Annotated in this window: 107 protein-coding genes, 7 tRNA genes, 5 rRNA genes and 1 other annotated feature (1 of these 120 running past the window's edge); of the genes, 112 read left to right on the plus strand and 7 right to left on the minus strand. The window is 58.7% G+C overall.

The features are described from left to right. Positions 1 to 1,395, plus strand: a 23S ribosomal RNA gene (locus KB449_RS00005); the annotation flags it as partial. Between the two features lie 134 nt (positions 1,396 to 1,529). Next, positions 1,530 to 1,646: ribosomal RNA gene (rrf, locus tag KB449_RS00010) — 5S ribosomal RNA — on the plus strand. Positions 1,647 to 1,801: 155 nt separating this feature from the next. Here the strand turns inward: rrf (KB449_RS00010) and KB449_RS00015 are convergent. After that, positions 1,802 to 2,230 carry a VOC family protein gene (locus KB449_RS00015; RefSeq protein ID WP_282906427.1) on the minus strand — a complete coding sequence of 143 codons (429 nt, stop codon included), beginning with the start codon at positions 2,228 to 2,230 and terminating at the stop codon, positions 1,802 to 1,804. 107 nt (positions 2,231 to 2,337) lie between these two features. Then, positions 2,338 to 2,655 carry an ArsR/SmtB family transcription factor gene (locus KB449_RS00020; RefSeq protein ID WP_282906428.1) on the minus strand — a complete coding sequence of 106 codons (318 nt, stop codon included), beginning with the start codon at positions 2,653 to 2,655 and terminating at the stop codon, positions 2,338 to 2,340. Between the two features lie 121 nt (positions 2,656 to 2,776). Here KB449_RS00020 and KB449_RS00025 point away from each other — a divergent pair, with 121 nt between their 5' ends. From KB449_RS00025 to pssA, 14 genes are all read left to right on the plus strand, one after another. Further along, positions 2,777 to 4,183 (plus strand): MFS transporter, encoded by a 1,407-nt coding sequence (locus KB449_RS00025; protein ID WP_282906429.1) that lies wholly within the window; start codon positions 2,777 to 2,779, stop codon positions 4,181 to 4,183. Between the two features lie 40 nt (positions 4,184 to 4,223). Further along, entirely contained in the window at positions 4,224 to 5,390 is a 1,167-nt protein-coding gene (locus KB449_RS00030) for a GNAT family N-acetyltransferase (RefSeq protein ID WP_282906430.1), read from the plus strand. Positions 5,391 to 5,775: 385 nt separating this feature from the next. Then, the gene (locus tag KB449_RS00035) at positions 5,776 to 6,234 is read left to right on the plus strand and encodes a CtsR family transcriptional regulator (RefSeq protein ID WP_282906431.1); all 459 of its coding nucleotides are present in this window, start codon (positions 5,776 to 5,778) and stop codon (positions 6,232 to 6,234) included. 50 nt (positions 6,235 to 6,284) lie between these two features. Beyond that, complete coding sequence (gene mcsA / locus KB449_RS00040) at positions 6,285 to 6,806, plus strand: protein-arginine kinase activator protein McsA (RefSeq protein WP_282906432.1); 522 nt, start codon at positions 6,285 to 6,287, stop codon at positions 6,804 to 6,806. A gap of 12 nt (positions 6,807 to 6,818) precedes the next feature. After that, positions 6,819 to 7,883 carry a protein arginine kinase gene (locus KB449_RS00045; RefSeq protein ID WP_282906433.1) on the plus strand — a complete coding sequence of 355 codons (1,065 nt, stop codon included), beginning with the start codon at positions 6,819 to 6,821 and terminating at the stop codon, positions 7,881 to 7,883. A gap of 39 nt (positions 7,884 to 7,922) precedes the next feature. Then, entirely contained in the window at positions 7,923 to 10,391 is a 2,469-nt protein-coding gene (gene clpC / locus KB449_RS00050; protein WP_282906434.1) for an ATP-dependent protease ATP-binding subunit ClpC, read from the plus strand. A 153-nt stretch (positions 10,392 to 10,544) separates the two neighbouring features. After that, on the plus strand, positions 10,545 to 11,237 hold the full coding sequence (locus KB449_RS00055; protein WP_282906435.1) for a response regulator transcription factor: 693 nt from the start codon (positions 10,545 to 10,547) through the stop codon (positions 11,235 to 11,237). Between the two features lie 9 nt (positions 11,238 to 11,246). Further along, the gene (locus KB449_RS00060) at positions 11,247 to 12,368 is read left to right on the plus strand and encodes a sensor histidine kinase (RefSeq protein ID WP_282906436.1); all 1,122 of its coding nucleotides are present in this window, start codon (positions 11,247 to 11,249) and stop codon (positions 12,366 to 12,368) included. A 120-nt stretch (positions 12,369 to 12,488) separates the two neighbouring features. Beyond that, entirely contained in the window at positions 12,489 to 13,424 is a 936-nt protein-coding gene (locus KB449_RS00065) for an ABC transporter ATP-binding protein (RefSeq protein WP_282906437.1), read from the plus strand. 12 nt (positions 13,425 to 13,436) lie between these two features. Next, the gene (locus KB449_RS00070; RefSeq protein ID WP_282906438.1) at positions 13,437 to 14,555 is read left to right on the plus strand and encodes an ABC transporter permease; all 1,119 of its coding nucleotides are present in this window, start codon (positions 13,437 to 13,439) and stop codon (positions 14,553 to 14,555) included. A gap of 2 nt (positions 14,556 to 14,557) precedes the next feature. Further along, positions 14,558 to 15,703, plus strand: a complete 1,146-nt coding sequence (locus tag KB449_RS00075; protein ID WP_282906439.1) for an ABC transporter permease — start codon at positions 14,558 to 14,560, stop codon at positions 15,701 to 15,703. Between the two features lie 156 nt (positions 15,704 to 15,859). Beyond that, the gene (radA, locus tag KB449_RS00080; protein ID WP_282906440.1) at positions 15,860 to 17,230 is read left to right on the plus strand and encodes a DNA repair protein RadA; all 1,371 of its coding nucleotides are present in this window, start codon (positions 15,860 to 15,862) and stop codon (positions 17,228 to 17,230) included. Between the two features lie 14 nt (positions 17,231 to 17,244). After that, positions 17,245 to 18,339, plus strand: a complete 1,095-nt coding sequence (disA, locus tag KB449_RS00085) for a DNA integrity scanning diadenylate cyclase DisA (RefSeq protein ID WP_282906441.1) — start codon at positions 17,245 to 17,247, stop codon at positions 18,337 to 18,339. A 145-nt stretch (positions 18,340 to 18,484) separates the two neighbouring features. Further along, complete coding sequence (gene pssA, locus KB449_RS00090) at positions 18,485 to 19,225, plus strand: CDP-diacylglycerol--serine O-phosphatidyltransferase (RefSeq protein WP_282906442.1); 741 nt, start codon at positions 18,485 to 18,487, stop codon at positions 19,223 to 19,225. 492 nt (positions 19,226 to 19,717) lie between these two features. On the opposite strand, the gene KB449_RS00095 is transcribed toward pssA, so the two are convergent. Then, entirely contained in the window at positions 19,718 to 20,113 is a 396-nt protein-coding gene (locus tag KB449_RS00095; protein WP_277568438.1) for a DUF1573 domain-containing protein, read from the minus strand. A gap of 278 nt (positions 20,114 to 20,391) precedes the next feature. Here KB449_RS00095 and KB449_RS00100 point away from each other — a divergent pair, with 278 nt between their 5' ends. From KB449_RS00100 to gltX, 4 genes are all read left to right on the plus strand, one after another. After that, a complete protein-coding gene (locus KB449_RS00100; protein WP_434082540.1) occupies positions 20,392 to 21,492 on the plus strand; it encodes a PIN/TRAM domain-containing protein in 1,101 nt (366 codons plus the stop codon). 167 nt (positions 21,493 to 21,659) lie between these two features. Beyond that, entirely contained in the window at positions 21,660 to 22,364 is a 705-nt protein-coding gene (gene ispD, locus KB449_RS00105; protein WP_282912701.1) for a 2-C-methyl-D-erythritol 4-phosphate cytidylyltransferase, read from the plus strand. Further along, positions 22,361 to 22,840, plus strand: coding sequence for a 2-C-methyl-D-erythritol 2,4-cyclodiphosphate synthase (gene ispF / locus KB449_RS00110; RefSeq protein WP_282906444.1), 480 nt, complete (start codon positions 22,361 to 22,363; stop codon positions 22,838 to 22,840). Before ispD ends, ispF begins: the two co-directional genes overlap by 4 nt. Positions 22,841 to 22,865: 25 nt before the next feature. Then, complete coding sequence (gene gltX, locus KB449_RS00115; RefSeq protein WP_282906445.1) at positions 22,866 to 24,359, plus strand: glutamate--tRNA ligase; 1,494 nt, start codon at positions 22,866 to 22,868, stop codon at positions 24,357 to 24,359. 230 nt (positions 24,360 to 24,589) lie between these two features. On the opposite strand, the gene KB449_RS00120 is transcribed toward gltX, so the two are convergent. Continuing rightward, positions 24,590 to 25,765, minus strand: a complete 1,176-nt coding sequence (locus tag KB449_RS00120) for an IS256 family transposase (protein WP_282906446.1) — start codon at positions 25,763 to 25,765, stop codon at positions 24,590 to 24,592. Positions 25,766 to 26,650: 885 nt separating this feature from the next. Between KB449_RS00120 and cysE the strand changes: the two genes are divergently transcribed. The 73 genes from cysE (at position 26,651) to KB449_RS00485 (ending at position 96,658) form a co-directional block, all read left to right on the plus strand. Next, a complete protein-coding gene (cysE, locus tag KB449_RS00125) occupies positions 26,651 to 27,466 on the plus strand; it encodes a serine O-acetyltransferase (RefSeq protein WP_282906447.1) in 816 nt (271 codons plus the stop codon). Between the two features lie 6 nt (positions 27,467 to 27,472). Continuing rightward, positions 27,473 to 28,876: a cysteine--tRNA ligase gene (gene cysS, locus KB449_RS00130; protein WP_282906448.1), complete on the plus strand. Its 1,404-nt coding sequence runs from the start codon at positions 27,473 to 27,475 to the stop codon at positions 28,874 to 28,876. Then, on the plus strand, positions 28,873 to 29,358 hold the full coding sequence (locus KB449_RS00135; RefSeq protein WP_282906449.1) for a Mini-ribonuclease 3: 486 nt from the start codon (positions 28,873 to 28,875) through the stop codon (positions 29,356 to 29,358). Before cysS ends, KB449_RS00135 begins: the two co-directional genes overlap by 4 nt. A gap of 338 nt (positions 29,359 to 29,696) precedes the next feature. Next, positions 29,697 to 30,500: a 23S rRNA (guanosine(2251)-2'-O)-methyltransferase RlmB gene (rlmB, locus tag KB449_RS00140; protein ID WP_282912702.1), complete on the plus strand. Its 804-nt coding sequence runs from the start codon at positions 29,697 to 29,699 to the stop codon at positions 30,498 to 30,500. Further along, the gene (locus KB449_RS00145) at positions 30,487 to 31,038 is read left to right on the plus strand and encodes an NYN domain-containing protein (RefSeq protein ID WP_090117939.1); all 552 of its coding nucleotides are present in this window, start codon (positions 30,487 to 30,489) and stop codon (positions 31,036 to 31,038) included. The genes rlmB and KB449_RS00145 overlap by 14 nt, the downstream gene beginning before the upstream one ends. Positions 31,039 to 31,270: 232 nt before the next feature. Beyond that, on the plus strand, positions 31,271 to 31,921 hold the full coding sequence (gene sigH, locus KB449_RS00150; RefSeq protein ID WP_282906450.1) for an RNA polymerase sporulation sigma factor SigH: 651 nt from the start codon (positions 31,271 to 31,273) through the stop codon (positions 31,919 to 31,921). Positions 31,922 to 32,308: 387 nt separating this feature from the next. Then, the gene (rpmG, locus tag KB449_RS00155) at positions 32,309 to 32,458 is read left to right on the plus strand and encodes a 50S ribosomal protein L33 (protein WP_090117937.1); all 150 of its coding nucleotides are present in this window, start codon (positions 32,309 to 32,311) and stop codon (positions 32,456 to 32,458) included. Between the two features lie 20 nt (positions 32,459 to 32,478). Further along, positions 32,479 to 32,688 carry a preprotein translocase subunit SecE gene (gene secE, locus KB449_RS00160; RefSeq protein WP_090117936.1) on the plus strand — a complete coding sequence of 70 codons (210 nt, stop codon included), beginning with the start codon at positions 32,479 to 32,481 and terminating at the stop codon, positions 32,686 to 32,688. A 26-nt stretch (positions 32,689 to 32,714) separates the two neighbouring features. Then, on the plus strand, positions 32,715 to 33,248 hold the full coding sequence (gene nusG / locus KB449_RS00165; RefSeq protein ID WP_282906451.1) for a transcription termination/antitermination protein NusG: 534 nt from the start codon (positions 32,715 to 32,717) through the stop codon (positions 33,246 to 33,248). A gap of 108 nt (positions 33,249 to 33,356) precedes the next feature. Continuing rightward, on the plus strand, positions 33,357 to 33,782 hold the full coding sequence (gene rplK / locus KB449_RS00170; RefSeq protein WP_090117934.1) for a 50S ribosomal protein L11: 426 nt from the start codon (positions 33,357 to 33,359) through the stop codon (positions 33,780 to 33,782). A 108-nt stretch (positions 33,783 to 33,890) separates the two neighbouring features. Next, the gene (rplA, locus tag KB449_RS00175) at positions 33,891 to 34,586 is read left to right on the plus strand and encodes a 50S ribosomal protein L1 (RefSeq protein WP_277533364.1); all 696 of its coding nucleotides are present in this window, start codon (positions 33,891 to 33,893) and stop codon (positions 34,584 to 34,586) included. A gap of 49 nt (positions 34,587 to 34,635) precedes the next feature. Further along, positions 34,636 to 34,797 (plus strand) — a sequence feature (ribosomal protein L10 leader region). 64 nt (positions 34,798 to 34,861) lie between these two features. Next, a complete protein-coding gene (rplJ, locus tag KB449_RS00180; RefSeq protein WP_282906452.1) occupies positions 34,862 to 35,365 on the plus strand; it encodes a 50S ribosomal protein L10 in 504 nt (167 codons plus the stop codon). Between the two features lie 76 nt (positions 35,366 to 35,441). Next, positions 35,442 to 35,801 carry a 50S ribosomal protein L7/L12 gene (gene rplL / locus KB449_RS00185; protein WP_282906453.1) on the plus strand — a complete coding sequence of 120 codons (360 nt, stop codon included), beginning with the start codon at positions 35,442 to 35,444 and terminating at the stop codon, positions 35,799 to 35,801. A gap of 81 nt (positions 35,802 to 35,882) precedes the next feature. Beyond that, entirely contained in the window at positions 35,883 to 36,488 is a 606-nt protein-coding gene (locus KB449_RS00190) for a class I SAM-dependent methyltransferase (protein WP_282906454.1), read from the plus strand. Between the two features lie 477 nt (positions 36,489 to 36,965). Further along, positions 36,966 to 40,508 carry a DNA-directed RNA polymerase subunit beta gene (rpoB, locus tag KB449_RS00195; protein ID WP_282906455.1) on the plus strand — a complete coding sequence of 1,181 codons (3,543 nt, stop codon included), beginning with the start codon at positions 36,966 to 36,968 and terminating at the stop codon, positions 40,506 to 40,508. Positions 40,509 to 40,674: 166 nt separating this feature from the next. After that, complete coding sequence (gene rpoC, locus KB449_RS00200; protein ID WP_434082541.1) at positions 40,675 to 44,265, plus strand: DNA-directed RNA polymerase subunit beta'; 3,591 nt, start codon at positions 40,675 to 40,677, stop codon at positions 44,263 to 44,265. A 252-nt stretch (positions 44,266 to 44,517) separates the two neighbouring features. Beyond that, positions 44,518 to 44,829: a hypothetical protein gene (locus KB449_RS00205; protein WP_282906457.1), complete on the plus strand. Its 312-nt coding sequence runs from the start codon at positions 44,518 to 44,520 to the stop codon at positions 44,827 to 44,829. A gap of 323 nt (positions 44,830 to 45,152) precedes the next feature. After that, positions 45,153 to 46,031, plus strand: a complete 879-nt coding sequence (locus tag KB449_RS00210; protein ID WP_282906458.1) for an ATP-binding cassette domain-containing protein — start codon at positions 45,153 to 45,155, stop codon at positions 46,029 to 46,031. 2 nt (positions 46,032 to 46,033) lie between these two features. Beyond that, complete coding sequence (locus tag KB449_RS00215; protein WP_282906459.1) at positions 46,034 to 46,738, plus strand: hypothetical protein; 705 nt, start codon at positions 46,034 to 46,036, stop codon at positions 46,736 to 46,738. Positions 46,739 to 46,851: 113 nt separating this feature from the next. Then, complete coding sequence (locus KB449_RS00220; protein ID WP_282906460.1) at positions 46,852 to 47,889, plus strand: iron-hydroxamate ABC transporter substrate-binding protein; 1,038 nt, start codon at positions 46,852 to 46,854, stop codon at positions 47,887 to 47,889. A gap of 79 nt (positions 47,890 to 47,968) precedes the next feature. Further along, a complete protein-coding gene (locus KB449_RS00225) occupies positions 47,969 to 48,973 on the plus strand; it encodes a FecCD family ABC transporter permease (protein ID WP_282906461.1) in 1,005 nt (334 codons plus the stop codon). Further along, positions 48,970 to 49,980: a FecCD family ABC transporter permease gene (locus KB449_RS00230; RefSeq protein WP_282906462.1), complete on the plus strand. Its 1,011-nt coding sequence runs from the start codon at positions 48,970 to 48,972 to the stop codon at positions 49,978 to 49,980. Before KB449_RS00225 ends, KB449_RS00230 begins: the two co-directional genes overlap by 4 nt. Before the next feature lie 143 nt (positions 49,981 to 50,123). Beyond that, on the plus strand, positions 50,124 to 51,242 hold the full coding sequence (locus KB449_RS00235; RefSeq protein WP_282906463.1) for a substrate-binding domain-containing protein: 1,119 nt from the start codon (positions 50,124 to 50,126) through the stop codon (positions 51,240 to 51,242). Positions 51,243 to 51,369: 127 nt separating this feature from the next. Next, positions 51,370 to 53,073, plus strand: coding sequence for an ABC transporter substrate-binding protein (locus KB449_RS00240; protein ID WP_282906464.1), 1,704 nt, complete (start codon positions 51,370 to 51,372; stop codon positions 53,071 to 53,073). A 75-nt stretch (positions 53,074 to 53,148) separates the two neighbouring features. Then, the gene (locus KB449_RS00245) at positions 53,149 to 55,068 is read left to right on the plus strand and encodes an ABC transporter permease subunit (RefSeq protein WP_282906465.1); all 1,920 of its coding nucleotides are present in this window, start codon (positions 53,149 to 53,151) and stop codon (positions 55,066 to 55,068) included. A 5-nt stretch (positions 55,069 to 55,073) separates the two neighbouring features. Further along, positions 55,074 to 55,961, plus strand: a complete 888-nt coding sequence (locus tag KB449_RS00250; protein WP_282906466.1) for a carbohydrate ABC transporter permease — start codon at positions 55,074 to 55,076, stop codon at positions 55,959 to 55,961. A 12-nt stretch (positions 55,962 to 55,973) separates the two neighbouring features. Continuing rightward, entirely contained in the window at positions 55,974 to 59,270 is a 3,297-nt protein-coding gene (locus KB449_RS00255) for a glycosyl hydrolase (protein WP_282906467.1), read from the plus strand. Between the two features lie 295 nt (positions 59,271 to 59,565). Then, positions 59,566 to 62,094 carry a DUF5722 domain-containing protein gene (locus tag KB449_RS00260; protein ID WP_282906468.1) on the plus strand — a complete coding sequence of 843 codons (2,529 nt, stop codon included), beginning with the start codon at positions 59,566 to 59,568 and terminating at the stop codon, positions 62,092 to 62,094. 114 nt (positions 62,095 to 62,208) lie between these two features. After that, complete coding sequence (locus KB449_RS00265) at positions 62,209 to 67,782, plus strand: DUF5722 domain-containing protein (RefSeq protein WP_282906469.1); 5,574 nt, start codon at positions 62,209 to 62,211, stop codon at positions 67,780 to 67,782. Positions 67,783 to 68,084: 302 nt separating this feature from the next. Further along, complete coding sequence (locus KB449_RS00270) at positions 68,085 to 68,339, plus strand: L7Ae/L30e/S12e/Gadd45 family ribosomal protein (protein ID WP_090117922.1); 255 nt, start codon at positions 68,085 to 68,087, stop codon at positions 68,337 to 68,339. Positions 68,340 to 68,492: 153 nt separating this feature from the next. Then, positions 68,493 to 68,912: a 30S ribosomal protein S12 gene (rpsL, locus tag KB449_RS00275; protein ID WP_090117921.1), complete on the plus strand. Its 420-nt coding sequence runs from the start codon at positions 68,493 to 68,495 to the stop codon at positions 68,910 to 68,912. Positions 68,913 to 68,970: 58 nt separating this feature from the next. After that, positions 68,971 to 69,441: a 30S ribosomal protein S7 gene (gene rpsG, locus KB449_RS00280; protein ID WP_090117920.1), complete on the plus strand. Its 471-nt coding sequence runs from the start codon at positions 68,971 to 68,973 to the stop codon at positions 69,439 to 69,441. A gap of 36 nt (positions 69,442 to 69,477) precedes the next feature. Further along, positions 69,478 to 71,553 carry an elongation factor G gene (gene fusA, locus KB449_RS00285; RefSeq protein ID WP_282906470.1) on the plus strand — a complete coding sequence of 692 codons (2,076 nt, stop codon included), beginning with the start codon at positions 69,478 to 69,480 and terminating at the stop codon, positions 71,551 to 71,553. Positions 71,554 to 71,647: 94 nt separating this feature from the next. Beyond that, positions 71,648 to 72,838: an elongation factor Tu gene (gene tuf / locus KB449_RS00290; RefSeq protein ID WP_090117918.1), complete on the plus strand. Its 1,191-nt coding sequence runs from the start codon at positions 71,648 to 71,650 to the stop codon at positions 72,836 to 72,838. Between the two features lie 264 nt (positions 72,839 to 73,102). After that, positions 73,103 to 74,767: a methyl-accepting chemotaxis protein gene (locus tag KB449_RS00295; protein ID WP_282906471.1), complete on the plus strand. Its 1,665-nt coding sequence runs from the start codon at positions 73,103 to 73,105 to the stop codon at positions 74,765 to 74,767. Between the two features lie 354 nt (positions 74,768 to 75,121). After that, positions 75,122 to 75,430: a 30S ribosomal protein S10 gene (rpsJ, locus tag KB449_RS00300; protein ID WP_027087350.1), complete on the plus strand. Its 309-nt coding sequence runs from the start codon at positions 75,122 to 75,124 to the stop codon at positions 75,428 to 75,430. A gap of 56 nt (positions 75,431 to 75,486) precedes the next feature. Next, positions 75,487 to 76,107, plus strand: coding sequence for a 50S ribosomal protein L3 (gene rplC / locus KB449_RS00305; protein ID WP_282906472.1), 621 nt, complete (start codon positions 75,487 to 75,489; stop codon positions 76,105 to 76,107). Positions 76,108 to 76,137: 30 nt separating this feature from the next. Continuing rightward, positions 76,138 to 76,761: a 50S ribosomal protein L4 gene (gene rplD, locus KB449_RS00310; protein WP_282906473.1), complete on the plus strand. Its 624-nt coding sequence runs from the start codon at positions 76,138 to 76,140 to the stop codon at positions 76,759 to 76,761. Then, complete coding sequence (gene rplW, locus KB449_RS00315) at positions 76,761 to 77,054, plus strand: 50S ribosomal protein L23 (protein WP_090117914.1); 294 nt, start codon at positions 76,761 to 76,763, stop codon at positions 77,052 to 77,054. Before rplD ends, rplW begins: the two co-directional genes overlap by 1 nt. 29 nt (positions 77,055 to 77,083) lie before the next feature. Next, on the plus strand, positions 77,084 to 77,911 hold the full coding sequence (gene rplB, locus KB449_RS00320) for a 50S ribosomal protein L2 (protein ID WP_282906474.1): 828 nt from the start codon (positions 77,084 to 77,086) through the stop codon (positions 77,909 to 77,911). Between the two features lie 37 nt (positions 77,912 to 77,948). Then, on the plus strand, positions 77,949 to 78,230 hold the full coding sequence (gene rpsS, locus KB449_RS00325; RefSeq protein ID WP_271754045.1) for a 30S ribosomal protein S19: 282 nt from the start codon (positions 77,949 to 77,951) through the stop codon (positions 78,228 to 78,230). 52 nt (positions 78,231 to 78,282) lie between these two features. Next, positions 78,283 to 78,621: a 50S ribosomal protein L22 gene (gene rplV / locus KB449_RS00330; protein ID WP_090117911.1), complete on the plus strand. Its 339-nt coding sequence runs from the start codon at positions 78,283 to 78,285 to the stop codon at positions 78,619 to 78,621. A 13-nt stretch (positions 78,622 to 78,634) separates the two neighbouring features. Further along, positions 78,635 to 79,303 (plus strand): 30S ribosomal protein S3, encoded by a 669-nt coding sequence (gene rpsC / locus KB449_RS00335; protein ID WP_090117910.1) that lies wholly within the window; start codon positions 78,635 to 78,637, stop codon positions 79,301 to 79,303. 2 nt (positions 79,304 to 79,305) lie between these two features. After that, positions 79,306 to 79,743 carry a 50S ribosomal protein L16 gene (gene rplP / locus KB449_RS00340; protein WP_282906475.1) on the plus strand — a complete coding sequence of 146 codons (438 nt, stop codon included), beginning with the start codon at positions 79,306 to 79,308 and terminating at the stop codon, positions 79,741 to 79,743. After that, positions 79,730 to 79,930: a 50S ribosomal protein L29 gene (rpmC, locus tag KB449_RS00345; protein WP_090117908.1), complete on the plus strand. Its 201-nt coding sequence runs from the start codon at positions 79,730 to 79,732 to the stop codon at positions 79,928 to 79,930. The genes rplP and rpmC overlap by 14 nt, the downstream gene beginning before the upstream one ends. A gap of 43 nt (positions 79,931 to 79,973) precedes the next feature. Continuing rightward, a complete protein-coding gene (gene rpsQ, locus KB449_RS00350; protein WP_282906476.1) occupies positions 79,974 to 80,237 on the plus strand; it encodes a 30S ribosomal protein S17 in 264 nt (87 codons plus the stop codon). Between the two features lie 36 nt (positions 80,238 to 80,273). Next, positions 80,274 to 80,642 carry a 50S ribosomal protein L14 gene (gene rplN / locus KB449_RS00355; RefSeq protein WP_090117906.1) on the plus strand — a complete coding sequence of 123 codons (369 nt, stop codon included), beginning with the start codon at positions 80,274 to 80,276 and terminating at the stop codon, positions 80,640 to 80,642. A gap of 42 nt (positions 80,643 to 80,684) precedes the next feature. Next, positions 80,685 to 81,038, plus strand: a complete 354-nt coding sequence (gene rplX / locus KB449_RS00360) for a 50S ribosomal protein L24 (protein WP_090117905.1) — start codon at positions 80,685 to 80,687, stop codon at positions 81,036 to 81,038. A gap of 35 nt (positions 81,039 to 81,073) precedes the next feature. Beyond that, positions 81,074 to 81,616 carry a 50S ribosomal protein L5 gene (gene rplE, locus KB449_RS00365; RefSeq protein WP_282906477.1) on the plus strand — a complete coding sequence of 181 codons (543 nt, stop codon included), beginning with the start codon at positions 81,074 to 81,076 and terminating at the stop codon, positions 81,614 to 81,616. 55 nt (positions 81,617 to 81,671) lie between these two features. Next, complete coding sequence (locus KB449_RS00370; RefSeq protein ID WP_090117903.1) at positions 81,672 to 81,857, plus strand: type Z 30S ribosomal protein S14; 186 nt, start codon at positions 81,672 to 81,674, stop codon at positions 81,855 to 81,857. Between the two features lie 30 nt (positions 81,858 to 81,887). Continuing rightward, positions 81,888 to 82,286, plus strand: coding sequence for a 30S ribosomal protein S8 (gene rpsH / locus KB449_RS00375; RefSeq protein WP_090117902.1), 399 nt, complete (start codon positions 81,888 to 81,890; stop codon positions 82,284 to 82,286). A 29-nt stretch (positions 82,287 to 82,315) separates the two neighbouring features. After that, on the plus strand, positions 82,316 to 82,858 hold the full coding sequence (gene rplF / locus KB449_RS00380; RefSeq protein WP_090117901.1) for a 50S ribosomal protein L6: 543 nt from the start codon (positions 82,316 to 82,318) through the stop codon (positions 82,856 to 82,858). A 107-nt stretch (positions 82,859 to 82,965) separates the two neighbouring features. Beyond that, on the plus strand, positions 82,966 to 83,331 hold the full coding sequence (gene rplR, locus KB449_RS00385) for a 50S ribosomal protein L18 (protein WP_217597976.1): 366 nt from the start codon (positions 82,966 to 82,968) through the stop codon (positions 83,329 to 83,331). Positions 83,332 to 83,358: 27 nt separating this feature from the next. After that, positions 83,359 to 83,856 (plus strand): 30S ribosomal protein S5, encoded by a 498-nt coding sequence (rpsE, locus tag KB449_RS00390; RefSeq protein ID WP_090117899.1) that lies wholly within the window; start codon positions 83,359 to 83,361, stop codon positions 83,854 to 83,856. Between the two features lie 12 nt (positions 83,857 to 83,868). After that, the gene (gene rpmD / locus KB449_RS00395) at positions 83,869 to 84,048 is read left to right on the plus strand and encodes a 50S ribosomal protein L30 (RefSeq protein WP_217597974.1); all 180 of its coding nucleotides are present in this window, start codon (positions 83,869 to 83,871) and stop codon (positions 84,046 to 84,048) included. A gap of 50 nt (positions 84,049 to 84,098) precedes the next feature. Continuing rightward, a complete protein-coding gene (gene rplO / locus KB449_RS00400; RefSeq protein WP_090117897.1) occupies positions 84,099 to 84,542 on the plus strand; it encodes a 50S ribosomal protein L15 in 444 nt (147 codons plus the stop codon). After that, positions 84,542 to 85,840 (plus strand): preprotein translocase subunit SecY, encoded by a 1,299-nt coding sequence (gene secY, locus KB449_RS00405; RefSeq protein WP_282906478.1) that lies wholly within the window; start codon positions 84,542 to 84,544, stop codon positions 85,838 to 85,840. Before rplO ends, secY begins: the two co-directional genes overlap by 1 nt. A 37-nt stretch (positions 85,841 to 85,877) precedes the next feature. Then, positions 85,878 to 86,522: an adenylate kinase gene (locus KB449_RS00410; protein WP_282906479.1), complete on the plus strand. Its 645-nt coding sequence runs from the start codon at positions 85,878 to 85,880 to the stop codon at positions 86,520 to 86,522. Positions 86,523 to 86,528: 6 nt separating this feature from the next. Then, a complete protein-coding gene (map, locus tag KB449_RS00415; RefSeq protein ID WP_282906480.1) occupies positions 86,529 to 87,281 on the plus strand; it encodes a type I methionyl aminopeptidase in 753 nt (250 codons plus the stop codon). 9 nt (positions 87,282 to 87,290) lie between these two features. After that, positions 87,291 to 87,599, plus strand: coding sequence for a KOW domain-containing RNA-binding protein (locus KB449_RS00420; RefSeq protein WP_282906481.1), 309 nt, complete (start codon positions 87,291 to 87,293; stop codon positions 87,597 to 87,599). 2 nt (positions 87,600 to 87,601) lie between these two features. Beyond that, a complete protein-coding gene (gene infA, locus KB449_RS00425; protein WP_090117962.1) occupies positions 87,602 to 87,817 on the plus strand; it encodes a translation initiation factor IF-1 in 216 nt (71 codons plus the stop codon). Between the two features lie 87 nt (positions 87,818 to 87,904). Further along, complete coding sequence (rpmJ, locus tag KB449_RS00430) at positions 87,905 to 88,018, plus strand: 50S ribosomal protein L36 (RefSeq protein WP_003333770.1); 114 nt, start codon at positions 87,905 to 87,907, stop codon at positions 88,016 to 88,018. Positions 88,019 to 88,037: 19 nt separating this feature from the next. Beyond that, complete coding sequence (rpsM, locus tag KB449_RS00435; protein WP_090117892.1) at positions 88,038 to 88,406, plus strand: 30S ribosomal protein S13; 369 nt, start codon at positions 88,038 to 88,040, stop codon at positions 88,404 to 88,406. 19 nt (positions 88,407 to 88,425) lie between these two features. Beyond that, positions 88,426 to 88,824, plus strand: coding sequence for a 30S ribosomal protein S11 (rpsK, locus tag KB449_RS00440; RefSeq protein ID WP_271754067.1), 399 nt, complete (start codon positions 88,426 to 88,428; stop codon positions 88,822 to 88,824). A 187-nt stretch (positions 88,825 to 89,011) separates the two neighbouring features. After that, positions 89,012 to 89,956 carry a DNA-directed RNA polymerase subunit alpha gene (locus tag KB449_RS00445; protein ID WP_271754068.1) on the plus strand — a complete coding sequence of 315 codons (945 nt, stop codon included), beginning with the start codon at positions 89,012 to 89,014 and terminating at the stop codon, positions 89,954 to 89,956. 44 nt (positions 89,957 to 90,000) lie between these two features. Then, complete coding sequence (gene rplQ, locus KB449_RS00450; RefSeq protein WP_090117889.1) at positions 90,001 to 90,366, plus strand: 50S ribosomal protein L17; 366 nt, start codon at positions 90,001 to 90,003, stop codon at positions 90,364 to 90,366. A gap of 222 nt (positions 90,367 to 90,588) precedes the next feature. Next, positions 90,589 to 91,392 carry a tRNA pseudouridine(38-40) synthase TruA gene (gene truA, locus KB449_RS00455; RefSeq protein WP_282906482.1) on the plus strand — a complete coding sequence of 268 codons (804 nt, stop codon included), beginning with the start codon at positions 90,589 to 90,591 and terminating at the stop codon, positions 91,390 to 91,392. Between the two features lie 254 nt (positions 91,393 to 91,646). Continuing rightward, positions 91,647 to 92,084 carry a 50S ribosomal protein L13 gene (gene rplM / locus KB449_RS00460; protein WP_277533305.1) on the plus strand — a complete coding sequence of 146 codons (438 nt, stop codon included), beginning with the start codon at positions 91,647 to 91,649 and terminating at the stop codon, positions 92,082 to 92,084. Positions 92,085 to 92,104: 20 nt separating this feature from the next. Continuing rightward, positions 92,105 to 92,497 carry a 30S ribosomal protein S9 gene (rpsI, locus tag KB449_RS00465; RefSeq protein WP_282906483.1) on the plus strand — a complete coding sequence of 131 codons (393 nt, stop codon included), beginning with the start codon at positions 92,105 to 92,107 and terminating at the stop codon, positions 92,495 to 92,497. 151 nt (positions 92,498 to 92,648) lie between these two features. Beyond that, positions 92,649 to 93,341, plus strand: coding sequence for a phosphoadenylyl-sulfate reductase (locus KB449_RS00470; protein WP_282906484.1), 693 nt, complete (start codon positions 92,649 to 92,651; stop codon positions 93,339 to 93,341). Between the two features lie 30 nt (positions 93,342 to 93,371). After that, positions 93,372 to 94,550: a sulfate adenylyltransferase gene (gene sat, locus KB449_RS00475; protein ID WP_282906485.1), complete on the plus strand. Its 1,179-nt coding sequence runs from the start codon at positions 93,372 to 93,374 to the stop codon at positions 94,548 to 94,550. A 70-nt stretch (positions 94,551 to 94,620) separates the two neighbouring features. Further along, positions 94,621 to 95,427 carry an N-acetylmuramoyl-L-alanine amidase CwlD gene (gene cwlD, locus KB449_RS00480; protein ID WP_282906486.1) on the plus strand — a complete coding sequence of 269 codons (807 nt, stop codon included), beginning with the start codon at positions 94,621 to 94,623 and terminating at the stop codon, positions 95,425 to 95,427. A gap of 106 nt (positions 95,428 to 95,533) precedes the next feature. Further along, the gene (locus KB449_RS00485; protein WP_282906487.1) at positions 95,534 to 96,658 is read left to right on the plus strand and encodes a P-loop NTPase; all 1,125 of its coding nucleotides are present in this window, start codon (positions 95,534 to 95,536) and stop codon (positions 96,656 to 96,658) included. Between the two features lie 52 nt (positions 96,659 to 96,710). On the opposite strand, the gene gerD is transcribed toward KB449_RS00485, so the two are convergent. Continuing rightward, a complete protein-coding gene (gerD, locus tag KB449_RS00490; protein ID WP_282906488.1) occupies positions 96,711 to 97,409 on the minus strand; it encodes a spore germination lipoprotein GerD in 699 nt (232 codons plus the stop codon). Between the two features lie 132 nt (positions 97,410 to 97,541). Here gerD and KB449_RS00495 point away from each other — a divergent pair, with 132 nt between their 5' ends. Next, a complete protein-coding gene (locus KB449_RS00495; protein ID WP_282906489.1) occupies positions 97,542 to 98,165 on the plus strand; it encodes a KinB-signaling pathway activation protein in 624 nt (207 codons plus the stop codon). A gap of 11 nt (positions 98,166 to 98,176) precedes the next feature. Here KB449_RS00495 and pdaB read toward each other — a convergent pair whose 3' ends face one another. Continuing rightward, the gene (gene pdaB / locus KB449_RS00500) at positions 98,177 to 98,962 is read right to left on the minus strand and encodes a polysaccharide deacetylase family sporulation protein PdaB (protein ID WP_282906490.1); all 786 of its coding nucleotides are present in this window, start codon (positions 98,960 to 98,962) and stop codon (positions 98,177 to 98,179) included. Between the two features lie 120 nt (positions 98,963 to 99,082). Here pdaB and KB449_RS00505 point away from each other — a divergent pair, with 120 nt between their 5' ends. The 13 genes from KB449_RS00505 to KB449_RS00565 all read left to right on the plus strand — a co-directional run bounded on the left by KB449_RS00505 (position 99,083) and on the right by KB449_RS00565 (position 107,697). After that, positions 99,083 to 99,691, plus strand: coding sequence for a stage II sporulation protein M (locus KB449_RS00505; protein WP_282906491.1), 609 nt, complete (start codon positions 99,083 to 99,085; stop codon positions 99,689 to 99,691). A gap of 114 nt (positions 99,692 to 99,805) precedes the next feature. Continuing rightward, entirely contained in the window at positions 99,806 to 100,030 is a 225-nt protein-coding gene (locus KB449_RS00510) for a hypothetical protein (RefSeq protein WP_217597906.1), read from the plus strand. Between the two features lie 340 nt (positions 100,031 to 100,370). Beyond that, positions 100,371 to 101,923: ribosomal RNA gene (locus tag KB449_RS00515) — 16S ribosomal RNA — on the plus strand. Positions 101,924 to 102,009: 86 nt separating this feature from the next. Then, positions 102,010 to 102,126 (plus strand): 5S ribosomal RNA (gene rrf / locus KB449_RS00520). A gap of 58 nt (positions 102,127 to 102,184) precedes the next feature. Further along, positions 102,185 to 102,261, plus strand: a tRNA-Ile gene (locus tag KB449_RS00525). Positions 102,262 to 102,287: 26 nt separating this feature from the next. Next, positions 102,288 to 102,363 (plus strand) — tRNA-Ala (locus tag KB449_RS00530). A gap of 233 nt (positions 102,364 to 102,596) precedes the next feature. Further along, positions 102,597 to 105,643 (plus strand): 23S ribosomal RNA (locus KB449_RS00535). A gap of 105 nt (positions 105,644 to 105,748) precedes the next feature. Next, positions 105,749 to 105,824: transfer RNA gene (locus KB449_RS00540), tRNA-Thr, on the plus strand. A gap of 7 nt (positions 105,825 to 105,831) precedes the next feature. Further along, positions 105,832 to 105,906 (plus strand) — tRNA-Glu (locus tag KB449_RS00545). A gap of 7 nt (positions 105,907 to 105,913) precedes the next feature. Continuing rightward, a tRNA-Val gene (locus KB449_RS00550) sits at positions 105,914 to 105,989 on the plus strand. A gap of 17 nt (positions 105,990 to 106,006) precedes the next feature. Beyond that, positions 106,007 to 106,081 (plus strand) — tRNA-Gln (locus KB449_RS00555). Between the two features lie 35 nt (positions 106,082 to 106,116). Beyond that, positions 106,117 to 106,199, plus strand: a tRNA-Leu gene (locus KB449_RS00560). A 91-nt stretch (positions 106,200 to 106,290) separates the two neighbouring features. Beyond that, positions 106,291 to 107,697, plus strand: a complete 1,407-nt coding sequence (locus KB449_RS00565; RefSeq protein ID WP_282906492.1) for an SEC-C metal-binding domain-containing protein — start codon at positions 106,291 to 106,293, stop codon at positions 107,695 to 107,697. 123 nt (positions 107,698 to 107,820) lie between these two features. Here the strand turns inward: KB449_RS00565 and KB449_RS00570 are convergent, their stop codons facing one another. Further along, positions 107,821 to 108,465 carry a carbohydrate-binding family 9-like protein gene (locus KB449_RS00570; protein WP_282906493.1) on the minus strand — a complete coding sequence of 215 codons (645 nt, stop codon included), beginning with the start codon at positions 108,463 to 108,465 and terminating at the stop codon, positions 107,821 to 107,823. Between the two features lie 247 nt (positions 108,466 to 108,712). Here KB449_RS00570 and KB449_RS00575 point away from each other — a divergent pair, with 247 nt between their 5' ends. From KB449_RS00575 to KB449_RS00595, 5 genes are all read left to right on the plus strand, one after another. Next, positions 108,713 to 109,558, plus strand: a complete 846-nt coding sequence (locus KB449_RS00575) for an HAD-IIA family hydrolase (protein ID WP_282906494.1) — start codon at positions 108,713 to 108,715, stop codon at positions 109,556 to 109,558. After that, positions 109,548 to 110,459: a metallophosphoesterase family protein gene (locus tag KB449_RS00580; RefSeq protein ID WP_282906495.1), complete on the plus strand. Its 912-nt coding sequence runs from the start codon at positions 109,548 to 109,550 to the stop codon at positions 110,457 to 110,459. The genes KB449_RS00575 and KB449_RS00580 overlap by 11 nt, the downstream gene beginning before the upstream one ends. Beyond that, positions 110,456 to 111,037, plus strand: a complete 582-nt coding sequence (locus KB449_RS00585; RefSeq protein ID WP_282906496.1) for a glycerol-3-phosphate responsive antiterminator — start codon at positions 110,456 to 110,458, stop codon at positions 111,035 to 111,037. Before KB449_RS00580 ends, KB449_RS00585 begins: the two co-directional genes overlap by 4 nt. 180 nt (positions 111,038 to 111,217) lie before the next feature. Continuing rightward, positions 111,218 to 113,347 (plus strand): hypothetical protein, encoded by a 2,130-nt coding sequence (locus KB449_RS00590; protein WP_282906497.1) that lies wholly within the window; start codon positions 111,218 to 111,220, stop codon positions 113,345 to 113,347. A gap of 91 nt (positions 113,348 to 113,438) precedes the next feature. Next, positions 113,439 to 115,343 carry the 5' portion of a glycosyl hydrolase gene (locus KB449_RS00595; RefSeq protein WP_282906498.1) on the plus strand. It continues 507 nt past the right edge of the window, so the window shows 1,905 of its 2,412 coding nt (coding positions 1–1,905); the start codon lies at positions 113,439 to 113,441; its stop codon lies beyond the right edge, outside the window.

Raw genomic sequence — 115,343 nt, forward strand, 5'->3', positions numbered from 1 at the left:
TGTGTAGGCAAATCCGCACACTAATACCTTGAGCTGTGATGGGGAGGGAAAATTACAGTACCGAAGGTTCCGTGCTCACGCTGCCGAGAAAAGCCTCTAGCCAGGAGAAGGTGCCCGTACCGCAAACCGACACAGGTAGGCGAGAAGAGAATTCTAAGGCGCGCGGAAGAACTCTCGTTAAGGAACTCGGCAAAATGACCCCGTAACTTCGGGAGAAGGGGTGCCTCGGTAGGGTGAATAGCCCGAGGGGGCCGCAGTGAATAGGCCCAAGCGACTGTTTAGCAAAAACACAGGTCTGTGCGAAGCCGTAAGGCGAAGTATACGGGCTGACGCCTGCCCGGTGCTGGAAGGTTAAGGGGAGCGGTTAGGGGCAACCCGAAGCTGTGAACCGAAGCCCCAGTAAACGGCGGCCGTAACTATAACGGTCCTAAGGTAGCGAAATTCCTTGTCAGGTAAATTCTGACCCGCACGAATGGCGTAACGACTTGGGCGCTGTCTCAACGAGAGATCCGGTGAAATTTTAGTACCTGTGAAGATGCAGGTTACCCGCGACGTGACGGAAAGACCCCATGGAGCTTTACTGTAGCTTGATATTGAACTTGGGTACGGTCTGTACAGGATAGGTGGGAGCCTAAGAAGTTGGAGCGCAAGCTTCAATGGAGGCGCCGTTGGGATACCACCCTGATCGTATCTAGGTTCTAACCTGTCACCGTGAATCCGGTGAAGGGACCGTGTCAGGCGGACAGTTTGACTGGGGCGGTCGCCTCCTAAAGCGTAACGGAGGCGCCCCAAGGTTCCCTCAGAATGGTTGGAAATCATTCGAAGAGTGCAAAGGCATAAGGGAGCTTGACTGCGAGACCTACAAGTCGAGCAGGGACGAAAGTCGGGCTTAGTGATCCGGTGGTACCGAATGGAAGGGCCATCGCTCAACGGATAAAAGCTACCCTGGGGATAACAGGCTTATCTCCCCCAAGAGTCCACATCGACGGGGAGGTTTGGCACCTCGATGTCGGCTCATCGCATCCTGGGGCTGAAGTAGGTCCCAAGGGTTGGGCTGTTCGCCCATTAAAGCGGTACGCGAGCTGGGTTCAGAACGTCGTGAGACAGTTCGGTCCCTATCTGTCGCGGGCGTAGGAAATTTGAGAGGGGCTGTCCTTAGTACGAGAGGACCGGGATGGACGCACCGCTGGTGTACCAGTTGTTCCGCCAGGAGCATCGCTGGGTAGCCAAGTGCGGGAGGGATAAGCGCTGAAAGCATCTAAGCGCGAAGCCCGCCTCAAGATGAGATTTCCCAATTAGTAAGACCCCTTGGAGAACACGAGGTTGATAGGCTCGGGGTGGAAGCGCAGCAATGCGTGCAGCTGACGAGTACTAATCGGTCGAGGGCTTATCCTACTGTTCCGATCTAGGAACAAACGGCAAGCCGCACAGGTAAGAGCATTTCTAAGCGCAGGTTCGTTTCGCATCCGGTTTTCAGGGCGCAAGCTCTGTAAAGCTGCAAAGCTGTATGGCAAACGCCGCACAGTAGGTCTGGTGGTAATGGCGGAGGGGTCCCACGCGTACCCATCTCGAACACGACCGTTAAGCCCTCCAGCGCCGATGGTACTTGGACCGCAGGGTCCTGGGAGAGTAGGACGTCGCCAGGCTAATGCGCAGCAGTGAGAACCACCTTCTTCGGAAGGTGGTTTTTTGTTGCTTGCGATTGGTTGGTGCTAGGTCAAGTTGCGGAAACAGGGAGTCGAGACTGAAGTTTAAAGCACCGAAAGAGGCTTCCTGTGTAGCCGATTTCGCTGAGGTCCCGCTAACTGCGCCGCCTTGAGGTAAAGCACTGGAACGTGACGCCGAACTTGTCCTTCACGACGCCATAGGCGGCACTGAAGTGGAAGGCGGCAAGCGGCGTGATCACTTCGCCGCCTTCGCGAAGCGCATTGTACATACGCGTTGCCTCTTCGGCATCGGGCGTCGTGATGCAGACCGTGAGCAGGTCTCCTTCTCGCGGTTTCTTTCCCGGCTCGGAATCGGCGACCATGAGCTGGGCTTCGCCGATTTTTAGCTCGCTGTGGGCGATCCGCTCCTTCGTTGCTTCCGGCACATGGCCCTCCGATGCTCCAGGGCCGGCGCCAAAGGTCTGGCTGAAGGTCACTTCGGCGCCAAGCGCTTCGACATAAAAATCGATGGCTTCCTTGGCACGGCCGTCTAGTTGGATAAAGGGAACAAAATGAATGCTCATTGCGATCAGCTCCTTGGCTATTATTGGGTCACCCATCCGGCGTCCTCAAAGCCAGCATACCCGCTAATAGTGACAATTCTTGTCATCGATGCAAAAAAACCGAGAGCTCAGAGCTCATCGGTTTCTTCGTAAGAAGCTAAAATGGAATTCAGCAGTCCAGGAAAGCGAGTCTCCAGATCCTCTTCGCGAAGGGACAACAGACGGTGAGTACCGTGCGTCCGCGTGCGCACGACGCCTGCTTCGCGCAGCGTGCGGCTGTGGTGGGACACGGTGGACTTGGCGATCGGCAACTCGATATCGCCGCAGGCGCGTTCACCGTTCTGTCGCAGCTTGTAGACCATCATCAGGCGAACCGGATCGCTCAGCGCATATAGAACGGAAGAGAGCTGGATATCCGCTGTATCCGGATGGAAGAGCGGCTTCATGGCGGAGCCCTCCTTTATTATTGAATCATAATTGCATTTTAGCACAAGGGATGTTATATTTCTATTGTTCGATAATCATAGAACATTAAAACATTGGAATAAGCGAATGGAGATGAATCGAATGAACGCAATAAAGGCTGGTAACGGTGCAGCTGCGAACACGGAAAATACGGCGTTTAAGTCGGAGAAGGTCGCGACGCTCATCCTTGGCCTGGCTATGGTACTCGTAATTATGAATACGATGATGTTCAACCTGGCGCTGCCGGACGTCACGCACGACTTCGCGCTGTCGCCGTCGAGCGCATCTTGGATCGTTACCGGTTATTCTATCGTATTCGCGATATCATCCATTACGTACAGCCGGCTGTCGGACTACGTGCCGATCAGGCGCCTTGTCGTAATCAGCCTGCTGCTCTTCGGTCTCGCAGCCATCATTGGGCTTTTCGCAAACAGCTTCCTGATGCTGCTGATCGTGCGGATCGTGCAAGCGACCGGCGCAGGCGCGATTCCTTCGCTGTCGCTGGTGCTTATCAGCCGGTACGTGCCGATTGAGCGCAGAGGCGCCGCGATGGCGATCATTATGTCCGCCGCATCGCTCGGCCTCGGACTGGGCCCGGTCGTCGGCGGCGCCGTCGTGCAGTATCTCGGCTGGCATCTTCTGTTTGCCGTCAGCGCTCTGACGCTTATTCTCGTGCCTGTACTAGCGATCGTACTGCCGAGCGAACGCAAGGGCGCCGGATCGCTGGACCTGCCTGGCGCTTTGCTGGCTGCCGTCAGCACGACTGGTCTGCTGTTATTTTTGACGAATCACCAATGGTACATGCTTGCTGGCGGCGCGCTGGCGCTGATCCTGTTCGCCGCTCGCATCCGCACGGCTCGTTTTCCGTTCGTACTGCCCGCGCTTTTCGCGAACCGCAGGTACCTGTTGCTCGGCGCGGTCGGCGTTGCGGCGTACTTGTCGAGCTTCGCCACCCTATTTCTGCTGCCGCAGATCCTGGTGCATCTTCACGGTCTCAGCGCGATCGAGTCGGGACTCGTGATCTTTCCGGGTTCGCTGCTTGCGCTCCTAATGTCCCGCAAAGTCGGCGGGCTCATCGACCGCAGCGGCAACGCGGCGATAATCCGTTACATCCCTGTGCTCATTCTGCTCTCCGTCGTCTTGTTCGCGCTGCTTTCCGGAACTTCCTATGTTTCGATCCTGCTGATTTACATGCTGCTCAGCCTCGGCTTCACCTTCATGACCAGCAGCATCTCCAACGAGATGTCGCGGCTGCTGCCGGCCTCGCAGATCGGCTCCGGCATGGGACTGTTCCAACTCCTCCAGTTCGTGAGCGGCGCATTCGGCGTGGCGCTGTCCGCGAGCGCGATCGATTGGCAGAAGCGCCTGCCGCTGCGCGAAGCGTATAGCAACATCTATTGGGGACTGGCCGTCGTCGTACTGTTGTCCATCGGCTGCGCCTACCTGTACCTTCGCGACAGAAGCGCAAAGCCCGTACTTGCCCCGGCCGTGCAAGCGGATCGTCCTTAAGCTATTATAGTTGTAGCATAAGGGAGGTTGGGCAAACCGCATGGACATTCGCCATCTGTCGCTCGAGGATTTTGACGAGCGGATCGCTTTATCCGAATTCGCTTTTCAATTCAAGCTGCCGCAGGACCGTAGGGAGACGGAGCTCCGCTACTTTCGGCCGGAGGAGCATCTTGGCGCCTTTGACGATCAAGGCAAGCTGCTGTCGGCGCTGATCCTGCTTCCGTTTCGCGTATGGGTGAACGGTACCAGCATGAAAATGGGCGGCATCGCGGGCGTGGCGACCTGGCCCGAAGCGCGCCGGCACGGCTGCGTGTCGCGTCTCTTGCATGCCTCGCTGACGGAAATGCGCGAGCAGGGACAAACGATCAGCATGCTGCATCCGTTCGCTTTTCCTTTTTATCGCAAATACGGCTGGGAGATGACCGTGGAGCGCAAAAAATACGAGCTGGAGCCGCGCCATTTTCCGGCGAAAAGGAATGGGCCCGGGAGCGTGGAGCGCATCGCGCCGAATACGGCTGCGGTCGCGGAATTGTACGCCAAGGCAGCGTCTCGTTATACCGGCACGCTGGACAGAACCGAGGAGTGGTGGACGCGCAAGCGCTGGATCACGCCGGGGCTGCTCGCCCTGTACCGCAACGAAGCTGGCGAACCGGAAGGTTATCTCCACTATCAGGTGGAAAATCGGGTCATGACGGTGCTCGAATGGGTATCCGTCACGGAAGGGGCACGCAGTGGGTTGTGGGATTTTGTTGGCAACCACGATTCCATGATCGACCGGCTCCTGTTGACGGTGCCCTCGAATGACCCGCTGCCGTTTTTAGTTTCCGATCCTCGATTCAAACAGGAGACGCATCCGTACTTTATGTCGCGTATCGTAGATGCTGAAGCGTTCGTGTCCGAATACCGCTTTGCGCCGGGCACGGATGAATCGCTGCTGCTTCGCTTGCAGGATGCGCATGCCGACTGGAACGACGGCATGTTCCGACTGTCCCTCGGGGCAAACGGCAAGGCGGAGCTGAAGCGTACGGTAGAAGATTCCGCCGCTTCGGTCACGCTGGACATTCAGACGCTGACCGCGCTGCTGCTGGGTGGGCGTCGTCCGACCCCGCTGGCCGAGGCAGGCAGACTGGGCGGCGATTCGAAGCTCGTCGGCCTGCTCGAACGCCGCTTGCCAAGATACGATACGTTCCTGATGGACTTTTTTTGAAGGAGCGAGAAGGCGCATCGCCCATTTGCCCGACAGGCTGGATGGCTTTGCGCTTTTTTCGTCTTCTTTCGCAAATGTTGCAGCTTATGTTACTGTGCCATCTCCAGCTCGACCGTTGTCGGCGACATAAGATCACCGCTTTCTCATGAGATTGATAATGTAAATGATAACCAGATCTTCGCATCAGGAAAAGTGCAGGCTTTCGATCTTTAAACGTGACCGAATCGGTGCATACTGAGGAGAAGAGGGACTTGGCGCCCGGCTTCGAACGGAACGACTAGCGGGGTTGCATTTTATTATAAAGTGCGTATAATATGGTTATAGTCAAAGAAAGTCAAAGTCAGAAGTCAAAGCCGTTCTCCGGAAAGGGGGTTAGGCTCTTGTTATGCGCAACATATCCGATCTGATCGAGCATTATCTGAAGCAGATTTTGCAGAGCGGCGCAGGCTCGATCGAGATCCAGCGGGGAGATCTCGCGGAGAAGTTCTCATGCGTGCCCTCCCAGATCAACTACGTCATCAGCACGCGGTTTACGCTCGAAAAGGGGTATAGTGTAGAGAGTAAACGAGGCGGCGGAGGATATATCCGCATTCAACGCGTGGACCTTCCTTCTTTGGAAGCCGTGCAGCGACTGCTCCATCAGAGCGCAGGCAGCCGGATCGACGAGAACAAGGCCAACGGTTTGATCTACCAGCTCGAGGAGGCAGGCATCGTTACCGCCCGGGAGGCGCATCTGATGCGCACCGCGCTTTCGCCGGAGGCGCTGCCGCTCAAGCAGCCGCTGCAGGACGAGCTGAGGTCCAACCTGATGCGGGTCATGCTGCTGGCGCTTCTTGCGCGTTAGACCGGGCCGTTTTGTTAGCCAACCATTATAGCCGTGGGGAGGAGATCAAGTTGGTATGCCAGGAGTGCGGCCAGCGGCCGGCAACGCTTCATTTTTCAAAGTACGTCAACGGAGAAAAGACGGAGCTTCACATTTGCGAAGCGTGCGCGAGGGAGAAGGGCGAGCTCATTCCCGGGACGCCGTCGGGCTTTTCCATCCACAATCTGCTCTCCGGCCTCATGGACTTCGACCCCTCCGGCTTGTCCGGCGCCAAAGCGCAGGTCCAACAGCAGCAGCGATGCGAGGGCTGCGGGATGACTTACGGGCAATTCAGCAAGCTCGGCCGGTTCGGCTGCGCCCACTGCTACAAGCAGTTCGCGGAACGACTCGACCCTTTGCTGAAGCGGGTGCACGGGAATACGGTCCATGTAGGCAAGGTACCGAAGCGGGCCGGCGGACTGGTCAGGCTGCGGCGCGAGATCGACGGCCTGAAGCGGGAGATGCAGAGCCGGATCGAGGGCGAGGATTTCGAATCCGCGGCCGATCTGCGCGACCGCATCCGCGAGCTCGAGCGCGAAGTCCAGAACGGTTAGGGGGCACGGCACATGGGTAATCGGAAATATACCGCGGAGGCGCTGAGCCCCTGGATGAAGGAGGACGCGCCGGATCGCGACGTCGTGCTGAGCAGTCGAGTCCGCATCGCCCGGAATTTGCGGCATCTGCCGTTTCCGATGATGGCCAGCGCTTCGCAGGCATCCGACGCGATGGACCGGCTGCTGATGGTAAATGAGAGCGGCAGGCTGAACGGTCTCGGCGAAGTCAGCAGCATCCGTCTGTCCGAGCTGAGCGAGCTGGAGAAACAGGTGCTGGTGGAAAAGCATCTGATCAGTCCGGCGCTGGCGAACCAGGCGCAGCATGCTGCGCTGATGCTCGGGCCGGGCGAAGACGTCAGCCTGATGGTGAACGAAGAGGACCATTTGCGCATTCAATGTCTGCATGCGGGATTTCAGTTGAAGGAAACCTGGGATACCGCAAGCAAGATCGACGATATCTTCGAGGAAGCCGTCGACTATGCCTTCGACGAGAAATACGGATTCCTGACCAGCTGTCCGACCAACGTAGGCACGGGCATTCGCGCATCGGTTATGATGCATCTGCCCGCGCTTGTCATAACGGGGCAGATCAACCGGATCCTGTCGGCGGTCACGCAGGTCGGCCTGGCGGTGAGGGGCATGTACGGCGAGGGCAGCGAGGCGACGGGCAACCTGTTCCAGGTATCGAACCAGATCACGCTTGGCCAGTCCGAGGCCGAAATCATCGACCATCTGCATGCGGTCGCCCGCCAGATCATCGAGCACGAGAAGGCGGCGCGGGCCAAGCTGATGGGCGAGTCGAGACTGAAGGTCGAGGACCGCATCAAGAGGTCGTTCGGCATTCTGAGCTATGCCGCCGTCATCGACGCGAAGGAAGCTTCGCAGCGTCTGTCGGATCTGCGGCTCGGCGTTCATCTGGGCCTGCTGCCCGGCGTGGACGAGGGTACGCTGAACGAATTGCTCGTCTCGATTCAGCCCGGATACCTGCAACAGGCTTACGGCGAGGCGCTTAGTCCGGAGCAGCGGGACATGACTCGCGCCCAAATGATCTCGTCCAGACTGGCAACTCATGCCTAAATCATCTATTCTTATATTATACGGAGGAGGTGCTGTCTCATGATGTTCGGACGATTCACCGAACGCGCACAAAAGGTTCTTGCATTGGCACAGGAAGAAGCGGTGCGCTTGGGACACAACAATATCGGTACGGAACACATTCTGCTCGGTCTAATCCGCGAAGGCGAGTCTATCGCCGCCAAGGCGCTGATCGCGCTGGGCCTCGGTCTCGAGAAGATCCAGGACGAAGTCGAATCCTTGATCGGACGCGGCCAGGAGCAGCCGACCAACATCGCCTACACCCCGCGTGCGAAAAAAGTCATCGAGCTGTCGATGGACGAAGCGCGCAAGCTCGGCCATACGTATGTCGGCACGGAGCATATCCTGCTCGGTCTGATCCGCGAAGGCGAGGGCGTGGCGGCACGCGTACTCAACAATCTCGGCATCAGCCTGAACAAGGCGCGCCAGCAGGTGCTGCAGCTCCTCGGCAGCAGCGAGAGCGTATCGCAGAATCACGGGCCTTCTAACAATGTAAGCACGCCTACGCTCGACGGTCTGGCACGCGACCTGACCGCGAGCGCACGCGACAACAATATCGACCCGGTCATCGGGCGCGCCAAGGAGATCGAACGCGTGATCCAGGTGCTCTCCCGCCGGACCAAGAACAACCCAGTCCTCATCGGCGAACCCGGCGTCGGCAAGACGGCGATCGCCGAGGGCCTGGCGCAGCGCATCGTAAACAACGAGATTCCCGAAACGCTTCGGGACAAGCGCGTCATGACGCTCGATATGGGCTCCGTCGTCGCCGGTACCAAGTACCGCGGCGAGTTCGAAGACCGCCTGAAGAAGATCATGGACGAGATTCGCCAAGCCGGCAATGTCATCCTGTTCATCGACGAGCTGCACACGCTGATCGGCGCGGGCGGCGCGGAAGGCGCGATCGACGCGTCCAATATCCTGAAGCCGGCTCTCGCGAGAGGCGAGCTCCAGTGCATCGGCGCGACGACGCTCGACGAGTACCGCAAGTATATCGAGAAGGATGCAGCGCTCGAGCGCCGCTTCCAGCCGATTACCGTCGACCAGCCGTCGCCTGAAGAAGCGATCCAGATCCTGAACGGCTTGCGCGACCGCTACGAGGCGCATCACCGGGTCAAGATTACGGACGACGCCATCGAAGCCGCAGTCAAGTTGTCCGACCGCTATATCACGGATCGCTTCCTGCCTGACAAGGCGATCGACCTGATCGACGAAGCCAGCTCCAAGGTCAGACTGCGCTCGTACACCGTACCGCCGAATCTCAAGCAGCTCGAAGCGCGCCTTGAAGATATCCGCAAGGAGAAGGACGCCGCCGTGCAAAGCCAGGAGTTCGAGAAGGCTGCCGCGCTGCGCGACACCGAGCAGAAGATCCGCGAAGAGCTGGATTCTACCAAGAATACCTGGAAAGAAAAGCAGGGCCGCACGGATTCCGAGGTGACGCCGGACGATATCGCCCAGGTCGTCGCGAGCTGGACCGGCATCCCGGTCGTCAAGCTGGCGGAGGAAGAGACCGAACGCCTGCTGAAGCTGGAGAGCATCCTGCACGACCGCGTCATCGGCCAGGAGGAGGCCGTGAAGGCCGTCGCCCGCGCCGTACGCCGCTCCCGTGCCGGACTCAAGGATCCGAAGCGTCCGATTGGCTCGTTCATTTTCCTCGGGCCTACGGGCGTCGGCAAGACCGAGCTCGCGCGTGCCCTGGCCGAAGCGATGTTCGGCGACGAGAACGCGGTCATCCGCATCGACATGTCGGAGTACATGGAGAAGCACTCGACCTCCCGTCTCGTCGGGGCGCCTCCAGGATATGTCGGTTACGATGAGGGCGGCCAGCTCACCGAGAAGGTCCGCCGTAAGCCTTACTCGGTCGTCCTGCTCGACGAGATCGAGAAGGCGCATCCCGAAGTGTTCAACGTGCTGCTGCAAGTACTTGAAGACGGCCGTCTGACCGACTCCAAGGGCCGCACGGTAGACTTCCGCAATACGCTGATCATCATGACGTCCAACGTCGGCGCCGACCAGATCAAGCGCAATTCCTCGCTCGGCTTCACCGCCGTGCAGGATGCTGGCAAGGACTACAACAACATGAAGGATAAGGTGCTCGGCGAGTTGAAGAAGTCGTTCCGCCCCGAGTTCCTGAACCGGATCGACGAGACGATCGTCTTCCACCCGCTCGCCGAAGAGCACATCGCGCAGATCGTCACGCTCATGGCCGACGATCTCAAGAAGCGCCTTGTCGAGCACGACGTCAAGTTCGAGCTGACCGAAGCGGCCAAGAACTTCCTTGCCAAGGAAGGCTTCGATCCGGCTTACGGCGCGCGTCCGCTGCGCCGGGCGATCCAGAAGCATATCGAGGATCGTCTGTCCGAGGAGCTGCTGCTCGGCAAGATCTCGAAGGGCGACTCGCTCGAGATCGACGAAAAGGAAGGCGCGCTTGTCGTGAACAACACCAAGCCGTCGTCTCCCGAAGAGAACGAAGCGGTCAAGAATAACAGCTAATCCGATTGCTCGCAACATCCGCGCCGGCGGGACACTCTTTAGAGTCGTCCCGCCGGTTTTTTTCTGCGTTGCGGCCATCTGCCAATCTAGCCGATTGCGCCTCGCTCCCGCAGCGCTTATGATCATCATAGACATAAAGCGAGGTGGAAGAGTTTGCCGATCAAAGTGCTGATCGCCGACGATAACTCATTTATCCGGGAAGGGATGAAGATCATCCTGACGAGCTTCGAGGAATTCGAGGTCGTGGGGACGGTGGAGGACGGCGCCCAGGCCGCTGCCTTCTGCGAGGCGCACGCGCCGGACGTGGCGCTGCTTGACGTTCGCATGCCGAACATGAACGGCGTGGAGGCGGCGCGGCTCATCGCGGCCAATACGAAGACCAAGCCGCTGATCCTGACGACCTTCGACGACGAGGAATACATTCTCGAAGCGATCAAGGCCGGGGCCAGAGGCTACCTGCTGAAAAATAACGACCCCGAGCGCATTCGCGACGCCATCAAAAGCGTGCATAACAACCACGACGTGCTCCAGGACGTCGTGCTTGACAAAATCAAGGCGCAGCTCGCGCAGGGCACTACGCCGCAACCGCAGGCACCGGCATCAGCGCCGTCCGCCAAGCCGGGCGAAGCGATCGACCGCAGCCTGTTCACCGAGCGCGAGCTCGACATCATGGAGCAGATCGCCCGCGGTTTGTCGAACAAGGAGATCTCGCGCAAGCTGTTCATCTCCGAGGGCACGACGGCCAACTATATTACGTCGATCCTGAACAAGACCGGCCTCGAGCATCGTACGCAGATCGCGATCTACTATCTCACGGGCGAAGCCCGCGTGCCGGAAGAGGAGTAGAAAGCGCCGATGGAGCTATGGCTGCTTTGGAGCAAATCCGCGCTGCTGCTGTTTATCGGATACGCGCTGTACGGCACGCCTCATGACGATTCGTTCCGGCCCGCCTATATGCTCGTCCTTTTGTTGTACACGTGCCTGAGCTTCGGCCTCCCGCCCCTCAGGCGCATCAAAATGGCATCGCTCGCGCTGTCGGCGCTGTCCGCCGCCCTCGCGGTTTACGGCGCGCTGGAGCTGCATCCGCTGTTCCTGCTGCTTGTGGTGCCGAACCTGTACGAAGCCGCTTCGGGCCTCGGCGCCGCGAACTGGCAGACCGCCGTCGTGCTGGCCGCGGGCGCTTGGCTGCTGCCGGCACAGGACAGGCCGACCTACGCGCTGGCGGCGGCGCTGTGCTTCATGCTTTACATCTCGACCTGCAAGCTGAACGCGCGGCTTGCCCTTCGCGAGGAGGAGCGGGACAAGCTCCAGGAGGACGCGCGCAGGCTGACCCGTGCGCTCACGGATAACGAGGAATATGCGCGCCAGGCCGAGTATACGATCAAGCTGGAGGAGCGGGGCCGGCTGTCGCAGCAAATTCACGACGAGATCGGCCACTCGATGGCCGGCGCGCTCATTCAAATGGAGGCGGCCAGGCGGCTGCTCGACACGAACCGGACAAAGGCCGAGGAGTTGCTCGGCAACGCGATCGTCATCTCCAAGGAAGGGCTGGAGCGCATCCGCCTGACGCTGAAGCAGTCGAAGCCGCCTGCCGAACAGCTCGGCATCGGGCGCCTGCAGCTGTTCGTGGACGAGCTGTCGGCGAAGCAGGACATTCGCGCGACGCTTAACTATGCCGGCGATCTCGATACGATCACTCAGCTGCAGTGGCGTATCATTCAGGCGAACGTCACCGAGGCCGTCACCAATTCGCTCAAGTACAGCGGCGCCGAGTCGATCGCGGTCGAGGTGCTCGTCCTGAATAAATTCGTCAAGGCGGTCGTGCGCGACGACGGCCGGGGAGCGGACAGGGTCGTCAAGGGACTTGGCATCGTCGGCATGGAGGAGCGCGCGGCGACGGAGGGCGGCACGATCATCGTCGACGGCTCGCGCGGCTTCAGCGTGACGACGCTGCTGCCCGTGCGCGTAGGCTCATGAGATTTTCATGAGCGGTTCATATGAGATTTCTCATGCCAAAGGATGAACTTATGCACTGACATAAGAGCGTCCTTTTTTTTATGATTAGATCAACAAATGAACGACGGGAGCGAAAACGCGATGAACATTATCGAGATCGGCGGACTGACCAAGAAGTTCGGGGACTTCGCGGCGGTGGACAATATGACTCTCACCTTGAAGGAAGGAGAGATCTTCGGCTTCCTTGGCGCGAACGGGGCCGGCAAGAGCACGACGATCAGCATGATCGCCTCGCTGCTCCGTCCGACAAAGGGCGAGATCAAGTTTCTCGGCAAAAACATCGCCAAGCACGCGCATTTCGCCAAGATGAACATCGGCATCGTGCCGCAGGATCTGGCCATTTACGAGGATATGACCGCCTTCGAAAACGTGAAGTTTTTCGCCGGGCTGTACGGCTTCCGCGGCAGCGAGCTGAAGGCAAGGGTGGAGGAGGCGCTCAGCTTCGTCGGACTCGGCGACAAGCAGAAGGAGCTGCCGAAAAACTTCTCGGGCGGCATGAAGCGACGGCTCAACATCGCATGCGCCATCGCGCACCGGCCTAAGCTGATCATCATGGACGAACCGACGGTCGGCATCGACCCGCACTCGCGAAACTACATTTTGCAATCGGTCAAAGAACTGAACCGCATGGGCTGCACGATCCTCTACACGAGCCACTACATGGAAGAAGTCGAAGAGATTTGCACGCGCATCGCGATCGTCGACCACGGCAAGATCATCGCCGACGGCACCAGGGAACAGCTCAAGGCGATCATCACGGACTCCAAGGAAATCTGGATCGACGTCAAGAGCATCGAAGGGCTGAATCAGGAGCGACTCAAAGAAATCCGCGGCGTACTGAACGTGCGAATCGAGGAACAGCGGATCAAGATCCAGTCGCGCGCCGAGATCGCCAACCTGAACGATATCGTCCAACAGCTCATCCGCGACGGCATGGAGATTCGCGCGGTCGAGGAGCAGGCGCCGAACCTCGAGACGGTATTCCTGACGCTGACCGGCCGGAATCTGAGAGACTAAGGGGGCGAGAGCTTGAACACGCTGCATATCGCGAAAAAAGAAATCGTATCGGCGCTGCGCAACAAGTCCACCTTTCTCTTCATGCTCGCCTTTCCGATCGCGCTCATGCTCATCCTGGGGCTGGCGCTGTCCAACGCCTTTTCCGGCAGCATCGAGATCAGCGACGTGAAAATGGCCTACAAGATCGATCAAGCTAGCCCCGCGCTGGCAGCAGGCTGGGAGAGCTTCGCCAAGGCTGCCGAAGAAAGCGGGGTCTTGATCGAACCGCTACCTACCGGACAGGACGGCAAGCAGGCCGTCAAGGAAGCGCAATACGCGGCTTACGCCGATGTCTCCGACAAGGGGATCGCTTATTACGACAACAGCCGGAGCACGGTCGAGAGCAACATCCTGCAGGGCATGCTGAGATCTTTCGCAGACCGCTACAATCTGGAGGCCGCCTTCGCGAACGCAGGCGCATCGTCTCGGACCGACGGCAGCGGCCAATCGCCCGCTCAACTGGTAAAGGCTACGTCGCTCACAGCGGACAGCCAGCCGAACTCCATGGACTACTATGCGGTCGCCATGACGACGATGATCGCCTTGTACGCGGCGCTTAGCGCCTCTGCGCTCATCGAGACCGAACGGACCCGCCACACGATCGTCCGGCTGGCCGCAGCGCCGGTGTCCAAAGCGGAGATATTCGCCGGCAAGGTGCTTGGCAGCACCGTCATCAACGCCATCTTCATCGTCGCCGTCATGCTGATCAGCCATTTCGCCTTCGGCGCCAACTGGGGCGATCATCCGGTGCACGTCCTGCTCGTTCTGATCACGGAGGTGCTCATGGCCATCGGCTTCGGGCTCGCGGTCGGCATGATCTTCCGCAGCAAAGCGTCGCATTCGTTCTTGCTCATCTTCATCCAGATCGCCTCGTTCGTAGGCGGCGCATACTTTCCGGTGAATGACTTTACCGGCTTTATCGGCGCCGTATCCTACTACTCGCCGCTGCGCTGGAACAACGCCGGCGTCATCGAGACGGTGTTCGGCGGGGACACCGCCCCCGCTTTGACGGCCGCAGGCTATAATCTCGCGTGCGCCGTCGTCCTGCTCGCCGTATGCATGTTCTTTATCCGCAGAAGGGAGACGATCTAACCGTGAAAACGATCCTCTGGCTCATGGCCCATACTTTTCGGAACACCTTCCGCAAACGCTCGAATATGATTCTGTTTCTACTCCCCGTCGCCGGCGTCCTGATATCCGCCGCGCTCTACGGCAACGCCGGCGGCGCGGGTCTCCGCATCGGCATCGTGCAGCAAGACGGCGCGGACGCCGTCGGCCGCGACGTCGCGGCCTTCATCGGGGCGTTGGACGGCGTCAAGATAACGGATACGTCGGATGCCGACCTGAAGGACCAGATCGCTGCGGGCAAGCTGGACGCGGGCATCGTTATCCCGGCAGGGTTCGGGGAGACGCTCAAGGCAGGTTCGCCGCAGCAGCTCGAGCTGCTGTCCGTCAAAGGCGCGCAGGTGACGGCTTATGTCCAGGCCATGCTGGACGGCTATCTGAAAAACGTCGCTTCGATCGCCGCAGAATCGAAGGGAGACAAGGCGCGCTTCGAGCAAATCTACGGCGATTATTCGCAGGGCAGCTTCAAAGTTAGCCACGAGCAATTGAACGACGCGTCCAACGTCAAAGACACGACGTATCAATCGCTCGGTTTCCTGGTGGCCTTCATCATGTTCTCGTCCGTCAACATGTCGGAGATGATCCTGCGCGAAAAAGAAAATCGGACGTTCCTGCGCCTCCTCTCCTCGCCGGTCACCGCCCGGTCGTACGTCGCGGCGAACGTCGCGGTCAATATCGTCGCCATGGTGTGCCAGATCGCCCTGACGCTGACCTTCATGCGGGCGGTGCTCCATATCGACTCGGGCGTGCCGATCATGCAGCTCGCGCTAGTCCTGGTGCTGTTCGGCCTCGGCGCGATCGCGCTGTCGCTGCTTATCGTCTCGCTCTCCAAGTCCAAAGGCCAGTCGAGCGCGCTGCAAAACCTCATCATTACGCCAACGTGCGTGCTTGCCGGCTGCTATTTCCCGATGGACATCATGCCTGACGCCATTCGCAAGATCGGCGCGTTCCTCCCGCAGCACTGGCTGCTCGACACGGTGAACCGTCTTCAGCATGGCGACAGCTTCGGCAGCCTCTACATGAACCTGCTCGTGCTGGCCGCCTTTGCCGCCGCCTTCGCCGCAATCGCCATCTTCCGGTTCAGCCGCAACAACGATACGAGGACCTTCGTCTAATCCCTTACATGCCGCTGTTCCGATCGCTCTTCCTCCGATCCGTCGCCAGGATTGACCCGGCGGCGGATCTTGGCGTTCGGACGGGTCCCGGACTTTAACCGGGGAGAGCAAGTGTGATACACTTCTAGTAACTAGCGAATTAATGAAGGGAATCCCATGGCCAAGCTGAAAATCAAGTTCGTCTGTACCGAGTGCGGCACCGAATCGCCCAAATGGATGGGCAAGTGCCCGGGATGCGGCGCCTGGAACACGATGGTGGAGGAAGCCGAACAAGTCGTCAAGGCGAACGTCGGCCGCAGCAGCGAGCTGACCCGGACGAAAGAAAAGGCCCAGTCCATCATACACATAGAAAGCGGAAAGGAACCCCGGATCCCGACGGGAAACGGGGAGCTTAACCGCGTGCTCGGCGGCGGGCTCGTGCCGGGCTCGCTGCTGCTCGTCGGCGGCGACCCCGGCATCGGCAAGTCTACGCTGCTGCTGCAGACGTCGAACGCGCTCGCGGGCAAGGGGCTGACCGTGCTGTACGTGTCAGGGGAGGAATCCGTCCGTCAGACCAAGCTTCGCGCCGACCGGCTGGGCGCGCTAAGCGAGCGATTGTTCGTGCTTTGCGAGACGAACCTGGACCTCGTGGAGCAGTCCATCGAGGAAGTGAAGCCGGACTTTCTCGTCATCGACTCGATTCAGACCGTCTATCGTCCAGACGTTCCTTCAGCGCCGGGCAGCGTCGCGCAGGTTCGCGAGTGTACCGCCCAGTTCATGCGCATCTCCAAGCAGGGCGGCGTCGCGACCGTGCTCGTCGGCCATGTCACCAAGGAAGGCGCGATCGCCGGCCCGCGTCTGCTCGAGCATATGGTCGACTGCGTGCTCTACTTCGAGGGAGAACGCCATCATTCTTACCGGCTGCTTCGCGCGGTCAAGAACCGCTTCGGCTCGACCAACGAGATCGGCATCTTCGATATGTCGGAGGACGGTCTGCGCGAGGTATCCAATCCGTCCGAGCTGTTCCTCACCGAGCGTCCGCTCGGCGTGTCCGGCTCGACGGTCGTCGCGAGCATCGAAGGGACGCGGCCCGTGATGGTCGAGCTGCAGGCGCTCGTCGCGCCGACGCACTTCCCTTCGCCGAGGCGCATGTCCTCGGGATTGGACCATCATCGGATATCGCTGGTCATCGCGGTACTTGAAAAACGTATGGGCATGTTTTTTCAAAACCAGGATGCATACGTTAATGTCGCCGGCGGCATCAAGCTGGACGAACCGGCAGCCGACCTGGCCGCTGCTGTCAGCCTGGCGTCGAGCTTTCGCGACCTGCCCACCAAGCCCGACGACGTCGTCTTCGGCGAGGTGGGCCTTACGGGAGAAGTGCGGGCGGTCTCCCGCGCCGAGACGCGCGTCAAGGAAGCGCTCAAGCTCGGCTTCAAGCGGGTCATCCTGCCCGAAGCGAGCATGAAGGGCTGGCAGGCGCCCGCCGGGATCCGGCTGGTGCCGGTCAAGTCCGTAGCCGAAGCGCTCAAGGCGGCATTGGAATAGGGGGAAGAGATCGCGTGACGAAGGAGATCAAAGACAAAGAACGCGAGCAGCAGGACGTCATGAACCAGCTGCTCCGGATGGTCGCGCCGGGCACGCCGCTGCGCGACGGACTCGAGAACGTGCTTCGCGCCAAGACCGGCGCGCTCATCGTCGTCGGCTACGGCCCGGAGGTCATGGAGGTCGTCGACGGCGGCTTTTCGATCAACTGCGACTTCAGCCCGAACTACCTGTACGAACTCGCCAAGATGGACGGCGCGATTATCCTGAGCGAGGACGCCAAGCGCATTTTGTATGCCAATACGCAGCTGATCCCCGATTCGTCGATCTCCTCGATCGAGACCGGCATCCGGCACCGTACTGCCGAGCGGGTGGCGAAGCAGACCGGCCAGCTGGTCGTTTCTATTTCCCAGCGGCGCAACATCATCACGTTGTACCAAGGGCAGTTGCGCTACGCACTCAAGGATATGGCCGTTATTCTGACGAAGGCGAACCAGGCGATCCAGACGCTCGAGCGGTATCGGGTGGTCTATACGCAGACGCTGACGGATCTGTCTGCGCTGGAGTTCGAGAACCAGGTGACGATGCATGAGGTCGTCTACGCCCTGCAGCGCGCCGAGATGGTGCTGCGTATCCGGATGGAGATCAAGCGTTACGTGCTCGAGCTGGGCAACGAAGGGCGACTGATCAACATGCAGATGGAGGAGCTGGTCGGCAACGCCGATGAAGAAGCGCGTCTTCTGCTCAAGGATTACGCCAAGGAAGCCTCAGAGGAGCGCATACGCGAGATTCAGCACGCCCTCAAAAAGCTGAGCTCCGACGAGCTGCTGGATTCGGTGCTGATCATCCGGATGCTCGGCTACCTGTCGCTGAGCGCCGTCGCGGAGGAAGGGCTGCCGTCCCGCGGCTACCGGATTCTTGGCAAGATCGCGCGACTGCCGGCCGTCATTATTCACAATCTCGTCGATCGCTTCGGCGCGCTGACGCATATTGCCCAAGCCTCGATCGAGGACCTGGACGAGGTCGACGGCATCGGGGAAGTACGCGCCAGAGCGATTCGGGACGGACTGAAGCGGATCCGGGATCAGGTGTTCATTGACAGACAGATTTAGGCATCATACAATGGGGAATGTTGCCTGCGGAGACGATATCTGCATCCGCTCGCACCCGGCTCTTAGACTAGCCCGGCCGGGTCCATGCCGACTCGTGCGTTGGCGACAGGTCCGATCGGGTATAGTAAAGTAGAGGTGAAGTCCAATGTTTGCGAAGTCATTGCCGAACCTGTTCACCATAGGCAATTTATTTTTGGGCGTATTATCGATCATATTGGCGTTTAACGATCGCGCGGACGGCGCGGCCTTGCTTGTCATCATCGCCATGCTGCTCGACGGGCTCGACGGCCGGGTAGCCCGGGCGCTGAACGTCCAGAGCGAGTTCGGCAAGGAGCTGGATTCGCTGTCCGACGTCATCTCGTTCGGCGTCGCGCCGGCCTTCATCATGTACCAGGCCGCATTCACCAACGTCAATCCGGCGCTCGCGTGGATCATCACCGCCATCTTCCCGATCTGCGGCGCCTTGCGGCTCGCCCGCTTCAACGTAATCGAGGGCATTCCCGGCTACTTCATCGGACTGCCCATTCCGGCAGCCGGCGGCGTGCTGGCGACGCTCGCGCTTTTTCACAACGATCTGCACGTGTATCTGCTGCTCGTCGCCACGCTGGCGCTTTCCTTCTTGATGGTCAGCAGCCTGAAGTATCCGAACTTCAAGAAGCTCGGCCTGCCCAAGGCCGCGATTTGGGCCGTACCGCTCGTCGTCGCCGCTGCGGTGATCCTGGCGTTCATGTTTCCGCACGCGATCCCGAACTTTATCCTTGTGATGCTGCTGCTGTACGCGCTCTGGGGCCTAAAAAAAAACGTTGAGCGTATGTTCTCCGGCGCCTACAAGCGCCTGCGCCGCAAACGCCGCAAAAACGAGGAGCGTCCTCGCCGCGGCGCGTAGGTGCCGTGTGAGCCGCCTCGAGGGTAAAACAAAAGCCGTCCTTCGCCATATTGGCGCCGGACGGCCTTTTTAGTAAATTCAGAAGTTATACATTTGGCGGGTTGAAAAACCTGCATTTTTACATGCATTTTCACCGTCTCCCTACCCTTCGCAACATACCTGCAAATGTGCAGGTAAATGCAAAGCGCAGCCCAGAAAACGGGCCAATGAAGGATAATACCTGCGTTTTTGCATCTTTTCTTCTCGGATGGATAGAAATCGGACAAATTAGATGTATATTTGCAGGCATTGCGGCGAAGAAACGACGGCGGACCACCGGACCGACCCACCGGACCGCACCTCCGGACCGACTCACCGGACCGCTGTCGCATAGGCGATCGGCAGGCGTTCCGCACCAATTAAGTTTCGGATGTCCGCCAGCCTAAAAAAAGAGACCGCCAGGGCGATTTTCCCTGACGGATTCTCTTAGCTTGCGCAGACGCTGCGCCTGATCTAGGTCAGGTTAAACCATCCGAGCGTGCTGCACTTTTCCGATTCCTTGGTGACGACTTCCTCCAGGTTGACGCCAAGCAGATTGCAATAAGCGGACAGATAGAACAGGTTCTTGCCCATCTCGGAACGAATGATGTCGGCACATTGCTCGCAGAGCTCGCCCGTCATGTGGGACTTGGTCTGGCGCTTGGCCTCGTCCAGTTCCAGATCGGGGGAGAAGCCTTGCTGCTTGGCGCTCAGCTCGATGCATCCGCATTCGGTGATGGACTTGGATACAGCCCGGTTGACCGAAGCGTTCGACTGACTGTACTTGGTCATGACATCCAGCAAGCTGCGGTGACGTAGCAGAAGCTCAGACACCTGCTCCTGAAATTCCTGCAGTGTTGGCGCGCTCATTCCATCCACCTCGGGTGCCCGTATTGGCGTTGCTTAGAACTCATTATAGAACAAGGGGATCGGTATTACAAAACGAAAACGATGGACGCCGCGCATCCGTGCGAATAAGCGTTGAGGCAGTCCGGTCCATTCTGTGCGTACTCCGGTTAGCTGCGAGCGCTCCTGTCAAAAGCGCTTGAGCCTGCGCATTCGCTTTCCGCTCCCGAGACAGGATTAATCCGTCTGAATTTGGACCATACTGGTAGCAAATCAGGTTATTCTTGGGAGTGATTCTTATGTTGATGAAACGATTGATACAAGCTTTCGGGCTGCTGGCAGGCCTTGCGATCGGACAAGGCTTCGCGTCCACCGCCGGCACGTCCGGCGGCGGGACGTCCTGGATGGGCGGCGCGCTCGGCACGGCGGCGTACGGCGGAGGCATCGGCGCATACGCGACCTGGATCGGCGCCGCGCTGGGGCTGCTCCTCGCGACGGCTTGCGCGGGCCCGCTGTCTGAGCTGATGCGCAGAGGCGTCGACCGGCTGGCGGGCATGCCCGCCACGCAGTTGATCGCGGGGCTCGCTGGCGGCGGTACGGGACTTGTGCTTGCGATGCTGCTTATGCCGTATCTGAGTGCGGTGCCGCGGGTAGGCGCGCTGCTCTCCGCGGCGGCGGCGCTGGCGTTCGCCTATGCGGGAACGCATATCGGTCTGCGCAAGCAGGAGGAGGTGGCGGGCTGGGGTGCCGACCGGCGCAAGCCGGAGCCGGCGGCGGAGGACGCGCCCAGATTCGAGGAGCACAAGATTTTGGATACGAGCGTCATTATCGACGGCCGCATTGCCGACATTTGCAAGACCGGATTTATCGAAGGCACGCTGGTCATCCCCGAGTTCGTGCTGGAGGAGCTGCAGCATATCGCGGATTCGTCGGACCTGCTCAAGCGCAACCGCGGCCGCCGGGGGCTCGACATCCTGAACAAGATTCAAAAGGAACTGGACGTAAAGGTGTTGATCTACGAAGATCCGGGCGACGAGACCGGCGAGGTCGACAGCCGTCTCGTGAAGCTTGCGAAGGCGATGCGCGGCAAGGTCGTCACCAACGACTTTAATCTGAACAAAGTATGCGAGCTGCAGGGCGTATCCGTGCTGAACATCAACGATCTGGCGAATGCCGTCAAGCCGGTCGTGCTGCCGGGAGAGGAGATCGTCGTGCAGGTCATCAAGGACGGCAAGGAGCACGGGCAGGGCGTTGCGTACCTTGACGATGGCACGATGATCGTGGTGGAAGGCGGGCGCGACTTCATCGGCACGACGATGGAGGTGCTCGTGACGAGCGTGCTGCAGACGTCGGCGGGACGGATGATCTTCGCGAAGCCGAAGCTGCTGGAGCGGGCTCTGTAAAAGGGGCGCTTTGTGCCGACCTCTTGGAAAATGAACGCCGACCGGGTATGATGGAAGGGTATACGGGCGGGACCCGCTGGGTCCCGTCCTTCTTCACGGTTGCGGACGGCGCGGCGTTTTTTAGGCTGCCTGCCCGCGATCATGCCAAGGCGAAAGAGGGCGTGGACATGGATTGGGGAGCGGTCATCGTCGCGGCGGGCAGCGGCAAGCGCATGGGCGCCGGCATGAACAAGGCGTATTTGCCGCTGGACGGGCGCCCGGTGCTGGCGCATACGCTGGAGGCTTTCGAAGCTTGCGGCGCGGTGAGCGAGATCGTGATCGTGGCGGCGGCGGGCGAAGAAGCGCAGGCCGAGGCGCTCGCGCGCGAGCATGGCATCCGCAAGCTTGCGGCCGTCATCCCCGGGGGCGCCGAGCGGCAGGACAGCGTGTACGCCGGACTGGCGGCGCTGCGCGCCGAAGGCGCGCTAGTCCACGACGCGGCGCGGCCGCTCGTGACGCCGGAGCGGATCGCGGCCTGCTGCGCCGCGGCGGAGGCGAGCGGCGCTGCGGCGCTTGCGGTGCCGGTCAAGGACACGATCAAGCTGTCCGACGGCGGCGGGATGATCGTGTCGACGCCGGAGCGCAGCCTGCTGTGGGCGGTGCAGACGCCGCAGGCGTTTCGCCGCGCGGAGCTGATGGACGCGCATGAGCGCGCGCGAAGCGAAGGCGCCGCCGCGACGGACGACGCGATGCTGCTGGAGCGGCTCGGCCGCAAGGTGGCCATCGTGGAGAGCGATTATGCCAACTTGAAAATAACGACGCCGGAGGACCTGCCCATCGCTGAATTGCTGCTGGAACGGCGCCGGCGCGACGGACTGGAGCGAAACGGATGATTAGAGTCGGACAAGGCTTTGACGTGCATCAGCTGACGGAAGGGCGCGCATGCATCATCGGCGGCGTGAACATTCCATATGAAAAGGGACTGCTGGGCCACTCCGACGCCGACGTGCTGCTGCATGCGATCAGCGACGCGGTGCTCGGGGCGTTGGCGCTCGGCGACATCGGCAAGCATTTTCCCGATACGGACGAGGCCTTTAAGGACGCGGACAGCGTCGTGCTGCTCGAGCGGGTATGGGCGCTCGCGACGGAACGCGGCTACCGGCTCGGCAACGTCGACGCGACGATCATCGCCCAGGCGCCCAAGATGGCGCCGCATATCCCTGCGATGGTCGAAGTGATCGCGCGCGCGCTCGGGGGAGCGGCCGATCAAGTGAACGTGAAGGCGACCACCTCGGAGCGGCTCGGCTTCACGGGCCGGGGCGAGGGGATCGCCGCGCAGGCGGTCGTCTTGCTCGCGAAGGAAGCATAAGGACGGGAACGGGAGGAGCACGAACATGAGCAACGGACAATCCGGCAAGGTCAGGGTTCGCTACGCGCCGAGCCCGACGGGGCATCTGCATATCGGCAATGCGCGCACCGCTATTTTTAATTACTTATTCGCGCGCCACCATGGCGGGGACTTCATCATCCGCATCGAGGACACCGACGTCAAGCGCAACGTCGCGGGCGGCGAGGAGAGCCAGCTGACCTATCTCAAGTGGCTCGGCGTCGACTGGGACGAGAGCGTGGACCGGCATGGGGATAACGGGGATTATGGTCCGTACCGGCAGACCGAACGTCTGCATATTTACGACGCGTACACCAAGCAGCTGCTGGAGCGCGGGCTCGCTTACCGCTGCTACGCGACCGAGGAAGAGCTCGAGGCGGAGCGCGAGGAGCAGCTCGCGCGCGGCGAGACGCCGGCTTATTCCGGCAAGTACCGCGATATTACGAAGGAGCATGAGGAGCAGCTGATTGCGGAGGGGCGTATTCCGGCGATCCGTTTCCGCGTGCCGGCAGGCCGCTCGTATACTTTCGACGATCTGGTCAAAGGCGAGATAACGTTCCGTTCCGAGGATTTCGGGGACTTCGTCATCGTCAAGCGCGACGGCATTCCGACGTACAACTACGCGGTAGCGGTGGACGACCACCTGATGGCGATCAGCCACGTGCTGCGGGGCGAGGACCACATCACCAACACGCCGCGCCAGCTCATGATTTACGAGGCGTTCGACTGGGAGCCGCCGGTGTTCGGCCACATGACGCTGATCGTCAACGAGAGCCGCAAGAAGCTGTCCAAGCGCGACGAGTCGATCGTCCAGTTTATCGAGCAATACGACGGTCTCGGCTATTTGCCGGAGGCGCTGTTCAACTTTATCACGCTGCTTGGATGGTCGCCGGAAGGTGAAGAGGAGATCTTCACCCGCGAGCAGTTCATCGAGATCTTCAAGGCGGAGCGGCTGTCCAAGAGCCCGGCCGTATTCGATACGGTCAAGCTTAACTGGATCAACCAGCATTATCTGAAAAACGTATCGCCGGAGCGTTTGCTCGAACTGTGTCTGCCGCACCTCAAAAAGGCGGGCCGCATCGCCGAGCAGCCGGACGAGCGGGAGATGGCCTGGGCCGCGGCGCTCGTGACGCTGCTGCGCGAGCATCTGCGCTATGGCGCGGAGATCGTGCCGCTGTCCGAGCTGTTCGTCCGCGAGCGGATCGAGGTCGACGACGAGGCGCGCGAAGTGCTGGCCGATCCGCAGGTGCCGACGGTGCTGAACGCGTTCGCGGGACAGATCGAAGCCGCCGGCGAAGAAGGCTTCACGGTCGATGGCATGAAGGCGCTAATCAAGGCGGTGCAGACGGAGACCGGCGCCAAGGGCAAGGGCCTGTTCATGCCGATCCGGGTGGCGCTGACCGGCCAGATGCACGGGCCGGATCTGAACGGCACGATCTGGCTGCTCGGCCGCGACCGGGTGCTCTCGCGGCTGCGCGAGACGGCCGCTTCGCTCGGCTGACCGCAGGCCGCAGGGGCGGCTGCCGGCGAGCCGGGGGCTGGCATTATAGAATGGAGCGGCGTTTTAGCTGAGTATAGGGAGTGGGAAGAGATAGCGGCACATTTTGCCGCTATCGGCTTCGGAGGCAGGTAGTGTCAAGAAGTTTGTGTAAGTAGGTCTCTTCATCGGAATTGCACAGCCTATTATAGTTGTACGAGTGGAGAGCACAGCCCAAGCGAAGGCGCGGGAGGCTATTGCCCTTCGTATCGGTCGCGGTACATTTTCTCAAACGCAGCCTTCGTATCCACGTCGACGAAGCCTCGGATCGCTCGGCCGCACCATTTGTCGTTGTAGTCCGTGGCCTGCAGGTAGATGATCTTCTCCGCGGCTTCGATGTTCGTGAGGCTGTTCATGGGCTTTAGGCGTTTGCGCAGCTCCTTGTTCATTCGCTCGATCGGGTTGGACGTGTAGATGGCAGCCCAGGTTAAGGGCGGATACTTGTAGAAGGTCAGCAGCGTCGGCAACTGGTCTTCCCAGGACTTCACCTCCTTGGGGTACTGCTTCTTCCACTTCTCCTTGAACCCGTCAAACACGGCACGAGCCACATCGCCGTCCACGGCCGTGTATACCTGCTTCAAGTCCGTCAGGAATTCGATCTTGTCAGCTGTACGGATCTTGGGGAAAGTCGCCCGCACTTTGTGCACAACGCAGTGTTGGACGTCGGCCTTCGGGTACATCTCGCGGAACGCTTCCTCAAGCCCCGGCAGGCCGTCGAACACGCCGACCAGCACATCGGTAGCGCCGCGCTGCTTGAGGTCTTTAAGTACCTCTCGCCAGCCGTTTGCGCTCTCGTAACCGCCGACGTAGAAGCCGAGGATTTGCCGTCTGCCATTCTCGTCGATGCCCATGGCTAAATAAACGGCTTCGCTGCTGACCGTATCGCGCCGCAGCTTCACGTATAGGCCGTCCAGGTAGATCACCGAGTCACGTTTCTCCAGCGGGCGCTTCTGCCACTGCTCGATGTCTTCCATGACGGTCGCCGTGATGTTGCTGATGGTCGTTGGCGAGTATTGTGCGCCGTACATGCTCTCGATGAACTTCGCCACTTCGCGCGTGCTCATGCCGCCCTTGTACATGTGGATGATGGCCTCTTCGAGCCAGTTCTCCCGACGGTGGTACGGCTCGAACAGGCGTGTCTGAAACAAGCCCTTCCGATCACGCGGAACACGCAGCGCCCGGATCGTACCGAAGCGCGTCTCAAACGTGCGTTTGTAGTGACCGTTTCGGCTGTTGCGCAACTCCGGCTGCTCGACGGTGAAGTAATTGCTCATCTCTTCGCGGAGCAAAAGCTCCAGCTTTTCCTGGACGAGCTGGGTCATCGATTTTTCCAGTAGATTTTGAAATGCATTTTCGGGTATAGTAGTCACTGAGTAGGGCTCCTTCTTGGTGGTGTCGCAATCCCGAGAATACCCTACTTTTTTTGTGCTTTCTAGCCCAAAAACTGGTACACAAACATTTATACATCATCCGGAGGCAGGTAGTGAGGAAGAGATAGCGGCACATTTTGCCCCTATTGGCTTCGGAGGCAGGTAGTGGAGAAGAGATAGCGTACCTTTTTGCCGCTACCGGCTTAGAAGGCAGGTAGTGGGGAAGAGATAGCGAACCTTTTTGCCGTTACTGGCTTCGGAGGCAGGTAGTGGAGAAGAAATAGCGAACCTTTTGGTCGCTAATTGGCTTCGTAGGCAGCGTGCAGTGACGCTTGACCGGTCCTGTGCGTCGCTTCCGGGCCCGGTGCCCTTGCGTTGTAGAACGCTGGCGGACGACAATTTCAGCCCACGCTTCGCTCATGCCCGCCCGAGCCCTCTTGCCACCTGCCGGACGTTGCACTATACTTGCTGTAATAGCGACGAACAGGAGAGTACGCCACGACGAGGAGCGGCCAGAGAGGACTGTCTAGGGTGAGAGCAGTCTCGTATCCGACGTGGGGGAAATGCGCCTGGGAGCCGCAGCGCCGAGCGGAGCGCCGGACGTCGCCGATTCGATTCCATCGATTCGGGCGGCCGGCAAGCTTGCGTTAGGCGTTGCCGGGGGGCCCCGTTAACGGCCGCAATGAGACGGGCGATTCGCCGCGCCTTGCTGGAAGAGCAAGAGCGCCGATCGCGCCAAGCAGAGTGGGACCGCGTCCGTAGACGCCTCTGCAGCGAGAGCTGCGGAGGCGTCTTTTTTGCGTACGGAACGCACCGCCGCGCAGCTCCCGCGATTGTACCGCATCCTTCGGTCATTATGGCAGCACACATCAAGGGGGGAAGAACATGGGCTTCTGGGAGACGGTGCGTTCCGATGTAGAAGCGGTGTTCGAAAACGATCCGGCGGCCCGGAGCCGGTTCGAGGTCATTTTCACGTATTCGGGGCTGCATGCCATCTGGGCGCACAAAATCGCGCACGGTTTCTTCAAGAGGAGATGGTTTACCGCAGCACGCGTCATTTCGCAGGTGAGCCGGTTCATGACCGGCATCGAGATCCACCCCGGCGCGAGGATCGGCCGCAAGCTGTTCATCGACCACGGGATGGGCGTCGTCATCGGGGAAACCTGCGAGATCGGAGACGAGGTCGTCATCTACCAGGGCGTCACGCTCGGCGGGACCGGCAAAGAAAAAGGCAAGCGCCACCCGACGATCGGCAACCGCGTCGTCATCGCTTCGGGCGCCAAGGTATTGGGTTCGTTCAAAGTGGGCGACAATTCCAATATAGGCGCGAATTCGGTCGTGCTTCGGGAAGTGCCTCCGGACAGCACGGTCGTCGGCATTCCGGGGCGCGTCGTCAAGCGGGGCGGACAACGGATCGGCGACCGCCTCGACCATACGAATCTGCCGGACCCGGTCATCGAGACGTTTCGATTCATGCAAAAGGAAATCGACGATCTCAAAGGCGAGCTGGAGCATCTGAAGCGGGAGCGCAGCGGGTACTTCGATCCGCCGCCGCTCAAGCTCAAGGCCAAATGCGACTCGGCAACCGACAGCGGCGACGGCCAGCCGGCCGAAGGCGATGCCGCGCCAGGGGGCGACCGCGAGCGCCAGGCGGAACCCGTTTATTCTTCCACCCGTTCAAGAACATCAAAGGAGCCATAATCGACCATGACCCTTCGCATTTACAATACGCTGACCCGAGAGGCCGAAGAATTCGTGCCTCAACAGCCCGGCCAAGTCACGATGTACGTATGCGGACCGACCGTATACGGGTATATTCATATCGGGAACGCACGCCCCGTTATCTTCTTCGACGTCGTGCGCCGGTACATGGAGCATATCGGCTACAAGGTCAATTACCTGACCAATTTCACCGATGTCGACGACAAGATGATTCGGCGCGCGGAAGAGATGGGCATCACGGTACCCGAGCTCGGCGAGCGCTTTATTCAGGCGTTCATTGAGGATACGACCGCCCTCGGCGTCGTTCCGGCCACGCAGAATCCGCGGGTGACGGACACCATTCCGGAGATTATTTCGTTTATACGGACGCTTGAGGAAAAGGGCTACGCCTACGAGAACGGCGGAGACGTCTATTACCGGACCGCGCGATTCCCCGACTACGGCAAGCTGTCGCACAAAAACCTCGCTGATCTGCAGTACGGCATTCGGATCGAGGTCGACGAGCGCAAGGAAGCGCCGCAGGACTTCGTCCTCTGGAAGGCGGCCAAGCCGGGCGAGATCAGCTGGAGCAGCCCATGGGGCGAGGGACGTCCGGGCTGGCACATCGAATGCTCGGCAATGGTGCTCAAGTACGCGGGCGAGACGCTCGACATCCACGGCGGAGGCAACGATCTGCAGTTTCCGCACCACGAGTGCGAGATCGCGCAGTCCGAGGCGTTGACCGGCAAGCCGCTCGCGCGCTATTGGATGCACAACGGCTTCGTTAACATCGACAACGAAAAGATGTCCAAATCCATCGGCAACGTGGTCAATCCGCGCGAGCTATTGCAGAAGACGAGTGCGCAGGCGATCCGCTATATCATGCTGACCGGGCACTACCGGAGTCCGATCAACTTCAGCGAGGAATCGGTGGCCCAAGGCGAAAACAGCGTTCAGCGGCTCGCCAACGCGCGCGACAACCTGAAGCACCGCCTGTCTTCCGTCTCCGAGCTGGTGCCGGCCGATCCTTCGGTAGCGCCGAGGCTCGCGCAGTTCCGGGCGGCGTTCGACGCCAAGATGGACGACGACTTCAACACGGCAGACGCGATCACGGTGTGGTTCCAGACGGTGTCCGACGCCAATACGTATCTGAAGCGCGATGCGGCCTGCGCGGCGGATATCCACGCGTATCTCGCGCTCATCGCGGAGTTCGACCGGGTGCTCGGTCTGCTGCCGCCGGAGGCGGGCGCCGAGCTGCTGGACGCGGAGGTCGACAGCCTGATCGCCGAGCGCGCAGACGCCCGCAAGCGCCGCGACTTCGCGCGGGCGGACGAGATTCGCGACCTGCTGGCGGACAAGGGGATCATCCTCGAGGATACGGCCCAAGGGATGCGGTGGCGCCGGAAATGACGGAGCTTCGCGCGAATGTGTCGACGCTGCCGGTCATCGCGCCTGAACTGCCGCCGGATCAGCCGGTCAACCTGCTCAATCCGATCGTGCTGGCCTACGTGGGCGACGCGGTGTTCGAGGTGTATATTCGTCAACGGCTGATCGCTTCGTCTTCGCGCAAGCCGCATGAGCTGCACAAGGCGGCCACCCGGTACGTATCGGCAGCCGCACAGGCGCGGCTGCTGGCGCGGTGGGCGCCGCTGCTGACGGAGGAGGAGGCCGACATCGCGAGGCGCGGACGCAACGCCAAGTCGGGATCGCCTCCGCGCAATGCGGATCCGGGCGATTATCGCCACGCGACCGGTTTGGAGTCGCTGGTGGGCTATTTGTATTACCGGGGGGAGCGGGACAGGCTCGAGCAATTGATCGGGCTGGCCTTCGAACCTGAAGAAACAAAGCCGGAGGGGTCGGCGCGACCCGGGCGAAAGGAAGAGACGACATGAGCAGCAATCGCAGCAATCGCCCGGGAGGACCGGGGAAAACGGACCGTCCGGCACGTGGCGCGGGAGGGCCGTCCGCCTTTGGCGGTACGGCGGCAGGGCGCCGTCAAGCGGAAGGCCGTTCCGGCGGTCGGGACGAGGAGCGTTCGGCCGATCGGCGCGCATCGGACAGGCCGGGAGGCGCACGCAAGCCCGCAGGGGGCGGCTACAAACCCGGCTTCGCCGGGGAACGCAGGGACGGGGCCGGACAGCAGGCGTACGGCCGCCGGAACGAGGCCGAGGCTGCAGGGCGCGAGACGCGCATACGCGTATCGGCCTATGAGGACGAGTCGGCCGATGCCTTGTCGGCGGACGATGGGCAGGACGAGGGCGAGCATTACCTGGCCGGCAAGCACCCCGTGCTCGAGGCGCTCAAGGCCGGTCGCGCGCTCAACAAGATCTGGCTCTCTAACCAGGCTCAGAAGAGTCTCGTTCAGCCGATTTTGGAAGAAGCCAAGGGCCGCGGCGTTGTGGTCCAATACGCAGACAAGCGCAAGCTGGACAGCCTTGTGCCCGGCATCCAGCATCAAGGGGTCGTGGCGCAGGCGGCGGCGGTATCGTACGCCGAGCCCGAAGAGCTGCTCGCACGGGCGGCCGAGCGCGGAGAGGCGCCCCTGATCGTGCTGCTCGACGAGGTCGAGGATCCGCACAACCTCGGCTCCATCCTGCGGTCGGTCGACTGTACGGGGGCTCACGGCGTCATCGTGCCCAAGCGCCGCAGCGCGAGCCTGACGGCCGTCGTGGCCAAGACGAGCGCGGGCGCGGTCGAATACGTGCCCGTCGCGCGGGTGTCCAACCTGGCGCAGACGATCGACCGGCTGAAGGAAGCCGGCGTCTGGATCGCCGGAGCGGCCGGCGAGGCGAAGGCCGACGTCTACGCGACGGACCTGACCGGGCCGATCGCGATCGTCATCGGCAGCGAGGGCAAGGGCTTGTCCCGCCTCATCCGCGAGAAATGCGATTTTCTGATCTCACTGCCGATGTTCGGCAAGCTCAACTCGCTCAACGCCTCGGTCGCCGCGGGCATCATCCTCTACGAAGCCGTGCGTCAGCGGCTCGCGAAGCGCGGCGGCGGTCCGGGCAAGGGCGGCCATGCTTCGCCGTGAGGACGTCCTCATCGTCGACGGCTACAACATGATCGGCGCGTGGCCAGAGCTGGACCGCCTGAAGGCGACCCGGCTGGAGGACGCGCGCGACAGGTTGCTCGACATGCTGGCGGATTACCAGGGATATCTGGGACTGAAGGTCGTAGTCGTATTCGACGCATTCCGCGTGCCCGGAGCAGGCGCCAAGCTCAAGCAGCATCGGCTCGGCGTCGTATACACCCGCGAGAAAGAAACGGCGGACGAATGCATCGAACGGCTCGTCGGCGAAGTGACCTCGGTTCGGCGGGACGTATACGTCGCCACTTCCGACCAGACGGAGCAGCACGTGGCGTTCGGGCGCGGCGCGCTGCGGCTGTCCGCGCGCGAGCTGCTGCTCGCGGTGGAAGAGAGCCGGCGCGAGATCGGCAAGACGATTCGCAAGGCGCCGCCTCCCAAGCGTAATCCGCTGGGTGGGGTGCTGAGCGACGACGTGGCGCGGGTCTTGGAGCAGTGGCGACGGGGCGAGCGTGCGTCCGACGATTCGGGCGGCAAGTCCTAGGCCGGGAGTCGAGCGGGACCTGTCTCCCTCCGCCGCTCGGGCGATCGTTGCGCCCGATATAGGCTGCAAGTCCGTTCGCCAAAACGCAAACAAATGTCCGCATTCCCCGGAAGCCTTGAATTATAAGGGTTTTCTTCATTGACGCTATGGGGTACATCAAGTATATTGGTAATAGTTTGGTAGCTAGATCCAGTGCATATCCTGGAATGTCTTGAAGCCGGAGGGATGACCCGTGAGCGTCGACGTGAACGAGCTTGCAACATATGAATACGACTTCAAGACCGACGAGGATATCGTAGAGTCGGTACGCGCGGGCGATTCCGAGGCACTGGAGTATCTGATCAATAAATATCGCAATTTCGTCCGGGCGAAGGCCCGTTCTTATTTTTTGATCGGCGCGGAGCGCGAGGACATCGTTCAAGAGGGCATGATCGGCCTGTACAAGTCGATCCGCGACTTCAAGGGGGACAAGCTGGCCTCCTTCAAGGCGTTCGCGGAGCTGTGCATCACGCGTCAGATCATTACCGCGATCAAGACGGCGACCCGGCAGAAGCATATTCCGCTCAATTCCTACGTTTCGCTGGACAAGCCGATCTACGACGAGGACTCCGACCGTACGCTGCTGGACGTCATCTGCGGCTCGCGCGTATGCGATCCGGAAGAGATGATCATCAACCAGGAGGAGTTCTACGGTCTCGAGGACAAGATGTCCGAGATTCTGAGCGATCTGGAACGCAAGGTATTGATGCTCTATTTGGACGGGCGCTCCTACCAGGAGATCGCCGTCGACCTCGACCGCCACGTCAAGTCCATCGACAATGCGCTTCAGCGCGTGAAGCGCAAGCTGGAGCGATACCTGGAAGTCAGGGATATCGGTCTGTAGGTCGACCGGAACCGTCAGCTATATAGCAGAACGTACAGAGGCAGCGCCGGACGGCAGGCTGCTTTTTTCGTTTTTGCAGCCGCCGCGTTGGTTGGATCGGGTTTAAACAATGCTTCCGGTGGGCTAGAATAATAGAGAGCTCTGTGGCCTCGGAGTCTTAAGAACGTCCCGCGACCGACGCCCGTACACGATTGTCAAGCTTTCTCGTTGACATTGCCTATGGGCTATGATAAATTACTTTAGTAACCTTAAGGTGGAGTTTTATGCGCAGCCCTGAATATGGTGTGATACGCCAGGTGTCGTTGTCGTACGTAACGGCTTAGGCGTATTAACCCGGATTCAATGTCTTTTTTTTTGTGATCTGGCACAGCCCGGGAGGTGGAACAGATGCGGGTAATCATCACCCTCGCTTGCACGAACTGCAAGCAGCGGAATTATGCGACGACCAAGAACAAGCGCACGCACTCCGATCGCATCGAACTGAAGAAGTTCTGCAAGTTCTGCAATGAGCACACGGCTCATCGCGAGACGCGCTAAGCTCTAGGAGGTTTTGGGACGTGACTTTCCTGGCCAAAATGAAACAGAGCTTTGGGTCCTTTACTTCGTTCTTTGCCGATAGTTGGAGTGAACTGAAGAAGGTCCGCTGGCCCAAACGTAAAGAGTTGATCAGCTACACGCTCGTCGTGATCGTGACGGTCGTGATCGTAACTATTTACTTCTGGGTGCTGGACGTCATCATTTCGCGCTTGATCGACCTCGTCATTTAACGCGGAACCCAAAGGTGGCTTTTCCGATGGAAAAAAGATGGTATGTAGTACACACGTACTCCGGTTACGAGAACAAGGTTAAGGCGAACCTGGAGAAGCGCGTGGAATCGATGGGCATGCAGGACAAGATTTTTCGCGTGCTCGTGCCCATGGAGGAAGAACTCGTCAACAAGGACGGCAAGAAAAAGACCGTGATGCGCAAGGTGTATCCGGGCTACGTCCTCGTCGAGATGATTCAGACGGACGATTCCTGGTACGTGGTCCGCAACACGCCCGGCGTTACCGGGTTTGTCGGATCGACCGGATCGGGATCGAAGCCTACGGCCCTGCTGCCCGAAGAAGTGGATCAGATTCTGAAACACATGGGCATGGAGGAGCCGAAGCCGGTCATCGACTTCGAATTGAAGGAGAATGTCCGCGTCAAGGTAGGCCCCTTCGCGAACTTCGTCGGGTCGGTCGAAGAGATCCTTCACGACAAGAGCAAGCTGAAGGTGCACGTCAACATGTTCGGCAGAGAAACCCCGCTTGAGCTGGATTACACTCAGGTGGAGAAGATATAATAGTCTGGCGAATGGGGGCGTTCGCGCCGCCGCTCGCAGGTTTCTGGATTTGAGCGGGAGGGACCAAGCATCCCGTTATACCGCATTTTGAGCTGGAGGTGCAACAACATGGCAAAAAAGGTCATTAAAATGGTCAAGCTGCAGGTGCCGGCCGGCAAGGCTAACCCTGCGCCGCCTATCGGTCCCGCACTGGGTCAAGCAGGCGTTAATATCATGGCCTTCTGTAAGGAATTCAACGCGCGTACGGCTGACCAAGCCGGCCTGATCATTCCGGTCGTCATCACCGTATTCGAAGACCGTTCCTTTACGTTCGAGACGAAGACGCCGCCTGCGGCAGTACTGCTTCGCGTCGCTGCTGGCATTCCGAAGGGATCCGGCGAGCCGAACAAGAAGAAGGTCGCTACCGTTAAGCGCGCGAAGGTTCGCGAGATCGCCGAGCAGAAGATGCAGGATCTCAACGCGGCATCCGTCGAAGCGGCTATGCGTATGGTCGAAGGCACGGCGCGCAGCATGGGCGTCGTCATCGAAGACTAATCACAGCGGACCTGATATAGGGATCGCGATCGCGCTTCGGACCGTCCTTGGGACGAAGGGCGAAGTGGGAGGAGACTTCCGTTACTACCACACAAGGAGGAGAACTACATGGCTAAGCACGGCAAGAAGTACCAAGAAGCCGCCAAGCTGATCGACCGCGACGCAACGTATGAAGCTGCGGAAGCGATCGAGCTTGTGAAGCAAGCGGCCAAGGCTAAGTTCGACGAATCCGTCGAAGTAGCCGTCCGTCTCGGCGTCGATCCGAGAAAGCAAGATCAGAACGTACGCGGCGTCGTCGTCCTGCCTCACGGCACGGGCAAGACCCAGCGCGTGCTTGTATTCGCCAAGGGCGATAAGCTTAAGGAAGCCGAAGCCGCTGGCGCTGACTATGTCGGCGACACGGACCTCATCAACAAGATCCAGCAGGGCTGGTTCGAATTCGACGTCTGCGTAGCGACGCCGGATATGATGAGCGAAGTCGGCAAGCTCGGCCGTATCCTCGGCGGTAAGGGCCTCATGCCTAACCCGAAAGCCGGCACGGTTACGAACGACGTAACCAAGGCGGTCCAAGAGATCAAGGCCGGTAAGATCGAGTACCGTCTGGACAAGGCAGGTCAGATTCACGCTCCGATCGGCAAGGTATCCTTCGATTCGGCGAAGCTCGCCGACAACCTGAAGGCCCTGGTCGACGCGCTGAACCGCGCCAAGCCATCCGCTGCTAAGGGCGTATACCTGAAGAACATCTCGATCTCCTCGACGATGGGCCCGGGTGCGCGTCTGAACGTTTCGGCATACCGTCTCTAATCGCCAGCTTTTGGCGGTTGACAGACCGAGTATGGACGTGTTACTTTAATCAAGTTGAATATTGATACCGTAGACCGTAGGTGCCGCGAGGCTTAATTTCCTACCGAGGTGTGTGCATACATTCGTTACCCGTCCTTGCCTTGCAGGGATGCGTAAGATTAATGTAACGTCATGCCTCCGCGATGTCTGCGGGGGCATTTTTAATGCCTTCGTGAAGGCCAATAGCCTTATAGACGATCGATACGGTGAAGTCCTACGACCAGGAGGTGTACCAAATGGCAAATGCAAAGATTATCGAAGCCAAGCAGCAGGAAGTCGAAGCGATCGCCGCCAAGCTGAAGTCCAGCGCGAGCACGGTCGTTGCCGATTACCGCGGCCTGAACGTCGCTCAAGTCACGGAACTTCGCAAGCGTCTGCGCGAAGCCGGCATCGAATTCCAAGTGTTGAAGAACTCGCTCGTCAGCCGCGCTGCGGCTAGCGTCGAGCTGAGCGACCTGGATGCCGTCCTGACGGGTCCTACCGCTGTAGCGTTCAGCTCTACGGACGTCGTTGCCGCAGCGAAGATCCTGAACGACTTCGCTAAGAAGAACGATGCGCTTAAGCTGAAAGGCGGCGTCATCGAAGGTCGCTTTATCGACGCTGCTCAAGTCAAGGCACTGGCTGATCTGCCTTCCCGCGAAGGTTTGCTCTCCATGCTCCTCAGCGTCCTGCAAGCGCCGATCCGCAACTTCGCGCTGGCCGTCAAGGCTGTCGCCGAGAAGAACGAAGCAAGCGCATAAGTCGAACGCCTCGGTTTTCGGGGCGCGCGAATTGACTTTCCACCAACAAATTATCTAATTTAACGGAGGTACTACCATGAGCAAAGAGGCCATCTTGGAAGCCATCAAAGGCATGAGCGTCCTGGAACTGAACGACCTGGTCAAGGCAATCGAAGAAGAATTCGGCGTAACTGCCGCTGCACCTGTTGCAGCTGGCGCAGTTGCAGTAGCTGAAGTTGAAGAGCAAACTGAATTCGACGTTATCCTGCTCGAAGCTGGCGCTTCCAAGATCAACGTCATCAAGGTTGTTCGCGAAATCACGGGTCTCGGCCTGAAGGAAGCGAAGGACGTTGTCGACAACGCTCCTAAAGCTGTTAAAGAAAAAGTGGCTAAGGACGAAGCTGACGCTGTTAAGGCTAAGCTCGAAGAAGCCGGCGCTAAGGTCGAAGTTAAGTAATCTAGCTTAACAATCGAATCGCAAACCCCTTGAAGCTTGCTTCGAGGGGTTTGTGCATGTTTGTGCAGAGGGGACGAGGAGATGGCTGACCACTACTATACGCAGCAGCCCAGCGCGCGCAGCGACCGCAAAAAAATCGAGGCCGTTCTGCGGGGGCAGAAACTTCAGTTCGTCTCCGACTCCGGCGTGTTCTCGCGAGACGGGGTGGACTACGGCAGCCGGGTGCTCATTGAGCATATCGAATTGAAGCAGCAGGATCGCGTGCTTGACGTAGGTTGCGGCTACGGTCCGATCGGCTTGACGTCGGCCCGCCTCGTGCCGCGAGGACATGTGACGATGCTTGACGTGAACGAACGCGCCGTTGCACTGAGCCGGGAAAACGCCGCGCTCAACGGTATAGGCAACGTGGACATTCAAGTTAGCGATTTGTACGAAGCGGTGAACGGCAAGACGTTCGATGTCATCTTGTCCAATCCGCCGATTCGGGCAGGCAAGGCGGTCGTGCACCGCATTCTCGAGGAGGCGCCTGCGCATTTAAATCCCGGCGGATCGCTCTGGATCGTCATTCAGAACAAGCAAGGCGCGCCGAGCGCGAGAGCCAAGCTTGAAGCATGCTTCGGAGAAGATCAGGTGAGCGAAGCGGGCAAAGACAAAGGGTATCGCGTGTACCGGGCGGTCAAGGCTTAAGAGAAGGCGGCTTTACCGCCGTAGCATGCGGTCTCAGGTCCGATGCCATATTTATAGCCCCAGTGCGCGCTGCAAGTGAATTTCGCGTCTGAAAATCGCGTTTGACCTGAATAGGCGGTTGTGTTACTATTAGAAGATGTCAGATTTAAGATGGGCTAGTTGTCTGTATGTAAAGAAGTTATTCGATTAGCGCCATTCAGAGGAATAAAAATACGCCGATTGGCGTATATTGGGTGAATGGGCTGGATATGTGTGCCATTGTGCCTCCGTTTGGGGCATAGGGGCTTTTATTTGTTTGCCGCTGTGATTTTGTATGCACATTGCGCATGTTGCGTCCTCCCGCTGTTATTTTACCCACTTTCCGCGTTTTATCATAACCGCAGGGTTCTCCGCGGACGGCTGCCTCTGCTAGTGCTGGAGAGAGGATCTCGCTCCGCTACCATATGCTTCACAGTAGACTGAAGGGGTGAGGATAAGTTGGCAGGACATCTTGTTCAGTATGGTCGCCGCACCAGGCGCAGTTATGCCCGCATTCATGAGGTGCTGGACATCCCGAACCTGATCGAGATCCAGCAGCAATCGTACCAGAAGTTCCTGGACGACGGGCTGCGCGAGATCTTCCAGGACATTTCTCCGATCTCGGACTTTACGGGCAACCTCGTGCTCGAGTTCGTCGATTACAGCCTTGGAGAGCCGAAGTATTCGGTCGACGAGTCCAAGGAGCGCGACGTGACTTACGCGGCTCCGCTGCGCGTCAAGGTTCGCCTGCTCAACAAGGAGACGGGCGAAGTCAAGGAACAGGAAGTGTTCATGGGCGACTTCCCGCTCATGACGGAGACCGGCACGTTCATTATCAACGGCGCAGAGCGCGTCATCGTCAGCCAATTGGTACGTTCGCCTAGCGTCTACTACAGCACCAAGATCGACAAGAACGGCAAGAAGACGTATACCGCAACGGTCATTCCGAACCGCGGCGCTTGGCTCGAGCTCGAGACGGACGCCAAGGACATCATCTACGTACGTATCGACCGCACGCGCAAGATTCCGGTAACCGTGCTGCTTCGCGCGCTCGGATTCGGCATGGACGCCGAGATTCTGGACTTGCTCGGTCAGGACGAGTTCATCCGCAATACGCTCGAGAAGGACAACACCGACTCCACCGAGAAGGCGTTGATCGAGATCTACGAGCGCCTGCGTCCGGGCGAACCCCCGACGCTGGAAAATGCGCGCAGCCTGCTTATCGCCCGCTTCTTCGATCCGAAGCGTTACGACCTGGCTAATGTCGGCCGCTACAAGATCAACAAGAAGCTTCATATTAAAAACCGTCTGTTCAACCAGCGTCTCGCGGAGACGCTCGTCGATCCGTCGACCGGTGAGATCATCGCAGAGTCGGGACAGGTCATCGACCGCCGTCTGCTCGACCAGATCCTCCCGATGCTGGAGAAGAACGTCGGCTTCAAGAACTACCGCGTCACCGGCGTCAACGAGGCGGAGGACATTCCGCTGCAGAGCATTCTCGTACACTCGCCGGTAGAAGAAGGCAAGGTCGTCAAGATCATCTCCAACGGCATCATCGACAAGTCGGTGAAGCACATCACGCCGGCGGACATCATTTCGTCCATTAACTACTTCATCGATCTGCTGCACGGCATCGGCAGCACCGACGATATCGACCACTTGGGCAACCGTCGTCTGCGTTCGGTCGGCGAGCTGCTGCAGAACCAGTTCCGCATCGGCCTGTCCCGGATGGAACGCGTCGTGCGCGAGCGGATGTCGATCCAGGATCAGAACGCGATCACGCCGCAAGCGCTGATCAACATTCGTCCGGTTATCGCAGCGATCAAGGAATTCTTCGGCTCGTCGCAGCTGTCGCAGTTCATGGACCAGACGAACCCGCTTGCCGAGCTGACGCACAAGCGCCGTCTGTCCGCGCTCGGTCCGGGCGGTCTGACGCGGGAACGCGCAGGCTTCGAAGTGCGTGACGTTCACCCGTCCCACTACGGCCGCATGTGTCCGATCGAGACGCCTGAAGGTCCGAACATCGGTCTGATCAACTCGCTGTCCACGTTCGCGAGGATCAACGAGTACGGCTTCATCGAAGCGCCTTACCGCAAGGTCGATCACAGCACGGGCGTCGTCACCGAAGAGATCGTCTATATGACGGCCGACGAAGAAGACAACTACATCATCGCCCAAGCGAACGCCCAGCTCACGGAAGAGGGCAAGTTCGCCGACGATATGGTCATCGTTCGTTACAATAAGCAAGCGGACAACATCCTGACGATGCCGAGCGACCGCGTCGACTACATGGACGTATCGCCGAAGCAAGTCGTGTCCGTCGCGACCGCGATGATCCCGTTCCTCGAGAACGACGACTCCAACCGCGCGCTGATGGGTTCGAACATGCAGCGTCAAGCTGTACCGCTGCTCGTGCCGGATTCGCCTTATGTCGGCACAGGCATGGAGCACAAGGCTGCGAAGGACTCGGGCGTCTGCATCGTCTCCAAGCACGACGGCGTTATCGAGCGCGTCACGGCCAACGAGATTTGGCTGCGCCGCATCGAGCTGCTCGACGGCAAGGAAGTCAAAGGCGACGTCATCAAGTTCAAGCTGCAGAAGTTCATGCGTTCGAACCAAGGCACTTGCATCAACCAGCGCCCGATCTGCCGCAAGGGCGACATCGTCAAGAAGGGCGACATCCTCGCCGACGGTCCGTCCACGGATACCGGCGAATTGGCGCTCGGACGCAACGTCGTCGTCGCGTTCATGACGTGGGAAGGCTACAACTACGAGGATGCGATCCTGCTCTCCGAGAAGCTCGTGAGAGAAGACGTCTACACCTCGATTCATATTGAGGAATACGAGTCCGAAGCGCGCGACACCAAGCTCGGTCCGGAAGAAATCACGCGCGATATCCCGAACGTCGGCGAAGACGCGCTCCGCAACCTCGACGAGCGCGGCATCATCCGCGTCGGCGCCGAGATCAGCGCGGGCGACATCCTCGTCGGCAAGGTCACGCCGAAGGGCGTTACCGAGCTGACCGCGGAAGAGCGTCTCCTGCACGCGATCTTCGGCGAGAAGGCGCGCGAAGTGCGCGACACCTCGCTTCGCGTACCGCACGGCACCGACGGCATCGTCGTCGACGTGAAGGTATTCACGCGGGAAAACGGCGACGAGCTGCCGCCGGGCGTCAACCAGCTGGTGCGCGCTTATATCGCGCAAAAGCGGAAAATCTCCGAAGGCGACAAGATGGCCGGCCGCCACGGCAACAAGGGCGTTATCGCGCGCATCCTGCCGGAGGAAGACATGCCGTTCCTGCCGGACGGCACGCCAGTCCAGGTCGTTCTGAACCCGCTGGGCGTACCGTCGCGGATGAACATCGGTCAGGTGCTCGAGGTTCACCTCGGCATGGCCTGCCGCTATCTCGGCATTCGCGCCGCGACGCCGGTATTCGACGGCGCGCGCGAGCACGACGTGTTCGACACGATGGAAGAAGCCGGCATGCAGCGCAACGGCAAGACGAAGCTGTACGACGGCCGCACGGGCGAACCGTTCGAGCGCGAAGTCACCGTCGGCGTTCTGTATATGATCAAGCTCGCGCACATGGTCGACGATAAGATCCATGCGCGCTCCACGGGCCCGTACTCGCTCGTCACGCAGCAGCCTTTGGGCGGTAAAGCCCAATTCGGCGGCCAGCGTTTCGGGGAGATGGAAGTTTGGGCGCTCGAAGCTTACGGCGCTGCCTATACGCTACAAGAAATTCTGACCGTGAAGTCCGACGACGTCGTCGGCCGCGTGAAGACGTACGAATCGATCGTTAAGGGCGAGAACGTCCCTGAGCCGGGCGTGCCGGAATCGTTCAAGGTCTTGATCAAGGAGCTTCAGAGCCTTGGCATGGACGTGAAGATTCTGTCGGGCGACGAGCAGGAGATCGAGATGAGAGAGAGCGACGACGAGGACGATACGACCGGCGATAAGCTGAACTTGAACCTGGAAGGCTCAGAGGTCAGCGCCGAGTAATACCGACAGGATCTGGACGGGACTCGTGCGTAACCGCATGGATCCCGGCCGGACCATCGCCGACTAAGCAGCACGAGATCGTCACGACCGTTCGTCAATCGCAACGTAATCCGAGCCACGATGAAGGAGGGCTTGCTCCTTGTTAGACGTTAACAATTTTGAGTTTATGAAGATCGGGCTGGCTTCCCCGGACAAGATCCGTTCTTGGTCCCGAGGCGAAGTCAAAAAGCCTGAGACGATTAACTACCGTACCTTGAAGCCGGAGAAAGAAGGTCTTTTCTGCGAAAAGATCTTCGGGCCGACCAAGGACTGGGAATGCCATTGCGGCAAGTACAAGCGCGTCCGCTACAAGGGCGTCGTGTGCGACCGCTGCGGCGTCGAAGTCACCCGCGCCAAGGTTCGCCGCGAACGCATGGGCCACATCGAGTTGGCCGCACCGGTTTCGCATATCTGGTACTTCAAGGGCATCCCGAGCCGCATGGGCCTGGCCCTCGACATGTCGCCGCGTTCGCTCGAAGAGATCATCTACTTCGCGTCGTACGTCGTGACGGACCCGGGCGACACGCCGCTCGAAAAGAAGCAGCTCCTGTCCGAGAAGGAATATCGCAGTTACCGCGAGAAGTACGGCTACGCATTCAGCGCCGGCATGGGCGCCGAAGCGGTGAAGAAGCTGCTGCAGGACATCGATCTCGACCGCGAGCTCGACATGCTGAAGGAAGAGCTGCGCACGGCCCAAGGCCAGCGCCGTAACCGCGCGATCAAGCGCCTCGAAGTCATCGAGTCGTTCCGCAATTCCGGCAACCTGCCGGACTGGATGATCCTCGACGTGCTGCCGGTTATCCCGCCTGAGCTTCGCCCGATGGTACAGCTCGACGGCGGTCGCTTCGCGACCTCCGACCTTAACGACCTGTACCGTCGCGTCATCAACCGGAACAACCGTCTGAAGCGTCTGCTCGATCTGGGCGCGCCGGACATTATCGTACAGAACGAAAAGCGGATGCTTCAGGAAGCCGTCGACGCCCTGATCGACAACGGCCGCCGCGGCCGTCCGGTCACGGGACCCGGCAACCGTCCGCTCAAGTCCCTCAGCCACATGCTGAAGGGCAAGCAAGGCCGCTTCCGTCAGAACCTGCTCGGCAAGCGCGTCGACTACTCGGGCCGTTCGGTTATCGTCGTAGGACCGAGCCTCAAGATGTTCCAATGCGGTCTGCCCAAGGAAATGGCGCTCGAGCTGTTCAAGCCGTTCGTCATGAAAGAGCTCGTGCTCAAGGGCCAGGCGCACAACATCAAGAGCGCGAAGCGCAAAGTCGAACGCGTCAGCCCGGAAGTATGGGACGTGCTCGAAGAAGTCATCAAGGAGCATCCGGTTCTGCTGAACCGTGCGCCTACGCTTCACCGTCTCGGCATCCAGGCGTTCGAACCGATCCTGGTCGAGGGCCGCGCGATCAAGCTGCATCCGCTCGTCTGTACGGCTTACAATGCCGACTTCGACGGCGACCAGATGGCCGTTCACGTGCCGCTGTCTGCCGAAGCGCAGGCTGAAGCCCGCCTGCTCATGCTGGCCTCCGGCAATATCCTGAACCCGAAGGACGGCAAGCCTGTCGTCACGCCTTCGCAGGATATGGTTCTCGGCTGCTACTATCTGACGATGGACAACAAGGACGCGCATGGCGCTGGCATGCGCATCTCCGAAGTGAACGAAGCCGTTTCCGCGTACCAACGCGGCGCAGCCGACCTTCATGCGCGCGTCGTCATTCCGGTCAAGGCATTGAACAAGAAGACGTTTAACGAGAAGCAGCAGGACGCTTTGCTCGTGACGACGATCGGCAAGATCATTTTCAACGAGATTTTCCCGGATACGTTCCCTTACATCAACGAGGCGACCAAGGACAATCTGCTGAAGGGTACGCCGGAAAAATACTTCATCTACGACAAGGGCGCGGATCTCGATCAGATCATGCAGGATATCCCGACGCCGGGCGCAGTAGGCAAGGAATATCTCGGCCATATCATCGGCGAGTGCTTCCGCATCTACCATACGATGAAGACGTCGATCATTCTCGACGACATCAAGCAGCTCGGCTTCACCTACTCGACTCGCGCCGGCATCACGGTTGCCGTGTCGGATGTCACCGTACCGGTGGAGAAGGTCGAGATCCTGAAGAAATCCGACGAAGCCGTCAAGACGATCACGACGCAGTATCGACGCGGTCTGATTACGGACGCCGAGCGTTACGACCGCGTCATCGACATCTGGTCGAAGACGAAGGACGAGATCACGGAAGTGCTCATGAAATCGATGGATCGCTACAACTCCATCATGCTCATGGTCGACTCCAAAGCGCGGGGCAACAAATCGCAGATCACCCAGCTGGGCGGCATGCGGGGGCTGATGGCGACGCCGTCGGGCCGGATCTTCGAACTCCCGATCAAGTCGAACTTCCGCGAAGGCCTGACGGTCCTCGAGTACTTCATCTCGACGCACGGCGCGCGTAAAGGTCTGGCCGATACGGCGCTTCGTACCGCCGACTCGGGCTACCTGACCCGTCGTCTTGTCGACGTCGCGCAGGACGTCATCGTCCGCGAAGAAGATTGCGGCACGGACAAGGGCATCATCGTCAGCCGCATCGAGGACGGCAAGGAAGTCATCGAGGAACTGTTCGACCGGATCGAAGGACGCTATGCGTTCGAGACGATCCGTCATCCGGAGACCGGCGAGATCATCGTCGGCCGCAACGATCTGATCGACACGCCGAAGGCGGAAGAACTGATCCGCGCAGGCGTGCAAAAGCTGCAGATTCGTTCCGTGCTCAGCTGCCGCGCCCGTCATGGCGTGTGCAAGATGTGCTACGGCCGCAACCTGGCAACGGGCAAGAAGGTCGAGATCGGCGAAGCGGTCGGCATCATCGCCGCCCAATCGATCGGCGAGCCGGGCACCCAGCTGACGATGCGTACGTTCCACACCGGGGGCGTTGCCGGAGACGATATCACGCAAGGTCTTCCGCGTATCCAGGAGCTTTTCGAAGCCCGGAACCCGAAGGGCCAGGCGGTCATCTCCGAGATCGACGGCGTCGTCAAGGAAATTCGCGAGACCAAGGATCGCCGCGAGATCGAAGTGCAAGGGGATGCCGAGACCAAGGTATATCCCGTCACTTACGGCTCCCGTATCCGCGTCTACGAAGGTCTGCACATCGAAGCCGGCGACGAGCTCACCGACGGTTCGATCGATCCGAAGGAAATGCTGCGAATCAAGGGCGTACGCGGCGTGCAGAACTACATTCTGCAGGAAGTACAGCGCGTATACCGGAACCAGGGCGTTGAGATCAACGACAAGCACGTCGAAGTCATGATCAAGCAAATGCTTCGCAAGATCCGGATCGTCGATCCGGGCGACACGACGCTGCTGCCGGGTTCCTTCGTCGACGTGCACGAATACGAAGCCGCGAACCGCGAGGCGATCTTCGCAGGCAACGAGCCTGCGGTCGCGCGTCCGGTCCTGCTCGGCATCACCAAGGCGTCGCTCGAGACCGACTCGTTCCTCTCGGCCGCGTCCTTCCAAGAGACGACCCGCGTCCTCACCGACGCAGCCATCAAGGGCAAGGTCGACCGCCTGCTTGGCCTGAAGGAGAATGTCATCATCGGCAAGCTCATTCCGGCGGGTACGGGGATGTCGCGCTACCGCAACATCCGCGTCGTCGATCCGACCGAAGAAGGCTACGAAGACGAAGCCGAGCTCGAGCCGGTATCGGCGGACTAACGAACCGCCGTCGATCGGTCGACCGCTTCGCTTAAAGCCATGCATCGCCAACTGCCGGGCACGCTGCCCGGCAGTTTTTATGTTTGAAATGCCGTTTATTTTCCCTGGAAGCAAGGGCGGGGCAAGCCCGGTGTTTACGAAACCCGGAAAAAACGGTTAAAATCTAGAAAAGCCCTGTGCGAAAGGTGAGGTAGGCGGCAACGCCAGATGCCTGCGGACGGGGACCAAAGGGAAAGGGGACCGTTATGCGCCATGAAAAACGCTAAAACAGCCGCTACGCTGCTGATTTGCCAGCTCATCTTTGTCCTTCTCATTGTCCCTTGGGTAGTCGTCGCCTTAACGTCATTTATTGCGCTCGACTCCCCGGACTCCGTCATCGACAAATGGCCGTTCGCAATCGTCGTCTTCTATTGGGCCTATCCGATCGCGCTGCTCCTCAGTATCGTCGTCAGCTGGGCGCTGTACCATAAGCGCAGGTTTAAAGGCGCGCTCTGGTGGGGCATCATTCCCGTGTTATGGCTGCTGGCCGCCATCTATGTCGTCTTTTTTCTGGACGCTTTTTAAACGCCTAAATAGGATTGACCGTCTCTTAATGCCTGTCCGTCTCCTTCTTTAAGAAGCGACCGGACGGGCTATTAGGCGCGGGCGCGCTTATCCACATGTGGATAGAGCGAATCTTCGCGTACTTGTCCACGGGGGATAGCCGACTGATGGGAATGTCCGACTGTGAATAAGTGAGAATGGCATGAAACAACCTCAATATTTCCCCAATCTGCCCACAAGTTCGGGATAAATCTGCCGTTATTGTGAATAAACGCATTGTGAAACGGACTTTAATTTTTATAGTATTAATATAAATGTCCGTTAACGAACGGGAGTGAAGGGCCATGAACTTGAACGGCATACTCCGTCTTATTCAGGCGAGCAAGCAGTATAAAGGAAAAACGGTGCTTCAACGCGTTTCCCTTGAGATAAACAGAGGAGAGACGGTGGCTGTCACCGGGCCGAACGGTTCGGGCAAAAGTACGCTGCTTAAACTGATAGCGGGGCTCTCTGCGCTCTCTTCCGGCAAAAGAGAAGTGAGCGGATCGGGCGAAGGGGGAAGTCTTGTCATCGGTTACGCGCCCGATCACCTGCCAAAGCTCAAATTTACGGCCCGCGAATACTTGAACCATATGGCTTCGATTCGAGGGCTGGAAGCGGCGACGCGGACGAGAAAAATCGAGGAGCTGCTCGAACTGGTGGATCTGCGGGACAGGCCAGGGCAGCAAATGAAGTTTTTTTCGAAAGGCATGCTTCAAAAAGTGAACCTCGTGCAGGCGCTGTTAGGCGACCCTGAGCTGCTGCTGTTGGACGAGCCGGTCGGCGGGCTGGACGAGGAAGCGCAGGGCGTGCTTGCTTCCATGCTGATGAGTCTGAGGCAGAAAGGAACGGCTATCGTGGTCGCCAGTCATGAGCAGACGCTGATCGGTCAATGGGCGGACCGGACGTTGGCGATCTCGGACGGTCGAATCCAGTCGGTCGCCGCATCCTCTGCCTCGGTAGAGGGAAAACGCTGGCGCCGGATCGTCTGCCAATGGCCGAAAGGACGGGAGGAGGACGCGAAGGCGTTCGCAAACTGGCCTGGGACGATAAGATGCCGTATGGAGAGACAAGAGGTCGTGTACTGGACAGACCCTGCGAGCAGCGATGCATTGCTGCGAGAGCTGCTGGAGGCTGGCGCCTCTATTGATTCTGTTGCCGCGGGCTCCGGGAGGATGGTGTAAACGTGCTGCCGCTGATTCGATACCATTGGTCCTATTATACGAAATCCTACCGCTACCTTGCCCCATTGATCGCCTATGTCGGATTGCTTCTGTTCATTTATACGATATCGCCGAATCCGGTCTTGGAGAGCTATGCTTTTTCGTCCGTTTGGCTGTTCGTCGTATCTGCCTGGATCGCTTGGGGATTATCCGATCTGGAGCCGGAAACCCAGCAAGCGGTGACGGCACTCCATGCCGGCAGCGCAGGCGCCTATTATGCGTCCAAGCTGCTGCTTATGGCGGCTATCGGCTTGCTGCTGACTGCCTTTGCCGTCCTGTATCCGGCACTGACCGGGAAGCTGGAGCGGTGGCCTACTCGGGTTGAATGGCTGGCCGCTGCCAGTGTCCATACCGCGCAATCTCTGCTGGGCACGGGAATCGCACTTTGGTTCACGGAGCGCGGCTTCGGCAGGTCTGCAGCCTCGCTTCCGGCGCTGATCGGCGTCATAGTCCTGTCTCTTGCTTCCGCAAGCGCGGTCGCGCAGCTTCCTGAGGGCATGGCGTTCGTCCGCTGGCTGCTGCCGCCTGCCGGCATCTTGTCAGAAGTGCTGACCGGACTGGAGCAAGGCTCGGCTTGGACGGCGGCAGGTGCATCCTTGTATGCGTTCGCATATGCCGGGCTATTGTGCGGAGGCTTTGTCGTACGGGCAGCTGGCAAAAAGTTTTAAAAGATAAATGACGTGTGCCGCGATTTTTCATTGACAAAGCCGGCGGAAACCCCTAAAGTAATGATAAACGTTATCATTGATAATGATAATCATTCATAGTTGGGGGCAGAGAAATGAAAAGACAGGCACAATCGCAATCGAACCGCACCGCACTTGGCAGAGGTCTGCTACTGGTCGCATTATTCATGGTCGCAGCATTTGCGCTGGCCGCATGCGGCAACAACGATAAAGGAAGCCAAGCATCGCCGGCCGCAAGCAGCTCCGCGGCCGCGACTGCCGGCGCTTCCGGGAGCGCATCCGCCAGTCCTGCCGCCAGCCCGTCTGCGGAGGCGCAGACCGGCACGGTCACCTATCAGTCGGAGGCCGGCCCGGTCGAAGTGCCCGCGAACCCGCAACGGGTCATCGTATTGTCCGGCTATACAGGCGATGTACTCCAGCTCGGCGTGCCGCTCGTCGGCGTCGACTCGTGGTCGCTCAACAATCCGAAGTTTGCCGACAAGCTGCAAGGCGTAACCGAGGTGTCCGACGAAGACCTGGAAAAGATCATCGAGTTGAAGCCCGATCTCATCATCGGCTCCTCCGACAGCAAAAATCTCGATAAGCTGAAGCAAATTGCGCCGCTCGTCACCTATACGTACAACAAGGTCGACTATCTGACGCAGCATCTGGAGATCGCCAAGGCGCTGAACAAGGAGAAGGAAGGGCAAGCCTGGATCGACGACTTCAAGAAGCGGGCGGCGGACGTAGGCGAGCAGATCAAAGCGAAGATCGGCGCAGACGCTACCGTCTCGGTTATCGAAGCTTACGACAAGCAAGTTTATACGTTCGGGGACGCCTGGGGACGCGGTACGGAGATTTTGTTCCAGTTGATGGGGCTCAACATGCAGCCCAAGGTTAAGGAAGCAACCGCCAAAGATGGCTACTTCACGCTCTCGGCGGAGGTGCTGCCCGATTATGCCGGCGACTACATCATCATGAGCAAGGATCCGGGCGCGGACGTCTCCTTCCAGCAGACGGCGACCTATAAAAATATCCCGGCGGTCAAAAACAACCGCGTGTACGAAGTCGATTCGCGCACGTTCTACTTCAACGATGCGCTGACGCTGGAGTGGCAGCTTGAATTTTTCAAGGAGAAGTTCCTCGGCAACTAACGATCCCCGTATGCATCGGGAATTTCGCGAGCGCGCGGAATTCCCCTTTCCTATTTTTTAATAGAAAGCGGAGCGGCTGATGAATTCGAATAAAAAAATGAGATTTGCCTTGGCCATCGTGCTGGGCTTGATCGCGCTTGCTGGCATGTTCACGATCTCGATGGTTTACGGTGCCAAAGATACGACGCTTCGCGATGTATGGCTAGCGTTAACGACGCATGCTGCCGGCGAGCAGCTTACCGTTCTTCGCGAGCTTCGCCTTCCCCGCGAGACGGCCGGCATGATCGTCGGCGCGGCGCTCGGCGTCGCTGGAGCCGTGATGCAAGGCCTGACCCGCAATCCGCTTGCCGATCCCGGCTTGATCGGCTTGTCATCGGGCGCGAATGCGGCGCTGGCCTTCACGATGGCGACGATGCCGGCTGTCGGATACTTCGGAACGATGGTCGCCTGCTTTATCGGAGCGGCCGTCGGAGCTTGTATGGTGCTCGGCATCGGCGCCTCGCGCAGAGGCGGCATGTCCCCGATCCGGATGGTGCTCGCGGGTTCTGCCGTTTCCTTATTTTTATACGCCATAGCGGAAGGGATCGGCCTTGCCTTTAAAATTTCCAAAGGCGTATCGATGTGGACGGCCGGCGGTCTCATCGGCACGACGTGGCATCAAATCGTCACGATCGTGCCGTTCATCGCGGCGGGCGTCGTCGCGGCGGTCGTCCTGGGCAAGGCGCTCACGCTGCTCAGCGCCAACGAAGAGGCAGCGATCGGGCTCGGGCTGCGTACCGGCCAGATCAAGTTCGTCCTATATGCAGCGGTCATCGTTCTGACCGGCGCCTCCGTAGCGCTAATCGGTAACATGGCGTTCGTGGGTCTGATGATTCCCCATATCGTAAGGTTCGTCGTCGGCACGGATTACCGCAAGGTGGTTCCGATGTCCGCCGTCGTCGGCGCGCTCTTCATGCTAGCGGCGGATACGATCGCAAGGAACGCGATCGCCCCATACGAGGCGCCGATGGCTTCCATCATCGCGGTCATGGGGCTGCCGTTCTTCCTGTTTATCGTGCGTAAAGGAGTGAACACCACCCCATGACCGACGTCCGTTCGATTCGCAAGCAGCGCGCGTTTCTCGTGGCGCTGGCTGCGCTCATTATTTTGACCGTTATCGTAAGCCTCGGATTAGGCTCTTCCTCCGTCTCTTACGGACGAATTGTGCCGACCTTGCTCGGGCACGGAGAATTCAAGGAAAAATTCGTCCTGTTCGATCTCCGTTTGCCCCGCATCTTCATCGTGCTCGCGGCGGGCATGTCGCTGGCGCTGTCAGGTTCCATCCTGCAGGGCGTCACGAACAACGATCTGGCCGACCCCGGCATCCTCGGCATCAATTCAGGGGCGGGGCTCGGCGTCGCAGTGAGCTTTTTGCTCATTCCGACGGACCCCGGCGCCTTCGTTTACCTCATCCCGGTGTCAGCCTTTATCGGTGCAGTTTTGACGGCCGGACTGCTTTACGCCTTCTCCTACAGCAGAGAATCAGGCCTTCATCCGATGCGGCTTGTGCTCACCGGTATCGGTTTTTCTCTCGGCTTGTCGGGCTTGATGGTATTCATTACTTCAGCTGTGGATATTTACAAGGTCGACTTTATCTCGCGCTGGCTGGCCGGCAACGTGTGGGGGACCGATTGGACCTTCTTGTGGGCGCAGCTGCCTTGGCTTATCGTACTTCTGCCATATGCGATGTACAAATCCAACGCGCTGAACCTGCTCTCGCTGAATGACGCGACTGCCGTCGGCAGCGGCGTCCGGCTCTCTCGCGACCGCGGTCTGCTGCTTCTCGCTGCGGTAGCGCTCGCGGCGTCGGCGGTGGCGGTCACGGGCGGCATCGCGTTCATCGGCTTGATGGCGCCGCATATCGCCAAGTCGCTGGTCGGTCCCAGGTTCCAGCGCTTTGTGCCCGTGTCGGTGCTGATCGGCGGCTTCCTGCTGCTGATGGCGGACACAATCGGCCGGAACGTGGCGGGTCCCGAAGGGATCGCGGCTGGCATCGTTGTCTCCTTTATCGGCGCGCCTTATTTTATTTACTTGCTGCTCAAACGTTCCTGACACGAGGCGGGACCGCTCAGCGATCGTTTAACTTAGGCTATTCTTGTCTGGTGAAATGGAACCTTCCTGCAAACGAAATATACTTTGCAATCAAATATCGAGTAAAGTATACTAGGTTTGTGACGGGAGGAGCGATTGGCAGCATGAAGACGGTAAAGCGTCCGATGTATCAATTGATCGTTGACGACGTTAAACGAAAAATATTAAACGGCGAGATCTCGACCGAAGAGCCGATTCCATCGCAGATCGAGCTGGCCAAATTATATGAAACGAGCGAAATTACGTCGCGGCGCGCACTGACCGAGCTGGCCCAAGAGGGTCTTATCTATAGGGTCCGGGGGAAAGGGTCGTACGTCAGCCGGTCCTATGCCGAAGCATTTGGCGCCGAAGCCCGCATCGAAACCATTTATTTGATCTATCACGCCCTGCCGGTCGAGCAGTTCAACCATGGCTTTTTCGCCGATCTTCTGCGGGGACTGCACGAGAAGTGCGAGGAAAATCGCGTTCAATTCCAGCTATGGGATATCGGGGAGCGCGAGAAGCTGCCGCCGAATCCCGAGCGCTCCGGTCTGGTTCTGCTGCCGGGAGCGATGGAGACTGAATTCGTATCGGCGGATATCGTGGCCGGCTGGAAGAGCGAGGGCCGCAAGATCGTAACGGTGCATTTTTATTTTCCGCATCTTCAGATTCCGTATGTCATCGTCGACAATATGACGGGCGGATACCTCGCCACCCAACATCTGCTCTCGATCGGTCACCGGCGCATCGGCATCGTGTTGACCGGGAGCTCGGTCGCAGGGCTGAATCAGGAATTCTCGCTGCGCTTCCAGGGCTACAAACTGGCGCTGTCGCAGTATAAGATCGAATTCGATCCGTCGCTCGTCGTCGTCATCGAGGGCAGCATGGAGCAGGCGGACTCGGGCGCGCAGGGCTTTGACCGGCTTATGGATCTGGACGCGCCGCCGACGGCGGTCTTTCTGACGAGCGATATCAAGGCATTCGGCGCGATGAAGGCCGCGGAGCGCAGAGGACTCGCTATTCCGGGAGATGTCAGCGTCGTCGGCTACGACGATTTGTTCGTCAGCAGCTACGTCCGTCCCAGCCTGACATCCGTCAATCAGAATACGTATCGTGTCGGCAAGAGGGCGGTCGAATTGCTGCTCGAAGGCGAGATCGCGAGCGGCAAGACGTTCAGCAAGGACGAGATCGAGCCTAGCCTCATCGTTCGCGACAGCACGGCCGAATGGAACGCAGACGAATGAAATGCAACTCCATCGCAAGCACAGAGCGGCCCTCGGGCCGTTTTTTTTATTTTATTCTTGAATAAATCATTATCAAAGTATATATTAATAAATGCAAGTATACTCAATTGAGTTGAGGAGAGGTCCTATGAGAGCCCTGAACAAATGGTTGCCCGCTGTCGGCTCCACCTTGGCGATCGCCATGGTCGCCGCATGCTCGAACGGCAACGGCAATGCTTCGCCGCCTCCGAATGAAAGCGATTCCAGCAGTAGCGCGCCGGCTCCATCCGCATCGGCAGCTCCATCCGCGTCCGCAGCCCCTTCCGGATCGTCATCGGCGCAGGCCGGTTCGGAACTGTCGGGAACTTTCAAAATTTCGCTGCCCAACGCATCCGCTTCGGTATGGAACGCAGTCGCGGACGCATACATGGCCAAGCACCCTGGCGTGAAGGTTACCGTCGACAACAAACCGATGGACGGCTACAAGGAATGGTTGACCTCCCAGTTCGCCGCCGGTACGCCGGACGTGGACCTGGCGGTCATCAACGAAGTCGGCAGTCTGCAGGACGACAAGAAGTTCGTCGACTTCCTGCCCTGGCTGGACAAGAACAACCCGTATACCGGCAAAGCGTGGAAGGAAAGCCTCGATCTCGGCACGATGGGCATCAACCTGGATGCGCTCGGAGAAAACGACCATTTGTATCCGCTTAACTTCGAATCGGTACAAATCGTCTGGTTGTACAACAAGGAAATTTTCGACAAATCCGGCGTGGCGCAAGCGCCCAAAACGTTTAACGAGCTGATCGAAGCGTTCAAAAAAATTAAAGCGGCCGGCTACATTCCGCTGTCGCTCGCGGGCAACTCCAACTCGATGTGGAGCGGAGAAGCGGGCTGGCTCGTGCGGGTGTACGGCGACCAATATATGCGCGATTCGGTTAACGTCATTCGTTCGCAGCCGAACGATTACAACTTCGTGCCCGGGGTCGACGATGTCTGGAAGTACGATCCGACCGATCCGTACAACGACTCCAACAGCAAAGTGACCAAGAACGACCTCCGCGTCTGGAAGGCGATCAAGGACAAGACGGGGCCGTTCAAGATTGAAGGCAATCCGCAGTGGAAGGCGTTCATGGAAAATCTGAAGACGCTGTTCCAGTACACCGAGCCCGGATTTTTCGGCGTGAACGCGGACCAGGCGTACAGCCTGTTCCTGACCGGCAAGGCGGCGACGATGCTCACGACCCCGGGCGCTTATTGGCAGCTGCCCAAGGACCTGGCCGACGAGAAGAAGTCGGGCACCAAGGGCGGGGCCAAGGCGTTCGAATACGGATTTTTCAACATGCCGTCGATGGAAGGCGAAGGGGTATTGGCGCCTGCGCGCACGATTCAGATCCCGATCGGGTTCTACGGCCTGGTGTCCAAGGATGCCAAGCAAACCGAGCTCGGCGTCGACTTCATGATGTACCTGACGAGTCCGGAAGGCTACAAGGCGTACGTAACCGCGATCCAGAACAGCAAGGATGCTTCGCTCGCGGGAGCGCCGGCGCTCAAGGACATCGAGCTGCCCGAAGAGATGGCGAAGGCGTTCGCGAACTTTGAGCCGATCGGCAATACGGAAGGCTTCACCAGTGCGAACAACATGCTGGCTCGCGGACTGTGGGACTACCAGCCCTCCGTGCAAGAGTGGGTCGGCCTCATCCAGCAATACTTCGGCGGCAAGATCGCGATCGACCAGTACTTGACCAAATATCAAGCGACGGTCGACAAGTACCTGGAGGCTGCGCTGAAGGACAAGAAGAAGGAGCTGTCCGATCTGGAGACGCCGGAACGGCAGCCGCCGGAGAGAAAATAAGAACGCGGCGTCCCGCTCGCGCGCCTGCCGTCCGCGCGGGACGCTGCGCTTCGAAGCATCGGAGAGGGTGATGACGTGCGCAAAGCCAGGAAGCTGAGTTGGGCTATTATAGCGCTGTGCTTGCTGCTCGCGCCGGTTAGCGCGCGGGCGCAGTCGGCGTGGAATCTGGAACAAGGTAAATCGGTCACCGCGATGGCGATGTCTCCGGACGGCAAACTGCTCGCCGTCGGCAGCTCGGATACGCATGTCTATCTGTTCGACGAGGCCGGCAAACAGGTCGCCGTCATGAAGACCGGCAACGTCGTCACGGGCGTGGGCTTCGCCGGCGCGGACCGGCTGCTGGCTTCCTCGGATGATCGCAACTTGTACGCCTTTGGCTTAAACGGCGAGCTGCTGTGGAAGCAGGACCTGAAAAAACGCGTCGAAGGCGTCGCGCCGTCGGCGGACGGTTCTACGGCTGCAGTGACGGTGCAGAACAGCTCCGATCTGCTCCTGATCGATCCGTCCGACGGAGGGACGCAAGGCAAGGCGTCGCTCGGCGCGCGCGCGGCCGATGTCGCAGCGGCTCCGGGCGGCGGCTATATCGCGGTAGGCGGCAAGGACCAGAACGTGTACCTGCTGGACGGAAACGGCAACGTGTTATTCAAAGCCGGCATGAACGGCACGATCGGCAGCGTCGCCGTATCGGACGAAGGCCGCGTGGCGGCGGGCTTGACGTCGTCGACGGTCGTGCTCCTGGATCGCGACGGCAGCAAGCTGCGCGAGATCGCCGTACTCGATTCGGTCAAGGACGTCGCCCTGACGCCGGACGGCGATACGATCGGCGCGGCGGACTATGCCGGTCATTTTTATCTGATCTCCTCTTCAGGCAAAACGATCTGGCAGACGCAGGTGCCCGCTCCGGCGACGCAGCTCGCGTTCGGCGCGGAGGGCAAGACGCTGTATGGCGGAACGGAGAACGGCGGGGTCTACAGCTACGAAGTGAAGAACGTCGTCGCGGGCGCCGAGTCCGCAGCGGCGCAAAAACGAATCTTGCTGATCGCCGCTGCCGCTGCCGCATTGCTGCTGATCGCTGCCGGGCTCTACCTGCTCAAAAGATATAACCGGCTATCCGTTTTCAAACGCATCTGGCAGGCCAAGTGGATCTATTTGAGCTTGTCTCCGGCCTTCATCCTGCTGATCGGCTTCATGTACGTGCCTGCGCTATCCGGTCTGTACCATTCGCTCTACGAATGGAATCCCGGCGGCAGATCAACGTTTGTGGGTCTGGCCAATTTCCGCAGAATCTTAAGCGACGACTACGTCGGCAAAGGCATCGTCAATCTCGGCATTTTGATCGTCACGGGTCTACTGAAGGCCATCGTGCCCCCGCTGTTCGTAGCGGAGCTGATCTACCATCTGAAAAGCAAGCGGCTCCAGTATTACTTTCGTACGGCGTTCGTGACTTCCATGATCGTGCCGGCCGTCGCGCTGCTGCTGATCTGGCAAAACCTGTACGACCCTAACGTCGGACTCATTAACCGCTTCCTGGAAGCCGTCGGGCTGGACGGGCTGACGAATTCGTGGCTCGGCGATCCCAAGACGGCGATCTGGGCCATTATTTTCATCGGCTTTCCGTTCGTCGGCATCCTGCAGCTGCTCGTGCTCTATTCGGGCCTGATCGGCATTCCCGACGAACTGATCGAAGCCGCCAAGATGGACGGCGCCCGGCTGCCGCGAATCATCCGTTCCATCCATTTGCCGCTGCTGGCGGGACAATTTAAATTTCTGATCATCCTGACGCTGATCGGCGTCATTCAGGACTTTAACGCCATATTGATCGTGACCGGCGGGGGACCGATGGATTCGACCTACGTGCCCGCGCTGCAGATGTATTACGCCGCAACGAAGTTCGACGAGCTCGGCTATGCCTCGGCGCTTGGCGTCTCGATGTTTTTCGTCATCCTGGTCATCACGGTCGTCAATATGAAGTTCCTGCGGAGCTCGCAGGAGTGAGGAGGATGCCCATGCCTGCCCCGGTTCGCGCGACGAGCGCGCCGAGAACGATCGCCGGCCTGCCGATGCCGAGCCCGGCAGCCGTCCGTCAGACGCTGCTGATCGGGACGCTCGCGCTGCTGATCGTCTTGACGCTTGTCCCGATTCTGTTCATGTTTTACAGCTCCCTGAAGAGCAACTCGCAGATTCTCGGCAGCTTCTGGTCGCTGCCCTCGCCGCCGCAATGGGAGAACTACGGAGAGGCCTTCGCCAGCATCTGGCGTTACGTGCTCAATACGATTTTATACGCAGGAGGGGCGAGCCTGCTCGTCGTCGGCCTGTCCGCGGTATCCGGCTATGTGTTCGCGAAGAAGACGTTCCCGGGAAAGGAGTTCCTGTTCCTGCTGCTGCTCGCGATGATGATGGTGCCGGGCATCCTTACGCTGATCCCCGCCTACGTCTGGTACGAGAAACTGGGGCTGACGAACACGCCGCTCGCGATCATCATCGCGCACGCGGCCGGCGGGCAGATCTTCGGCACCTTTCTGTGCCGGACTTCGATGGCGTCCGTCCCGTCCTCGCTGTTCGAAGCCGCACGCATCGACGGCGCGAAGGAGCTGACCGTATTCGCGCGCATCGTGCTCCCGCTGTCCGTTCCGATTCTGGCGACCATATTTATTATGCAGACCGTCGGCACCTACAACGATTACGTGTGGCCGCTGCTCACGATCCGGGACAGCAGCATGCAGATGATCGGCGTCGGGCTGACGCAGTTCACCAAGCAGTTCGGCATTACGGACAAAGGCGTCCAGTTCGCCGCCTACTCCATCTCGTCGCTGCCGCTCATCGTTATCTTCTCGCTGGGCATGAAGTATTACATTCAAGGGATGGTTCAGGGCGCCTTAAAAATGTAGGGGGAGTCGCACATGCAAAACGGTTTGTACGAATGGCTGGAGGCTTACGAGGATCCGCCGGCCAAATATCGGCCCGTGCCGCTATGGTCGATCAACGGACGGCACGACGCGGAGGAGATTCGGGAGCAGGTCGCCCTGCTGCAGGAGATGGGGATGGGCGGCGGATTTTTTCACCCGCGCCCGGGTCTCGTGAACGAGTACTTGAGCGAAGAATGGTTCGACCTTTTTGGGGCCGCATTGGATGAAGCGGAGAAAAGGGGCCTTCAGCTTTATATATACGACGAAAATTCGTATCCCTCCGGCTTCGCGGGCGGGCACGTGTCCGCCGAGCTGCCGGATTGCCTGAGCCGGTCGGCCGGCCAGAAGATTCTGGAGCGTCCGGAGCCGGGCGAGTTGCCGTATGCCAATGCGCACTTCCTGTCCAGTCCCGGGCAGCCGATCGCGGTCTATGCGTTCGAGCGCACTTCGGCCGGCGGGATTCGCCTGACCCGTCGTCTGGACGGAATGCCTTCATCCGAATGGGGGCAGCATGGCCATTCCTATCTGATCTACGACTGGCGCGCCGCGGAGACGAACGGCTGGCTGGGCGGCTTCGCCTACGTCGATCTGCTGCGGCCGGAGGTCGCGCGCGTGTTCATCGAGCGGACGCACGAGCGCTACAAGGCGCGCTTCGGCGCCAGCTTCGGCAAGACGATTCCGGCGGTGTTCACCGACGAGCCGGAGGTGTCGCCGGGCAACCTGTTCCAGGCGGAGACGGCGGTTCCGTTCTCCTATTGGTTCGCCGCGCAGTTCGCGGACCGCGCCGGCTACGATCTGATCGCGCATCTGCCGCTGCTGTTCCAGGACGCCGAAGACGGTACGGGCGAGCTGCGCGACGCGAAGGAGGTACGCGCCGATTATTACCGGATCATGTTCGAGCTCTGGCGCGACAACTATGTCATCCCGCTGGGCGAGTGGTGCCGGTCGAACGGCCTGGCGTTTACGGGACACTATCTCGAGCATCAATGGCCGATTCCGTGGGTGCGCTTTTCTCCGGGCATCATGTCGCTCTACGAATACATGGACTGGCCGGGGATCGACTTCCTGACGTGCGGCCCGCTGTCGTCGGACGGTACCGACGCGCTCCTCGTCACCGTGCGGGAGGCGGCGAGCGTCTCTCGCCAGCTCGGCAAGGCGCGGACGCTGTGCGAGGCATTCGGCGCGGGCGGCTTCGACGCGTCGACGCAGGATTTCAAGCGGATTGGAGACTGGCTGCTCGCGCACGGCATCGACTTCCTGAATCCGCATCTGACGGCGGCCTCCCTCGCCGGCGCGAGGAAGCGGGATCATCCGCAATCGTTCGATTGGCGCCTGCCTTGGCAGTATGAGCTGAGACAGCTGACGGATTACATCGCGCGGGCCCAGCTTGCGCTGACCCAAGGGAAGGCGGACAGGCGCGTCCTGCTGCTGCATCCGACGCGGACCGCCTATCTGTACCCGGCGACGACGAGCTGGGAAGCGGCTGGCCATCCCTTCGAGGAGATGGTGACGTCGTACAAGACGCTGCTGCAGCGGCTGTCGGACGCGGGCATCGATTACGACCTGGGCGATGAGGAGATCATGGCGCGGCACGGCCTAATCGATGCGGCCGGCCGATGGGTCGTCGGCACGGCGAGCTACGACGAGGTCATTCTCCCCGCAGGCATGGAGTCGGCGATGCGTTCGACGGTAAGACTGCTTGAAGCGTATGCCGCCGCGGGAGGCAGCGTGCGCGTACTGGGGGACCGCTTGCCGGACTACGTGGACGGCAGACGCGACGACGCCTTGGCGGCGCTGGCGGCCAGGCGGCCCGAATCGTTCGTCCGCACGAACGCGGACGCGCTGATCGCGGCCTGGTCGGCGGACAGCCGACGACGTTGCGGGTACGGGCTGAGCCTGGCCGGCACAAGCGGCGGGGACGCGGCGATCGAAGGGACCGATTCGGTCCATGCGTCCGATGCCGTTGAGATCAGGGGGCTCGCCGTCCAGTCGCGCGAGCTTCCGGAGGGCGTGCGGCTGCTGTTCCTGGCCTACAGCGCGCCGGAGCCGCTGACCGTGAAGCTGACCCTGCATGCGCCGGCGGCGATGCGGCTCGATCTGCTGCGCGGGACGGCCGTTCGGACCCCCGCTGCCGGGGAGGCGCAGGAATTGACGCTGGAGCAGGGGGATTCCTGCTGCTATCTGCTGCTGGACGACGCGGCTGCGTTCGACTCAATCGCATCGGCACTGCCGTTTACGCCGCACGCAGAGCGGGCGGGCCCGGACATGGACGAAGTCCCTGCTGAGGCAGATCTCGAAGGGCGAAGAGACGGGATCGCGGCGGCGGCCGGTTCCGACCGCAGCCTGCCGATCCGAAGCATATTTCCGCTCGATGAGAATGCGCTCATGCTTGATTATGCGGACGTGACGGGCAGACATCTCCGGATGAAAGGCATGTCCGTGTACCGGGCGTGCCCGCTGCTCTATCGGGAGAACGGCTTCGACGGCAATCCGTGGGACAATGCCGTGCAGTACAAACGCCGCATCGCGGAGCGGGCGCCGAGCGCAAGCACGGAGGGGTTCGAGGCGGCGTTCCGCCTCGCGGTCGACGTCGTTCCGGCGCGTATTCGATTAGCCGTCGAGCAGGGAAGCCGGATGCGGCTCGAGGTCAACGGCTTGGCGCTCGCACCTGCGCCGTCCGAGCGATGGATGGACCGCGCGTTCGCCGTTTACGATCTCGCGGATGCGCTCTCGGCGGGCGAGAACGTGCTGAAGCTGATCGCGCCCGTATTCGATCCGCTCCTGGAGCTCGAGCCGGCCTATGTGCTGGGCGACTTCTCGGTAACGCCCTGCGAAGCGGGATTCCGCATATCGGCAGGCATGCCGACACTCGCGTCCGGCGATTGGACGCACCAGGGATTGCCCTTCTACGGCGGACAGGTGGAGTACGCGCTGGAGCCGATCGCGGCGGACGAACGATCGCTCGCGTCCAACAAATACGTGATACGGCCGGAGGGGCTGCAAGGCGCAGCGGCGCATGTACGCGTCAACGGCTGCAGGCTGCCGATCCATATGGGCGCTGCCGCCGCGGACGTCACCTCGCTGCTGTCCCCCGGGATCAACCGTCTGTCCGTCGTCGTGTCGGCCACCCAGCAGAACGTATGGGGACCGCATCACGCCGGTCCGCCCGCGCGCATCGCTTCGCCCTGGATGTGGAAAAGCGGACCGGCCGAAGGCCCTCCTCCCGGCCGCTCCTATTCGTTCGCCGCCTGCGGCTTGTCGGGCGTGCGGCTGTCCGTGGAGCGCCGTTGATACTTACCGTAGTACCGTATTGCGCATGCCGCAGCTTGGCACCCGAGATCGCTCAAGAGCAAGTCGCATTTGGTTTTACCGATGCCGGCTTGCTCTTTTTATATAGATAGCGCGATTAAGAGGAGGCTAATGATGAAGCTTATATCCAAACGTTGGCTGGCCGCGACGGTCTGCCTGGCTTTGCTGCTGCCGTTCATGCCTTCCGTAGACGGGGGGGCGGGCGGCGGCCGCCGTACTCGACACCGAGATCGGCGGGTTCGAAGGCGGCACCGACGGCTGGCAATGGGGAGCCAACGTGACCGCGCTCTCCCATGTGGCGAGCAGCGCCAACGCGCCGTCGACGCCCTACGCGGGCAACCGGATGGCCGAGCTGACGACGGCGGGCGTGCCGGGCACGTCCTGGCGGTCGGTGTACCGCGATTTTTCCCCGGCGCTGAACGTCTCGTCCGTGCCTTACTTCCACGGCGCGTTCAACACCTACGGCATCGACGCGTCCAACACCCAGTTCGAAGCGCGAATTACGTTTTACAGCAACAGCCAGACGTTCGTATCCACGCAGGCCATTCAGGGGGACCGCTGGAACGAGCTCAGCGTGGATTTAAGCGGTTGGAGCTACAGAACGGCCATTACGAAAATCGAGGTCGCCTATCGCTCCGTCACCTTCGCGACGAACTGGGCCGGCAAGCATCAGCTGGACAATGTCGGCTTTTCCGCTTATCCCGCCGTTTATCCCGGCTCGATCGGTCAAGCGACGGCTTCGGCGACGCAGATCGACGTATTCGGCACGTATGCGACGTCCTCGTCGGCGCAGCTCGACCTCATCGAACTCCAGCCGTACGAAAAGTACGATATGACCGCCTCCTATACGGCCATGGCCACGCAATCCGTCGCGCCGAGCGGCGGCGTCGCGAGCTTCACGCTGAGCGGAGCGAGATACGGCGGCTCCCGGGACAAAGTGTATTCAAAGTTCGTCGTCGTCGACCATGCCACGAAAAAGCTGGTTGCGAGCCCAACCTATGTCACCTCGCAGACGGCGCCGGCCAATGCGTACGCCTTTCCGACAGCCGCCTCGATCAAGGGACTTCAGGTGCAGACGATCGACGACGCCCAGAAGCTGGGCATCGGCCACGCGGCGCTGAACGTCGCGTTCAACCAGCTGTTCGTCGACAGCGCGGCGGGCGCGGTCCCTTTTGTTTTGGACGGAACGACCTATTATTTAAACGCTTCGTATGTGGCGCAGCTGGATCGCGACATCAAGACGCTGTCCGACGAGGGCGTCGTCGTCAGTCTGATCCTCATATTGTATCCGGGCAGCGGGACGATCACCGCTAAGCTGACGCACCCGGGCTTCTCGGGCAGCGGGACGGTCGCCGCCATCAATGTCACGGACGCAGACGGCATCCGTTACTGGAAGGCCGGCATGGAATTTTTGGCGAGCCGCTACACGAGAGCCGACCAACAGTACGGGCGGGCGGTCAACTATATCGTCGGCAACGAGGTGAACTCGCAGGCTTATTGGTACGATATGGGGTCGAAGACGCTGCAGGATTTCGTGGAGCAATACGCCCGCGCCTACCGCATCGCCGAGACGGCTGTCAAAAAATATTACGCGAACGGCCGGACGTACATCTCGCTGGATCACTTTTGGAACGGCAGCGTCGGGACGGACGCCCTCCGTACGTACAAGGGCAAGGCACTGCTCGACGAGTTCAACCGGCGCATCCGGGCGGAGGGCAACATTCCGTGGAACATCGCTTACCATCCATACCCGGAAGACTTGTTCGATCCGACCGTGTGGAACGATACGACCGCGACGGCGTCCGCCGACACGCTCCGCATCAATTTCAAAAACCTGCAGGTGCTGACCGGCTACATCGGCGCATCCGACTACTTGTACAACGGGAGCAAACGCCGGATCATCCTGTCTGAGCAAGGTTTTCACTCGCTCAGCAACTCGCTGGCCGATCAGAAGACGCAAGCCGCGGCTTATGTGTATTCGTACTACAAGGCCAAATTTCTCGGCGGCATCGACTCGTTCATCCTGCATCGGCACGTGGACCACGGCCAGGAGGGCGGGCTGAATCTCGGCCTGTGGACGCGCGATCCGACCAAATCCGCCGCATCGGCCCCCAAAGATCCCAAGTACATCTACGACGTCTTCCAAAAAATCGATACGAGCGAGTCCGCCGCCGTCGCGAGCTTCGCCAAGAGCATCATCGGCATCTCGGACTGGGCGAGCGTCATTCCGGGCTACAATGCCGCCCAGCTCGCCGACCGCGAGTCCCCCGCCGCCGGAGCGCTGTCCGCCGTCGGTTCGATCGCGCCTTCTCTGGCCGTATCGGGCTTCGAGACGTCGTCCGACGGATGGACGGCATCCGAGTATGCCACGTCCGTCGCCACCGCGTCGAGCTTCGCCAACGCGCCAGGAATCCCGTTCGCGGGGACCAGGTCGCTGGAAGTGACGATGGACACGGCGACGGCCGGCGACGGCGTCGGAGGCGCGCGGGCGGAAAAAGGAATCGTGAAGACGTTCGCGGCGCCTGTCGACGCGACCGCCGCTCCGAAGTTCCAGTTCGCGATCGACGCCTACGGCGGGTGCCCGGGTGCCACTCAGTACAAGGTGACCGTGCGTCTCTACAGCGGCAGCCATGTGCTGGAAGGCAAGGCGACTCTGACGCCGAACGCATGGAACAAGTTCTCGATGGACGCCGGCGCTTGGCCGTATAAGGGCAGCGTCGACAAGATCAAGATTTGGTTCAGTACCGATTCGACGGCGCTCTGGAACGCCAAGTATCAGGTCGATCAGGTCGGCTTCGGCGCTTAACCATGCGAAAGAGCGTGCCTCCGGGCCGACCCTGCCCCCGACCCCGATCCCGATGCGGCTTGCGGGCCGCCCGGAGCGCGCGCTTACGACTAAAACAAAGGTGGGAGACGCTTCATGCGACATCGCTTATTCCGAACGACTGCAATCATCATTATTGCAATCGCTTCCATGCTGGTCCAACTGGTCGGCGCGTCCGGCGCGCTGGCCGGCGCTTACGAGCCGGCGTTGGCGGAGAAGGATGCCTACCAAGGGCATTCCATCTATCCGCTGCGGATGATTAACGACTTTAACGATGCGCCGCAAGCGGCGTTGTGGACGCCCGGCCCGAACGTGGACAAGACGAGCGTGACCGGCACGCTGCTGAACGCGCCGGGGGCGCCGTTCGAGGGCGCGGGTGCGCTCGAGGTGACGCCCCGCAAGGTCAAAGCATACGAATGGCGCACGATCTCTCGCGCCTTCGACGAGCCGCTCGACCTGTCGGACGCGAACTTCATCGCCGCCGCCGTCGACATCTGGGGCTGGAAGCAGGACGACTTCTTCGTGAAGCTGACGCTGCATAGCGGCGACGATACGTTCGAGGCGATATCCGGCATCGCGGCCAACAAGTGGAATATCGTCTACTTCGACGTCCGCGCATGGAGCGGCAGAGCCGGCATCGACGGGATGTCGATCTCTTATATGAAGAATTACGATCTGGAAGGCATGTCTCCGGGGGATCCTGGCTACGAATATTGGGACGGCAGGCTGCAGATCGATTCGCTCGCCGCGACGGCGGCCGCCGATCTGGACTTTCATATTCCGGGCTCGGACGAAGGCTTCGTCGCCTCGTCGGGCACGGCCGTTCAGTCGGCTGCGTCGGGCTCCCTGATCTATACGGTGACGGATCCGGCGGAATCGTACCTCGAGTCGCCAGGCCTGTCCCTGGACGCAGCGAAGCGCAATGCCGTCCTGCTGCGGATGGCCGGCGACACAGGCGCATCGCGCCTTAAGGTCGCCTGGACGACGCGCGAGGATCCGAATTGGGACGAGGCGAAGTCGCAGTCGTTCCCGGCCTCGGACGCGGCTTCGTTCGCGGATTACGAACTGGTGCTGACGAGCCCGCTATGGGAAGGCATTGTCGACCGCATCCGCATTTATCCGGAGGGAGCGGCGGCCGGCACGACGCTGGACATCGACAAGATCGGCTTTGCGCTCCGCAACGTGGACGATTATGCGTATCAAGGCAAGCTCGAGCGTCTGAACATCGCCGGCGATCCGGCGGTTACAACAGCAGAGGGGAGCGTGGACGCCGCTTATCTGTCCGCCCACCCGGGCGCGAAGGTGGGCATTTACGAGCTGCCTCTGTACGCGGACGAGAAATCGGTCGACTACGCGTCCATGACGCCGCTCTCGGAGAGCGCGGCGGGACCGACCTTCAGCCTGTCGTTCCCGGCGGCCGAAGGCGACAAAAACCGGGCGTACGACAAATTCGTGGCCGTGCTGGAGGACGGCGGAGAATTCGCGCTGGTGGATGGGCCGAAGTACGTGACCAATCCCGAGGCGCTGGCCGCGAACCGGGAGCCTTATCCGGTCACCGACAGCATCAAGGGGCTGCAGGTGCAATTGCCCGCAGACGCGGAGCGACTTGGCGTGCGGCACGGCGCGATCAATATCGCGTACAACGAGATGCTGACGCTGACCGACCGCGGCGCCTCCTCGATTCCTTTTACGTACGAGGGCCAAACTTATTATTTCCGAAAATCCGCGGTAGACGGCCTGGACAGCCAGATCAAATCGATGACGGACAATCAAATGGCCGTGACCGCGATTCTGATCCTGTACCGGACAGGGATGACTGACCCCGACTCGCCCAACAAGGACATCGTGCATCCCGACGCCACGGCGGAAGGAACCGTGTTCGCTCCCAATCTGACGAACGAGACGGGCGTCCGATACTACGAGGCGATTACCCGCTTCCTCGCAGAGCGGTATTCGCGCGCCGACCGGGCTTACGGCAGGCTGGCGGGCTATATCGTCGGCAACGAGGTGGGGCAAAATAAGGTGTGGAACAACATGGGGCCGAAGCTGCTGGGCGAATACGTAAAGCAGTACGAGCGCCAGCTCCGGCTGACCTACAACATCGTGCGCAGCGTGAATGCGAGCGGCAGGGTGTACATCTCGCTCGACCACTTCTGGAACGATTACCAGTCGCCGGACTCGCAGTGGATCTACAGCAACAGGGCGCTCGTGGACGCGCTGGCCAAGCTGGCCCGCGAGGGTGGGGACTATGCGTGGAACGTCGCCTTCCATCCGTATCCGGAGGACCTGTTCGATCCGAAAACGTGGGAGGACACGACGGCGACCGACAGCTTCGACACGAAGCGGATCACCTTCAAAAACCTGCAGGTGCTGACGCAATATCTGCAGCTGGCTTCGATGACGTACGAGGGCGCCCAGCGCCACGTCATCTTGTCGGAGCAAGGCTTCCACAGCGGCGGCAATACGCCCGAGGAGCAGCGCATACAGGCTGCGGCGTATGCCTACGCCTATTACAAGGTGAAATCGCTGACGGGAATCGACGCCTTCATCCTGCACAGGCATGTGGACCATGCGGGCGAAGGCGGGCTCAATCTCGGCCTGTGGACCAACATGAAGGGGCAGATCGCGGAGGCGGACCAGCCGAAGGCGATCTACGACGTATTCAAACGGATCGATACCGTCCAGTCGCTGGAGGCGACGGCGTTCGCCAAGGCGATCGTAGGCGTCTCCGACTGGGAGGAGGCCATCCCCGGCTTCGATCCGTCGAAGCTGGAAATGAAACCGGCTCAGGAGACGGCGAGGATGGGCGCGGCGTCGGGCATTGAGGGCGAAGCGCCGCTCAGCGACTTCGAGGCAGACGCGGACGGCTGGAAGGGTACGGACAATGTGTCGGGCGCGGAGCGGGATACGGCGGATCATGCTTCGGGCGCGTCCAGTCTGAAGGCTCGCGTCGTCGGGACGTACCGCGGCGATTTCAAGGGCGTGACCCGCAGCTTCGCGTCTCCCCTCGATCTGTCGACGACGCCGGTCGTCCGGGCGTCGCTCAAGGCGAGCGGCATCGGGAGCGGCGCCAAGGCGGAGTTCATGATCCGCGCCTACAGCGGCGCTCGCGTGATCGAAGGCTCGGCTGTCGCGCCTGCCGAGGCCTGGAACGACGTGGCGATCGATCTGACCGGCTGGGAGGGGCTCGGCGGCGTCGATCGCATCAAAATATGGGCGCGGCCGACTGAAAAGGTCGCTTGGACGAACGGCGCATTGCAGGTGGACGACGTCTCCCTGGCCGCTTCTGCGGCGATCTCGAACGTGTCCGTCGCGCTGGATCCGCTACCGCGGCCGGGGCAGGCACAGGCAGGCGACAAGCTGACGATCGCCGTGCATAACGGGGGCAACCGCGTCTTTGCGGGCGAGATCGGCTTGAAGGGAGTGGGCGGCGTTGCGCTCGACCGAAGCGCTGTGCAGGTGTCGGTGCAGCCCGGCGCGGAAGAGCGGATCGAAGCGATCGTCGCCGGCATCGTGCCCGTCGCGGGCCAGAAGGGCAAACTGGAAGTGACGGCGGACGGGCAGACGTTCGCGTTCGACCTGACCGAGGCCTACGTGCCGGACTACAAGCAGGACGGCGCCCGCCTCGTGTTCGGCGACTTCGAGGGCGGCGTGCAGGACGGGTGGATCGCAGGGGCCGAGACGTCCGCGGTCGGGGCGGTGAAAAGGGGCTCCTCGAACGGCACGCCGGGTGCGGCCAAGCAAGGGAGCTATATGCTCGAGGCCGCGAAAACCGCCAAAATCGCGACGACCGAGAGCAAGGTGGCGAAGACGTTCCAATCGCCGGTCGATCTGAGCGCATACGGCAAGATCGACTTCGATATCTTCGGCTGGGGCGGCACGTCGTCGGCGTATATCGCCGGCATCAAGCTGACGTCGGAGGGCGGCGAGACGTTTGCCGTCGAACGGCAGATCGCGAGCGACAAGTGGACGACCGTTTCCGCGGACATCTCCGCGTTCGCGGGCCGCGAACGCGTGAAGCGCCTGGAGATCTCCTATCGCGGCAAGGATACGGCTCATTATTCGGGGCCTTGGGGCGGGTATTTCTTTATCGATCATATTCGCACCGACGCCGCGGCGCCCGTGGCGACCGGCATCTCGGCAGCCAGGGCGGCGGAGACGTTGACGCTCGGCCGGGACGGGGTGCAGCTGGCCATCCGGGCGGCGATGTCGGACGGTAGCGAACGGGACGTGACGGCAGCATCCGTCGGCACCAGGTACGAAGGCTACGACAGTTTGATTTTGTCCGTGAGCCCGGACGGACGGATGGAAGCGAAGGCTGCGGGGACGACTGTCGTCAAGGCGGTATACGGCGCGTTCGAGACTTACGTAAACGTAACGGTCGTGGGCTCCGTTGATCCGGAGAATCCAGGCGGTCCCGGGAATCCAGGCGGTCCCGGCCTTCCGTCGACAACTGAGCAGCCATCGACGCAGCAGGTGGCCGTGCCGGGCGGCATCGCTACGGCGATGCTCGACCGAGCCGCGAAGGAACTGGACATAACGTTGGATTCGGCAGCGCTGGCCATGGCGCTCGATGCCGCTTCGGAGAGCGCGGGAGGCAATCGAACGGTCCTGATCGAGCTGCCGGAGACGGCGGGCGTCGATTCCTATAAATTAAATCTGCCGGCCGGCTTTTTCGCCGCAGGCGACGGAGACCGCCGGGTGTCCGTGAAAACCGCGCTCGGCACGGTAACGATCCCTTCCGACATGCTGAAGCGGGATCGGGCAGGCGAGGACGCTGGCGGCGAGATCGCGATCCGGGTGTCCCCGGGCGATCGGTCGCGGCTCGATCCGCTCTCTGCGCAGGCAGCGGGCGATAGACCGCTGATCGACCTCGCCCTGTTTCGGAACGGGGTATCCGAAGAATGGCGCAACCCGCAAGCCAGGATTACGGTAGCGATTCCTTATGCGCCTTCGGAGGAGGAGCTTCGGACGCCGGCTGCCATCATCGCTTATTACGTGGATGCCCAAGGGCGAATGGCGACGATCCCTAACGGCCGATACGATAAGGCGGGCGGCGCAGTCGTCTTCGCGACAGACCATTTCTCGCGGTTCGGGGTGGCCTTCTCGACGAAGAGCTTCGCCGATTTGGAGCGCCATGCATGGGCCCGCGACAGCATCGAAGCGCTCGCGTCAAAAGGAATCGTCGGCGGCGTAGGCGGCAGGGCCTTCGAGCCGGGCCGCGCCGTCACGCGAGCCGAATTCGCCGTTATGCTGGTCGAAGCCTTGGGGCTTGCGGGCGATACGCCGTCGAGCTTCACCGACGTGAAGTCGGGGGATTACTTCTACCGGGCTGTCGGCGCTCTGCGGCAGAACGGCATCGCGAACGGGACCGGCGACGGCCGCTTCCTGCCGAACGCAGTCATATCCCGTCAGGAGATGATGACGATGACGGCGCGGGCGCTCCGGTCGGCCGGCAGAATGGAAGCGCCAGAAGCCGGACATCATCCAGAGCTTGAGGATTTCGGCGAGATTTCTGCATACGCCCGCGAAGGAATAGCGGGACTCGCGGCCGCCGGGCTGGTTCAAGGCTATGACGGACGAATTCGCCCCGCCGAACAAGCGACGAGGGCTGAAGCGGCAGTCTTTCTATACCGAATATATCTTTATGCGGGCGAGGCAGAAGAATAGATAGCGAAGCCGAAAGCTCTCGTTTCTTCGTACTAAACGCCAAGACAGCTGCGTGGCCGATTCGCTGGCGCGCAGCTGTCGCCTTTGCCTGTACGATCGGGGATCTTCTCGTCCCTGCGACGCAGCTATTGAAACCATTAAAGATGCCGCGAAACGGATTGCAACCCGTAGACGATTAGAGCACTCGGTAGCGATAAAATTGGTGTAAAAGGCTTCCTTGACACTGCCCGACCAAGGTGTTAAGATAGCCTATGTGTGTGCCCGACGTGGTGGATTTTGATCGTTCCGTAGGAGTTGTTATGATGGACTTAATGGCTCATCATCTTGCGAACAACGTCAAAGTCGGCACCAAGCAGACGACCAAGATGGTAGAACAAGGCAAGGCCATCGGCGTCTATGTCGCGCAAGATGCAGATTCGCGCCTGATCGGCCGCATCGCGCAGTTGTGCCAGCAGCGTGGCGTTCCCTTAACCGAGGTGAGCACCATGCGCGAGCTCGGCAGACAGTGCGGGATCGATGTCGGCACGGCGATGGCCGTGGTAGTAGAGAGAGCATGAACCGGGACCTAACCGCGCTTCTCGTATGGGGAGTTCAGCGGGCGGACCCTTTCGTTTTTCTCAAAATGAACCGCCTGGATCTGTGGGCTTCGCGCCGCGGGAACCGGTAGCCGTTAGTTTATTGCAAGGCAATCATGGGAAGGGGGTGGCAACATGCCAACAATTAACCAGCTCGTCCGCAAGGGTCGCGAGCCTAAGGTGGTCAAGTCCAAGTCTCCAGCTCTGCAAAAGGGATTCAACGCCCTGAAGCGCATCGAGACCGACCTGAGCGCTCCTCAAAAGCGCGGCGTATGCACGCGCGTAGGCACGATGACGCCGAAAAAACCGAACTCCGCACTTCGTAAGTATGCGCGTGTACGTCTGACGAACCGTGTAGAAGTTACGGCTTACATCCCGGGTATCGGTCACAACCTGCAAGAGCACAGCGTCGTTCTGATTCGCGGCGGCCGGGTCAAGGACCTTCCGGGCGTACGTTATCACATCGTTCGCGGCGCGCTCGATACCGCAGGCGTCAACAACCGCAAGCAAGCTCGTTCCAAGTACGGTACGAAGCGCGCTAAGGTGAAGAAGTAAGATAATTCTGCCGGAACATTTCGGCTTTATCATTGATATGGGAAAGGAGGAACTCTAGATGCCACGTAAAGGACCAGTACCGAAGCGGGACGTGCTCCCGGATCCGGTATACAACAGCAAGCTCGTCACTCGCCTCGTCAACCGCATCATGATCGACGGCAAGAAGGGCGTAGCCCAGCAGCTGCTTTACAATGCGTTCACGCTGATTCAAGAGCGCTCCGGCAAGGATCCGATGGAAGTTTTCGAAGCTGCCATCAAGAATATCATGCCCGTGCTCGAAGTTAAGGCTCGCCGCGTAGGCGGTGCCAACTACCAAGTTCCGATCGAAGTCAAGCCGGAGCGCCGCACGTCCCTTGGACTGCGCTGGCTTGTCAACTACTCCCGCAACCGCGGCGAGAAGACGATGGAAGAGCGTCTGGCAGCCGAGATTCTCGACGCTTCGAACAACACCGGCGCTGCCGTCAAGAAGCGCGAAGACACGCACAAAATGGCTGAAGCCAACAAAGCGTACGCCCACTACCGCTGGTAATCCCGCGGACACTAGGGAACGAAAGGAGACCATTGCATGGCTAGAGAGTTCTCCTTGCAAAATACGCGCAACATCGGCATTATGGCGCATATTGATGCAGGCAAGACGACTACGACCGAGCGGATCCTGTTCTATACCGGCCGTGTCCACAAGATCGGCGAAGTGCATGAAGGCGCCGCCACCATGGACTGGATGGAGCAAGAGCAAGAGCGCGGCATCACGATCACGTCTGCCGCGACGACTGCTCAATGGAAGGGTCACCGCATCAATATTATCGACACACCGGGACACGTTGACTTTACGGTCGAGGTCGAGCGCTCGCTGCGCGTATTGGACGGGGCTGTCGGCGTATTTAGCGCCAAAGAAGGCGTAGAACCTCAATCCGAAACGGTATGGCGTCAAGCCGACCGTTACGGCGTTCCGCGCATCGCTTACGTTAACAAGATGGACATCATCGGCGCGGACTTCCTGAACGTTGTCCGCGACATGCGCTTGCGCCTGCAAGCCAACGCTGTTGCCATCCAGCTTCCGATCGGCGCAGAGAACGGATTCGTAGGCATGATCGACTTGATCGAACGAGTCGCTTATGTATACGAGGACGACCTGGGCAAAGATCCGAAGACCGTAGAGATTCCGGCCGACTTGGCCGACCAAGCCGAAGAGCTCCGTCTTGAGCTCGTCGAGAAGGTTGCCGAGCTTGACGACGATCTCATGGCGAAGTATCTTGAAGGGGAAGAACTGTCGGTCGCAGAGATCAAGGCAGCTCTTCGCAAGGGCGTCGTGGATGTTCGTATTTTCCCGGTCGTCTGCGGCTCTTCTTACCGCAACAAGGGCGTTCAGCCAATGCTGGATGCTGTCGTCGACTTCCTCCCGGCTCCGATCGACGTCCCTGCTATCAAGGGCACGACCGAAGACGGCGAAGAGACGGTTCGTCATTCCTCCGACACGGAGCCGTTCTCGGCGCTGGCGTTCAAGATCATGACCGACCCGTTTGTCGGCAAGCTGACGTTCTTCCGTGTATATTCCGGCGTTCTGAACTCCGGTTCGTACGTCATCAACGCGACGAAGAACAAGCGCGAACGTATCGGCCGTATTCTGCAGATGCACGCGAACAGCCGTCAAGAAATCAGCATCGTCTACTCCGGCGACATCGCCGCGGCAGTCGGTCTGAAGGACACGACGACTGGCGATACGCTGTGCGACGAGAAGAACCCGGTTATCCTCGAATCGATGAACTTCCCCGAGCCGGTTATCCAGCTTGCGGTTGAGCCTAAGACCAAGGCTGACCAAGACAAAATGGGTATCGCGCTCCAGAAGCTGTCGGAAGAGGATCCGACCTTCCGTGCGCACACGGACGAAGAGACTGGCCAGACGATCATCGCCGGCATGGGCGAGCTTCATCTGGAAATTCTCGTTGACCGCATGCTTCGCGAATTCAAGGTCGAGACGAACGTGGGCAAGCCGCAAGTTGCTTACCGCGAGACGTTCAAGACTGCAGCGAAGGTCGAAGGCAAGTTCGTTCGCCAATCCGGCGGACGCGGCCAATACGGCCATTGTTGGGTTGAGTTCGAACCGCTCGAAGCAGGCTCCGGCTTCGTGTTCGAGAACAAGGTTGTCGGCGGCGTAGTACCTCGCGAATACATCGCGCCGGTACAAGCCGGTATCGAAGAGTCGATGAAGAACGGCGTACTTGCCGGCTTCCCGCTCGTCGATATCAAAGCGACGATCTTCGACGGATCGTACCACGACGTCGACTCGAACGAAATGGCGTTCAAGATCGCCGGTTCGATGGCGCTTAAGGCTGCCAAGGACAAGTGTAACCCTGTCCTGCTCGAGCCGATCATGAAGGTCGAAGTAACTGTTCCGGAAGAGTACATGGGCGATGTCATGGGCATGCTCAGCTCCCGCCGCGGACGCATCGAAGGCAGCGACACCCGTCACGGTGCGCTCATCGTGCGCGCCAAGGTGCCGTTGGCTGAAATGTTCGGCTACTCGACCGTCCTTCGTTCCGGTACGCAGGGCCGTGGCGTATTCTCCATGGAACTGTCGCACTACGAAGAAGTGCCGAAGTCGATCTCCGAAGAGATCGTCTCCAAGAGCAAAGGCGCTTAAGCTTTCGGGCATTCGGACGAGCCGCGGGGCCTGAGGTCTCCGGCTTTGTCCTCCCTATAAAAATGGCTTTACTAACAAGGAGGAGAAAAGATCCATGGCAAAGGCTAAATTTGAACGTAATAAACCGCACGTTAACATCGGTACGATCGGCCACGTCGACCACGGCAAAACGACGCTGACGGCTGCCATTACGACGGTTCTGTCCAAGAAGTACGGCGGCGCAGCTGTTGCGTTCGACCAAATCGACAAGGCTCCCGAAGAGCGCGAGCGCGGTATCACGATCTCCACGGCTCACGTTGAATACGAAACGCCTAACCGTCACTATGCTCACGTTGACTGCCCTGGACACGCCGACTATGTCAAGAACATGATCACCGGCGCTGCTCAAATGGACGGCGCGATTCTGGTTGTATCCGCTGCTGACGGCCCTATGCCGCAAACGCGCGAGCACATCCTGCTCTCCAAGCAAGTAGGCGTTCCTTACATCGTCGTATTCCTGAACAAGTGCGACATGGTTGAAGACGAAGAGCTCCTCGAGCTGGTTGAAATGGAAGTTCGCGACCTGCTGAACGAGTACGAGTTCCCGGGCGACGACACGCCGATCATCCGCGGCGCTGCTCGTGAGGCTCTGCAAAATCCTGACGGCCCTTGGGCTGACAAGATCGTTGAGCTGTTCGAACAAGTCGACACGTACATCCCGCAACCAGAGCGCGACACGGCTAAGCCTTTCCTGATGCCTGTCGAGGACGTGTTCACGATCACGGGTCGCGGTACGGTTGCTACGGGCCGCGTTGAGCGTGGTACGATCAAAATCGGCGATGAAGTTGAAATCATCGGTCTGGTTGAAGATTCCCGTAAATCCGTCGTTACCGGCGTAGAAATGTTCCGTAAGTTGCTCGACTCCGCTCAAGCGGGCGACAACGTCGGCGCACTGCTTCGCGGTGTTGACCGTAAGGACATCGAGCGCGGTCAAGTTATCGCTAAGCCGGGTTCGGTTAAGCCGCACACGGAATTCACGGCTCAAATCTACGTCCTGACCAAAGAAGAAGGCGGCCGTCACAAGCCTTTCTTCACGGGCTACCGTCCTCAGTTCTACTTCCGTACAACTGACGTTACGGGTATCATCAACCTGCCGGAAGGCACTGAGATGGTTATGCCTGGCGACAACATCACCGTTACCGTTCAACTGATCGCTCCGATCGCTGTTGAAGAAGGCACTCGCTTCTCCATCCGCGAAGGCGGCCGTACGGTTGGCGCCGGCGCTGTTGCTTCCATCCAAAAGTAATTTCGCTATACCTAGAGGAGACCTTATCGGGCATAACGCCCGATAAGGTCTCCTTTTGTTGTAGTAAACAAAGCCTGCAAACAATGCGACAATAACGGACTTGATTCGACAAAAAATGACATGTATTTCTAGCCCTTCTCCCTTATAATAGAAACAAATCCAAGGGCGAGGTGCATCCATCTGTCTAGACTTCAAATTCGCAAAAGCCTGGTTTTTACAAGCAGTCTTGTTCTGTCCGTCCTCTTTATTCTGCTGATTGGAATTATGTCATGGCTTCAATACAGCGCGCAGCGCGATGCTGCCTACAAAGAGTTTGTTTCCATAGGCGATCGGCTTGCCGCGCAGGCCTCGGCCAATACGAATCTGCTGCAGCCCGTAGCCGAAGCTCTCGAAAAGGGAGCCGAGCCCAACCAGGAAAGTCAAACCATATTGCGCAGATTGCTGAACGCGATGACCGACGGCGAGCTGATGATTAATTCCTATTACTTTTCGACTTTCTCTGAGGAAAAGGGAGATGAGACCGCTGTCGTCCTGCTTCAGGTTAATCAAGGGCTGGATGAGGCCGGTAACCATATGGGCGACGATTATATGCTGTCAGGAGACTTTAAGCGCGCATATACGGAAGCATTGGCAGGGAAGTCTTCCCTCAGCGATCCTTATACGGATAATGTCGGGAGCTGGATATCCTATCAAGGCCCGGTGAAAAACGACGCCGGACAAGTTGTGGCGGTACTCGGTCTCGACTATGACTACGGTAAGATTCAAGATCGGATTAACGGATTTTTAATTCGTACGGCTTGGATCGGTATTGTAGTTGCGGCGGCCGCAATTTCACTGCTCGTCCTTTTTGTTCGGTACGCCTTGCGTCCGCTTAAGCGTCTGGCTGTGCTCGCGCAAGAAGCGGCAAAGGGGAATTTGACCGTTCAAGTGCCGGTAGGTTCGAACAATGAAATCGGTCAGGCGGCAGTGTCGTTTAACGATATGGTTCGCAGCTTGAGGGATTTGACGGGAAGCATCAAACGTACCGCGGATGAAGTGACTGCCGCATCGCGCACCTTAAAGGATACTTCCGCGCAGGCGGCGGTTGCCACGGGCGAGATTACGGAATCGATTCAACTGGTGGCATCGGGTGCGGAAATGCAGATGACGAGCTCGCAAGAGTGTCAAAGGGCCATGTCGGAGATCGCGATCGGAATCGGCCGCATTGCAGAATCGTCGTCAACGTTGTCCGAGCTTGCAGGCGGCACAGCCGAACTTGCGACGGCAGGCGAGCAGACGTTGGAGGATACGGCACGGCAAATGCGTCAGATCGAGTTTAATGTCGTTGGCGCCAGCGATATGATGAGCGAGCTGCAGGCTTCCAGTGCGAAGATTCAGGAAATTGTCGGCATGATCGCAGAAGTCGCCAATCAGACGAATCTGCTCGCGCTCAACGCTTCAATCGAAGCGGCACGTGCAGGAGAGCAAGGCAAGGGCTTCGCCGTCGTCGCGCAGGAGATCCGCAAGCTGGCCGAACGCTCCAAGGAATCGTCCGAAGCGATCGCGACGATTCTCCATGCGGTCGGATCCAAAACGTCCGCAGCTGCGTCGACCTTGTCGCAATCGGCGGAAGAAGCGCGGGCGGGAACGGCGCTTGCGTCGCAAACGGGCGAGTCGTTCCGTACGATACTTCAGGCAATCCGAGAAGTATCCGGCCAAGTCCAGGACGTATCCGCCGCTTCCCAGCAAATGTCTGCTGGCAGCCAGGAGGTGGCGGCCTCGATCGAAGAGCTCGAACGCGTAGCCAAGCGCTCCACCGAGGAAACGCAGCAGGTGGCTGCAGCGTCTGAGGAGCAGCTTGCCTCCGTTCAGGAGATTGCAGGCTCGGCCGAACAACTCCGGTCGCTGGCGTCGGAGCTGAACGAAGCGGTCAGCCGATTTCGAATTTAAGCGAACCGCGATATCAATGGGAAGCCGACGCATACGCGTTCGGCTTTTCTTGTTCTTGTATCCGTCGCTATTATATATAGAAGAAACACGTTGAATGGCGGTATGATCGAGCAGGATAAAAATCGCCCTTTGCGATGCGACACATGATTTGTTTTCAATTTGCCTAAAAATTTGTTGCATTGACCTGGGCGAATCGCTATAATAATAAATGTTGGTCTGCGACTGTGCGATGATGTGAGAGGTTGCCGACACACCCGGCCCCTTTGCCATAGGGTGGCTGAGCGGTGAATGTCGGGGTATTCTCACGGAGTATGTCCGATTCCAAAATTGGGCGAATGAAGGAGGGAATTTTCTATGGCAAAGCAAAAAATCCGTATCCGTTTGAAAGCCTACGACCACCGCATTCTTGATCAATCCGCGGAGAAGATCGTTGAAACGGCAAAGCGCACGGGTGCCGGCGTATCCGGTCCGATCCCGCTGCCGACCGAAAAGCAGATCATCACGATCCTGCGCGCGGTCCACAAGTACAAGGATTCGCGTGAGCAGTTCGAAATGCGTACGCACAAGCGCCTGATCGACATCGTCAATCCGACGCCGCAAACGGTCGACGCGCTGATGCGTCTGGACCTGCCGTCCGGCGTTGACATCGAGATCAAGCTGTAATAAGTAAGGCGAAGCGTTATCCAGATGTGAATAAGAAGTAGAAGAGAGGTGTCAACATGCCAGGAATCTTGGGACGTAAGCTCGGTATGACGCAAGTGTTCGCGGCTGACGGAAGCGTCGTGCCGGTCACCGTCATCGAAGCAACGCCAAATGTCGTGCTGCAGAAGAAAACTTCCGACAACGACGGATACGAAGCTGTGCAACTCGGCTTTGCCGACAAGCGCGAAAAGCTCGCAAACAAGCCGGAAACGGGCCATGCAAAGAAGGCCGGTACGGCGCCCAAGCGCTTCATCCGCGAAGTTGGCGGATCTTCGGAACTCGAAGTCGGCGCTGAAGTTAAAGTTGACGTATTTGCCGAAGGGCAGTTTGTTGACGTAACGGGTATTTCGAAGGGTAAAGGAACTGCGGGCGCCATCAAGCGTTGGGGCTTCCAACGCGGCAAGATGACGCACGGTTCGAAGTACCACCGCGGTAATGGCTCGCTCGCTACGATTCGCGATGCGAACCGCGTGCCTAAGGGCAAGAAGATGCACGGCCGTCTCGGATCCGAGACGATTACGGTTCAAAACCTCGAAGTTGTCAAGATCGACGTTGAACGCAACGTTATCCTGATCAAAGGTTCCGTGCCGGGCGCTCGCAACAGCTACCTCAAACTCCGCTCGTCGGTGAAGAAATAATACGATTCAACAAGAAAGGAGGACTACCACATGCCTAAAGTATCTGTATACAACGTGAGCGGCAGCGCGGTCGGCGAGATTGAACTGTCGGACCTGATCTTCGGCGTCAATCCGAACGCATCGGTCATGCACAGCGCGGTCGTGCTTCAACAAGCAGCCGTGCGCCAAGGCACTCACAAAACCAAAGGACGCTCCGAAGTACGCGGGGGCGGCCGCAAGCCATGGAAGCAAAAGGGTACAGGCCGCGCTCGTCAGGGCTCGATCCGTTCCCCGCAATGGAAGGGCGGCGGTACGGTTTTCGGACCGACTCCGCGCAGCTACGGCTTCAAGCTTCCTCGCAAGGTTCGTCGTCTGGCGATCAAGTCCGCACTGTCCAGCAAAGTCATCGCCAGCGACATCATCGTCCTGGATCAACTGAGCCTGGCAACGCCTAAGACGAAGGAATTCCAAGGCATTCTGAACAACCTCAAGGTCGGTCGCAAGGCGCTCGTCGTCACTGCCGACTATGAGAATAATGTGGCCCTGTCCGCACGCAATATTCCTGGCGTCAAGTTCGTCTCCGCCAACGGAATCAACGTGCTCGATGTGCTTGTCCATGACAAGCTGATCATCACGAAGGACGCGGTCGCTAAAGTCGAGGAGGTATTCGCGTAATGAAAGACCCTCGCGATATTATCAAGCGCCCCGTCATCACGGAACGCACAAGCGAATTCATCGATCAGCTGAAGTACGTCTTCGAAGTCGATCTTCGCACCAACAAGACGGAAATCAAGCAAGCGATCGAAGCGATCTTCAAGGTGAAGGTCGTTAGCGTCAACACGATGCGCGTACCGCCGAAGCCGCGCCGCTACGGCCGTCACTCCGGCTACACTTCCGAATGGAAGAAGGCTATCGTGCAGCTGTCCGCGGACAGCAAGCCGCTCGAATTTTTCGAAGCATCGGTCTAACATCTTCGTAAAGTAAGGAGGGAAACCAAGTGCCAGTCAAAAAGTTTAATCCGACATCGCCTAGCCGTCGCGAAATGACGATGTCGACGTTCGAGGAAGTCACCACGAACGTACCGGAGAAATCCTTGCTTGCACCGCTGTCGAAGCGCGGCGGCCGTAACCATCAAGGTAAGATTACGGTTCGTCACCAAGGCGGCGGACACAAGCGCAAGTACCGTATCATCGACTTCAAGCGCAACAAGGACGGCGTACCGGGCAAGGTCGCTCAGATCGAGTACGATCCGAACCGTACCTCTTACATCGCCCTGATCCACTATCTGGACGGCGCAAAGAGCTACATCGTCGCTCCTAAGGGTCTGAAGGTCGGCGACCAAATCGTCTCCGGTCCTGACGCCGACATCAAGGTGGGCAACACCCTTCCGCTGGAGAACATCCCGGTCGGTACGGTTATCCACAACATCGAGCTGAAGCCGGGCAAGGGCGGACAACTGGTTCGCGCCGCAGGCACCGAAGCTCAACTGCTGGGTAAGGAAGAGACTTATGTCACAATCCGCCTGGCATCCGGCGAGATCCGCCGCATCCTCAAGCAATGCCGCGCTACGATCGGTTCCGTCGGCAACCAAGACCATGAGCTGATCAACATCGGTAAAGCTGGTCGTTCCCGCAACCTCGGCAAGCGCCCGGTTGTCCGCGGTGTCGTCATGAACCCGGTCGATCACCCGCACGGCGGTGGCGAAGGCCGCGCTCCAATCGGCCGCAAGTCTCCTCTGTCCCCATGGGGCAAGCCGACGCTCGGTTACAAGACGCGCAAGAAGAAGAAGGCCTCGAGCCAATATATCGTACGCCGCCGCAAGTAAAGGCGAGTCCATTCCGGGCTGAAGGGAGGATTTACCCATGGGTCGCAGCTTAAAGAAAGGCCCGTTCATCGACGGCTATCTGCTGAAGAAAGTCGAAGTGCTGAACGAGTCCAGCAAGAAAGTCGTCATCAAGACGTGGTCGCGTCGTTCGACGATTTTCCCGCAATTCGTAGGTCACACGTTCGCCGTCTACGATGGCCGCAAGCATGTGCCGGTATACGTATCGGAAGACATGGTCGGTCACAAGCTTGGTGAATTCGCGCCTACGCGCACGTACAAAGGCCATACCGCCGACGACAAGAAGACCGGCAAACGATAAATCCTAAGCGCCGGCTTCGTCCGGCGAACGCAACACGGGAGGAGGTACATCGATGGCACAAGAAGCCAAGGCCGTAGCGCGATACATTCGTATCCCGGCCCGCAAAGTCCGTCTGGTCGCAGATCTGATCCGCGGCAAGAAGGTAGGCGACGCAATCGCCATTCTGCGCCACACGCCGCGTTCGGCTTCCCCAATCCTGGAGAAGCTTCTGAACTCCGCAGTGGCTAACGCAGAGCACAACTATCAGCTCGACGTCAACAAGCTGGTTATCAGCGAAGCATTCGTCAACGAAGGTCCGACCCTCAAACGGTTCCAACCCCGTTCGCAGGGCCGCGCGTTCAGCATCTTCAAGCGCTCCAGCCACATCACGCTGGTCGTATCCGAGAAATAAGGAGGGATAACGTGTGGGTCAGAAAGTAAATCCGGTCGGTCTTCGCATCGGCGTCATCCGCGATTGGGAATCCAAGTGGTACGCTGACAAGGACTTCGGCACGCTTCTTATGGAAGATGTCAAAATCCGCGAATTCCTCAAGGCCAAGCTTAAGGACGCATCGGTATCGCGCTTCGAGATCGAACGCGCTGCGAACCGCGTCAACGTAACGATTCATACTGCCAAGCCGGGTATGGTTATCGGCAAGGGCGGTTCCGAAGTAGAAGTGATCCGCGGTCAGCTGACGAAGCTGACGAACGGCAAGAAGGTGCACATCAACATCTCCGAGATCAAGACTCCGGAAATGGATGCCATCCTCGTCGCCGAGAGCATCGCGCAACAACTCGAACGTCGTATCTCGTTCCGCCGCGCCATGAAGCAATCGATGCAGCGCACGCTGCGTATGGGCGCGAAGGGTATCAAGACCCTCGTTAGCGGACGTCTGGGCGGCGCCGAAATCGCACGTACGGAAGGCTACAGCGAAGGAACGGTACCGCTTCACACGCTGCGCGCCGACATCGACTACGGTACGGCTGAAGCGCACACGACCTACGGTCGAATCGGCGTTAAAGTCTGGATCTACCGCGGCGAAGTCCTTCCAGCCAAGAAGAAGAGAGTAGTAGCTGAGGAAGGAGGCAACTAAGCATGTTGGTCCCTAAACGCGTCAAACACCGCAAGCAGCACCGCGGGAAGATGAAGGGCCGTGCCAAGGGCGGCACGGAAGTGAGCTTCGGCGAATTCGGCTTGCAAGCACTGGAGCCTTCGTGGGTTACGAACCGCCAGATCGAATCTGCGCGTATCGCAATGACCCGCTATATCAAGCGTGGCGGTAAGGTATGGATCAAGATCTTCCCGTCCAAGCCGATTACTCAAAAGCCTCTCGAGGTGCGGATGGGTAGCGGTAAAGGTAACGTCGAGAAGTGGGTTGCCGTCGTGAAGCCGGGCAAGATTTTGTTCGAGCTCGCAGGCGTCTCCGAGGAAATCGCACGCGAAGCGATGCGTCTGGCCGCGCACAAGCTGCCGATCAAGACGAAGTTCGTGAAACGCGAAGAACTGGGTGGTGAAGCAAATGAAGGCCAGTGAATTCCGTAACCTTACTTCGGTCGAAATCGAACAGAAGGTTTCCGGCTTCAAGGAAGAGCTGTTCAACCTTCGTTTCCAACTGGCTACCGGCCAACTGGACAACCCGCATCGCATCAGCGAACTGCGGAAAGAGATTGCCCGGGCCAAAACCATTTTGCGCGAGCGTGAACTGGGCATCATCAGCTAATTGCTGATTCGAGCCCAAGACGCCTCCGGGAAGGAGTATTACCATGAGCGAACGCAACAACCGTAAGGTTCAGATCGGCAAAGTCGTTAGCGACAAGATGGACAAAACGATCGTAGTGGCTGTCGAAACGCACAAGAAGCACAGCCTGTACCATAAGCGGATCAAGTACACGAAGAAGTTCAAAGCGCACGACGAGAACAACGAAGCACAAATCGGCGACACCGTGAAGATCATGGAGACCCGCAAGCTGTCCAAGGACAAGAACTGGCGCCTGGTCGAAGTTACCGAGAAAGCCGTTATTCTGTAAGAAACGCCACCTTAGCACCGAAAGGAGGACCTCACGATGATTCAACCGTTTACGAGATTGCGCGTTGCCGACAACTCCGGCGCGAAGGAACTGATGTGTATCCGCGTGCTTGGAGGCACGGGACGTCGCGTCGGTCACATCGGCGATCTGATCGTCGCTTCCGTCAAACAAGCAACACCAGGCGGCGTTGTCAAGAAGGGCGATGTCGTTAAATGCGTAATCGTCCGTACGAAGCGTTCGGTACGCCGTAAAGACGGCTCCTACATCGCGTTCGACGAGAACGCAGCCGTTATCGTCAAGGAAGACAAGAGCCCGCGCGGTACCCGTATCTTCGGACCAGTCGCACGTGAGCTTCGCGAACGTGATTTCATGAAAATCATTTCTCTGGCACCGGAAGTGCTTTAATCCGGCCGATGTCCATGGAGAAACACTCAAGGAGGTGTACCCATGCCCCGTTTGAAAAAAGTGCTGGAATCGCACAACAATAAGCTTCACGTTAAAAAAGACGATAACGTCATCGTCATCACCGGCAAGGACAAGGGCAAGAAGGGGCGCGTAATCGCCGCTTACCCGCGTCAGAACCGCGTACTGATCGAAGGCGTCAACCTGGTGAAGAAGCACACGCGTCCTTCCCAGACGAACCCGCAAGGCGGCATCATCGAGCAGGAAGCGCCGATTCACGTATCCAACGTCATGCACGTTGATCCGAAGAGCGGCAAGCCTACGCGTATCGGCTACAAGGTGCTGGACAACGGCACGAAAGTCCGCGTCGCGAAAAAGTCCGGCCAAGAAATCGACTAATACGATCCCTGAAAGAAAGGAGGTCACTGTGACACATGGCAGCAAGAATGAAAGAACGTTACAACGCTGAAATCGCGCCTGCACTGGTGCAGAAGTTCAGCTACAAATCGGTCATGCAAGTGCCGAAGATCGAGAAGATCGTCATCAACATGGGCGTCGGCGAAGCGGTCTCGAACTCCAAGGTTCTGGACGCAGCGGTCGAAGATCTGCAAAAGATCGCCGGTCAAAAGCCGGTCATCACCCGTGCGAAGAAGTCCATCGCAGGCTTCCGTCTCCGTGAAAACGCGCCGATCGGCGTGAAGGTCACGCTGCGCGGCGATCGCATGTACTACTTCCTCGACAAGCTGTTCAACATCTCGCTTCCTCGCGTACGTGACTTCCGCGGCATCTCGAGCAAATCGTTCGACGGTCGCGGCAACTACACGCTCGGCTTGAAGGAGCAACTGATCTTCCCCGAGATCGAATACGACAAGATCGATAAGGTCCGCGGGATGGATATCGTCATCGTCACGACGGCGAATACGGACGAAGAAGCGCGCGAACTGCTGACCCAACTGGGCGCACCGTTCGTGAAGTAACTCCGCCGAGCCTGGCTATCAAGCCAAGGTACCCTACGGGAGGTGTGAAAGCAAAGTGGCAAAAACGTCGATGAAAATCAAGCAGCAACGTCCGCCGAAGTTCCAAGTTCGGGCTTACACGCGGTGCGAGCGCTGCGGACGTCCGCACTCCGTGCTGCAAAAGTTCAAAATTTGCCGGATTTGTTTCCGCGAGTTGGCATACAAAGGCCAGATTCCTGGCGTTAAAAAAGCGAGCTGGTAATCAGCCTAGTTCGGGAAGGAGGTTTACCCCATGGTTATGTCTGATCCCATTGCAGATATGCTGACGCGCATTCGCAACGCGAATCTCGTCCGCCACGAATCGGTGGAGCTGCCTGCGTCTACGGTCAAGAAGCAAATTGCTGAGATCCTGAAGCGCGAAGGCTTTATCCGCGACGCCGAATACGTTGAAGACAACAAGCAAGGTTTGATCCGCATCTTCTTGAAGTACGGACCGAACAACGAACGCGTAATCACCGGCCTGAAGCGTATCAGCAAGCCCGGCCTGCGCGTTTACACGAAGTCGAACGAAGTACCGCGCGTACTCGGCGGCCTCGGCATCGCGATCATCTCGACGTCCAAAGGCATCATCACCGACAAGGAAGCCCGTCAAGGGAAAGCCGGCGGCGAAGTCCTTTGCTACGTCTGGTAATTTAAAGCGACAAGTTAGGAGGTGTACCAATGTCCCGTATCGGACGCAAACCCATCCAGGTGCCAAACGGCGTGAACGTGAACCTGGACAACAACGTCATCACGGTAAAGGGCCCCAAGGGCACGCTGAGCCGCGAACTGCATAAAGACATGAAGCTGGTTGTAGAAGAAGGCGTCATCAACGTCGAACGTCCTTCCGACAACAAAGAACACCGCGCCCTGCACGGCACGACGCGCTCCGTCGTCGCCAACATGGTAAGCGGCGTTACCGAAGGCTTTGCCAAGAACCTTGAGCTTGTCGGCGTCGGTTACCGTGCCAGCAAGCAAGGCGAGAAGCTCGTCCTGAACGTCGGCTACTCGCACCCGGTTGAATTCCTGGCTGCAGGCGGCATCGAGTTCGACGTGCCTGCTCAGAACCGTATCACGGTTCGCGGCATCGACAAGGAAGCGGTCGGCGCGATCGCAGCGAAGATCCGCGAAGTACGTCCGCCGGAGCCATACAAGGGCAAAGGCATCAAGTACGAAGGCGAACGCATTATCCGCAAGGAAGGCAAAGCCGGCAAGAAGAAGTAATGAAGGGCGGCACCGTGCCGCTTAAGATATGGCACTCGGCCGGCACACGGCGACCCGTTGCCTGATGACCGGTCGGATAGCGAAGCGAGAAGGGAGTGAACCCCGGAATGATTACCAAAGGCGATAAGAACAAGGCCCGTCTGAAGCGTCACCTGCGCGTGCGCAAGAAGATCAGCGGCACGAACGAACGTCCGCGCCTCTCCGTGTTCCGTTCTTCCAAGCATATCTATGCGCAGCTGATCGACGACGTCAAGGGCGTGACCCTGGCATCGGCATCCACGCTGGATAAGGAAATCGGCGAGATCGGCAACGGCGGCAGCGTCGAAGCGGCTGCTAAAGTCGGTCAACTGGTGGCGGAACGCGCTAAGGCGAAGGGATACGAGAGCATCGTATTCGACCGCGGCGGTTACCTGTACCACGGACGCATTCAAGCACTGGCAGACGCGGCTCGCGAAGCTGGTCTTCAGTTCTAATATTACGCAAACAAGGAGGTTAACGACTTGCGTGTAGATCCTAATACCCTGGAACTTACCGAAAAAATGGTCCAGATCAACCGCGTTTCCAAAGTCGTCAAGGGCGGCCGTCGCTTTAGCTTCAGCGCACTTGTCGTCGTAGGCGACGGCAAAGGTTGGGTTGGCGCGGGCATCGGCAAAGCCAGCGAAGTACCGGACGCAATCCGCAAAGGCGTCGATGACGCTAAAAAGAATTTGATTTTCATTCCGCTTGTCGGCAAAACGATTCCGCACGCCGTTACGGGTCACTTCGGCGCCGGCAAAGTGCTGCTGAAGCCGGCATCTGAAGGTACGGGCGTCATCGCGGGCGGTCCTGTCCGCGCTGTACTCGAACTGGCCGGCGTCGGCGATATTTTGACGAAATCGCTGGGTTCCTCCAACTCGATGAACATGATCAACGCGACGTTGGAAGGTCTGTCCCGCCTGAAGCGCGCCGAAGACGTAGCCAAGCTCCGCGGCAAAACCGTGGAAGAGCTGTTGGGTTAAGGAGGGGTTAAAATGGCGAAATTGCAGATCACCCTCAAGCGCAGCTTGATCGGCCGTCCTGAGAACCAACGCCAAACCGTCAAATCGCTTGGCCTCGGCAAAGTGAATTCGACGGTTGTCAAAGAAGACAACGCGGCGATTCGCGGCATGGTTAACACCGTTAGCCACCTGATCTCCGTCGAAGAAGTATAAGGCTATATAGCCAAAAGCAAGGCAAATCAATCAAGGAGGTGCGACGAACGATGAAATTGCATGAACTTTCTCCTGCAACTGGATCCAAGTTCAGCCGCAAACGCGTCGGTCGCGGCATCGGCAGCGGCATGGGCAAGACGTCCACGCGCGGTCATAAAGGCCAGAACGCCCGTTCCGGCGGCGGCGTACGCCCCGGCTTCGAAGGCGGTCAAAACCCGTTGTACCGCAGACTTCCGAAGCGCGGCTTCAACAACGACCGTTTTGCTACGGAATACGCGATTGTTAACCTGGATCAACTGAGCGGATTCGCAGCCGGCACTGAAGTAACGCCGGAACTGCTGCTCTCCGAAGGGATCGTAAAGAATCCTAAGGACGGCATCAAGATTCTGGGCAACGGCGAGCTGACTGCAGCTATTTCCGTTAAAGCCCACAAGTTCTCCAAATCCGCTGCTGAAAAAATCCAGGCCGCCGGCGGTAACTCCGAGGTGATCTAATGTTCGCTACCGTGAGCAACATCTGGAAGGTCGAGGACCTTCGCAAGAGGATCCTATTCACGCTTTTCATACTGCTCGTCTACCGCGTCGGCTCCTTCATCCCGGTGCCGAACATCGACAAGAGCGTGCTGGAACAGGCCAATCAGCAAGGCAACGAGCTGTTCGGCCTGCTCAACACGTTCTCAGGCGGCGCGCTGTTCCAGTTCTCGATCTTTGCGCTCGGGATCATGCCGTATATCACGGCATCGATCATCGTGCAGCTCCTCTCCATGGATGTCATTCCGAAGCTTGCGGAGTGGGCTAAAGAAGGCGAGATCGGTAAGCGCAAGTCGGCGCAGTTGACCCGTTACCTTACGATTGTCCTCGGTTTGATCCAAGCTTTCGCGACCTCGATCGGCTTCAACCGTATCTATAGCGCGAAGATGGTCATCGATCCGTCGCCGGCGACCTATATCTTGATCGCCATCGTGCTTACGGCCGGTACGGCCTTCCTGATGTGGCTCGGCGAGCAGATCAACGAGAAGGGCATCGGCAACGGCATTTCGATCCTGATGTTCGCGGCGATCGTCTCCCGAATTCCGACGTATATCCAAGAGATCTATCAGGACCAATTCGTGAACGGCGACCAGATCTTCTGGGCCGTCCTGAAGATGGTCATCATCCTGATCGTGATCCTGCTGATCATCGTCGGCGTTATCTTCGTCCAGCAGGGCGTGCGCAAGATTCCGGTCCAATACGCCAAGCGCGTAGTCGGCCAGAAGATGTACGGCGGTCAGTCGACGCATATCCCGCTCAAGGTTAACGGTGCGGGCGTCATCCCCGTCATCTTCGCTTCGTCGCTCCTGATGTTCCCGATCACGATCGCCCAGTTCTGGGCCGGTCACACTTGGGCCAACTGGATCATCAACAACCTGTACTACAACAAGCCGCTCGGTATGGTATTCTATATCTTGCTGATTGTTGGGTTCACCTTCTTCTACACGTTCGTGCAGTTCAACCCGCAACAGCTCGCGGACAACATGAAGAAGAACGGCGGCTACATCCCAGGCATCCGCCCGGGCAAGCCTACGGCAGGCTACCTGATGAGAGTCATCACCCGCATTACCCTCGCTGGTGCGCTGTTCCTGGCTGTCATCTCGATCCTTCCCGTCATCTTCGGCTCTGCCTTCGGTCTTCCGAAGTCGGTTCAGCTGGGCGGCACGTCGCTGCTGATCGTCATCGGCGTCGCGCTTGAGACGATGAAGCAGGTTGAGAGCAACCTGATCAAGCGTCACTACAAGGGGTTCATCAATAAGTAAGCTGCTTCAAAATGAGGGACTTTCAGGAGGTACGGCAATGAACATCCTGTTTATGGGTCCTCCTGGGGCCGGCAAAGGCACGCAGGCGGAACGCATCGTCGAATCGTTCGGCGTGCCGCATATCTCGACCGGCGACGCATTCCGTCTGGCGATGAAGGAAGGCACCGCGCTTGGGCAGGAAGCCAAGAAGTTCGTGGATCAAGGCCTCCTCGTCCCGGACGAAGTCACCAACGGCATCGTTAAGGACCGACTGTCACTGGCCGACTGCGACATGGGATTCCTGCTCGACGGCTTCCCCCGCACGCTGGCGCAGGCCGAAGCGCTTGACGAGATTCTCGCCGCACTCGGCAAGAAGATCGATCATGTCGTGAACCTGAAGGTGGACCGCGATCGTCTGCTCGCGCGCCTGACGGGCAGACGGATCTGCCGGACCTGCGGCGCTACGTATCACGTTCTGTTCAATCCGCCCAAAGTCGAAGGCGTGTGCGACAAGGACGGCGGAGCGCTGTACCAGCGCTCCGACGATACGGAGGAGAAGGTCGGCACCCGGCTGGATGAATACACGAGCAAGACGGCTCCGCTGCTTGCCTACTATGAAGGCAAAGGGCTGCTCCGAGAAGTGGACGGGGAGAAGGACATCGACGCGGTTACGGCCGATATTTCCTCCCTCCTCAGAGGGTAACCGGCCATGATCGTGTGCAAGTCCGAATCGGAACTGAACTTGATGAGACGGGCCGGAGAGATCGTCGCGAAGACGCATCAGCTGATGAAAGAAGCTGTGCGTCCGGGCGTGACGACCGCCGAGCTTGACCGGATCGCCGACGCATACATCCGCAGCCAGGACGCGGTTCCGTCTTTCAAAGGCTATAACGGTTTTCCATCCAGCATTTGCGCATCGGTCAACGAAGAACTGGTGCACGGCTTTCCCGGTCCCCGGGTGCTTCAAGAGGGCGATATCATCAGCATTGACATCGGCGCGCAGTATAGAGGCTACCACGGCGATTCCGCCTGGACGTACGGCGTCGGCACCATCTCCGAGGACGCTAAGCGTCTGCTCGAGGTGACCGAAGCCTCGCTGTACGCGGGTCTTGCGCTTGTGAAGCCAGATGTCAGGCTGTTCACGGTGTCACACGGCATCCAGAAGGTGATCGAAGAGGCGGGCATGTCGGTCGTGCGGGAATACGTCGGACACGGCGTAGGACGCGAACTTCACGAAGAGCCGCAGATTCCCAACTACGGCGTGCCCGACCGGGGGCCGCGCCTGAAGCCGGGCATGGTGCTCGCCATCGAACCGATGGTGAACCTGGGCTCGCGCTACGTGCGGACCCTCTCGGACAACTGGACGGTCGTGACGGTGGACGGCTCGCTGTGCGCGCACTTTGAGCACACCATCGCCGTAACCGAGGACGGGTTCGAGATTCTGACCCGTGCGGAAGACTAGGCGACAGCCATGACGGAGACGCCAGCGCTGTCGCCCGGGGAAGTCGTGAGGAGCCGCCGCGGCAAAGACGAAGGTCAGCTGGCGGTGGTCATCGCCTTAGCCGACGAACGATTCGCAATCGTCGCGGACGGCGACAAGCGCCGGTTCGACCGGCCGAAGCGCAAAAACGTGCTGCATCTCGAATCGGTCGGCATCGTGAGCGACGAAGTCGCAAGCAGCATTCGGGACACCGGACGCGTGACCAACGGCAAGCTTAGGCACGCTGTCGTCACTGCCATGAGGCGGCTCGAAGCGCATGCTGAAGAGAAAGGAGAATGACGGTGGCCAAAGAGGACGTAATCGAAGTGGAAGGCGTGGTCGTCGAACCGCTGCCGAACGCGATGTTCAGGGTGAAGCTTGAGAACGGCCATGAGATTTTGGCTCATGTCTCCGGCAAGCTGCGGATGCACTTCATCCGAATCCTGACGGGCGACAAGGTCGTGATCCAGCTCTCGCCGTATGATCTTACGCGAGGCCGCATCACTTACCGCAAATAGTTCTTCCGGTCTACCGAACCACACGTGACGGCAGCATGACGCGCATACGCGCATCAGCGCCGCCGCACACTTTAGGAGGCTATTACCATGAAGGTGAGACCATCGGTCAAACCCATTTGCGAAAAATGCAAAGTTATTCGCCGCAAGGGTAACGTAATGGTTATCTGCGAAAATCCGAAGCACAAACAAAAACAAGGCTAAGAGGAGGTGCTCCTAACATATGGCACGTATTAGTGGTGTTGACCTCCCGCGCGACAAGCGCGTGGAAATCGCCCTGACGTACATCTTCGGGATCGGCAAGACGACGTCCCAGAAGCTTCTTGCTACGGCAGAAATCAACCCCGACACTCGCGTCCGCGATCTGACCGAAGACGAGCTCGCTCGTCTGCGCGATGCGATCGACAAGACGCAAAAGGTCGAGGGCGACCTGCGCCGCGAGATCGCGCTGAACATCAAGCGCCTGATCGAAATCGGCTGCTACCGCGGTGTCCGTCACCGTCGCGGCCTGCCTGTCCGCGGCCAACGTACGAAAACGAACGCCCGCACGCGCAAAGGTCCGCGTCGTACGGTAGCGAACAAGAAGAAGTAAGAAGGGAGGATAAATCAGCATGGCACAAAAAGGCAAGAAGGTTGTCCGCACGAAACGCCGCGATCGGAAAAACATCGAGACTGGCGTCGCGCACGTCCGCTCGACGTTCAACAACACGATCGTTACGATTACGGATCCGCACGGCAACGCGATCTCCTGGGCCAGCTCCGGCAACATGGGCTTCAAAGGCTCGCGTAAGAGCACGCCGTTCGCTGCGCAAATGGCTGCCGAGACCGCTGCCCGCGCCGCGATGGAACACGGCATGCGCGCTGTCGAAGTCATGGTCAAGGGTCCTGGCGCCGGCCGCGAAGCCGCGATCCGTTCCCTGCAAGCCGCAGGTCTTGAAGTCAGCATGATCAAAGACGTAACGCCGATCCCTCACAACGGCTGCCGTCCTCCGAAGCGTCGCCGCGTATAATATGCGCCACTATGTGGTATCAAACAAAAACAACTTGTGAATAATGGTTGTAATGGTTAGGCATACTACATGGTTTGCCCAATTCGGTTATACTGGTTGAGGGACTGTACGTCATCCCGGATGACCGGACGGGGCGAACAAACGGCAACGTCAGCAACGCAGCGACGTTTTGAAGGAGGGTTTGGTTGTGATTGTGATCGAGAAGCCAAAGATCGAATCGGTGGAGATTCAAGAAGACAAGAGGTACGGACGCTTCGTGGTAGAACCGCTCGAACGCGGCTATGGCATGACGCTCGGCAACTCCCTTCGCCGGATTCTGCTGTCGTCTCTGCCAGGCGCCGCCGTCATTTCGGTTCAGATCGATGGCGTGCTTCACGAATTCTCCACCATTCCTGGCGTGATTGAGGACGTCACCGAGATCATCCTCAATCTCAAGCGCCTCTCCCTGAAGATTCATTCCGACGAGGAGAAGGTGCTGGAGATTGATGCTGAGGGCGAGGGCATCATCACGGCTGGAGACATTCGGGCAGACAGCGACGTGGAGATTCTTAATCCGGATCTGCATATCGCCACGCTGGCTTCCGGTGCGCGTCTTCACATGCGCATCTTCGCCAGACAGGGGCGCGGCTACGTCCCGGCGGATCGCAACAAGAAGGAAGATCAGCCGATCGGCGTCATTCCGATCGATTCGATCTACACGCCGATTACCCGCGTTAACTACAAGGTCGAGAATACCCGCGTCGGTCAAGTAACCAACTACGACAAGCTCACGCTTGAAGTATGGACCGACGGCAGCATCCGGCCCGAAGAAGCGGTAAGTCTGGGCGCCAAGATCCTGACGGATCACTTGTCGCTGTTCGTCGGCCTTACGGACGAAGCCAAGGATACCGAGACGATGAAGGAAAAGGAAGAGGACAAGAAGGAGAAAGTGCTCGAGATGACCATCGAAGAGCTCGATCTCTCCGTTCGTTCCTACAACTGCCTGAAGCGCGCCGGTATCAACACAGTTCAAGAGCTGATCACCAAGACCGAAGAAGACATGATGAAGGTCCGCAACCTGGGCCGCAAGTCTTTGGAGGAAGTACAGGAGAAGCTCGAAGAACTCGGTCTGGGTCTTCGCTTCGAAGAATAGAAGACCTGACAAGACCGCATCAAGCGACAAGGAGGGAATAACAGATGGCATACCAGAAACTGAGTCGTGATTCGAGCTCGCGGAAGGCGCTCTTCCGTGACCTGGTCACCGACCTGTTCCTCTACGAACGTATCCAAACGACGGAAGCGAAAGCGAAAGAAGTTCGCTCCATCGCCGAAAAGCTGATCACGCTGGCTAAGCGCGGCGATCTGCACGCGCGTCGTCAAGTGGCGGCATTCGTGCGCCGCGAGACGCTGAACGGCGAACAGGACGCGATCCAAAAGCTGTTCTCCGATCTCGCACCGCGTTACGCGGAGCGCGCAGGCGGCTACACGCGCATCCTGAAGCTCGGACCTCGCCGGGGCGATTCGGCTCCTATGGTGTATCTCGAGCTCGTCGACCGCGCTTAAATCCCGCGGATCCAGCGCATCGGTTTCGACCTCTCCCTAGACGAGAAGCCGTTGCGCGGACGTTAACGGCTTCGCCCTCCTTCGGGAGGCGCGCGTCCGTTTACGCGGAGGAGTTCCAAGCTCGATAGCCTTCGGCGAACAGGGCTTTGAATTCAAAAAAGGATGGACCGAATGCTACCCTTTCGGCACATCCTTTTTTTGTGCCACAAGGAGGAATGGCGCATGCGCAACATCGCGCTTCTCGTGAGCTACGACGGTACAGGCTACTACGGCTTTCAGAGTCAGCCTGGCGGCAATACGGTGCAGGACAAGATCGAAGAGGCGATCCGCATGCTCTCGGGCGAGCAAGTCAAGCTGACGGGCTCGGGCCGCACCGATGCCGGCGTGCATGCGCTCGGACAGGTAGCCAACTTTCTGACGGCGTCCAGCATCCCGGCTGAACGCTGGGCGATCGCGCTGAATTCGCGGCTGCCGGACGATATCGTCGTGCACGCGGCCGTCGAGGTCGCTACGGACTTTCACGCCCGGCGCTGCGCGGTGGGCAAGACCTACCGCTACTCGATCAATTCCTTTCGTTTCCCGGACGTATTCGCCAGACACCGCGTCTTCCACCATCCGGCGCCGCTCGATTTTGCCGCAATGAGGGAAGGGCTCAAGTATTTGCTGGGGGAGCACGACTTTACGTCTTTCACTTCGCCGCTCTCCACCAAGCCGCACCATGTCCGTACGCTTTACGAGGCTTCCTTGCAAGTGGACACGGCTTCGGGCGACAGTGAAGCGTCCGGAAGAGGTGTCGCACGCATTACCGTTACGGGAAACGGATTTCTTTATAATATGGTGCGCATCATCACGGGGACGATCCTTCAGGTCGGGGAAGGCAAGCGGAAGCCGGAAGACATCGCCGATATTCTTGCCGCCAAAAGCCGTGCAATCAGCGGTCCAACGGCCGTGCCGTACGGTCTAACGATGTGCAGCGTCGCGTACGGACCCGAGTGGGGGTTGAACTGGAAGCCGCCGTATAATTAATGCGTTAAATTGCATGAATTAGTATTGCGATGCCCAGGGATATCATGTACAATAGTCATTGTGTGTTCTTCATGGCTTCCCACGGCCCCGATGAAGAATACGCGAAGCGGTGTGTCGCGCGCCGCGCGTTTTCCTTCCCGAAGATGGAGGCGCAGAAGCGGACGATCGCAACATTTGTTTTTCCCAACCGATACGCAATCGATGAGGCCTACAGGCCGATCACGGATAAGAGCAGGATTGAAGGAGGAAGTAACATGCGCACAACGTACATGGCGAAGACGAACGAAGTTGAACGCAAGTGGCATGTCATCGACGCTGAAGGCAAGACGCTGGGTCGTCTGGCTACGGAAGCTGCATCGCTGATTCGCGGCAAGCACAAGCCGGAGTTTACGCCGCATGTCGATACGGGCGATTTCGTCATCGTCATCAACGCCGAGAAGATTGTCCTCACGGGCAAGAAGCTCCAACAAAAGAAATACTACACGCACTCGCACTACCCGGGCGGTCTTAAGACGACGACGGCTGGCGACATGATTGCCAAGAAGCCTGCTCGTATTATCGAGCTTGCCGTTTACGGCATGCTGCCGAAGAATAAGCTCGGCCACCAGCTTCAGACGAAGCTGAAGGTATACGCCGGCGCTGAGCACCCGCACCAAGCACAACAACCTGAAGTTTACGAACTTCGCGGTTAATCGAGAGGGAGGACCTACCAATGGCTCAAGTGCAATATATCGGAACTGGCCGACGCAAGCATTCGGTAGCGCGCGTACGTCTCGTGCCCGGCGAAGGCCGCATCGTGATCAACAAGCGCGACATCAACGAGTATTTCGGTCTGGAGACGCTCAAGCTGATCGTTAAGCAACCGCTGAACCTGACCGAGACCTCTGGCAAGTACGACATCATCGTACTGGCTAACGGCGGCGGCATCGCAGGCCAAGCTGGCGCGATTCGTCACGGCATTTCCCGTGCTCTTCTGAAGGCTGATCCCGAGCTTCGCGGCTCGCTGAAAAAAGCCGGTTTCCTGACACGCGATCCACGTATGAAGGAACGTAAGAAGTACGGACTCAAGGCTGCACGTCGTGCGCCTCAGTTCTCCAAGCGTTAATTTATGCTTTCAAGCCTCGACGTCTTTTACGGACGATGTCGGGGCTTTTTTACGCCGATTTTATTCTTGTATATTCCGATCAGGAAGCGTATAATTTTTTAGACTAAAGCATTGAAGGGCATCACCTACTTGTCAACAGGGGGTAGTGAATATGAATTTGCTTGAAAAAGAAGCGCTGATCCGCGAAAAAGCCGAAGAGTTCGAGCATGCTTCGCCGGAGACGGTCATCCGCTGGGCCGTTGAGACATTCCCTAACATTACGTTCGCCTGCAGCTTCGGCGCAGAGGACGTCGTGCTGGTCGATATGCTTCAGAAAATCAGCCCGAAGAGCGACATTTTTTATCTCGATACCGACTTCCACTTCAAAGAGACTTATGAGACCCGCGACAAGCTCGCGGCTTATTATAACCTGGAATTTGTCCGCGTAAGCCCGCTCATCACGCCCGAGGAGCAGGCCGGACAGCATGGTCCCGAGCTATGGAAGGTCGATGCCAACGCTTGCTGCAATATCCGGAAGGTCGAGCCATTAACTCGCATTCTGGGGCAGTATGAAGCTTGGATCACCGGCATTCGCCGAGATCAGGCGCCTACCCGCGCCAATGCCAAAAAGATTGAATACGACACCAAGTTCGGCCTTGTCAAGTTCAATCCGATCGCCTCGTGGACGAGCGACGACGTATGGAACTACATCCGTTCCAACAATATTATTTACAACGCGCTTCACGACAACCACTATCCGAGCATCGGGTGCGAGTATTGCACACGCCAAGTCATGCCGGGAGAAGATCCGCGCGCCGGACGTTGGGCAGGTCAAGAGAAGACAGAGTGCGGTCTGCACAAATAAGCGGCCTTACGAGAGGAGCAGCTACATCCAATGAGTACGATTCAGCCGCATGGCGGCACTCTGATCAACCGTGTGCTTGAAGGGGCGGCACGGGACGAACTGCTGGCTCAAGCGAGCAGCTTCAAGTCGATTCCGGTCAACGCCTGGACGATTTCGGACCTTGATCTTATCGGCGTCGGCGCTTTCAGCCCGCTGACCGGCTTCCTGAACGAGCAGGATTACAAAAGCGTCGTTGAACGCATGCGTCTGGCGGACGGCACGGTATGGAGCATTCCGATTACGCTAACGGTGAGCGAAGAGCAGGCGGCCGGTCTGGGGATCGGCGATCGTGCGGCGCTTGTGGGCGAGCAGGACGGCGTCGTATACGGCATCGTCGATATCGAGAGCATCTACACGCCGGATAAGAAGCATGAAGCCATCCAGGTATTCAAGACGGACGATCTGGAGCATCCTGGCGTCGTGAAGCTGATGGAGCGTCCGAACGTCTATGTCGGCGGACCGGTCCAATTGCTGAACCGTCCGCAGCCGGAGAAATTCGGGGAATACTACTTCGACCCGGCCGAGACCCGTCAGATCTTTGCAGATAAAGGCTGGCGTACGGTAGTGGGCTTCCAGACGCGCAATCCGGTTCACCGCGCGCACGAGTACATTCAGAAGTGTGCGATGGAGATCGTAGATGCGCTCTTCCTGAACCCGCTCGTGGGCGAGACCAAGTCCGACGACGTGCCGGCTAACGTCCGCATGCGCTCCTATGTCGCCTTGCTTGAGAATTATTACCCGAAAGATCGCGTATTCCTTGGCGTATTTCCAGCTGCCATGCGTTATGCAGGCCCGCGCGAGGCGATTTTCCACGCCATGGTTCGCAAGAATTACGGCTGTACTCACTTCATCGTAGGCCGCGACCATGCCGGCGTAGGCGACTATTATGGCACGTACGAGGCGCAGGATTTGCTCAAAACCTTTTCGGCGGACGAGCTTGGCATCACGCCGCTGTACTTCGAGCACAGCTTCTTCTGCAAAAAGTGCGGCAACATGGCTTCGAGCAAGACTTGCCCGCACGATAAGGAAGAACATCTCACGTTGTCCGGCACGAAGGTGCGCGCGCTGCTGCGCGACGGCATCTGCCCGCCGCCTGAGTTTTCGAGACCTGAAGTCGCTCAGATCTTGATCGAGGGCATGTCGGCGTCCGCCGAGACGGCCAACCGCTAAGGACGATCATAAATAACCGCCCTGTCCCATAAGATGTAGCGTACATCAAATGGACAGGGTGGTTTTTATTATGCGGCAGAACGAGCGGCAACGATACGCGGGCAGCAAACGTTCAAAAAGAATCGTCGTATGGATCACCCGCAAGGGAGCGGTCCGTCTCGCCGCCGTGGCAGGTCTTGTCGCGCTTCTAGGCGTTCTGCTATGGGCTGAGATTCCCGCGCTGGAGACGGGCGGACAAGGCTACCTGAAGACACCGCTCACGGGCAAGACGATCGCGCTGGATGCGGGACACGGAGGCGTGGACGGAGGGGCGGTGAGCCGCGACGGCGTGATCGAGAAAGACATTAATATGGCGCTCGTGCTGCAGCTTCGCGATTACCTGCAGCAGGCAGGCGCCGTCGTCTATTTAACGCGCGAGGGCGATCACGATCTGGCGGACCCGAACGTTAAGGGCTATTCCAAACGCAAAACCCAGGATCTGCTGAAGCGGACCGCATTAATCGTCGGGAAACGTCCGGATATCGCGCTTACGATTCATATGAACAGCGTACCGTCTGCCAAATGGTCCGGCGCGCAGACGTTTTATTACCCCTCCAACACGGAGGGCGGACGACTCGCGACATTGGTGCAAGCCGAGATCAGGGAGTCGGTAGGCAATACGAATCGCGTAGCGCTGACCAAGGATAATGTATACCTTTTAAAGGCATTGAAAATGCCGACAGCGCTCGTCGAAGTCGGGTTCTTGTCCAATCCGAACGAATCGCGCCTGCTGGCCGGCGAAGGGTACCAGACGAAAGTAGCGGCAGCCCTTTACAGAGGCATCCTCCGATATGCAGAAGGCGAGGGCAAATCGGCAGCTCCTCCAACCGTCAATTAGACTACAGTATGGAGACTTTCCCTGTCCGACACACATTCGTCATGCGCGACTGTGCTATAATAGACAATCAAGATAACGCGCAACGGTTGGAGGTTGGGAAACGCGAATGGCAACGAGAGAAGATGTAATCGAGGCGTTACAGGGGCTTGAAGAGCCATCCTTGAAGCAGCCTCTTGCCCGCTTAGGTTTGCTTAGGGATATCGTGGTCCGCGACACCGGCATCTCGCTGACGGCCGTGCTCCATCCCGACAGCATCGCCGAGGCTTCACGTCTCGAGTCCGAGATCGCGACGGCATTGGCCGCCATCCATGAGGGCAAGCCTCACGTGAGGATCCGGACGATGACGGAGCATGAGCAGAGCGAGGCGCAATCGCGCCGTGACGGCGGGCAGGCTGAGACCGCGGCAGCGGCAGGTACGAAAAAAGCGGCGGCACCAGTCAAAGGACACAGTGCCGGATTGGAGCAGCATCCGCTGCTTAGTCCCGACAGCGACGTCGTGTCGATTGCGATTGCAAGCGGCAAGGGTGGCGTCGGCAAGTCCACGGTGACGGTCAATCTGGCTGTCGCGCTTGCGCGCCGAGGCAAGCGGGTCGGACTCATCGACGGCGACATCTATGGCTTCAGCGTGCCGGACATGATGGGAATCGAAGAACGGCCGGAGCAGGTCGGCGACAAGATCAAGCCGATCGAACGGTTCGGCGTCAAGGTGATCTCGATGGGTTTCTTCGTCGAAGACAACAGCCCGATCGTATGGCGAGGCCCGATGCTTGGCAGAATGCTCCGCAATTTTTTTGCCGATATCGCTTGGGGCGAACTCGATTATTTATTGCTCGACCTACCGCCAGGCACTGGCGACATCGCGTTGGATGTACATCAGATGCTGCCGAAGAGCAAGGAGATCATCGTGACGACACCTCATGCGACTGCTGCCTTCGTCGCTGCGCGGGCCGGCGCGATGGCGATCAAGACCGAGCACGAGATCATCGGCGTCGTCGAGAACATGGCTTGGTACGAAAAAAACGGCGAGCGGGATTATGTATTCGGAAGAGGCGGCGGCGGCATGTTGGCCGATACGCTCCATACGTCGCTGCTTGCGCAATTTCCGTTGGGCGCGCCCGACAATCACCCCTCGGAGCCCGATTATTCACCATCCGTATACAAGGCCGACAATCCGATCGGCCGCGAATACCTGGCGCTGGCGGACGAAGTGATCGCCCGCTGCGGCAGATAAAGCGAAAAACAACCGCCGACGCATTTGCGCCGGCGGTTGTTTTCGTTTTGTGTTATTGCCCGCCGCCACCGCCGCCACCGTCGCCGCCACCGCCACCGCCGGACTGATCCCCGCCGCTTTGGCCTCCGCTTTCACCGCCGCTGCCGCCGGACTCGCCTTTAGATTGCTCGGGCTTCGGCGTCAGCTCCTCCTTCACGACGTCTTGCAAAATCTTCATGAGCTCCAGCTTGAAAACCGGATTCTGAATCGCTTCGCCAACCGCGCTCATCATCTGCTTCCGATATTCGGCCGTCTTGGTCGTTTCAAATAGGACGGTTTTCATATCCCCGGTCTTAAACACATTCACCAGTTCTTGCTGATATGTCGGATCCTTCAGCAGATCCTTATGAATTTGCTTGTTATCCTTGCTGACAGCCTTGGCGAACTCGCCCGCGAACTTCGTGTCGGTCATGATTTCGCGAAGCACCTTCGAATAATTGGAAGAGGTCAGCACGTCCTTCACGGCCGTCCGAATCTGCTCTTGATCGGAGGGTGTCAAGGATTGCGCGTGCAGGGAGCTGGTTCCGTACTTTTCGGTCGATGCTTTATCCAGTGCTTCTTGCGCTTCCTGGGAGCCCAGGATGTCGATCACCATCGATTTGACGTCTTTATAACTCATCTGCTCGCTGCTGGCGCTGGATTCCGGGCCGCAGGAAGAGAGCAGGATGACGGCCGTCAGGGCGAGGCCGGTCCACCACAAGCGAAGCCGCATAATGCGATCATCACCCTTTCCGGGAATTTGATCGTAGTATGCGACTTCGACAGGCCGATTATAAGGAAGACTTCATGGCTTTTTGGGACGGACATGGTAAAATGTTTTTGTACTGACGGGGGAGGAATACAATTGAATTTGCGTAAATGGATGACCTTGTTCGGCACGACGATTCTCATCGGCGGCGGCGCCGCATTGATCACGGGCGTCGTGATGATGGTATGCGATCCGGATTTTCAAATCGGAGGCGCAAAAGGCTGGACGTTTAATGTGATTATGATGGCGCTGGCGGGCCTTTCCTTCGGCGCTTTCGCACATATGGGCTTTTTTGCGTACCTGATGTTGAATTACATTGCCCGAAGCATCATCAAGCGTCCTTATTTATGGGTGGCGCTTCAAGGCTTTGTCGCGTTATTCGTGTTGGCCGAGATTGTTTACTGGACGCACGACAGCGAGTTTCCGCCCAATGCTTATTGGATCGTGCCATTGCTGCTGGTGATCGGTGCGCTCGGGGTCGCCTGGCGCAAGGTGAAGGAGACGACTTCCGGCGCATGGATTCCGACTTTGTTTTTCATGATCGCCGTAACAACGATCGAGGGCTTGCCCGGCTTTCGGTCAGGGGGGCTTTGGACGCAGCTGACGTTTACGCTCGTTCCGATTTTCGTATGCAACGCTTATCAGATCTTGCGCTTGCACCATATCTTGAGCGTCCCGCGTGCCGCGCAGAAGCTAAAGACCGAAGCGGGCAGTCACTGAATCCTGATCAATTAAGCGACTTGATTCCACGTTTGCTTGTCTTGGACGGTCTGTCCCTTGGTATCGGTTTGACTCATTAATTGAGACACGGTCACGAACTCATAGCCTTTGGCGCGGAGCTGATCGATGATTTGCGGCAGCGCTTCATGCGTTTGCAGACAAGAGTCGCTCGCATGCAGCAAAATGATGTCCCCGGGATGAGCCTTGGTCACGACGCGCTGCACAATCGCATTTACGCCGGGATTTTTCCAATCGAGCGAGTCCGTATCCCACTGAATGACTTTATAGTTCAAATCCTCTGCGATTCTAAGTACTCGCTTATCGAAGTCTCCGTTCGGCATCCGAATCAGGTTCGGACTTTTGCCGGTCTGGTCGGAGAGCATGCCATGGGCCGTCTGAATTTGCTTGCGGATCTCATCGTCGCTCAATTGGCTGTAGTTCACGTGCTTATGGCCATGACTGCCGATCTCGTAGCCGCCGTCCACGATGTTCTGGACGATGTCCGGATGCGTCTTGCTCCAGGGAGAAGACAGGAAAAACGTCACGTTTTTTACGTTCTTCTCCTTTAGGATATCCAGAATCGGCTGCGCCCTTTTCTCGCCCCAGCTGATATCGAAGGTCAACGCTACGACTTTGCGATCGGTCGGCACGCTATAGACGGCAGCCGGCGGATGCGGGGCGAATACGCTGATGTTGTCCCTTTCCGTCCAGATCACCCCCGCAGACAGCAATACGGCGAGCGTGAGGAAAAAGTACCGCTTGATACGGCGGCCGCTCCATACGAAAAAGTAGTTCATGATTCCGATCCCCTCTCGATTAGAAGTTAGAATAAGGCTTGGACGCTACAGCTTGTTCTAATTGCAATGTATGCTTGACCCATAGCAAGTTATGATAAGCGAGCGAAGGGGAGATTCGAATTGATTAAAAAAACGCTTCGGCAAGCCTGGACGGACGTCAAGCCTTACTTCTGGGCGGCAGCCGTCATTTTTTTTGCCAGCCTGTTCGCAGGTGCCATGTCGAACGGAGACATCGGCTGGCTCGACAAGCAGCTTCAAAGCATAAGCGACATCGCGAAGCGGGCTAACGAATCGGACAATGTGAGCCTTGCGATGTTCTGGCTGATTCTTGTAAACAATCTCGTAGCTACAGCGTTTGCGATGTATCTCGGCATTTTGGCGTGCATCATGCCTTTATTTACGCTGGCGATGAATGGACTCGTAATGGGATACTTGTTCGGACAAATGGCGAATGAAGGCACTAATCTTTGGTCCGTGATCGTAAGGGGGATACTGCCGCATGGCATTCTGGAGCTGCCTGCCGTCTTTCTCGCGGGGGCTTACGGCATATTGCTCGGCGTTCGCTTGCTGCAAGGCATCGGGCGTTCCTTAACGGGAAAATCCAAGCCTTGGTCCGGATTAGCCGAAGCGATGAAGGGCTCGGTAGCGATCTATGCCGTTGTGGCGCTGTTGCTGCTCGTAGCTGCGGTAATAGAGAGCACGCTGACGCTGTATCTCGTGAAGTCCTGATTTTTTTGCAGCGTACCCTGTCATAAATCAGGCTGAATTGGTGCATAACAGTAAAACGCTTAAAGGCGGACCGCCGCACGCGATGCTGGGATTGCACAGGAGGCCAACGGTAAGATGCTGGGAATGATGTTCACCGACAAAGAATGCAGAGAGCTGGATTATATGCTTCGCAAGGAGCTCGACGAGATGCTGCTCGATCTGGGCGACCGGAGAATGGAAGGCCCCGTTAAGGAAGCGATCTTCAAGCGGTACAAGACGATATTCAGAATGTACGCGCGTATTGCTGCGCCGAGAGAGCTCTCCAGATACGCTTCGGGGCTTCGCAATCAACGCTCATAAAGCGGCTTAAGGCTAGGTTTTAAAAGATTCAGAAAATGCGGAATAAAAAGGTTGACGATATACGACTTAATGTGATAAATTATCTAACGCCCCACCTGAAGGGGAGAGCGGACAAGCGACAGCAACGAAGGAAAAGATGATTTACAAATCTTACAAGTTGCAATGTCTGGGCTCGCTGTGATATATTATAAAAGTCGCCGTTGCGAGGAGATATCGCTAACGAAGACAAGATTGCTCCTTGAAAACTGAACATCGAGCGTTAAAACAAACGGACGCTGAAGCCTTTCGGGGCGGAAGCAAAAGTTATACCAGCAATGAAATGAGCTATATTGAACTACCCTTTATGGAGAGTTTGATCCTGGCTCAGGACGAACGCTGGCGGCGTGCCTAATACATGCAAGTCGAGCGGATCTTTGATGGAGCTTGCTCCTGATGAGATTAGCGGCGGACGGGTGAGTAACACGTAGGCAACCTGCCCTAAAGACTGGGATAACATTCGGAAACGAATGCTAAGACCGGATAGGCAGCGAGGTGGCATCATCTTGCTGAGAAACACGGTGCAAGCTGTGGCTTTGGGATGGGCCTGCGGCGCATTAGCTAGTTGGTGGGGTAACGGCTCACCAAGGCGACGATGCGTAGCCGACCTGAGAGGGTGAACGGCCACACTGGGACTGAGACACGGCCCAGACTCCTACGGGAGGCAGCAGTAGGGAATCTTCCACAATGGGCGCAAGCCTGATGGAGCAACGCCGCGTGAGTGAGGAAGGCTTTCGGGTCGTAAAGCTCTGTTGCCAGGGAAGAATAAGGATGTGTTAACTGCACATTCGATGACGGTACCTGAGAAGAAAGCCCCGGCTAACTACGTGCCAGCAGCCGCGGTAATACGTAGGGGGCAAGCGTTGTCCGGAATTATTGGGCGTAAAGCGCGCGCAGGCGGTCTTTTAAGTCTGGTGTCTAAGTGCGGGGCTCAACCCCGTGATGCACTGGAAACTGGGAGACTTGAGTGCAGAAGAGGAGAGCGGAATTCCACGTGTAGCGGTGAAATGCGTAGAGATGTGGAGGAACACCAGTGGCGAAGGCGGCTCTCTGGACTGTAACTGACGCTGAGGCGCGAAAGCGTGGGGAGCAAACAGGATTAGATACCCTGGTAGTCCACGCCGTAAACGATGAGTGCTAGGTGTTGGGGGGGTCCACCCCTCGGTGCCGAAGTTAACACATTAAGCACTCCGCCTGGGGAGTACGGTCGCAAGACTGAAACTCAAAGGAATTGACGGGGACCCGCACAAGCAGTGGAGTATGTGGTTTAATTCGAAGCAACGCGAAGAACCTTACCAGGTCTTGACATCCCTCTGACCGGTCTAGAGATAGGCCTTCCCTTCGGGGCAGAGGAGACAGGTGGTGCATGGTTGTCGTCAGCTCGTGTCGTGAGATGTTGGGTTAAGTCCCGCAACGAGCGCAACCCTTGGATTTAGTTGCCAGCACTTTGGGTGGGCACTCTAGATCGACTGCCGGTGACAAACCGGAGGAAGGCGGGGATGACGTCAAATCATCATGCCCCTTATGACCTGGGCTACACACGTACTACAATGGCCGGTACAACGGGCTGCGAAGGAGCGATCCGGAGCCAATCCTACCAAAGCCGGTCTCAGTTCGGATTGCAGGCTGCAACTCGCCTGCATGAAGTCGGAATTGCTAGTAATCGCGGATCAGCATGCCGCGGTGAATACGTTCCCGGGTCTTGTACACACCGCCCGTCACACCACGAGAGTTTACAACACCCGAAGCCGGTGGGGTAACCCGCAAGGGAGCCAGCCGTCGAAGGTGGGGTAGATGATTGGGGTGAAGTCGTAACAAGGTAGCCGTATCGGAAGGTGCGGCTGGATCACCTCCTTTCTAAGGAGCCCTTCGGGGCAATACGAAGTCCGTTGTTTTAATCGCTCGAGTTCAGTTTTGAAGGAGAAATCCTTCAGCAATACCGGTTTGGTGATAATGGCGGAAGGGTTCCACGCGTACCCATCTCGAACACGACCGTTAAGCCTTCCAGCGCCGATGGTACTTGGACCGCAGGGTCCTGGGAGAGTAGGACGTCGCCAAGCCGGTCTTGATTCCTTCATCGGAATCGGGATGAAGCCAGCGAGACTGGCCATATCATACGGGCCTTTAGCTCAGCTGGTTAGAGCGCACCCCTGATAAGGGTGAGGTCGGTGGTTCGAGTCCACTAAGGCCCACCACCAAGCTTCAATTGAATACTTCCCATGGGGACTTAGCTCAGCTGGGAGAGCACCTGCCTTGCACGCAGGGGGTCAACGGTTCGATCCCGTTAGTCTCCACCATCTTTATTCTCCGCACAGCCTGCTGGTCAGATGGGCGGAGGGCAGAACTTGTTCTTTGAAAACCGGATAGCGAAACGAAAATGCGCAAATTAGAAATTCTCTACAATGCCTTGTTGGCTAGCTGAGAGCGAAGAGATGTCGCATGGAACAGCCTTTCGAGGATCGGTCGCACTGCGCAAGCGGTGAGACGGATGGATCGGAGAACGCTGTGACATCGACAACTCGGAGCGTTAGGTTAAGCTATTAAGGGCGCACGGAGGATGCCTAGGCGCCAGGAGCCTAAGAAGGACGCGGCGAACAGCGAAATTGCCTCGGGGAGCCGTAAGCAGGCTTTGATCCGGGGATGTCCGAATGGGGAAACCCGGCTGGGGTCATGCCCAGTCACCATGCAGTGAATACATAGCTGCATAGGAGGCACACCCAGGGAACTGAAACATCTAAGTACCTGGAGGAGAAGAAAACAAGAGTGATTCCGTCAGTAGCGGCGAGCGAAAGCGGATTAGCCCAAACCTGAGAGCTTGCTCTCAGGGGTTGTGGGACGTCTCACATGGAGTTACAAAGGGATAGGTTAGGCGAAGAGATCTGGAAAGGTCCGGCATAGAAGGTAAAAGCCCTGTAGCCGAAAGTCTATCCCCTCCGAGACGGATCCCGAGTACCGCGGGACACGAGAAACCCCGTGGGAATCCGGCAGGACCATCTGCCAAGGCTAAATACTCCCTGGCGACCGATAGTGAAGCAGTACCGTGAGGGAAAGGTGAAAAGCACCGCGGGAGCGGAGTGAAAAAGAACCTGAAACCGTGCGCTTACAAGAAGTCAGAGCCCGATCTAGGGGTGATGGCGTGCCTTTTGTAGAATGAACCGGCGAGTTACGTTTACGTGCGAGGTTAAGTCGGAGAGACGGAGCCGCAGCGAAAGCGAGTCTGAATAGGGCGCTTTAGTACGTAGTCGTAGACCCGAAACCGGGTGATCTACCCCTGTGCAGGGTGAAGGTGAGGTAACACTTACTGGAGGCCCGAACTCGTGAGCGTTGAAAAGCTCTGGGATGACGTGGGGGTAGGGGAGAAATTCCAATCGAACTCGGAGATAGCTGGTTCTCCCCGAAATAGCTTTAGGGCTAGCCTCGAGATTTAGCATCATGGAGGTAGAGCACTGATTGGGTGCGGGGCCCGCCAAGGGTTACCAAGTCCAGTCAAACTCCGAATGCCATGGATGTATGCTCGGGAGTCAGACGGCGAGTGCTAAGATCCGTCGTCAAGAGGGAAAGAGCCCAGATCATCAGCTAAGGTCCCCAAGTGTGTGTTAAGTGGGAAAGGATGTGGAGTTGCGAAGACAACCAGGATGTTGGCTTAGAAGCAGCCACCATTTAAAGAGTGCGTAATAGCTCACTGGTCGAGTGACTCTGCGCCGAAAATGTAACGGGGCTAAACACACCACCGAAGCTATGGCATGTCGTAGTCTTCACTTTGTTCTGGTGGAACGCCGGGACATTTCGTCAGAATCAACCGCTAAGGTTGTTCAAAGATTCTGACCAAATGCGCCCAGCTAAACACATCACCAGTGTGAAGTGAAGACTACGACTTGGGTAGGGGAGCGTTGAATGCGGGTTGAAGTCGGACCGAGAGGACCGGTGGACTGCATTCAAGTGAGAATGCCGGTATGAGTAACGAAAAGACAGGTGAGAATCCTGTCCGCCGAAAGCCTAAGGGTTCCTGAGGAAGGTTCGTCCGCTCAGGGTAAGTCGGGACCTAAGGCGAGGCCGAAAGGCGTAGTCGAAGGACAACAGGTTGAAATTCCTGTACCACCGTAATCCGTTATGAGCGATGGGGGGACGCAGGAGGGCAAGAACGCGAGCTGATGGAATAGCTCGTCCAAGCAGTGAGGGGTGCATGTAGGCAAATCCGCATGCTTTAACCTTGAGCTGTGATGGGGAGGGAAAATTACAGTACCGAAGGTTCCGTGCTCACGCTGCCGAGAAAAGCCTCTAGCCAGGAGAAGGTGCCCGTACCGCAAACCGACACAGGTAGGCGAGAAGAGAATTCTAAGGCGCGCGGAAGAACTCTCGTTAAGGAACTCGGCAAAATGACCCCGTAACTTCGGGAGAAGGGGTGCCTCGGTAGGGTGAATAGCCCGAGGGGGCCGCAGTGAATAGGCCCAAGCGACTGTTTAGCAAAAACACAGGTCTGTGCGAAGCCGTAAGGCGAAGTATACGGGCTGACGCCTGCCCGGTGCTGGAAGGTTAAGGGGAGCGGTTAGGGGCAACCCGAAGCTGTGAACCGAAGCCCCAGTAAACGGCGGCCGTAACTATAACGGTCCTAAGGTAGCGAAATTCCTTGTCAGGTAAATTCTGACCCGCACGAATGGCGTAACGACTTGGGCGCTGTCTCAACGAGAGATCCGGTGAAATTTTAGTACCTGTGAAGATGCAGGTTACCCGCGACGTGACGGAAAGACCCCATGGAGCTTTACTGTAGCTTGATATTGAACTTGGGTACGGTCTGTACAGGATAGGTGGGAGCCTAAGAAGTTGGAGCGCAAGCTTCAATGGAGGCGCCGTTGGGATACCACCCTGATCGTATCTAGGTTCTAACCTGTCACCGTGAATCCGGTGAAGGGACCGTGTCAGGCGGACAGTTTGACTGGGGCGGTCGCCTCCTAAAGCGTAACGGAGGCGCCCCAAGGTTCCCTCAGAATGGTTGGAAATCATTCGAAGAGTGCAAAGGCATAAGGGAGCTTGACTGCGAGACCTACAAGTCGAGCAGGGACGAAAGTCGGGCTTAGTGATCCGGTGGTACCGAATGGAAGGGCCATCGCTCAACGGATAAAAGCTACCCTGGGGATAACAGGCTTATCTCCCCCAAGAGTCCACATCGACGGGGAGGTTTGGCACCTCGATGTCGGCTCATCGCATCCTGGGGCTGAAGTAGGTCCCAAGGGTTGGGCTGTTCGCCCATTAAAGCGGTACGCGAGCTGGGTTCAGAACGTCGTGAGACAGTTCGGTCCCTATCTGTCGCGGGCGTAGGAAATTTGAGAGGGGCTGTCCTTAGTACGAGAGGACCGGGATGGACGCACCGCTGGTGTACCAGTTGTTCCGCCAGGAGCATCGCTGGGTAGCCAAGTGCGGGAGGGATAAGCGCTGAAAGCATCTAAGCGCGAAGCCCGCCTCAAGATGAGATTTCCCAATTAGTAAGACCCCTTGGAGAACACGAGGTTGATAGGCTCGGGGTGGAAGCGCAGCAATGCGTGCAGCTGACGAGTACTAATCGGTCGAGGGCTTATCCTACTGTTCCGATCTAGGAACAAACGGCAAGCCGCACAGGCAAGAGCATTTCTAAGCGCAGGTTCGTTTCGCATCCGGTTTTCAGGGCGCAAGCTCTGTAAAACATAAGCTCTCATAGCTCAGTAGGTAGAGTGCATCCATGGTAAGGATGAGGTCACCGGTTCGATCCCGGTTGAGAGCTCCAGCTTTATGGCCCGTTGGTCAAGCGGTTAAGACACCTCCCTTTCACGGAGGTAACGGGGGTTCGATTCCCCCACGGGTCACCATACATACGGAGGCTTAGCTCAGCCGGGAGAGCATCTGCCTTACAAGCAGAGGGTCGGGGGTTCGATCCCCTCAGCCTCCACCATCCATTATCTTATCCGTTGGGGATTAGCCAAGCGGTAAGGCAACGGACTTTGACTCCGTCACTCCTAGGTTCGAATCCTAGATCCCCAGCCATTTGGTTTTTACAAGCGGCTTTTCATTGGCCATATGCGCGTATGGCGGAATTGGCAGACGCACCAGACTTAGGATCTGGCGGGCAACCGTGGGGGTTCAAGTCCCTCTACGCGCACCATATGAAAGTGATTAACCTTTAGTTCATTCGAGCTAAAGGTTTTATTTGTTTTCTTCTCTCATTCGAAAAATAAGCTTAAAGGAGAGATCCAATGGGCAAGGGGAAAGGATTTCATCCGGATCTTATTACGTTGATGACTGGCATGAAGCCTCTGACGGGTAAGACTCCGACAGTAACGATGCTGCCCGGAAGTGCAAAAAAGCTGGTTGTAAAACACTTAAACAGGATCAAGCCGTTTTATAAGCCGAATAAGCAGCGGCTAAGGTGCGGACACTGCGGTTACGTGGGAAACTATGATCTCGGATTAATTGTATTGGACGTCGGCGGCTGGAAAAAAGCGGCGGAAGATGCAGCTAAATCAGGCTCGGATCCACAGCAAAATATGAGGAGCCTACTCGACCACTCACAATTTACCGGTTATTTTCGTTGTGTCGAGTGTAATGCTGCGGGGGCATGGGAATTTACCACGGCATTTTTCGGAATTGAGTTAATGGGGTATGTGTTACGGGCCAAGTTTGAGAAAGAAGACCTGGATTCAGGATATATGATTGGCAGGATACAATTGCATAACGGTATGAGCCCGCAATGGGCAACGCAAGGCGAAGAAGGTTTTTTAAAGCAGCTCAGGAAAGAGCCTGACAACAGTTTGCTATGGAACAAATTGGGCAACTTGTATATTAAGGGTGGAAGGCCGGATTTGGCGGCAGCCGTGTTCGAGTATTCGATCAGCATCGACCAGGCGCAGGTAGAATCTCACTATTCGTTGGGCAGTTTGCTGTTTGATATTGAGGAATGGGAGCTTGCCGCGAAGCATCTGCGTCAGTCTCTCGCATATGCTCGTTTTTACACCAAGCTTGATTCTTTGAGGCTGCGCGAACTTTTGGCAAACGGGCTAAGCATGCTGTTTGATATGAATCGTGGGCTTCAAAATAAAGTTTCCTTTCTGCCTACGGAAGAGGAGCTTGCAGCAACAAGAGAGAGCAATGAAACGGCGTCTCCGCAATCACCTGCTTTACAATCCTATGAATTTGCCTTGCGTTCCGGTGATGTGGAGTCCTTCCTGCCAGTAGCTGAGTTTTATATGGGCGGGCGGTTAGACGAAATGCCCGATCATGAACGATTGCTAAACAAGTTTGTATCCGAGCCTTTGCCGATCGATGGGGAGCAGACGGCAATGACAGAGAAGAAGGCTTATCCGGAGAAGGGATGGGGGTCCGCGCATCAGCCGATTGTGGTCAAGTTGAACTCTCCTGATCGAGCGGCACAGGTTACACAAGTATGCGAACATTTTACCTGGAATTATATATTGGGCATGGACTATACGGAGGATCTGACTGATTTGAAAAAGGCGATTCGAGAAAAATACGCGCCAGCGAATGTGTATGAGCCTTGCCCTTGCGGTAGCGGAGCGAAGTATAAATTTTGCTGCGCCCAAAAGATGAAAAATTTTGATTTGCATCATTATTTGAGAACATTCGAGGCGACGACGGAATCGTGAACGGACAGGCTGCCAACGGTCTGAGGGGCAATTTCTCGAGCAGGTTTAGAAAGTTATTCAGGAAAAGCGGCGGCTATCGCAACAGTGAGGACGAAGCATAGGCTTCGCCCCCACTTTATGGCGTCAGCGAAAGGCGAGTGTACCGAAGTAGGCGCTCAGGTGGAAATTCGGCGTCGGGACGTCGATGCGGGACCAGGACAAGTAGTGTGGATGGGGCGTCTCGTCTCCACACTTGTAGAAGTTGCCCTTGAACGCAAGGCCCGGGGCGGCGGAAAAGCCGGGAAATACTTCGGCCAGCCAATCGAGCGGAATACGGAAGGATAACGTCCAGTAGATACGGCCCGCTTCGTCGGCAAGTCCGCGTTCGGCCACGATAGAGAATCGTTCGGGCTCCAGTCCGTAAGACATGTCCCGATCTTCACGGTCTACGCCGAGACCAAGCAGCAGCGTGCCTGCTGCGTTGAATTCGAAATTCAAATAGCGCGGGTCTGTCTCCGGCATTGGCTGCAGGAAAAACTCGACGCAGCTGTCGCGGTAAACCGGTGCGTTGGCGCCTGAATGGCGAATGACAGGGGATTCTTCATAACAAACGAATCTGCCGTGAAGCGCATCTTCCGTCCAGCAAAGCTGAGCATACGTCTCCGGACGATAAGGCGCGATCGTGTCCTTTTCCCATAGATAGTTAGTAATATAAGCAGGTTGAATGTCCTTCCATTCCTTCTCGTCGATACGGCCAGCCTGATAAGCAATCGAATATTGCGGGGCCAAGGCAATGCTCCTCTCATCGTCAACAATCATAGTCAAAGTTTACCTCCAAATCGCAGCCGAAACAACGGTAATTGAAAACGCTGGCAATTGCTATTGCCCGCGATGCGCGCTACGTGATATACTGGCCTCGTCGATTTGGGGCCAAGGACAAGCGATAACTCCAGACGGCTGACGCTAGCGGTGCGAATCCGCTTCGTTTGCCGTGTGGAGTTTTTTTGTTGCCCAAAGACCGGGGAGGTAATCAAGCATGTCAGGCGAAATAAAAGCTAGAGCGCTATCCGGCATTCGTACATGGCTGTTCGATCTGGACGGAACGCTCTACCGCGGCGGGGAGCCGATGCCGGGCGCGCGAAAAGCGTTAAAAGCACTCGAATCCGCAGGCAGACGCATTCAATTCATTACGAACAACTCCAGGCATTCGGCGGCCGAAATCGCCAGTAAGCTAAGCCGCATGGGCATCCAGGTTTTGCCCAGCGAGATCGTGACGGCGACTGAATATACGGGGCTTTACATTAGGGAGCGCCATGGCTGTCTGAAGCTGGCGGCGGCTGGGAGCGATGCATTCGTGGCGGCGCTTCGGGAAGCCGGACATCATGTGCTGGAGCCGGGCGATAAGGGCATGGTGGACGCGGCGGTCGTCGGGCTCGATCCGGCCTTCACTTATAAGAAGCTGGAATGGCTGACCCAAGCGGTCTCTGCCGGGGCAATGCTATTCGCCGCGAATGCGGATGCCTGTCATCCGGGCGAGGGCGGCCATCCGGTGCCGGAGACGGGCGCACTCGCGGCTGCGCTCGAGACGGCTACAAAAAAGAAGGCGATATACGTAGGCAAGCCGGAGCCGTATTTGTTTCATTGTGCGCTCGAGCGGTGCGGTGGAGGGATCGAAAGTGCGGCGATGGTCGGAGACAACTACGATACTGACATAACGGGGGCCAAGCAAGCGGGGCTATGTACGTTATGGTTAGCTATGTCGGCCGGCGATGCGAATCAGGGGATCCCTGCGGAAGAACGCCCTATGGCGGATATGGTTATACGAAGCTTGACGGAAATCGAACAAGCGCTGCGTCATGGAGGAGATAAACTTGAGGTATGAGCATGTACGAACGAACAGCGACAGGCAGACGATCATCCGCGTTGCTGGATTGCCGGCGCCGGTCACCCTGCTGCACGTGACGGATAGCCACATGAATGCTTCCGATCTGACGGAAGGGACCGAGACGTTGGCGGAGTCCATTCGGCTTTACAACTTCGACGCGCTGGATACGCAGACCCGATTCGACAAGGCGCTCGCCTATGCGGATGACCTGCAGGCTGACGGCGTTGTTCTGACGGGGGATATCGTGAACGGAGCGACTGCGGGGAATTTGGCTTTTCTGGAAAAAAGGCTGTCGGGTTTGCGAGCGCCTTACTTGTACACGCCAGGCAATCACGATTGGGAATATCCCGGCCGTCCGTGGGGAGAAGCAACCCGCTCCGAACAATACCCCAAGTTCGGCCCGTTTACGGCGGGAGACCCGGCATTTCGAGCGCTTGAGATCGGCGGCGTGCTGCTGGTCGCAGTCGACAACAGCACTTATCAAATCTCGGAAGCGCAGCTGGCCGCCTTTAGACAAGCGCTGTCGAGGGGTCTGCCTACGCTGCTGTTTATGCACATCCCGATCTACGTGCCTTCGCTGTTGCCGGATGTCGTCCGCAGTTGGGGATCCCCCATTATGATGGCTGCGCAGGGCTGGGATGCAGGCCTGATGAAGCAATGGCAGGTGGAGCCGCCGGGAGAGGCAACGCTCGCTTATTACGAATTGCTGCTGAGCAATCCGGCAGACAACCTGATCGGCATCTTCTGCGGTCATGTACACTTCGCCCACGAAGATGCTTTTGGCAGAGGCTCGCGCCAGTATGTGACAGCGGCCGGCTTCGACGGCGGCTATCGGGTCATCCGACTGCTGCCCGCGAGCGGGGCGGACGATTCGGCCGGAAAAGCGGAGCAGGCATGACGCTGCTGCACCGGCTGGCGCAAAGTCCGGTCATCGCCGCGGTCCGCTCGCAAGAAGCCGGCGAGCAGGCGCTCGCGAGCGGCGCCGCCAATCTGTTCGTCATGGACGGCACCGTGGACGCGGTCGCGCGTCTCGCCGAGGCTGCGAGGTCCCGCGGAAAAGGCGTGTTCGTCCATCTGGACCTCGTGCGCGGGCTGTCGAGCACCGACAAGGAGAGTCTTGTCCTTCTTCGAGACTGGATCGGTGCTGACGGCGTCGTCACGCCCAAGGCCCATCTGATCAAAGAGGCGAAGCGAATCGGATTGCACGCGATACTGCATCTGTTCGTCATCGATTCGCGCGCGCTGTCCGCGGGCTTGTCGCTGGCCGAATCGCTCCGCCCCGACGCGGTCGAGATCATGCCCGGCGCGTTACCCAAAATTATCGGCGCCTTCGCAGACACGCTCCCCGACATTCCCGTCGTCGCGAGCGGCTTGATCGACAATCCCTCCGAGGCGGCAGCGGCGCTGAACGCGGGAGCGACTTCGCTTTCCGTCAGCAATCGCTCCCTCTGGGCATTGACGCATAAAGATTTGTAGACTTGGCGTCGCACCGCTTCCTGCGGATGCGGCGTCTTTTCTTTTATCCCGCGGCAGCCTCCTCCGCCCAAAAGTGAATAGCATTCGACCACATCCTGATAGAAGCAGCTGCGATACCATGCTATTTTTAAATTCGATCGGCCCATTTGTAACCATTCGATGACAAGAGGAGCTGGGATGATGGGAAAGAAAACGGTCTACCTGCTGGGCTGTGCCGCCTTCGCGCTGCTGTTGCTGTTCGCCGTACGAAGCGGCGAAGCGGCAGCTGCGACGTATTATGTAAGCGATTCCGCAGGGAACGATGCGAACGCCGGTACGAGTTCGGCGGCGCCCTGGAAGACGCTCGCCAAGGTGTCCGCCGCAACGTTCAGTCCGGGGGACCAAATCCTGCTGAAGACGGGAGATACGTGGACCGGACAAACGCTGACGCTGCATGGGGAAGGCACAGTCGCCTCGCCGATCACCCTGTCCGCCTACGGGACGGGAGCCAAGCCGGTGATAGCGCCGGGCATCGTCGATGCGATCTGCATTTCGCTGAACGGTCTCGGCGGCTGGAATATCTCAGGTCTGGAGCTGCAAAACGCGATGACGGGCATCATGCTGACGTACAACGACGTGTACGACAAGAGCCATATCGCCATCGACAACATGATTTTCCGGCATATGAACCATACGTACAATAGCGCGCCTGAAACCTACAATCACGTCTCCGCCGGTGTGGACGTGCGCGGCCTGCAGCCCTGGCCGGGAGGCGTGCTGGGGGATGCCACGGACTTTAGCATCAAACGGACCGCACTGGACGGCTTCTCGCTGACCAACTCGAGCTTTTACGACTGCGATACGGCCAACTTCTTCGGGCGGGTCGGCACCGGCTACATGCATGAGGTGAACGCGCCGGCCATCAAAAACGTCGTCATGTCGAATCTGTATACGGAAAACGGCGGCATGTGGGGCTTCGATTTCCATTGGATCGACGACGGGACGATATCCAATCTGCGCGTAAACGGCCTCGGCACGGCGTACAATCCGTTCGGCGTCGGCGGCATTATCGTTCAGGTATGCCGCAACCTGACCTTCGACGGCGGGGAGCTGGCGAACATTCGCAGGAACACGGCCGCCTACGACGGCGTCGGCTTCGACTATGAAGGCGCGAACGACCATATTACGCTGAAAAACTATTACATTCACGACACCGACGCCGAAGGCGTATTTATTTTCAACAACGGGGGCGTCAACACCAATCTGACGATGGAAAACAATACGATCGCCAACTACGCCAAAAGTCCGGGCGTCGCGGACGAGAACTTCGCGGTTCGTATCCTGGGCAATTCGACGGGAACGGTGCAAAACAACCAGTTCGTCAACTTCAAGCCGTCCGCGGGCACGTTTAATGCGCAGCCGGCCACGCTTACGTATTCGGGCAACGCCACTTACGGCGCGCAGGACTGGGACTTTGGCGTCGCAGCCTCGCCGGCCGACTATCAGCAATGGGTGATGGCCAACGAACTGGCGGGTAACGTATCCGGCGGCATCCTGACGCTGACTTCGACAGGCGGAGATCCCTATATGATCTCGGCCGAGGGCTTGGGCTTGTCCGCGTCCAATCGCTTCTTCAAGATTCGTCTGAAAAACAATACCGCCGCCACCGAGGCGCAAGTGTTCTTCAAGACGAACGCGGACTCGGTTTTCACGGAAGCGAAGTCCAAGAAGTTCGCGATCGCGCCGAACATGACGGGGTATGCCGACTACGTGGTCGATATGGGGACCGTCAGCGGCTGGAGCGGGACGATCAAGCAGCTGCGCCTGGATCCGTTCGCCAATACCGGCACGATGAATATCGACCGGATCTCGCTTACGAATACGTCAGGCGGGGTGACGGTGGCCAACGCCGGGTTCGAAGCGCCTGTCACGGCGAATTACACGTACGGGCCGATTACAAGCGGCTGGACGTTCGCGAACTATACGGGCGTGCAGCGCAACGGCTCGGACTTCGGCGCGCAAGCTGCGCCGGATGGCGTGCAGACAGCGTTAATCCAGCATGATGCGGCATTCGAGCAAAGCGTGTCCTTGAATGCGGGCATGCACACCGTCGGCTTCAAGGCGGCGATGCGGACGAACTTCGGAGGGCGGCAGACGTTCGATGTTTTTTTCGACAACAGGAAAATCGGCACGTTCTCTCCGTCCACAGGCACCTTCGCAGCATTCGAGACACGTGCCTTCTTTGCGACAGCCGGTACGCACGTCATCAAGTTCAAAGGGGCGACGACAGGGGACAATACGGCGTTCGTCGACAGCGTGACGGTGAATTAGCGCGATGACATAAAGAGCGGCGGTCAGGGCGGCGAGAATGCGAATTTCGCGGGATCGCCGCCATGACGAGACTCGCCAGGGGGAGAGAGACATGAATCATCGAATGCGGAATGCGATTGCGGCGGCTTTGCTCGGGATAGCGGCGTTGTTGTGCTTTCTCTATTTCACGGGACAAGGGAAAGGAAACGATAAGAGAGTGGAGACCGTGCAGGGACAGGAGCAGGCGCAAGGCCAAGAGAAAAACGCGAATGCGTCGGCGTCACCGGCGGCGACCGGAGGAGAAGCGACGGCTGCAGGCGGGGGCGTCCAGGGGGCGTCCGAGACGGGGGCCGGACCAGGCGCCGAACGGCCGAAGCCGGCCGCCTTCGACGAAGCGCAGTTTGCCGATCCGGACGTCCGGTACCGGCCGCTGCTCATGATTCACGATAAGCTGCATACCGGCATCATCAAGAAGCTGAGCGATCTGGGCTACGGCGGCATGGTGACGAACGTCGACTACAACGGCTACCTGAAAAACGAGGAGTTTTGGGAGATTCTGAAGCAAAACGTTGCTTATGCGATCGACAAGCTCGGGCTCCGCGTATGGATCTATGACGAAAGAGGATATCCGAGCGGCACGGCGGGCGGTCTGGTGCTGGGCGAGCATCCCGAGCTGGAGGCGCAGGGGCTTGCCGTTGTCGTCAAAGAGGCGGCAGCCGGCAAAAAGGTCGTGATCGAGCATCCTTACGGACATGGAGAAGTCCGGTACGCGGCCGCTTACCGGGGCACCGAGCGGAGCTTCGACGCCGCGTCGGCAGTCGATCTGCGCGCTGCCGTCGACGAACAAGGAAACCTGACGTGGCAGGCGCCGGCTTCGGGCCGCTGGGTCGTCTTCTACTTTGTCCAAAAGCCGTTCTATGAAGGGACGCACGCCGTCAACAACTGGTTCGAGCAGCGCCGCTACATCAATTTGCTGGAGAAGGACGCGACTGAAGCTTTTATCGACATCACGCATAAGCAGTATTACGAACGGCTCGGCTCTTATTTCGGCAAAGGCATCGAAGCCTTCTTCACGGACGAGCCGGCCTTGACCGGGACGTATATCGGCACGCCGCCCCGGCAGCCGAGCGTCCTGGACGCGCCGGATCCCGCGGTGCCGCTGCTGAAGACGCTGAACTGGGGCAACAAGCTGGCCGACGAGTTCCAGAAGCGGCGCGGCTACGAGCTGCTGCCCGTCCTGCCGTATCTGGTCGGGGGCGAGGGCAAGGAGGCGCAGCGCGTGCGCGGAGATTATTACCGGACGCTGTCCGAGCTCGTCCTGGAGAGCTACTTCGAGCCGCTCGAGGCGTTCTGCGGGAATACCGGCGTCGCCTGCTCAGGCCATTTGTTGCTGGAGGAGGAAATGTACCATCAGGCCATCTACGAGGGCAACCTGATGAACATCTACCGGCATATGCAGCTGCCGGGCATCGATCTGCTCACAGCGCATCCGAAGCTGGCCAAGGAATGGGCGGCGACGACGGCCAAGCTCGCAAGCTCCGCGGCGCAGGAGGACGGCAAGCCGCATGTGATGAGCGAGATTTCCGACGCGTTCGATGGCGACAAGGCCGACTTCAAGGGGCGTCTCGCGGCGGTGGCCGTCCAGTTCGCCTTCGGCGTCGACCGGTTCAACTCCTATTACGAGTATGACCGGATGAGCGACGAGGAGAACAGGCGTTTCGCCGACTATATCGGGCGTATCGGCTATATGATGGACGCCGGCAAGCCTGCGCCGCAGGTCGCGGTATATTATCCAATCGAGAGCGTATGGGCGGAGACGCTGCCGCCGATGTCGCTCAGTCCGGCGGATTATGCCGCCCGCGCCGTGACGGTCAGCGACAGCTTCAAGCAGACGGCGCTGCGGCTCGCCGGGCATCAGCTCGACTACAATTATATCGACGCTGACGGCATCGCCGACAGCCGCGCGGAGGACGGCTTATTGTCGGCGCGGGGCGGGCTGAGTTACAAAGCGCTGATC

The organism is Cohnella hashimotonis (genome assembly GCF_030014955.1).
Taxonomy (GTDB): Bacteria; Bacillota; Bacilli; order Paenibacillales; family Paenibacillaceae; genus Cohnella; species Cohnella hashimotonis.

Coding starts and splice junctions, on each gene's coding strand:
- rplC (WP_282906472.1), top strand. CDS start 75,487: ATGCCAGGAATCTTGGGACGTAAGCTCGGTATGACGCAAGTGTTCGCG.
- rpsG (WP_090117920.1), top strand. CDS start 68,971: ATGCCACGTAAAGGACCAGTACCGAAGCGGGACGTGCTCCCGGATCCG.
- KB449_RS00510 (WP_217597906.1), top strand. CDS start 99,806: ATGCTGGGAATGATGTTCACCGACAAAGAATGCAGAGAGCTGGATTAT.
- KB449_RS00135 (WP_282906449.1), top strand. CDS start 28,873: ATGACGGAGCTTCGCGCGAATGTGTCGACGCTGCCGGTCATCGCGCCT.
- KB449_RS00035 (WP_282906431.1), top strand. CDS start 5,776: ATGCGCAACATATCCGATCTGATCGAGCATTATCTGAAGCAGATTTTG.
- secY (WP_282906478.1), top strand. CDS start 84,542: ATGTTCGCTACCGTGAGCAACATCTGGAAGGTCGAGGACCTTCGCAAG.
- tuf (WP_090117918.1), top strand. CDS start 71,648: ATGGCAAAGGCTAAATTTGAACGTAATAAACCGCACGTTAACATCGGT.
- KB449_RS00210 (WP_282906458.1), top strand. CDS start 45,153: ATGAACTTGAACGGCATACTCCGTCTTATTCAGGCGAGCAAGCAGTAT.
- radA (WP_282906440.1), top strand. CDS start 15,860: ATGGCCAAGCTGAAAATCAAGTTCGTCTGTACCGAGTGCGGCACCGAA.
- rpsL (WP_090117921.1), top strand. CDS start 68,493: ATGCCAACAATTAACCAGCTCGTCCGCAAGGGTCGCGAGCCTAAGGTG.
- KB449_RS00230 (WP_282906462.1), top strand. CDS start 48,970: ATGACCGACGTCCGTTCGATTCGCAAGCAGCGCGCGTTTCTCGTGGCG.
- rplR (WP_217597976.1), top strand. CDS start 82,966: ATGATTACCAAAGGCGATAAGAACAAGGCCCGTCTGAAGCGTCACCTG.
- rplW (WP_090117914.1), top strand. CDS start 76,761: ATGAAAGACCCTCGCGATATTATCAAGCGCCCCGTCATCACGGAACGC.
- rplP (WP_282906475.1), top strand. CDS start 79,306: ATGTTGGTCCCTAAACGCGTCAAACACCGCAAGCAGCACCGCGGGAAG.
- cwlD (WP_282906486.1), top strand. CDS start 94,621: ATGCGGCAGAACGAGCGGCAACGATACGCGGGCAGCAAACGTTCAAAA.
- rpsM (WP_090117892.1), top strand. CDS start 88,038: ATGGCACGTATTAGTGGTGTTGACCTCCCGCGCGACAAGCGCGTGGAA.
- gltX (WP_282906445.1), top strand. CDS start 22,866: ATGAGCAACGGACAATCCGGCAAGGTCAGGGTTCGCTACGCGCCGAGC.
- fusA (WP_282906470.1), top strand. CDS start 69,478: ATGGCTAGAGAGTTCTCCTTGCAAAATACGCGCAACATCGGCATTATG.
- KB449_RS00470 (WP_282906484.1), top strand. CDS start 92,649: ATGAATTTGCTTGAAAAAGAAGCGCTGATCCGCGAAAAAGCCGAAGAG.
- rplV (WP_090117911.1), top strand. CDS start 78,283: ATGGCACAAGAAGCCAAGGCCGTAGCGCGATACATTCGTATCCCGGCC.
- cysE (WP_282906447.1), top strand. CDS start 26,651: ATGGGCTTCTGGGAGACGGTGCGTTCCGATGTAGAAGCGGTGTTCGAA.
- KB449_RS00585 (WP_282906496.1), top strand. CDS start 110,456: ATGACGCTGCTGCACCGGCTGGCGCAAAGTCCGGTCATCGCCGCGGTC.
- rplA (WP_277533364.1), top strand. CDS start 33,891: ATGGCTAAGCACGGCAAGAAGTACCAAGAAGCCGCCAAGCTGATCGAC.
- ispF (WP_282906444.1), top strand. CDS start 22,361: ATGATTAGAGTCGGACAAGGCTTTGACGTGCATCAGCTGACGGAAGGG.
- KB449_RS00095 (WP_277568438.1), bottom strand. CDS start 20,113: ATGAGCGCGCCAACACTGCAGGAATTTCAGGAGCAGGTGTCTGAGCTT.
- rplQ (WP_090117889.1), top strand. CDS start 90,001: ATGGCATACCAGAAACTGAGTCGTGATTCGAGCTCGCGGAAGGCGCTC.
- map (WP_282906480.1), top strand. CDS start 86,529: ATGATCGTGTGCAAGTCCGAATCGGAACTGAACTTGATGAGACGGGCC.
- KB449_RS00265 (WP_282906469.1), top strand. CDS start 62,209: ATGCGACATCGCTTATTCCGAACGACTGCAATCATCATTATTGCAATC.
- KB449_RS00225 (WP_282906461.1), top strand. CDS start 47,969: ATGAATTCGAATAAAAAAATGAGATTTGCCTTGGCCATCGTGCTGGGC.
- KB449_RS00190 (WP_282906454.1), top strand. CDS start 35,883: ATGGCTGACCACTACTATACGCAGCAGCCCAGCGCGCGCAGCGACCGC.
- KB449_RS00205 (WP_282906457.1), top strand. CDS start 44,518: ATGAAAAACGCTAAAACAGCCGCTACGCTGCTGATTTGCCAGCTCATC.
- KB449_RS00020 (WP_282906428.1), bottom strand. CDS start 2,655: ATGAAGCCGCTCTTCCATCCGGATACAGCGGATATCCAGCTCTCTTCC.
- KB449_RS00590 (WP_282906497.1), top strand. CDS start 111,218: ATGGGAAAGAAAACGGTCTACCTGCTGGGCTGTGCCGCCTTCGCGCTG.
- rplN (WP_090117906.1), top strand. CDS start 80,274: ATGATTCAACCGTTTACGAGATTGCGCGTTGCCGACAACTCCGGCGCG.
- rpsJ (WP_027087350.1), top strand. CDS start 75,122: ATGGCAAAGCAAAAAATCCGTATCCGTTTGAAAGCCTACGACCACCGC.
- rpsQ (WP_282906476.1), top strand. CDS start 79,974: ATGAGCGAACGCAACAACCGTAAGGTTCAGATCGGCAAAGTCGTTAGC.
- KB449_RS00255 (WP_282906467.1), top strand. CDS start 55,974: ATGCAAAACGGTTTGTACGAATGGCTGGAGGCTTACGAGGATCCGCCG.
- KB449_RS00060 (WP_282906436.1), top strand. CDS start 11,247: ATGGAGCTATGGCTGCTTTGGAGCAAATCCGCGCTGCTGCTGTTTATC.
- rpsS (WP_271754045.1), top strand. CDS start 77,949: ATGGGTCGCAGCTTAAAGAAAGGCCCGTTCATCGACGGCTATCTGCTG.
- cysS (WP_282906448.1), top strand. CDS start 27,473: ATGACCCTTCGCATTTACAATACGCTGACCCGAGAGGCCGAAGAATTC.
- KB449_RS00235 (WP_282906463.1), top strand. CDS start 50,124: ATGAAGACGGTAAAGCGTCCGATGTATCAATTGATCGTTGACGACGTT.
- gerD (WP_282906488.1), bottom strand. CDS start 97,409: ATGCGGCTTCGCTTGTGGTGGACCGGCCTCGCCCTGACGGCCGTCATC.
- rplL (WP_282906453.1), top strand. CDS start 35,442: ATGAGCAAAGAGGCCATCTTGGAAGCCATCAAAGGCATGAGCGTCCTG.
- pssA (WP_282906442.1), top strand. CDS start 18,485: ATGTTTGCGAAGTCATTGCCGAACCTGTTCACCATAGGCAATTTATTT.
- rpsK (WP_271754067.1), top strand. CDS start 88,426: ATGGCACAAAAAGGCAAGAAGGTTGTCCGCACGAAACGCCGCGATCGG.
- pdaB (WP_282906490.1), bottom strand. CDS start 98,962: ATGAACTACTTTTTCGTATGGAGCGGCCGCCGTATCAAGCGGTACTTT.
- rpsI (WP_282906483.1), top strand. CDS start 92,105: ATGGCTCAAGTGCAATATATCGGAACTGGCCGACGCAAGCATTCGGTA.
- KB449_RS00145 (WP_090117939.1), top strand. CDS start 30,487: ATGCTTCGCCGTGAGGACGTCCTCATCGTCGACGGCTACAACATGATC.
- KB449_RS00410 (WP_282906479.1), top strand. CDS start 85,878: ATGAACATCCTGTTTATGGGTCCTCCTGGGGCCGGCAAAGGCACGCAG.
- KB449_RS00295 (WP_282906471.1), top strand. CDS start 73,103: ATGTCATGGCTTCAATACAGCGCGCAGCGCGATGCTGCCTACAAAGAG.
- KB449_RS00250 (WP_282906466.1), top strand. CDS start 55,074: ATGCCCATGCCTGCCCCGGTTCGCGCGACGAGCGCGCCGAGAACGATC.
- rpoC (WP_434082541.1), top strand. CDS start 40,675: ATGAAGATCGGGCTGGCTTCCCCGGACAAGATCCGTTCTTGGTCCCGA.
- KB449_RS00220 (WP_282906460.1), top strand. CDS start 46,852: ATGAAAAGACAGGCACAATCGCAATCGAACCGCACCGCACTTGGCAGA.
- KB449_RS00240 (WP_282906464.1), top strand. CDS start 51,370: ATGAGAGCCCTGAACAAATGGTTGCCCGCTGTCGGCTCCACCTTGGCG.
- rpmJ (WP_003333770.1), top strand. CDS start 87,905: ATGAAGGTGAGACCATCGGTCAAACCCATTTGCGAAAAATGCAAAGTT.
- ispD (WP_282912701.1), top strand. CDS start 21,660: ATGGATTGGGGAGCGGTCATCGTCGCGGCGGGCAGCGGCAAGCGCATG.
- rpmD (WP_217597974.1), top strand. CDS start 83,869: ATGGCGAAATTGCAGATCACCCTCAAGCGCAGCTTGATCGGCCGTCCT.
- KB449_RS00015 (WP_282906427.1), bottom strand. CDS start 2,230: ATGAGCATTCATTTTGTTCCCTTTATCCAACTAGACGGCCGTGCCAAG.
- KB449_RS00485 (WP_282906487.1), top strand. CDS start 95,534: ATGGCAACGAGAGAAGATGTAATCGAGGCGTTACAGGGGCTTGAAGAG.
- truA (WP_282906482.1), top strand. CDS start 90,589: ATGCGCAACATCGCGCTTCTCGTGAGCTACGACGGTACAGGCTACTAC.
- rplO (WP_090117897.1), top strand. CDS start 84,099: ATGAAATTGCATGAACTTTCTCCTGCAACTGGATCCAAGTTCAGCCGC.
- rplX (WP_090117905.1), top strand. CDS start 80,685: ATGCCCCGTTTGAAAAAAGTGCTGGAATCGCACAACAATAAGCTTCAC.
- KB449_RS00575 (WP_282906494.1), top strand. CDS start 108,713: ATGTCAGGCGAAATAAAAGCTAGAGCGCTATCCGGCATTCGTACATGG.
- rplF (WP_090117901.1), top strand. CDS start 82,316: ATGTCCCGTATCGGACGCAAACCCATCCAGGTGCCAAACGGCGTGAAC.
- rplJ (WP_282906452.1), top strand. CDS start 34,862: ATGGCAAATGCAAAGATTATCGAAGCCAAGCAGCAGGAAGTCGAAGCG.
- sat (WP_282906485.1), top strand. CDS start 93,372: ATGAGTACGATTCAGCCGCATGGCGGCACTCTGATCAACCGTGTGCTT.
- rpmG (WP_090117937.1), top strand. CDS start 32,309: ATGCGGGTAATCATCACCCTCGCTTGCACGAACTGCAAGCAGCGGAAT.
- KB449_RS00420 (WP_282906481.1), top strand. CDS start 87,291: ATGACGGAGACGCCAGCGCTGTCGCCCGGGGAAGTCGTGAGGAGCCGC.
- KB449_RS00045 (WP_282906433.1), top strand. CDS start 6,819: ATGGGTAATCGGAAATATACCGCGGAGGCGCTGAGCCCCTGGATGAAG.
- rpsH (WP_090117902.1), top strand. CDS start 81,888: ATGGTTATGTCTGATCCCATTGCAGATATGCTGACGCGCATTCGCAAC.
- KB449_RS00565 (WP_282906492.1), top strand. CDS start 106,291: ATGGGCAAGGGGAAAGGATTTCATCCGGATCTTATTACGTTGATGACT.
- rplE (WP_282906477.1), top strand. CDS start 81,074: ATGGCAGCAAGAATGAAAGAACGTTACAACGCTGAAATCGCGCCTGCA.
- rpmC (WP_090117908.1), top strand. CDS start 79,730: ATGAAGGCCAGTGAATTCCGTAACCTTACTTCGGTCGAAATCGAACAG.
- KB449_RS00270 (WP_090117922.1), top strand. CDS start 68,085: ATGGACTTAATGGCTCATCATCTTGCGAACAACGTCAAAGTCGGCACC.
- rplD (WP_282906473.1), top strand. CDS start 76,138: ATGCCTAAAGTATCTGTATACAACGTGAGCGGCAGCGCGGTCGGCGAG.
- clpC (WP_282906434.1), top strand. CDS start 7,923: ATGATGTTCGGACGATTCACCGAACGCGCACAAAAGGTTCTTGCATTG.
- KB449_RS00025 (WP_282906429.1), top strand. CDS start 2,777: ATGAACGCAATAAAGGCTGGTAACGGTGCAGCTGCGAACACGGAAAAT.
- KB449_RS00030 (WP_282906430.1), top strand. CDS start 4,224: ATGGACATTCGCCATCTGTCGCTCGAGGATTTTGACGAGCGGATCGCT.
- rplM (WP_277533305.1), top strand. CDS start 91,647: ATGCGCACAACGTACATGGCGAAGACGAACGAAGTTGAACGCAAGTGG.
- nusG (WP_282906451.1), top strand. CDS start 32,715: ATGGAAAAAAGATGGTATGTAGTACACACGTACTCCGGTTACGAGAAC.
- rplK (WP_090117934.1), top strand. CDS start 33,357: ATGGCAAAAAAGGTCATTAAAATGGTCAAGCTGCAGGTGCCGGCCGGC.
- KB449_RS00065 (WP_282906437.1), top strand. CDS start 12,489: ATGAACATTATCGAGATCGGCGGACTGACCAAGAAGTTCGGGGACTTC.